At 66.5% G+C, this 96685-nt stretch carries 95 protein-coding genes and 1 riboswitch (1 of these 96 running past the window's edge); of the genes, 39 read left to right on the top strand and 56 right to left on the bottom strand.

Features of this window, described 5'->3' with window-relative positions:
• Positions 1-391: 391 nt before the first annotated feature.
• Positions 392-823, bottom strand: coding sequence for a pyridoxamine 5'-phosphate oxidase family protein (locus tag BLJ79_RS17600; protein ID WP_071216066.1), 432 nt, complete (start codon positions 821-823; stop codon positions 392-394).
• Between the two features lie 129 nt (positions 824-952).
• On the opposite strand from BLJ79_RS17600, the gene BLJ79_RS17595 reads away from it, so the two are divergent.
• Complete coding sequence (locus BLJ79_RS17595) at positions 953-2035, top strand: App1 family protein phosphatidate phosphatase (protein WP_071216065.1); 1083 nt, start codon at positions 953-955, stop codon at positions 2033-2035.
• A gap of 29 nt (positions 2036-2064) precedes the next feature.
• Positions 2065-2496 (top strand): acyl-CoA thioesterase, encoded by a 432-nt coding sequence (locus tag BLJ79_RS17590; protein ID WP_071216090.1) that lies wholly within the window; start codon positions 2065-2067, stop codon positions 2494-2496.
• On the opposite strand, the gene BLJ79_RS17585 is transcribed toward BLJ79_RS17590, so the two are convergent.
• Positions 2493-2927, bottom strand: a complete 435-nt coding sequence (locus BLJ79_RS17585) for a hypothetical protein (protein WP_071216064.1) — start codon at positions 2925-2927, stop codon at positions 2493-2495. The genes BLJ79_RS17590 and BLJ79_RS17585 overlap by 4 nt on opposite strands.
• A 14-nt stretch (positions 2928-2941) precedes the next feature.
• Positions 2942-3063: riboswitch (SAM riboswitch) on the bottom strand.
• A 46-nt stretch (positions 3064-3109) separates the two neighbouring features.
• On the opposite strand from BLJ79_RS17585, the gene BLJ79_RS17580 reads away from it, so the two are divergent.
• Both BLJ79_RS17580 and BLJ79_RS17575 read left to right on the top strand, forming a co-directional pair.
• On the top strand, positions 3110-3721 hold the full coding sequence (locus tag BLJ79_RS17580; RefSeq protein WP_071216063.1) for a histidine phosphatase family protein: 612 nt from the start codon (positions 3110-3112) through the stop codon (positions 3719-3721).
• Between the two features lie 133 nt (positions 3722-3854).
• The gene (locus BLJ79_RS17575; protein WP_083411415.1) at positions 3855-4703 is read left to right on the top strand and encodes a siderophore-interacting protein; all 849 of its coding nucleotides are present in this window, start codon (positions 3855-3857) and stop codon (positions 4701-4703) included.
• On the opposite strand, the gene BLJ79_RS17570 is transcribed toward BLJ79_RS17575, so the two are convergent.
• From BLJ79_RS17570 to BLJ79_RS17555, 4 genes are all read right to left on the bottom strand, one after another.
• A complete protein-coding gene (locus tag BLJ79_RS17570) occupies positions 4693-5478 on the bottom strand; it encodes a heme ABC transporter ATP-binding protein (protein WP_071216062.1) in 786 nt (261 codons plus the stop codon). The genes BLJ79_RS17575 and BLJ79_RS17570 overlap by 11 nt on opposite strands.
• Entirely contained in the window at positions 5475-6569 is a 1095-nt protein-coding gene (locus BLJ79_RS17565; protein WP_286135476.1) for a FecCD family ABC transporter permease, read from the bottom strand. The genes BLJ79_RS17570 and BLJ79_RS17565 overlap by 4 nt, the downstream gene beginning before the upstream one ends.
• Entirely contained in the window at positions 6566-7414 is an 849-nt protein-coding gene (locus tag BLJ79_RS17560) for a heme/hemin ABC transporter substrate-binding protein (RefSeq protein WP_175475523.1), read from the bottom strand. The genes BLJ79_RS17565 and BLJ79_RS17560 overlap by 4 nt, the downstream gene beginning before the upstream one ends.
• Positions 7415-7732: 318 nt before the next feature.
• On the bottom strand, positions 7733-9832 hold the full coding sequence (locus BLJ79_RS17555) for an HtaA domain-containing protein (protein ID WP_175475522.1): 2100 nt from the start codon (positions 9830-9832) through the stop codon (positions 7733-7735).
• A gap of 264 nt (positions 9833-10096) precedes the next feature.
• Between BLJ79_RS17555 and BLJ79_RS17550 the strand changes: the two genes are divergently transcribed.
• On the top strand, positions 10097-10765 hold the full coding sequence (locus BLJ79_RS17550; RefSeq protein WP_071216059.1) for a biliverdin-producing heme oxygenase: 669 nt from the start codon (positions 10097-10099) through the stop codon (positions 10763-10765).
• A gap of 82 nt (positions 10766-10847) precedes the next feature.
• On the opposite strand, the gene BLJ79_RS17545 is transcribed toward BLJ79_RS17550, so the two are convergent.
• Both BLJ79_RS17545 and BLJ79_RS17540 read right to left on the bottom strand, forming a co-directional pair.
• Positions 10848-11699: a DNA-3-methyladenine glycosylase family protein gene (locus BLJ79_RS17545; protein WP_083411412.1), complete on the bottom strand. Its 852-nt coding sequence runs from the start codon at positions 11697-11699 to the stop codon at positions 10848-10850.
• Positions 11696-12292, bottom strand: coding sequence for a DNA-3-methyladenine glycosylase I (locus BLJ79_RS17540; RefSeq protein WP_071216057.1), 597 nt, complete (start codon positions 12290-12292; stop codon positions 11696-11698). Before BLJ79_RS17540 ends, BLJ79_RS17545 begins: the two co-directional genes overlap by 4 nt.
• Positions 12293-12356: 64 nt before the next feature.
• Here BLJ79_RS17540 and BLJ79_RS17535 point away from each other — a divergent pair, with 64 nt between their 5' ends.
• Together BLJ79_RS17535 and BLJ79_RS17530 are read left to right on the top strand one after the other, a co-directional pair.
• A complete protein-coding gene (locus BLJ79_RS17535; protein ID WP_071216056.1) occupies positions 12357-12755 on the top strand; it encodes an ArsR/SmtB family transcription factor in 399 nt (132 codons plus the stop codon).
• On the top strand, positions 12752-13666 hold the full coding sequence (locus BLJ79_RS17530; RefSeq protein WP_071216055.1) for a cation diffusion facilitator family transporter: 915 nt from the start codon (positions 12752-12754) through the stop codon (positions 13664-13666). The genes BLJ79_RS17535 and BLJ79_RS17530 overlap by 4 nt, the downstream gene beginning before the upstream one ends.
• Positions 13667-13907: 241 nt before the next feature.
• Here the strand turns inward: BLJ79_RS17530 and BLJ79_RS17525 are convergent, their stop codons facing one another.
• Positions 13908-14465 carry a VanZ family protein gene (locus BLJ79_RS17525; RefSeq protein ID WP_071216054.1) on the bottom strand — a complete coding sequence of 186 codons (558 nt, stop codon included), beginning with the start codon at positions 14463-14465 and terminating at the stop codon, positions 13908-13910.
• A 126-nt stretch (positions 14466-14591) separates the two neighbouring features.
• On the opposite strand from BLJ79_RS17525, the gene BLJ79_RS17520 reads away from it, so the two are divergent.
• From BLJ79_RS17520 to BLJ79_RS17495, 6 genes are all read left to right on the top strand, one after another.
• The gene (locus BLJ79_RS17520; RefSeq protein WP_071216053.1) at positions 14592-15344 is read left to right on the top strand and encodes an ABC transporter ATP-binding protein; all 753 of its coding nucleotides are present in this window, start codon (positions 14592-14594) and stop codon (positions 15342-15344) included.
• Between the two features lie 3 nt (positions 15345-15347).
• A complete protein-coding gene (locus BLJ79_RS17515; RefSeq protein ID WP_071216052.1) occupies positions 15348-17882 on the top strand; it encodes an ABC transporter permease in 2535 nt (844 codons plus the stop codon).
• A gap of 243 nt (positions 17883-18125) precedes the next feature.
• Entirely contained in the window at positions 18126-20105 is a 1980-nt protein-coding gene (locus BLJ79_RS17510; protein WP_071216051.1) for a glycosyltransferase family 2 protein, read from the top strand.
• A gap of 11 nt (positions 20106-20116) precedes the next feature.
• Complete coding sequence (locus BLJ79_RS17505) at positions 20117-20449, top strand: STAS domain-containing protein (RefSeq protein ID WP_071216050.1); 333 nt, start codon at positions 20117-20119, stop codon at positions 20447-20449.
• Positions 20442-20876, top strand: coding sequence for an ATP-binding protein (locus BLJ79_RS17500; RefSeq protein ID WP_071216049.1), 435 nt, complete (start codon positions 20442-20444; stop codon positions 20874-20876). The genes BLJ79_RS17505 and BLJ79_RS17500 overlap by 8 nt, the downstream gene beginning before the upstream one ends.
• A 10-nt stretch (positions 20877-20886) precedes the next feature.
• Positions 20887-22209 (top strand): PP2C family protein-serine/threonine phosphatase, encoded by a 1323-nt coding sequence (locus tag BLJ79_RS17495; RefSeq protein ID WP_071216048.1) that lies wholly within the window; start codon positions 20887-20889, stop codon positions 22207-22209.
• Here the strand turns inward: BLJ79_RS17495 and BLJ79_RS17490 are convergent.
• The 5 genes from BLJ79_RS17490 to BLJ79_RS17470 are packed head-to-tail and all read right to left on the bottom strand — an operon-like array spanning position 22206 to position 28752.
• Positions 22206-22799 (bottom strand): methylated-DNA--[protein]-cysteine S-methyltransferase, encoded by a 594-nt coding sequence (locus BLJ79_RS17490; RefSeq protein ID WP_071216047.1) that lies wholly within the window; start codon positions 22797-22799, stop codon positions 22206-22208. The two genes, BLJ79_RS17495 and BLJ79_RS17490, sit on opposite strands and share 4 nt — an antisense overlap.
• Positions 22796-23275, bottom strand: a complete 480-nt coding sequence (locus BLJ79_RS17485; RefSeq protein ID WP_071216046.1) for an RNA polymerase sigma factor — start codon at positions 23273-23275, stop codon at positions 22796-22798. Before BLJ79_RS17485 ends, BLJ79_RS17490 begins: the two co-directional genes overlap by 4 nt.
• A gap of 43 nt (positions 23276-23318) precedes the next feature.
• Positions 23319-26642, bottom strand: a complete 3324-nt coding sequence (locus BLJ79_RS17480) for an ATP-binding protein (RefSeq protein WP_071216045.1) — start codon at positions 26640-26642, stop codon at positions 23319-23321.
• Entirely contained in the window at positions 26639-27298 is a 660-nt protein-coding gene (locus tag BLJ79_RS17475) for a DUF4194 domain-containing protein (RefSeq protein WP_071216044.1), read from the bottom strand. Before BLJ79_RS17475 ends, BLJ79_RS17480 begins: the two co-directional genes overlap by 4 nt.
• The gene (locus BLJ79_RS17470) at positions 27295-28752 is read right to left on the bottom strand and encodes a DUF3375 domain-containing protein (protein ID WP_071216043.1); all 1458 of its coding nucleotides are present in this window, start codon (positions 28750-28752) and stop codon (positions 27295-27297) included. Before BLJ79_RS17470 ends, BLJ79_RS17475 begins: the two co-directional genes overlap by 4 nt.
• A gap of 160 nt (positions 28753-28912) precedes the next feature.
• On the opposite strand from BLJ79_RS17470, the gene BLJ79_RS17465 reads away from it, so the two are divergent.
• A complete protein-coding gene (locus tag BLJ79_RS17465) occupies positions 28913-30220 on the top strand; it encodes a polysaccharide deacetylase family protein (protein ID WP_071216042.1) in 1308 nt (435 codons plus the stop codon).
• A 9-nt stretch (positions 30221-30229) separates the two neighbouring features.
• Here the strand turns inward: BLJ79_RS17465 and BLJ79_RS17460 are convergent, their stop codons facing one another.
• The 16 genes from BLJ79_RS17460 to BLJ79_RS17380 all read right to left on the bottom strand — a co-directional run bounded on the left by BLJ79_RS17460 (position 30230) and on the right by BLJ79_RS17380 (position 48172).
• Positions 30230-31111, bottom strand: a complete 882-nt coding sequence (locus BLJ79_RS17460) for a hypothetical protein (protein ID WP_139194938.1) — start codon at positions 31109-31111, stop codon at positions 30230-30232.
• Positions 31112-31301: 190 nt separating this feature from the next.
• Positions 31302-32306 (bottom strand): hypothetical protein, encoded by a 1005-nt coding sequence (locus tag BLJ79_RS17455; protein ID WP_139194937.1) that lies wholly within the window; start codon positions 32304-32306, stop codon positions 31302-31304.
• 620 nt (positions 32307-32926) lie between these two features.
• Positions 32927-33937 carry an aldo/keto reductase gene (locus BLJ79_RS17445; RefSeq protein ID WP_071216038.1) on the bottom strand — a complete coding sequence of 337 codons (1011 nt, stop codon included), beginning with the start codon at positions 33935-33937 and terminating at the stop codon, positions 32927-32929.
• A 48-nt stretch (positions 33938-33985) separates the two neighbouring features.
• The gene (locus BLJ79_RS17440) at positions 33986-34207 is read right to left on the bottom strand and encodes a hypothetical protein (RefSeq protein ID WP_071216037.1); all 222 of its coding nucleotides are present in this window, start codon (positions 34205-34207) and stop codon (positions 33986-33988) included.
• Positions 34208-34295: 88 nt separating this feature from the next.
• Entirely contained in the window at positions 34296-37760 is a 3465-nt protein-coding gene (locus BLJ79_RS17435) for a TM0106 family RecB-like putative nuclease (RefSeq protein WP_071216036.1), read from the bottom strand.
• A 153-nt stretch (positions 37761-37913) separates the two neighbouring features.
• On the bottom strand, positions 37914-39404 hold the full coding sequence (locus BLJ79_RS17430; RefSeq protein WP_071216035.1) for an APC family permease: 1491 nt from the start codon (positions 39402-39404) through the stop codon (positions 37914-37916).
• A gap of 117 nt (positions 39405-39521) precedes the next feature.
• Entirely contained in the window at positions 39522-40232 is a 711-nt protein-coding gene (locus BLJ79_RS17425) for a PDC sensor domain-containing protein (RefSeq protein ID WP_071216034.1), read from the bottom strand.
• Positions 40229-40981 (bottom strand): FadR/GntR family transcriptional regulator, encoded by a 753-nt coding sequence (locus tag BLJ79_RS17420; protein WP_071216033.1) that lies wholly within the window; start codon positions 40979-40981, stop codon positions 40229-40231. The genes BLJ79_RS17425 and BLJ79_RS17420 overlap by 4 nt, the downstream gene beginning before the upstream one ends.
• 49 nt (positions 40982-41030) lie before the next feature.
• Positions 41031-41699: an alpha/beta hydrolase family protein gene (locus BLJ79_RS17415; protein ID WP_071216032.1), complete on the bottom strand. Its 669-nt coding sequence runs from the start codon at positions 41697-41699 to the stop codon at positions 41031-41033.
• A gap of 216 nt (positions 41700-41915) precedes the next feature.
• Complete coding sequence (gene glsA / locus BLJ79_RS17410; RefSeq protein WP_071216031.1) at positions 41916-43703, bottom strand: glutaminase A; 1788 nt, start codon at positions 43701-43703, stop codon at positions 41916-41918.
• Positions 43704-43708: 5 nt separating this feature from the next.
• On the bottom strand, positions 43709-44410 hold the full coding sequence (locus tag BLJ79_RS17405; RefSeq protein ID WP_071216030.1) for an SGNH/GDSL hydrolase family protein: 702 nt from the start codon (positions 44408-44410) through the stop codon (positions 43709-43711).
• Between the two features lie 84 nt (positions 44411-44494).
• Positions 44495-46066 carry an AMP-binding protein gene (locus BLJ79_RS17400; protein WP_071216029.1) on the bottom strand — a complete coding sequence of 524 codons (1572 nt, stop codon included), beginning with the start codon at positions 46064-46066 and terminating at the stop codon, positions 44495-44497.
• 90 nt (positions 46067-46156) lie between these two features.
• Positions 46157-46453: a hypothetical protein gene (locus BLJ79_RS17395; RefSeq protein WP_071216028.1), complete on the bottom strand. Its 297-nt coding sequence runs from the start codon at positions 46451-46453 to the stop codon at positions 46157-46159.
• Between the two features lie 35 nt (positions 46454-46488).
• Entirely contained in the window at positions 46489-47097 is a 609-nt protein-coding gene (locus BLJ79_RS17390) for a thioredoxin-like domain-containing protein (protein ID WP_071216027.1), read from the bottom strand.
• Between the two features lie 14 nt (positions 47098-47111).
• Entirely contained in the window at positions 47112-47756 is a 645-nt protein-coding gene (locus BLJ79_RS17385) for a DUF305 domain-containing protein (protein WP_071216026.1), read from the bottom strand.
• Between the two features lie 74 nt (positions 47757-47830).
• Positions 47831-48172 carry a hypothetical protein gene (locus BLJ79_RS17380; protein WP_071216025.1) on the bottom strand — a complete coding sequence of 114 codons (342 nt, stop codon included), beginning with the start codon at positions 48170-48172 and terminating at the stop codon, positions 47831-47833.
• A 152-nt stretch (positions 48173-48324) separates the two neighbouring features.
• On the opposite strand from BLJ79_RS17380, the gene BLJ79_RS17375 reads away from it, so the two are divergent.
• Positions 48325-49056, top strand: a complete 732-nt coding sequence (locus BLJ79_RS17375; protein ID WP_071216024.1) for a M50 family metallopeptidase — start codon at positions 48325-48327, stop codon at positions 49054-49056.
• 92 nt (positions 49057-49148) lie between these two features.
• Complete coding sequence (locus tag BLJ79_RS17370) at positions 49149-50897, top strand: hypothetical protein (RefSeq protein ID WP_071216023.1); 1749 nt, start codon at positions 49149-49151, stop codon at positions 50895-50897.
• Positions 50898-50918: 21 nt separating this feature from the next.
• On the opposite strand, the gene BLJ79_RS23435 is transcribed toward BLJ79_RS17370, so the two are convergent.
• The gene (locus BLJ79_RS23435) at positions 50919-51080 is read right to left on the bottom strand and encodes a hypothetical protein (protein WP_175475521.1); all 162 of its coding nucleotides are present in this window, start codon (positions 51078-51080) and stop codon (positions 50919-50921) included.
• Between the two features lie 183 nt (positions 51081-51263).
• On the opposite strand from BLJ79_RS23435, the gene BLJ79_RS17365 reads away from it, so the two are divergent.
• Complete coding sequence (locus BLJ79_RS17365) at positions 51264-52754, top strand: TIGR01777 family oxidoreductase (protein ID WP_071216087.1); 1491 nt, start codon at positions 51264-51266, stop codon at positions 52752-52754.
• 13 nt (positions 52755-52767) lie between these two features.
• Here the strand turns inward: BLJ79_RS17365 and BLJ79_RS17360 are convergent, their stop codons facing one another.
• The 6 genes from BLJ79_RS17360 to BLJ79_RS17335 form a co-directional block, all read right to left on the bottom strand.
• Positions 52768-53877 (bottom strand): YihY/virulence factor BrkB family protein, encoded by a 1110-nt coding sequence (locus tag BLJ79_RS17360; protein ID WP_071216022.1) that lies wholly within the window; start codon positions 53875-53877, stop codon positions 52768-52770.
• Between the two features lie 66 nt (positions 53878-53943).
• Positions 53944-54804: an EamA family transporter RarD gene (rarD, locus tag BLJ79_RS17355; RefSeq protein WP_071216021.1), complete on the bottom strand. Its 861-nt coding sequence runs from the start codon at positions 54802-54804 to the stop codon at positions 53944-53946.
• Positions 54805-54863: 59 nt separating this feature from the next.
• Positions 54864-55682 carry a phosphonate ABC transporter, permease protein PhnE gene (phnE, locus tag BLJ79_RS17350; RefSeq protein ID WP_071216020.1) on the bottom strand — a complete coding sequence of 273 codons (819 nt, stop codon included), beginning with the start codon at positions 55680-55682 and terminating at the stop codon, positions 54864-54866.
• A complete protein-coding gene (locus BLJ79_RS17345; protein WP_083411410.1) occupies positions 55679-56488 on the bottom strand; it encodes a phosphonate ABC transporter ATP-binding protein in 810 nt (269 codons plus the stop codon). Before BLJ79_RS17345 ends, phnE begins: the two co-directional genes overlap by 4 nt.
• On the bottom strand, positions 56488-57402 hold the full coding sequence (locus BLJ79_RS17340) for a phosphate/phosphite/phosphonate ABC transporter substrate-binding protein (protein WP_071216019.1): 915 nt from the start codon (positions 57400-57402) through the stop codon (positions 56488-56490). The genes BLJ79_RS17345 and BLJ79_RS17340 overlap by 1 nt, the downstream gene beginning before the upstream one ends.
• A gap of 14 nt (positions 57403-57416) precedes the next feature.
• Entirely contained in the window at positions 57417-58613 is a 1197-nt protein-coding gene (locus tag BLJ79_RS17335) for a TIGR03364 family FAD-dependent oxidoreductase (protein WP_071216085.1), read from the bottom strand.
• Between the two features lie 160 nt (positions 58614-58773).
• On the opposite strand from BLJ79_RS17335, the gene BLJ79_RS17330 reads away from it, so the two are divergent.
• The 3 genes from BLJ79_RS17330 (at position 58774) to BLJ79_RS17320 (ending at position 61290) form a co-directional block, all read left to right on the top strand.
• The gene (locus tag BLJ79_RS17330; protein WP_071216018.1) at positions 58774-59544 is read left to right on the top strand and encodes a GntR family transcriptional regulator; all 771 of its coding nucleotides are present in this window, start codon (positions 58774-58776) and stop codon (positions 59542-59544) included.
• A 31-nt stretch (positions 59545-59575) separates the two neighbouring features.
• On the top strand, positions 59576-60265 hold the full coding sequence (locus tag BLJ79_RS17325; protein WP_071216017.1) for a phosphonatase-like hydrolase: 690 nt from the start codon (positions 59576-59578) through the stop codon (positions 60263-60265).
• 320 nt (positions 60266-60585) lie between these two features.
• Positions 60586-61290 (top strand): transglycosylase family protein, encoded by a 705-nt coding sequence (locus BLJ79_RS17320; protein ID WP_071216016.1) that lies wholly within the window; start codon positions 60586-60588, stop codon positions 61288-61290.
• Positions 61291-61412: 122 nt separating this feature from the next.
• Here the strand turns inward: BLJ79_RS17320 and BLJ79_RS17315 are convergent, their stop codons facing one another.
• The 7 genes from BLJ79_RS17315 to kynA form a co-directional block, all read right to left on the bottom strand.
• Positions 61413-62762, bottom strand: coding sequence for a permease prefix domain 1-containing protein (locus BLJ79_RS17315; protein ID WP_071216084.1), 1350 nt, complete (start codon positions 62760-62762; stop codon positions 61413-61415).
• Positions 62762-63127, bottom strand: a complete 366-nt coding sequence (locus BLJ79_RS17310; RefSeq protein WP_071216015.1) for a PadR family transcriptional regulator — start codon at positions 63125-63127, stop codon at positions 62762-62764. The genes BLJ79_RS17315 and BLJ79_RS17310 overlap by 1 nt, the downstream gene beginning before the upstream one ends.
• 157 nt (positions 63128-63284) lie before the next feature.
• Positions 63285-64625, bottom strand: coding sequence for an NAD(P)-binding domain-containing protein (locus BLJ79_RS17305; RefSeq protein WP_083411408.1), 1341 nt, complete (start codon positions 64623-64625; stop codon positions 63285-63287).
• A 761-nt stretch (positions 64626-65386) separates the two neighbouring features.
• A complete protein-coding gene (locus tag BLJ79_RS17300; protein ID WP_071216013.1) occupies positions 65387-65860 on the bottom strand; it encodes an SRPBCC family protein in 474 nt (157 codons plus the stop codon).
• A 12-nt stretch (positions 65861-65872) separates the two neighbouring features.
• On the bottom strand, positions 65873-66214 hold the full coding sequence (locus BLJ79_RS17295) for an ArsR/SmtB family transcription factor (protein WP_071216012.1): 342 nt from the start codon (positions 66212-66214) through the stop codon (positions 65873-65875).
• Between the two features lie 192 nt (positions 66215-66406).
• Positions 66407-67231, bottom strand: a complete 825-nt coding sequence (locus tag BLJ79_RS17290) for a PaaX family transcriptional regulator (protein WP_071216011.1) — start codon at positions 67229-67231, stop codon at positions 66407-66409.
• 9 nt (positions 67232-67240) lie between these two features.
• Positions 67241-68110 carry a tryptophan 2,3-dioxygenase gene (kynA, locus tag BLJ79_RS17285; protein WP_071216010.1) on the bottom strand — a complete coding sequence of 290 codons (870 nt, stop codon included), beginning with the start codon at positions 68108-68110 and terminating at the stop codon, positions 67241-67243.
• Between the two features lie 247 nt (positions 68111-68357).
• Here kynA and BLJ79_RS17280 point away from each other — a divergent pair, with 247 nt between their 5' ends.
• Both BLJ79_RS17280 and BLJ79_RS17275 read left to right on the top strand, forming a co-directional pair.
• Positions 68358-68957, top strand: a complete 600-nt coding sequence (locus BLJ79_RS17280; RefSeq protein WP_071216009.1) for a sunset domain-containing protein — start codon at positions 68358-68360, stop codon at positions 68955-68957.
• Between the two features lie 111 nt (positions 68958-69068).
• Positions 69069-70055 (top strand): HNH endonuclease family protein, encoded by a 987-nt coding sequence (locus BLJ79_RS17275; protein ID WP_071216008.1) that lies wholly within the window; start codon positions 69069-69071, stop codon positions 70053-70055.
• Positions 70056-70159: 104 nt separating this feature from the next.
• On the opposite strand, the gene BLJ79_RS24100 is transcribed toward BLJ79_RS17275, so the two are convergent.
• Both BLJ79_RS24100 and BLJ79_RS23020 read right to left on the bottom strand, forming a co-directional pair.
• Positions 70160-70333, bottom strand: coding sequence for a DUF8730 family Cys-rich protein (locus BLJ79_RS24100; protein ID WP_502686110.1), 174 nt, complete (start codon positions 70331-70333; stop codon positions 70160-70162).
• 164 nt (positions 70334-70497) lie between these two features.
• Positions 70498-71457 (bottom strand): RNase H family protein, encoded by a 960-nt coding sequence (locus BLJ79_RS23020; RefSeq protein ID WP_175475520.1) that lies wholly within the window; start codon positions 71455-71457, stop codon positions 70498-70500.
• A 386-nt stretch (positions 71458-71843) separates the two neighbouring features.
• On the opposite strand from BLJ79_RS23020, the gene BLJ79_RS17260 reads away from it, so the two are divergent.
• Positions 71844-72728 (top strand): PaaX family transcriptional regulator, encoded by an 885-nt coding sequence (locus BLJ79_RS17260; protein ID WP_286135475.1) that lies wholly within the window; start codon positions 71844-71846, stop codon positions 72726-72728.
• On the opposite strand, the gene BLJ79_RS17255 is transcribed toward BLJ79_RS17260, so the two are convergent.
• Both BLJ79_RS17255 and BLJ79_RS17250 read right to left on the bottom strand, forming a co-directional pair.
• Positions 72650-73417 carry an alpha/beta hydrolase family protein gene (locus BLJ79_RS17255; RefSeq protein WP_083411406.1) on the bottom strand — a complete coding sequence of 256 codons (768 nt, stop codon included), beginning with the start codon at positions 73415-73417 and terminating at the stop codon, positions 72650-72652. The genes BLJ79_RS17260 and BLJ79_RS17255 overlap by 79 nt on opposite strands.
• An 84-nt stretch (positions 73418-73501) precedes the next feature.
• Positions 73502-73987, bottom strand: coding sequence for a cupin domain-containing protein (locus BLJ79_RS17250; protein WP_083411405.1), 486 nt, complete (start codon positions 73985-73987; stop codon positions 73502-73504).
• Positions 73988-74230: 243 nt separating this feature from the next.
• Between BLJ79_RS17250 and BLJ79_RS17245 the strand changes: the two genes are divergently transcribed.
• Together BLJ79_RS17245 and BLJ79_RS17240 are read left to right on the top strand one after the other, a co-directional pair.
• Entirely contained in the window at positions 74231-75274 is a 1044-nt protein-coding gene (locus tag BLJ79_RS17245) for an MBL fold metallo-hydrolase (RefSeq protein WP_071216003.1), read from the top strand.
• A complete protein-coding gene (locus BLJ79_RS17240) occupies positions 75271-76740 on the top strand; it encodes an MFS transporter (protein ID WP_071216002.1) in 1470 nt (489 codons plus the stop codon). The genes BLJ79_RS17245 and BLJ79_RS17240 overlap by 4 nt, the downstream gene beginning before the upstream one ends.
• A 99-nt stretch (positions 76741-76839) precedes the next feature.
• Here BLJ79_RS17240 and BLJ79_RS17235 read toward each other — a convergent pair whose 3' ends face one another.
• The 3 genes from BLJ79_RS17235 to BLJ79_RS17225 are packed head-to-tail and all read right to left on the bottom strand — an operon-like array spanning position 76840 to position 79850.
• A complete protein-coding gene (locus tag BLJ79_RS17235; protein WP_071216001.1) occupies positions 76840-77994 on the bottom strand; it encodes an FAD-dependent oxidoreductase in 1155 nt (384 codons plus the stop codon).
• Positions 77991-78701 carry a class I SAM-dependent methyltransferase gene (locus BLJ79_RS17230; RefSeq protein WP_071216000.1) on the bottom strand — a complete coding sequence of 237 codons (711 nt, stop codon included), beginning with the start codon at positions 78699-78701 and terminating at the stop codon, positions 77991-77993. The genes BLJ79_RS17235 and BLJ79_RS17230 overlap by 4 nt, the downstream gene beginning before the upstream one ends.
• A gap of 9 nt (positions 78702-78710) precedes the next feature.
• Complete coding sequence (locus BLJ79_RS17225; RefSeq protein WP_071215999.1) at positions 78711-79850, bottom strand: type III polyketide synthase; 1140 nt, start codon at positions 79848-79850, stop codon at positions 78711-78713.
• A gap of 569 nt (positions 79851-80419) precedes the next feature.
• Here BLJ79_RS17225 and BLJ79_RS17220 point away from each other — a divergent pair.
• From BLJ79_RS17220 to BLJ79_RS17205, 4 genes are all read left to right on the top strand, one after another.
• Positions 80420-81097 carry a fasciclin domain-containing protein gene (locus BLJ79_RS17220; protein ID WP_071215998.1) on the top strand — a complete coding sequence of 226 codons (678 nt, stop codon included), beginning with the start codon at positions 80420-80422 and terminating at the stop codon, positions 81095-81097.
• A 193-nt stretch (positions 81098-81290) separates the two neighbouring features.
• On the top strand, positions 81291-81872 hold the full coding sequence (gene sigK / locus BLJ79_RS17215) for an ECF RNA polymerase sigma factor SigK (protein ID WP_071215997.1): 582 nt from the start codon (positions 81291-81293) through the stop codon (positions 81870-81872).
• Positions 81872-82735: an anti-sigma factor gene (locus BLJ79_RS17210; RefSeq protein WP_071215996.1), complete on the top strand. Its 864-nt coding sequence runs from the start codon at positions 81872-81874 to the stop codon at positions 82733-82735. The genes sigK and BLJ79_RS17210 overlap by 1 nt, the downstream gene beginning before the upstream one ends.
• A 124-nt stretch (positions 82736-82859) precedes the next feature.
• Positions 82860-84419 (top strand): molybdopterin-dependent oxidoreductase, encoded by a 1560-nt coding sequence (locus BLJ79_RS17205; RefSeq protein ID WP_071216082.1) that lies wholly within the window; start codon positions 82860-82862, stop codon positions 84417-84419.
• Positions 84420-84543: 124 nt separating this feature from the next.
• Here BLJ79_RS17205 and BLJ79_RS17200 read toward each other — a convergent pair whose 3' ends face one another.
• The 4 genes from BLJ79_RS17200 to BLJ79_RS17185 all read right to left on the bottom strand — a co-directional run bounded on the left by BLJ79_RS17200 (position 84544) and on the right by BLJ79_RS17185 (position 88768).
• Positions 84544-85347, bottom strand: a complete 804-nt coding sequence (locus BLJ79_RS17200; RefSeq protein WP_071215995.1) for an ABC transporter permease — start codon at positions 85345-85347, stop codon at positions 84544-84546.
• A gap of 10 nt (positions 85348-85357) precedes the next feature.
• Positions 85358-86287, bottom strand: coding sequence for an ABC transporter permease (locus tag BLJ79_RS17195; RefSeq protein ID WP_083411402.1), 930 nt, complete (start codon positions 86285-86287; stop codon positions 85358-85360).
• Between the two features lie 137 nt (positions 86288-86424).
• A complete protein-coding gene (locus BLJ79_RS17190) occupies positions 86425-87624 on the bottom strand; it encodes an extracellular solute-binding protein (protein WP_071215994.1) in 1200 nt (399 codons plus the stop codon).
• A 79-nt stretch (positions 87625-87703) separates the two neighbouring features.
• Positions 87704-88768, bottom strand: coding sequence for an ABC transporter ATP-binding protein (locus BLJ79_RS17185; RefSeq protein WP_083411401.1), 1065 nt, complete (start codon positions 88766-88768; stop codon positions 87704-87706).
• 170 nt (positions 88769-88938) lie between these two features.
• On the opposite strand from BLJ79_RS17185, the gene BLJ79_RS17180 reads away from it, so the two are divergent.
• From BLJ79_RS17180 to BLJ79_RS17155, 7 genes are all read left to right on the top strand, one after another.
• Positions 88939-89736 carry a FadR/GntR family transcriptional regulator gene (locus tag BLJ79_RS17180; protein WP_071215993.1) on the top strand — a complete coding sequence of 266 codons (798 nt, stop codon included), beginning with the start codon at positions 88939-88941 and terminating at the stop codon, positions 89734-89736.
• The gene (locus BLJ79_RS17175) at positions 89733-90464 is read left to right on the top strand and encodes a cache domain-containing protein (RefSeq protein WP_071215992.1); all 732 of its coding nucleotides are present in this window, start codon (positions 89733-89735) and stop codon (positions 90462-90464) included. The genes BLJ79_RS17180 and BLJ79_RS17175 overlap by 4 nt, the downstream gene beginning before the upstream one ends.
• A gap of 372 nt (positions 90465-90836) precedes the next feature.
• On the top strand, positions 90837-91001 hold the full coding sequence (locus BLJ79_RS23430) for a hypothetical protein (RefSeq protein WP_175475519.1): 165 nt from the start codon (positions 90837-90839) through the stop codon (positions 90999-91001).
• An 86-nt stretch (positions 91002-91087) separates the two neighbouring features.
• Positions 91088-91375, top strand: coding sequence for a hypothetical protein (locus tag BLJ79_RS17170; protein WP_071215991.1), 288 nt, complete (start codon positions 91088-91090; stop codon positions 91373-91375).
• Between the two features lie 181 nt (positions 91376-91556).
• The gene (locus BLJ79_RS17165; RefSeq protein WP_071215990.1) at positions 91557-92222 is read left to right on the top strand and encodes a Pr6Pr family membrane protein; all 666 of its coding nucleotides are present in this window, start codon (positions 91557-91559) and stop codon (positions 92220-92222) included.
• Positions 92223-92321: 99 nt separating this feature from the next.
• A complete protein-coding gene (locus BLJ79_RS17160) occupies positions 92322-92528 on the top strand; it encodes a hypothetical protein (RefSeq protein ID WP_139194936.1) in 207 nt (68 codons plus the stop codon).
• Between the two features lie 60 nt (positions 92529-92588).
• Positions 92589-93269 (top strand): CE1759 family FMN reductase, encoded by a 681-nt coding sequence (locus BLJ79_RS17155; protein WP_071216079.1) that lies wholly within the window; start codon positions 92589-92591, stop codon positions 93267-93269.
• 16 nt (positions 93270-93285) lie between these two features.
• Here BLJ79_RS17155 and BLJ79_RS17150 read toward each other — a convergent pair whose 3' ends face one another.
• Positions 93286-94491 carry a MalY/PatB family protein gene (locus BLJ79_RS17150; RefSeq protein WP_071215988.1) on the bottom strand — a complete coding sequence of 402 codons (1206 nt, stop codon included), beginning with the start codon at positions 94489-94491 and terminating at the stop codon, positions 93286-93288.
• Positions 94492-94668: 177 nt separating this feature from the next.
• On the opposite strand from BLJ79_RS17150, the gene BLJ79_RS17145 reads away from it, so the two are divergent.
• The 3 genes from BLJ79_RS17145 to hpaH form a co-directional block, all read left to right on the top strand.
• Positions 94669-95160: a DUF6328 family protein gene (locus BLJ79_RS17145; protein WP_071215987.1), complete on the top strand. Its 492-nt coding sequence runs from the start codon at positions 94669-94671 to the stop codon at positions 95158-95160.
• 204 nt (positions 95161-95364) lie between these two features.
• A complete protein-coding gene (locus BLJ79_RS17140; protein WP_071215986.1) occupies positions 95365-96105 on the top strand; it encodes a copper homeostasis protein CutC in 741 nt (246 codons plus the stop codon).
• Positions 96106-96274: 169 nt separating this feature from the next.
• On the top strand, positions 96275-96685 hold the 5' portion of the coding sequence (gene hpaH / locus BLJ79_RS17135; protein ID WP_071215985.1) for a 2-oxo-hept-4-ene-1,7-dioate hydratase. Its footprint extends 375 nt past the window's final position; the window shows 411 of its 786 coding nt (coding positions 1-411); it begins with the start codon at positions 96275-96277; the stop codon falls past the right edge of the window.

Genomic DNA, 96685 nt, shown 5'->3' with positions numbered 1-96685 from the left:
CTGATCCCCGAGTCCGCCCCCGAATCACCACTCTTCTTCACCCTCGTCGAGGGAACCGCCCGGCTGCGCGAACGCTGGCGCAACGGACACCTCGCGGCATAGGACCCCCTGCCGCGACCCCTTCGAAACGACAGAAGCAAGCCCCTTTCGGAAGATGGAACCCGACGCCCCCGGCCGGCGACCTGGCCGTTCCTGGCGTGCCCGAAAATACGACAGGCCGCCGAATCCGGGAAAATCACGGATTCGGCGGCCCGTCGGCGTTCCATGAAAAATCAGGGCTAGCAGGCGGTTGGCATTTCATGGCCAGAACCTGATTCATGAAGCTGCACGGACGAACCAAGCCTTGCCGGTTGGAGCGCCGAGAACCCCGAAATAACCGCGACCGGAGTACCTAGTCGGCCTCTGGCTGCGCCCCGAGGCGGAAATGGCGCCCCGAGATGTTCCTGACCTCGATCTTCACCCAGGATTCCTTCGGGGTCGGGATCCATGGGGAGACCCCTGAGCTGCGCGCCTCCTCAATCTCCGCGCTGGTTTGCAGCTGGTGCGCGTGTCCGTGGATCACCACCGACCAGGCTTCGTCGGAGAGGATTCCGTCGGCCTCGAAGGCCACGGAATCGTGCACAGTCAGCGCCGCAAGCTTTTCGCCGGGAGCCGTGCGGATGTATATGGTCTTGCCCACCAGGCCGAAGTTGAGAGGGAAGATATCGACGGCGCCGCCCACCGCGGTGGCCAGTCGGCCGTGGGAAGTCCTCTCGAGCAGGCTCCAGGCCTGCTCTTCGGTCAGCATCAGTACGGGTTCATCTGCATCATGGTCAAACATCATGTCTCCATAATTCTACGAATTGTAGAAAAATACCAGAGGTGGCGACGGCCAGGTGAACTTTCCGGCAACGGGACTCAATTCATCCTTTCGATCCACTCCAGGTCCCCGGCTCATGAAAGACTGGGTTTCATGGTCAAGGAAACAGGAGCCGAACGCGCCCGGCACATCGCCGCACGCTTCGAGGACCGCGCCCTGGAACTGCGCGCAGCACGGGCCCACGAGCGCGGCCTGGTGCCCACCGTCCTGCCCTACACCGGCTACGGGCTCTCGGACCCGGCCAACGGCTGGGTCCGCATCTTCGCCCGCCTGGTGCTGGCCAAGCCCGGCGCGTTCGATGCCGGGCGCCACCGCGCCAAGGTCATCGCCGACGGGGTGCGCGGCTGGCGGAACTTCATTTCCCCGATCGTCCCGCACGGGCAGCTCGAAGTGCACATCAACGGCGAACGCTTTGCCGTGCAGGCCGACCGCGGGGGAGTGCTCGATGTCAAGGTCGCCGCCACGCTGGCACCGGGCTGGCACGAGATCACCCTGCACACCGAGGGTTCCGTGGCCGTGGCCGCCCCGGTCATGATGGTCGACGCGGCCGCCGAGTTCGGGTTGCTCTCCGACGTGGACGACACCATCGTGGTCACCGCGCTGCCACGCCCGCTGCTGGCCGCCTGGAATTCCTTCGTCCTGTCCGAGCACGCCCGGCTGGCCACCCCGGGGATGCCGGTGATGATGGAAAAGCTGATGCGCGACAAGCCCGGCGCACCCACCTTCTACCTGTCCACCGGCGCCTGGAACGTCGCCCAGACGCTCACCCGCTTCCTCTCGCGCAACCTCTACCCGCAGGGCCCGCTGCTGCTGACCGACTGGGGACCCACCGACAGGGGCTGGTTCCGGTCGGGCATGCAGCACAAGGCCGACCAGCTGCGCCGCCTGGCCAACGAGTTCCCGGGCCTGAAGTGGCTGCTGATCGGGGACGACGGCCAACACGACCCCTACCTCTACGCCGAATTCGCCAGGCGCTACCCCGACCACGTCGCGGCGATCGTGATCCGCCAGCTGACCCCCTCGGAGGCCGTGCTCGCAGGCGGGCGCAGCCAGGGGATCCTGAATTCCACCCCGGGGGTGCCGTGGGTGTACGAACCCGACGGGGCGCGCATCGCTGAAAAACTTCAGGCGTTGGGCCTCATCAGCCCCGACGCCGAGCCGGGGCCGGGGAAGTGAACGAACCCAAGCTCCGCGTCGAGGTCCCCATGCGCTGGGGAGACATGGACGCGTACGGCCACATCAACAACGTGAACCTGGTCCGCATGATGGAAGAGGCACGCATCGCCGGGTTCGGCGTGCCCGGCGGCACCGGCAAGCCCGGGATCGAGCCGATGGTCGACCTGTTCTCCGCGGTCCCGGAAAACACCCAGATCCTGGTGGTCGAGCACCGGGTGCGCTACGTCAAGCCGCTGGATTACCGCAACGTACCGGCGCACGTGGATCTGTGGATCAGTGCCATCAAGGCCGCAAGCTTCGACATCTGCTACGAATTCCACGATCCGGTCGACGGCGGGGTGTGCGTACGCGCCGCCACGACCCTGGCGTTCTTTTCCGTCGAGACCCAACGGCTGCTGCGGCTTTCCGCGGAAAACAAGGAAGCAATGGCCCGCTTCGGGGCCGAGCCGATCTTCCGCTAGGAACGCTGCAGCTCGGCCGTCAACGCGTCGAAGTCGCGGGCCAGGGCCTCGTCGCGCTCGAAGCTGCACGGTTCAAGCGGCTCGGTGCTGAAGGAGAAGTAACCCAGCCCCGCGCTGCGCCGTGGGTCGGCCGGAAGCGCGAGCGCCTTGTTGTGGAAATTCACCCGGCCCAGCGAGACACCCTCGGGACGGGCGGGGGCAATGCGCAGGAGATGCGCGATCACCGGAAGGTCGTGGGTGAAGACCTGGTGGTGCGCCCCGCCGGCAAAGACATGCAGCGTGAGCCCCTGGACGGGGGAAACCATGACCTCCACGTCGGCCGGAACCCACAGGGTGGGTCGGGCCATCAGGGACTTGACCGCCCGCGGATTGGTGCGGTGGCCGGGGTGGAAGGACGTACAGGATCCGGACGGGCATGGCTGGTTGCGCAAGGGATGGCGCCTTTCGTGTGCTCTTGTCCCCGGGGCGGTTGCCGCCAAGGACCGCTTCGTCATCCGAACCACCCGTGAAGCATGGGGTTGGTGTGTCGCCGGGTCGGAGCCCATATCTGGCGCGCATCTCGTGAAGCTGGTTTCATCGTACCAAAACCGGGCTGAAGATTTAGGGTGAAGGTATGAGACTGATCTTGATCCGCCACGGGCAGACCGCCTCGAACGTGGCGCAGGCCCTGGACACCGCAGCCCCCGGGGCGCCCCTGGATGAGACCGGGATTGCGCAGGCGCAGGCGCTGGTGGAGCGGTTGGGTGCCGAAGGGCAGGGCGTCAACGCGGTGTATTCCTCGACGTTGCTGCGCGCCAGGATGACGGCCGGTCCGTTGGCGCAAGCCCGCGGCCTGGAAGTGGCCGAGCATGCCGGGCTCACCGAGATCTCCGCCGGCGAACTGGAAATGCGCACCGACCGCGACGCCCAATTGGCCTACCGTGACGTGTTCTTCCGCTGGCTCTCGGGCGACCTTTCGGCCCGGGTCCCCGGCGGCGAGGACGCCCGCACCGCCCTGGATCGCTTCGACGCGGTCATCGAAGGGGCCAAGAACGCTGGGACCGGAAAGCTGGTGGTGGTCAGCCACGCGGCCATGCTGGTGACCTGGCTTGCGTCCCGGAGCGCAAACTTCGACTCCAAGCTGCTGGCCCCCGTGCCGTTGGCCAACACCGGTGTAGTGACCCTGGAGAATGCGACGGGATCGAGTTGGAGGCTGCGCAGCTGGCAGGGCCGGCACCTGGACTAACGGCATTTTTTTGGGGACCGGGACCGCTTGTGCAGCGTGCCGGGTCTCGGGCACATGACGCGGGCATTGGCTAAGCAGGGGCTTGGTCGATTAGGCTAGGCTTATCTTCCCTAATCCACAAAGGCGGTAATTGGTGAGCATCCAGCGTTCGGCACGTCCGGTTCGGCCCCAGGTTGTCCTCGAGGTTTTGGCCAGCGAGCAACTGTCCCGGCACATGATGAGACTGACCTTCGGTGGTCCGGGATTCGTGGATTTCCAGGACAAGGCGGTGTCGGACCGCTACGTGAAGATCCTCTTCGCCAAGCCCGAGCTCGGACTGGTGCCCCCGTACGACCTGGATGCCTTGCGTGAACAGTTGGCCCCGGAGGACTTCCCGGTACGGCGCACCTACACGCTGCGCCACGTGGACCTCGAAGCCCAAACCGTGCAGATCGACTTCGTCATTCACGGCGACCAGGGATTGGCCGGCCCATGGGCGCAGAACGCCAAGATCGGCGACCAGATCTGCTTCAACAGCCCCGGCGGGCTCTACACGCCGAACCCGGAATTCGACCGGCACCTGCTCATCGGCGACGAGACGGCGCTTCCGGCGATTTCCGCCGCCGTCGAGGACATGACCCAGGAGATGGTTGGTGACATCTACCTCGAGGTATCCGGTCCCGAGGACGAGGTCCAGCTGGATGTGCCGACCGGAGTTACCGTGCACTGGCTGCACCGGGGCGGGTACTTCACCCCGGAAAACACCAAGCTCGAGGAAACCGTACGCAACGCGCAATGGCACGAAGGCAGTGTCCAGGTCTTTGCCCACGGCGAGCGGGAGACCATGAAGTCGCTGCGGGCCTACCTCAATGGCGAGCGCGGCGTGGACCGCCGGGCCATGTCGTTGTCGGCCTACTGGGCCTATGGCCGAGCCGAGGATGAGTTCCAGGCCGAGAAGAAGACTCCCGTCGGGCAGATCTTCCCCGAGGCGCTTAGCGCCTAGCGAAGTTTCGGGCCGGGGCCACGCGGACCCGCCCGTCGACCGGATCGATCCTTGTGTCGATCCGGGTGCCGTACACCTGGGAGAGCAGCGCGCCGCGGGCCACATCCGCAACTTCGCCCTGGGCCACGATGCGGCCGGCATCCAGCATGATGAGCCGGTCTGCGTAGGCCGCTGCCGCATCAAGGTCGTGCAGCACCGCCACCACGGCATGGCCCTCGCGGGCCAGCTCGCGGGCGATCTGCAGGGTGGACTCGGCGTGCTTGATGTCCATGGCCGCCACCGGTTCATCGAGCATCACCACCCCGGCCCGCTGGGCCAGCACCCGGGCGAACGCCGTGCGCTGGCGCTCGCCGCCGGAGAGGGTGGTGACGGTGCGTCCGGCCAACCCGTCCAGTTCCGTGCGTGCCAGAGCGGCATCGATGGCGTGCTCGTCCTCCGCGCCCTGTGGCGTGTTGCGCCAGGGGGTGCGCCCGAATCGGACGACCTCGGCGACGCTGAATCCGAAGGCCACGTGCGAGTCCTGGCCCATGACCGAACGCAGCCGACCGGCCTGCGCCGCACCCCAGGAACGCAACGGCTTTCCGGCCAGTTCGATGCTTCCGGCATCGGGGCGCAACGATCCGGCCAGCAGCGAGAGCAACGTGGACTTCCCGGCCCCGTTGGGCCCGATGACCACGCAGAGTTCCCCGGCATGCAGCCGCACATCCAGCGGGTGGATGACCAGTTTCCCCTTGATCGAGTAGGAAATGTTCTCGGCCTGAAGCAGGGGATTCACAGGACACCTTGTTGCTTGAGCGTGGTTCGCAAGAGGATGAAGAACACCGGGCCGCCGACGAGCGCGGTGAAGATGCCGATGGGCAGGTCCGCGTAGGGGATCGCGGTGCGGGAGACCAGGTCGGCGACGGCCAGCAACAACGAACCGCCGAGCGCCGAGAGCGGCAGCAGCGAGCGGTGCGAGGGCCCGGTGAACAAGCGCAGGGCGTGGGGAACGATCAGCCCCACGAACCCGATCATTCCCGCGTGGGCGACGGCCGCACTGGTGAGCAGCGCCACCGCGACGATCGACAGGACCCGGAGGCGTGGCACATTGACGCCGCTGTGGGAGGCCGCCGAATCGCCCAGCGCCAACAGGTCCAGCCGCGTTGCCAGCAGCAGGACCCCGAGGGCTGCCGGCACCACGATGCAGGCGGTGCTGGCCACCGCCGACCAGGTGGCGCCGTTGAGCGACCCCATCTGCCAAAAGATGACTTGTTCGCGGCTGGAGGTGTCGGCAACGAAGACCAGGAACGAGATCACGGCCCCGGCGACGGCGTTCACGGCGATGCCGGTGAGCACCAGGGTGAGCACCGCCGAGGCTCCGGACCCGCGGGCCAGCCAGTACACCAGCAACGTCACGGCCAGCCCCGAGGCGAAGGCCGCCGCCGGAAGGATGAACGGGGACGCGGTGCCCAGGCCCAGCACGATCACCGTGCAGGCGCCCACCGCGGCGCCCGACCCGATCCCGATGACCCCGGGTTCGGCCAGGGGGTTGGCGAAGACACCCTGCATCAGTGCACCTCCGAGGCCCAGGGCGCCGCCGACCAGCAGGCCCAGGACCAGGCGCGGGAAGCGCACGGTCCACAAGGTGGCATCCAGCAGTGCCGACTCCGGGGTGCCGGTGCCGGAGACCCCGTGCCAGAACCCGGCGAGCACCGCGGCCGGCGAGGCCGGAAACTGTCCGGAGCCGGCCGACAGCACCAATACCGCCAGCAATGCCGCCGACAGCGCGACCCCGGTGGCCCAGGCGCGCCCGCGGCGCGGAGAAGCACGGACGGCGGACGGGGCTGCCATTGCGGGCGGGGCGTCGGCCAGGGTTTGCTGGCTCACTTGCTGCCCTTGGTGTAGATGGTCTGTGCCAGCGCCAGCAGTGCGGACGGGGTGTTGGGCCCGTACGAGAGCAGCTGACCGTCCGGCGCGTCGATGATCCGCCGGTGCTGCCCGGCCTCGGTGTTGGCGACACCGGGTCGTTTGAGCAGTCCGTCGAGGCCTCCGGTGGACTCCAGCCCGTCGCTCATCATCAGGTACACCTGTGGGTCCAGTGCCGCCAGGGACTCCGCATTGGCCGGGCGGGACCCCTTCAACCCGGCACCGGCGGCTACGTCTTGCAGCCCCAGCTCATGCATGAGGTCCTCGGCACCGGTGCCCGGACCCATGATGAAGAAGACCCCGGCGGTGCCACGGACATAGAGCACGGCGGTGCGCAACGGGGACCGGGTGCCCGAGGACAGGGCGGCGATGGCCGTGCGGGTGCTGGCCAGCTCACCGGCAATCCGTTTGTTTAGCGCGGCGCCGGCCTCCGGTACGCCCAGGGCCAAGGCCACGTCGGTGACCATCGGCGCAATCCCGGCAACGGTGCGGTCGGGCGTGAAGGACACGACGGGTATCCCTGCCGCGGCGATTTGCGCCAGGACTTCCGGGGGTCCGATGGTGGAGTCGGCCAGCACCACATCCGGGCGCATGCCCAGGATCGCCTCGGCATTCAGTTCATGGGCACCGGCCGTGACCAGGGGAAGGTGCTTGAGCGAGGCCCCGGCGTTCGATGCCGTTCGCCCGGCGAGCTTGTCGCCCAGACCCAAGCCAACCACGGTGTCGGCCAGCGTGCCGTAGATGTCCAGGGCGAGGATGCGCTCGGCCGAGGGAATGGTGACGGCCTTGTTTTCGTGGTCGGTCACGGTCGTTGGCAACGTTTGGGGAAAGGACTCCTGGAGGGGCACGATGTCCGGAATCAACGGTGCCGTGGCCGGTCCGCGTAGCGTTGAGGCGTCGAGGGGCGGGGTCGATGACGAGGCCGGGCTTGTGGGGGAGGCCGCGACGGGTTCCGGCGCAGGCATGACTGGGGTCTCGGCACCCGCTGTGCAGCCGGCCAATGACAGGGACCCGACGCACAAGAAGGCCAGAACGGTTCGACGATTCACTTGAAAACCTTTGGGGATGTGGGCATGAATGGTGGTGGGCGGAGCGCGCTCCGCCCACCACCATGGAATGTTCTCTTAGTGCGAGCGCACGAGGCGCGGGCGGCGCAACATCAGCAAGCCGGCCCCGGAGGCGAGCAGCAGGGCGCCGCCGACCGAGAGCACGATGGCCGATTCGGCGCCGGTGCTGGCAAGGGTGCCGACCCCGGATTCATTGTCGAGTTCGGTTCCTGCGTAGATGCCCGTGCCGGCGCTGACCAGCACATTGGAGCATCCGCTTGCCTTGCCCAACGGGAAGGAGAAGCTGACCGGGTCAAGAGCCGTGCCGGCGTTGTAGAACCCTGCGAAGGCGGCGGCTCCCGCAGCGGTCAACGTGGCCGGGGCTCCGGAAACCGAGACGGTGTTGGCCGAAACCGACAACCCGGAGAGATCCAACGTGGCGAAGGCGATGTTGCTGCGGTTGGTCTTCTTTCCGTCGGTGTCGCTCGAGGCGACGTTCGCATACAACGTTCCGGCCGAAGGCCCGTTTTGGGCGATGCGGACATTGGAGAGCTTCAGATCCAAGGTGCCGTCATGTCCGGTGAAGTGGATCGAGCCCGGAAACCCCACGGTTCCAGTGCGCTTGGTTTTGTCAAAGGTGCCCGAACCCGAAGCGAAGTTGAATGTCGAACCCGAGTAGGTAACAGAACCCAACGTCCAGCCGCCCTTGGCGACACCGGACCGGATGTAGTTCCTGAAGGAGGACTTCAGCCCCCAGCTCAGGGTTGCACCGGAAATCTGGTTGGCCGTGCAGACTTCCTTGTAAACCGGCTTCCTGGACACGGTGGCGGGACTTGCCGAAGTGCTGGGCACAGCTGTGACTGCCTCAGCGGTGGGCACTGCAGAAACGTTTGGGTCGGCATTTGGCCTGGTGCCCGGTGTGGTTTGGGGAGCGGTGCCCGTCTGGGACTGTCCGTAGGCGAGCTTGAGCTGGACGTTCTGCGACGGGTCGTTCACGCCCTGGCCGTGGGCCATGGAGGTGTAGAGCGCCAGCGCCTTCTTCGATGGGGCGGGGACATCGATGGTGACGCTGAAGCTGCCGTCGGCGTCCAGTCGTGAGGTGCGACCCAGCGCGGTGGTGCCATCGGTGTTGGTGCGGGAAATGTAGACGGTTGATCCCTCTATGAGATGCTCGGAGGCCTTGTAGAAATCGGGCAGTCCTGCCGGGCCCAGGCCTAGATAGATTCCCGGGCCGGAGGTGGAGAAGCCAGAACCGGTGACGGTGACCTTGCCGCCCGTGGCCGGGATCTTGGTCGTGCTGAGCCTTGGAGCCGTGGCGGCATTGGTGGGTTCGCTGCTTGGTTTGGTGCCGGGTTCCTCGGTGGGTTGCGGGCTCGGCGCCTTGGTCGGCTCCTCGGTGGGTTGCGGGCTCGGCGCCTCGGTCGGCTCCGGGCTCGGTGCCGGAACGGACCCGACGGACAGCTTGGCATCGAGGCTGGGGTCGCTTTTGCCCTGGTTGTGTGCCTTGGACGTGAATACGGCCAGATCCTCGGTTCCTGCTGGAATGGTGAACGTGACCTTGAACGAGCCATCCGCCTTCATCGGGGCAGTGCCGCTGCCGGATGTACGGCTGGGTGAAACCCAAAGTACGTCGGCGCGGTCAATTTGCCCTGACTCGAAAGCTGCATAGAAGCTGCGAGCGGTCGCTGGTCCGACGCCGATGTAGATTCCTGGCTCCACGGCGAGGTATCCGGTTCCGGAAATCGTGATTTTTCCGCCACCGGCCGGGATCTTGGTGGACACCAGCTTCGGGTCGGCAATGGGCATTGGTTCGGCGTAGGAAATCTTGGTAACGGTGTTCTGTGACGGATCGCTGAAGCCCTGCCCGTGTGCCTTGGACGTGTAGATCGCCAGCCCGGATTCAGGCTGCTCAGGCAAAGCGACGGTGATCGAGAAGCTGCCATCACGCATGGGCGCGGTTTTGCCCATGTCCGAGTTCCCGGCTTCCAGCCCCTTGCCAATGAAATGGGTGAGGCCATCGACCAGGCTTCCGGCGCCGGCATAGAACCCTGGCAGTCCCTGAGGTCCGACGCCCAGGTAGATACCTGGATCGCCGTTGAATCCGGAACCCTTGATGGTGACCGAACCACCACCGTCGGGTACCTGGTTTACGGAAATCGTAGGGACAGGCGCTGCCATGGCGGGCATGGCTGTCAAGCCGATCGAAGACAAGACTAGGGCCCCGGCGGCGGCGAATATCGCTCGCAGTCGGTGCCGGGCAGGGTGATGCATGGGTTGAAACCTCTTTCGGGTGGCAAGCAAGACGGGCGCCGAACCTCGGACGCAAGACTCTTGTTAAGGTATGCCTAACCTTGGTTAATCGCAAATGGGCATTGTGATGTTTCCTTATTTCCTGCATCGTGGTTAGGATGGCATTCATAACCCGATGAAAGGTGACGTCAGATGCCCGGCGAACACGAGCAGACCTTTGCCACCCGGCTGCGCGAAGTGACCCAGAAGGACCACAGCGAGGCGGAAACCAGTGAATTCATCACGACGCTAATGGCCGGATCGAGGGCCCCGCGAGACTATGTGCTGCTGCTGTCGCAATACACCTACATCTACGCAGCGCTGGAATCCGAAGTCCGCGCCCTGTCGACGGTCCCGGAGCTGTCGCTGATCTTTGACCTGCGGCTGGAGCGTGCCGCACACATCCACCATGATCTCGAATTGCTGCTCCCTGCCCACGGGTTCACCGACATCCCCGCACCTCTCGAGGCAACCGCCAACTACATCCGGCACATCCGCGACGCCGCCCAGGAGCCTGCGCGATTGGTCGCGCACCACTATCTGCGCTATCTCGGGGATCTTTCCGGGGGCCAGATTATTCGCAGGCTCGTGGGTCGGCATTACGGCATCGACCAGGAAGCGCTCACCATGTGGCGTTTCGAGGGGATCGACAAACACAAGCCCTACAAGGACGAATACCGCGCCAGGCTTAACGACTATGCGGTGACACCCGAGCGGGCCGAGGCCCTGCTTGAAGAAGCGGCGAAGGGATTCACGCTTAACAAGGCGCTGTTTAGGGATTTGCTCACCCAATCACAGCTGTCGGCATTGCTGTCGGCATAGCAGTCGCCGGCGGACTCCAATTCCGTCGGAGGGTAGTCGGGGCCGCGGGGTTTGGTAACGCCCTGCGGGCCCGTTTCTTCCTTTAGTCCACGGCGTCCGATGCCCAGAGGTGGACCATGGCGTAGGACCTGTATGGCGCCCACGAGCTTGCCAACGCCGCCGCTTCGCGTTCGGTGATCCTGTCCAGGGCCCGACGCGCGACCAGGTCCCCGGGCACAAAGGCATCGGGATCGCTTCGGCCGCGCATCTGCAGGTAGTCCGCGGTCCATGGGCCCACTCCGCGCAAGGCCAGCAGTTCCGAGCGAGACAGGGGGATGCCGGGCGTTCCGGTGAAACCCTTTTCGGCGAACACCTGCGCCATGAGGAACAGCGTGCCCGCCCGGGTCTTGGTCAAGCCGATGGTTTCGCGCAGGGTGTCAACGCCTTGGGCAACCACGGCCTCGGGCGTCGGGAAGAGGTGCAGTCCGCCGGGGCCCTCGCTTCCGTATGCTGACAGAAAGCGTCCGCCAAACGTCCTGCCTGCTGCCAGCGTCACCTGTTGGCCCAAGATCGTGGTGGCGGCGGCCTCGAACCCGTTGAGATAGCCGACCAGCCGCAACCACGGGCGGGCCTCGACCAGCGGGCCAAGCACGGGATCGGGGGAGAACGACGCCTGCATGCCGGACAGATCCGAGTCCAGGTCCAGCCATGCGCGGACCGCGGCTTCAAGCTGGTCGAGGTCGTTGGTGCTGGCGCCGGAGCAGGTCAGTTGAACTCCCTCCACGGCGAACTCCAGCTCAACGGCCTCCGGGCCGGAGTCGACGGCGATCACCCGGGTGTGTCGACGTTCGGCGGGCTCGTGGATGTCGAGCGTGGGGATCGAGTGGATGCCCAGCGTGCGCATCATGTGACCGGGATCCAACGGACCGTTGGATGCCAGGAAGCGCGAACTCATGCCGGCCAGACGCCCGAGGTGCCGCGGCGGTGTGAGCCGAGAAGATGTGTGTCCACGATTCCAAGCGCTTCCATGAGCGCGAACATGGTGGTGGGTCCCACGAAGGCGAAACCGCGCCTCCTGAGCGCCTTGGACAGGGCCAGGGACTCGGGGCTGGTGGTCGGGACTTCTTCGATGGCGGAAGGCATCGGGGTGGAATCCGGTTGGAACGACCAGACGAGCTCGGCCAGTCCGCCATCCTCGCGCAATGCGATGGTGGCCTTCGCGTTCTTGATGGTCGCCAGGATCTTTGCGCGGTTGCGGATGATCCCTGCGTTGCCCAGGAGTTCCTCGACCTTGGCTTCATCGAAGCCCTCGATGACCTCGGGATCGAAGGCGGCGAAGGCCGCGCGGAAGTTTTCGCGCTTGCGCAGGATGGTTGCCCAGGAAAGTCCCGACTGGAACGCCTCGAGGCTCAGCCGTTCGAAGACCCCGTGTTCGTCGCGCACCGGCATGCCCCACTCGGTGTCGTAATAGGTGCGCATCATTGGGTCGGCCGCCGCCCACGCCGGGCGGGCCAGGTTGTCGTCGCCGATGATTATTCCGGTGCTCATGTTCCAATCCTGCCACGGCCTTGCGTCCGTTTGTTTTATCGCAATGATTCGATATCATCGTAATATGACGATGATAGATCGGGTCAACCACGAGCGCCACGAAGCCATCCAAAGCCATGCGGCGGCGGCGGCACTCTTCCACGGCCTGGCCGACCCCACGCGGCTGATGATCCTGGCCCACCTTCGTACCGGGGAACACAAGGTCAAGGAACTCACCGACCACTTGGGCCTGGCCCAAAGCACTGTCAGCGCCCACCAGTCGTGCCTGCGCGACTGCGGCCTGGTGACTTCGCGCGCGCAGGGACGGGCCAGCATGTTCTCGCTGGCCAACCCGCGGCTGCTGCTCGACCTGCTCGGCGATGCGAACCACTACATCGGCACCAGCGACGAGAACGAACTGGACACCCACGACTTCACCGAGGTCCACGGCCCGGCCCCGGCACAGGAAGGCGCCAGCCGATGAGCCACGACCACGACCACGGCTCGGCAACCACCAACAGGAAGAAACTGGCCTGGGCTTTCGGCATCACCGCGACGATCCTCGTGGCCGAGGTCATCGGTGCGTTCCTGACCAACTCGCTGGCGTTGCTGGTTGACGCCGCGCACATGCTCACCGATTCCACCGGCCTGCTGCTGGCACTCACCGCTGCCACACTGATCATGCGCAAGCCCACGTCCAAGCGGACCTGGGGATTCCGCCGCGCCGAGGTGCTCTCGGCAACGCTACAGTCGACCCTGCTGCTCGGGGTGGGTGTCTACGCGCTCGTCGACGGCATCCGCCGACTTTTCCAGCCGACGGAAATTGCCGGCAGCGGGCTGCTCATTTTCGGCATCATCGGCCTGCTCGGCAACGTCGCCTCGATGCTGATCCTCGCTTCGGGCAAGGACGACAACCTGAACATGCGCGCGGCCTTCCTGGAGGTCGTCAACGATGCCCTGGGCTCGGTCGCCGTGATCATCTCCGCGATCGTCATCTCCACCACGGGCTGGATGCAGGCCGACTCGATCGCCGCCATGCTGATCGCGATCCTGATCATCCCGCGCGCGTTGAAGCTGCTGGGGGAGACCACACACATCCTGCTCGAGTCCACGCCCAAGGGACTGGACCTCGAGGATGTCCGGGCCCACCTGGTTGCGCACCCCCAGGTGCTGGCCGTCCACGACCTGCACGCCAGCCAGATCGCCTCGAACCTGCCGATCCTCTCGGCCCACGTGGTCGTCGAGGACGCGGCGTTCCACACCGGTGCCGCGGCCACCCTGCTGGGCGAATTGCAATCCTGTGTGGCCGAGCACTTCGAGGTGAGCATCGAGCACTCCACCTTCCAGATCGAGTCGTACAGCCACCAGACCCCGGAGCATGGGCGGCACGACTGAGCCGACGCCGCGAACGGTACATCGAGCCCCTCACCGACGGAGGAGGCAGGGAAGCATCGCCCAGCGCCTGATGGGCATCGAGACGGTGCCAGCGGTGCGGATCCTGGAGCACGGCCCCGACGTCCTGATGGAGGACGCGGGCCCGGAGTAGGACCTGTCTTGGGACGGGCCGCATGCGGGCGACCGGGCAAGTTGGCTGTGGAGCACGTTCCTGGACCCGGTGGACGCGGAATGCGAGGTGCTACAGCTGGCGCAGTGATTCCGGGGCGGCGGCATCGGAAACGGTCCGCCTGCGCCTGGCAGCGGTCACCAGGGCCCAGCCGATGAGGGCCGCGGCAAATCCACCGGCGGTGTTGGTGATGACGTCGGTGATATCCGAGGCGCGATTGTTGCGCAGCAACAGCTGCGTGGTCTCGACGCAGGCGGAAAGGCCCAGCACCAAGACCGTGGTCTTGAGCACCGCGAACCGGCGCCAGTAAAAGGCCAGCACCAACCCCAGAGGCGCAAAGAGCCCGAGGTTCGCCACCATCTCCACTCCGAGGTCGCGTTCCTGGTGCGCGAGGAACGGAATCCAGTTGAAGGTTCCGGTCGGGATCGAGGGATCCGGCTGCGGGGCCGCCGGAAGTACCGCCACGGCCAACCCCACCGTCCAGACCGCGAGGGCCACCAACAGCACCTTGCGCACTGCCCGCTCGCGGCCGCGGGAGGTGAATTGCAGCAGCACCGCCAGCAGGGCTGCGCTTGCGGCGAGGCCGACGACAACAAGCAGGGCAACGGTTGGAACCGCGAAATAGAGCATAGGCTTGCGATCCTATCGCCAGACCCTGTGAAGGTGCTGTCTCATACCCGAGTATGAGCCAAGGGATGGAATAAACGGTCCCTGCGGATGATCCAAAACCATCCAACGGCAACATAACGTGGAACCATGACCATTACTGCACCACATACCAGCACCGATTTTGCTGTCCACGCCACAAACCTGACCAAGATCTACGGCGAGGGCACCACCCGCGTCGAGGCGCTGCGCGGTGTTGACGTCTCCTTCGTCCGCGGCAAGTTCACCGCGATCATGGGCCCCTCGGGTTCGGGCAAATCCACGCTCATGCATTGCCTGGCCGGCCTCGACGACGCCAACAATGGGCAGATCTTTATTGGCGGGACAGACATCTCCACGCTGAATGACGATGCATTGACCAAGATGCGCCGTGAAAAGGTCGGATTCGTCTTCCAGTCCTTCAACCTCGTCCCCACGCTCACCGCCGAGGCCAACATCCTGCTGCCGCTGGCCCTGGCCGGCAGGAAGCACGACAAGGCGTGGTTGGAGACCATCGTTGCCACCCTGGGGCTGAAGGACCGCCTGAACCACAAGCCGCACGAACTTTCCGGTGGCCAGCAGCAGCGCGTGGCCGTGGCCCGCGCCCTGCTCACCCGCCCGGAGGTGGTCTTCGGCGACGAGCCGACCGGCAACCTGGACTCGCGCACCGGAGCCGAGGTGCTCTCGATGCTGCGTTCCTCCACCCGCGAGATGGGCCAGACCATCATCATGGTCACCCACGACGCGGTGGCCGCCTCCTACGCCGACACCGTGCTGTTGATGAAGGACGGCGAGCTGGTCGGCCAGCTCGAAGACCCCACCGTCGAGACGGTCACCCAGGCACTTTCCGGGTTGGGTGCATAAGCCTTGCTGCAACTCGCACTAGCCAACCTCAAGACCTATTCGCGGCGCTTCATCGCCGTTACCCTGGCAGTCATGATCGGCACCGCCTTCCTGGCAGCCACCCTCATGGTCAACGCCTCGGCCACCGAAACCCTGAAAAACAGCATTGGTTCCTCCTACGCCAATGCCGACCTGGTCATCGGGCAGGACTACATGATGGACATGGCAGCGGGAGACGAGAACAAGCCGGAAACCCATGTCCTTGGCCCCAAGGCCCTGAAGGCCATCGAATCCGTCGACGGCGTGGCAGCCGTCCACGGCTCCGCCAATGTCGGGGTGAGCGTCAACGCCGGGGGCAGGGACTACTACGCCTCGGCCAACACCGCGGCCACCAACAAGAAGCTCAGCTCCACGGTGCTTGAAACCGGGGCACTGCCCACCGGCAGCGAGCAGGTGGCGATCGATGCCACCTATGCCGGCGAATACAACATTTCCGTGGGGGACGTCCTCGAAATCGGCACCACCACCGCCGACGGCAAGGAAATAAGCCGCCAGGTCAAGGTCTCGGGCATCACCGCGGCCTCGAACGACCCGATGACCGGCTCGGCCATGAACCTGACCATCGGCCAGTCCCTGCTCGATGCGCTCTCCGGCCCCGGGGAGACCAGCTACGGCAGCATCGTGGTGGCCGCACAGGACGGGATCGACCTGCAAGGGCTCAAGGCACCGATCACCTCCGCCCTCGAGGGAACCGGCCTGAAGTACTTCCAGGTCAACACCCCCGACGAGCAGATCGTCAAGGACATCGCCGCGTTCTCCGGCGGCAACGACCAGCTGACGATCGTGTTGCTGGTCTTTGCCCTGATCGCGCTGGTGGTCACCGGGCTGGTGGTCATGAACACCTTCGCCGTGCTCATCGCCCAGCGCACCCGCGAGCTGGCCTTGATGCGCACCCTGGGCGCGCTGCGGGCGCAGATCCGCTCCTCGGTGCTCATCGAAGCCCTGCTGGTCGGCCTGCTGGCCTCGGCCGCCGGCGTGCTGCTGGCCACCGGCATCATGGCGGCCCTGATCAAGATCCTGGTCGCCACGGTGCCCGAGATGTCCATCGCGACCCTTGCCGTCAACCCGCAGGCCGTCATCGTGCCCATCGTGGCCGGAACCGCGATCACCCTGGTGGCCGCATGGATGCCTGCCCGCAAGGCCATGCGGGTCTCACCGCTGGCGGCACTGCGCCCGGCCGACGACGCCGCCGTGGGAAACAAGGCCGGCAAGGTGCGCATCGTGTTCGGTGCGCTGCTGGTGGCCGCCGGCACCGCGGCACTTGCCTACGGCGCAGCCGAAGGCGACATCCTCATCGCCTTCGGCGGCGGATTGCTTTCCTTCCCGGGCGTGCTGATGCTCGGCTCGCTCTTCCTGCCCAAGACCGTCTCGGCGATCGGTGCCCTCACCTCCGGCGGAACCGTTCCGGGGAAGCTGGCCAGCCTCAACGCGGTTCGCAACCCCGGGCGCACCACCGCCACGGCCACGGCGCTGCTGATCGGCGTGACGCTCGTGTCCATGATGATGGTCGGCGCGCAGACGGCCAAGGCGTCCTTGGACGCTGCCCTGGGCAGCGAGTACCTGGTGGACGTCGAGGTCAACGACTACTCCGGCACCACCTTCCCCGCCGAGTCCCTGGCCAAGGTCAAGGCCATGAACGGCGTCCAGGACCTGGCGGAACTCACCGCGGTGGGAAGCTCCAAGAGCGGCCAGGAACTCTTCGCCACCGACCCCGGGTCACTCGAATCCGTGCTCAACAACGGCAGCCAGGTCCCGGCCGCCGGCCAGGTCCTGGTCTCCTCCAACAACGAGGGCAAGACCATGGAGGCCACCGGCTTCGGCGGGAAGACCGGCAAGCTGGAAATGCTCATCACCGAAAGCAACTCGCTGCAGCCGGCCGTTGGTTGGGACACCGCGACCTCCATGCTTGGAGTGACCAAGGAATCGGTGGCCAAGGACGCCAACGCCCGCACCGTGTTGTGGCTGAAGGTCGATGATTCGCTGGGCAATGCGGAGCTTCGCACGCTGCAGACCGACATCGCCGACGAGTTGAACGTCGAGGAGTACGCCGTGGGCGGAGGGGTCATGGAAAAGCAGATGTTCAACACCGTCATCGACATGCTGCTGATGATCGTCTCGGGCCTGCTGGCCGTCGCGGTGCTGATCGCGCTGATCGGCGTGGCCAACACGCTGAGCCTCTCGGTGCTGGAGCGCACCCGGGAGAACTCGCTGCTGCGCGCGCTGGGCCTGACCCGGGGACAGCTGAAGAAGATGCTGGCCACCGAGGCCGTGCTGATCGGCGGGGTCGCGGCCCTGCTGGGCGTGCTGCTCGGATCGGCCTACGGCCTGCTCGGCGCGCAGTCGGTCATGGGCGCCTTCGGTGCCATGAACGTGTCCATCCCGTGGCTGCAACTGGCCGGGGTGATCGCGGTGTCCGTGGTTGCCGCACTAGCCGCCTCGATCGTCCCGGCCCGCCGGGCCGCGAAGCTGGCCCCGGTGCAGGGGCTGGCCAGCGAATAACACCGCAGTGAAACAGCGTGGAAGGTCCTGCCCGATCCCGGGCAGGACCTTCCCGTTCTCCGGCCCCTGGGCCGGTGGTCACTGCAGGCCCAGGCCCACCCGGCCCGATGCCGGCATCTTCGTGCTGGTCAACCGTGATATGTTCGGCTTGTTTCCACGCCCGGGCCGTGCCCAAGCACTGCCGCCGGGTGCTGCGCGGTACGTCCGTGCAGGTGATCAAACGGAGCAGCTGGAAGGCTGGGCATGGCACGGTTCTGGACACGCCTGATGGTGGTACTCACGCTGATACTGGGCGTGAACTACATCGGTTGGCGCTGGGCGGCCTCGTTGAACTGGGACGCCTGGTGGATCGCGGTCCCATTGATTGCCGCCGAGACCTACAGCCTGATTGACGTGCTCCTGTTCGGGATGACGGTATGGCGCGTGAAGGAACGGACCGGGGCGCCGCCGGCGCGTCCGGACGCGACGGTGGATGTCTTCGTCACCACCTACAACGAGCCGCTGGAGATGGTCATGAACACGGCGCTGGCCGCCGACCGCATCCGGCACCCGCACAGCACCTGGATCCTTGACGACGGGGACAGGCCCGAACTGCGGCAGCTGGCGGCCGATCACGGGCTCGGGTATGTCACCCGGGGCGAGGACTGGGACAACAAACCGCGGCACGCCAAGGCCGGGAACCTGAACAACGCGTTGATGGCCACCACGGGCGAATTCCTGCTGATCCTGGATGCCGACCAGGTCCCGGAACCCGACATCCTCGAAAAGACCCTGGGGTACTTCAACAACCGGAAGGTCGCGCTGGTCCAGACCCCGCAATACTYCACCAACGTTCCCGACGACGACCCGCTGGGCAGCCAGGCCCCGCTCTTCTACGGACCCATCCAACAGGGCAAGGACGGCTGGAACGCCGCCTTCTTCTGCGGCTCCAACGCCGTGCTGCGCCGCGAGGCCCTCATGGAACTCGGCCTGCTCGGCTATGTCCAGGAGACCGAAAAGAGCATTCGCCGGGCCCTGGCCGCTTCCAAGAAGGCAATCCGGCAGGCCCGGAAGGCTGCCGATGCCCGATCGCCGCTGGTCGGTGCGATGCTCGACGAGGTCGAGGCCGCCATCGCCCAAGCCGACAGCCGGCTGGCGGCCGGGCAGTCGCTGAGCGAACTCACCTACGAGGTCCAGCGCAAGGTGGACGCCGCGGTCCGCACCCTGGTCCAGGCCGATGTGCACGCACTTCAGGCGGACCTTCAGGAGATCGCCGCCATGGACCTGGCTGCCGTGGGCGACACCGGGGTCCTCGTGGTCACCGACGAAGCAGTGCAACGGCTCTCGGCGCGGGAGTGGTCCCCGCTGGGTGCCATGGAATCGGTCCAGGCGGTACTGGACGCCCTGACGGTGGAACGCGCCGGGGAGGCACAGCCGCTCATGCCGCTGGCCACGATCTCGGTCACGGAGGACATGGCCACGGCCATGAGGATGCACGCCCGCGGCTGGCAGAGCGTCTACCACCACGAGATCCTCGCCTACGGCCTGGCCCCCGAGGACATCGGCACCATGATGACCCAGCGCCTGCGCTGGGCCCAGGGGACCATGCAGGTGCTGCTGCGGGAAAACCCGCTGACCCAGCGCGGCCTGAAGTGGGGCCAGCGGTTGATGTACTTCTCCACCATGTGGAGCTACCTCAGCGGCTTCGCGGCCATCGTTTATTTCGCCGCCCCCGTCATCTACCTGTTGCTGGGCATCCTGCCGGTGGCCAGCCTCAGCGCCGACTTCTTCATCCGGTTCATTCCGTTCATGGTCGTGAACCAGGTGCTCTTTGCCGTCGCCGGGCGCGGCATCCCCACGTGGCGGGGCCAGCAATACAGCCTGGCGCTGTTCCCGACCTGGATCAAGGCCTGCACCACCGCGGCCCGGAACGTCTGGTTCGGACGCCCGCTGGGCTTCGCAGTCACCCCGAAGAGCCGGCAGGACGGCGGCCCGCGCTGGAGCCTGGTCCGGCCGCAGCTCACGGTTGCCGTTCTTCTGGTGGTTGCCGCCGTTGCCGGAATCGTGCGCCTTGCCACGGGTTTGGCCGAACCTGTCGGTACGCTTGTCAACGTCGCCTGGGTTGTCTTTGACCTGCTGGTGCTCAGCGTCCTGTACAAGGCCGTGCGGTACAGGGGCCATGCGCCCGGCGAGAACAGGCCCGATCCACCCGACGCGTCGCCGGATTCCCCGGCCGACCACTGAAAGGAACCTCGATGGAGCTTAGCCACAAGGCCAACGGGTCTTACACGGAGGTGCTGGCCTCCGGCAGGTTGAACATGGTCTCGGCACCCAACCTCAGGGCCTACGTGGGAGAGGTGGTGGCCTCCGGCTCGAACCGCATCGTCGTGAACCTGGAGCAGACCACCTTCATGGATTCCTCCGGGCTCGGCGCGCTGATCGGATGCCTCAAGGCGGCCCGGCAGGCCGGCGGGGACCTGCGCATCGCGGCCGTGCAGCCACAGGTGAAGATGGTCCTGCAACTGACCAGCATGGACCGGGTGCTGACCTCGTACTCCACGGCCGAGGAAGCCTTCGGCAATGAATGAGCCGATCGCCGGGCGGAGCTTCCGCGACCAGGCCGTCCCGGAATCCATCGAGACCGTCCACATCCTGCTCGACGAGCTGTGGGCAGATGCACCCTTCGTCCCGGAGATGGACCGCATGACCTTTGCCACCGCGGTGATCGAGGCCGCCTCGAACATCGTCCAACACGCCCGGCCGGAATTCCCGACGCCGGTGGAACTCGGCGTCGACATCAGCGTCAGGACCCACAGCCTGCGGGCGGAGATCAGCGCCTTCGGCGCCATCGACCCCCAGCTGGACACCGGGGCCCAGGGGATGCCCGGTCCGGAGGCCGAGTCGGGGCGCGGCCTGGCGCTGATCCGGGCCCTGGTCAGCACCGTCACCTTCGCCCGGCAGGACGGCACCAACACCTGGGTCCTGTCCCGGGACTCGACGCCCCACCCATACTGAGGGAAAATCCATGACATCTGGCCCCCCGCGCGTCCTGGCCGGACTCGACGACCTGTCCCCGTTCAGCAAGCAGCTGCCCTTCGTGGTGCTCTACCTTGCCGCCGCGGCCATGAGCGCCATCATCCCGTCGCTTGTCGTCAGCAGTGTGCCGTCCCTGGTGGCCGGGCTCTGCGTGGTCGGCGGCGCGACGGTGCTGGCGATTGTCTTTCGCCCGCCGAAGCTGGCACGCTTCGGCACCATAGTCCTGGCGCTGGACGTCGTGGCCGTCGGCCTGCTGCGGCACGGCACCGGCGAAAGCCACTCCATTTTTTCCTCGCTGCTGTTGCTGCCTGTGCTCTGGTTCGCAGCACTGCAGGGGCGGCGCTATGTGCTGTATGCGGTGTGCGGGGTCGCGTTGTCGATCAGCGTGCCGTTCCTGCTGGGCGCCCGCGTGGCGGACAACCCCAACGAACTGGCCCGCGGCCTGATCACTGCGGGAGTCTATGCCGTTGCCGCGCTGGTCATCAACCAGTTGGCGGCACGGGCGCGGCGGCACCTGGGTTCGGTCAGCAGGAAGGCGGCCAAGGCCTCCGAGGAGCTGGCCCGCGCCGCGCAGATCCAACGCTTCCTGTTGCCGAAGCAGTCGGCGATCCTGGAGGGCTACGAGACGGCCGGTGCCTGCATCCCGTCCAAGGCCGTCGGCGGGGACTTCTTCGACTGGTACGCGATCGACGGGGGCCTGGGGTTCACCCTGGGCGACGTCATGGGCAAGGGTGCCGGGGCGGGCATGATCGCCGCGACCACCCGTGCGGTGATTCGCAGCGCCCGCAACAGCGAGGACCCGGTGCGGGCGCTGATGCTGACCTCCGACTGCCTGGCCACCGAGCTGAGCGAAGCTGCGGCCTTCGCCACGCTTTTCCACGCCAGGCTCCGGGCCGAAGACGGCCGGGTGCTCTTTTCGGACGCCGGGCATGGCCTGAGCCTGCTGGTGCGCGCCGGCGGCACCTGGGAGCGGCTGGGGTCGGGCGAGATGCCCGTGGGGCTGATGCCCGATGCGACCTGGACGTCCCGGGAAATCACCCTCGCCCCGGGCGACATGATCGTGAGCTTCAGCGACGGGGTGCTGGACCTCTACGACGGAACCCTGGCCGCCATCGACGAGGTTGCGGCGCTGGCATTGAACGCCGACCGCGCCCAGGACATCGTGGACGCGGTCCACCAGATGGCCTCCGGCAACAGCAATCCCGACGATGTCACGGTCTTGGCCGTGCGGCGTTCCGGGTTGGACACGGCGGCTGCCCGGGATCCGGGCCTTGGAAACGGGCGCGCCCTGTCATCGGCATCCACCGCCTAGGACGACGGGCCGGCCAAGCGGTCATGCTCGAGGTCCAGCAGGACCTTCTTGGCCTCAAGGCCGCCGAGGTAGCCGCCCAGGGAACCGTCGCTGCGCAGTACCCGGTGGCAGGGAACCAGGATCGGCAGCGGGTTGGTGGCGCACGCGGTGCCCACCGCACGCACCGCCGCCGGGCGACCGGTCAGCGCAGCCATCTCCTTGTAGCTGACGGTGTGCCCGTAGCCGATCTTCGGCAGGGCCAGCTGCACTTCCAAGCGGTAGCCGCTGGACAGCCGGTGGTCGAGGGACAACTCGAAGCCCGTCCGCGAATGCGCGAAGTATTCGTCGAGCTGGGCCGCCGCCGCATCCAGTGGTGCGGCACGGTGCAGCACCCGCACCCCGACCTTCTCGGCCAGGGTGCCGAGCACCGCGTCGAAGTCCTCCGCGGTGAAGGCGACGCGCACGATCCCGCGCTCCGTCGCGGCCAGCATCAGCTGCCCCACCGGTGAGTCCACCAGCCGGTAGGAAACATCGATCAGCCCCTCGGCCGCGGCCCGTTCGGCCAGCTGGCTCCGCAGGACATCCATCTCGTGCATGGCAAGTTCGCTCATGATTCTTCCTCCGCTTCGTGGTGTTGGCTGCGCATGGCCTTGATGCCGTCCGCGGCGGCCCGGCGCAGCGATGCGGGATTGCCGCCCAGGAACGCCGGGATGTCCGCGTACGGGAACCCGAGCAGATAGTGGTAGCCGATGACCTTGCGTTGCAGCTCGCTCAGCGAGGCCAGCGAATCCAGCATTTCCAGCTGCCCCGTGAGCTCGGGGAGCACCGCGGATTCCGGGAGCTCGTCCATGGGGACGGGGTGGTTGGCGCGCAGGATGTCGATGGCCTTGTGCCGGGCGATGGTGATGAGCCACGCCTCGATATTGGCTCCGGCGGCCAGTGCCGGGTAGGCGCGCAGGGCCGCCAGGAACGTTTCGCTCCAGGCGTCCTGCGCATCGGGTCCCGGGCCCAGCAGGGCGGTGCACATGCGCAGCACCGAGGTGCCGTGCCTGCGCACCACCAGCTCGAAGGCGGGGTTCGTTGTCATCTCCACACCCTGTAAACGCCCCGGAGCACCATTGTGTGAGGTCCTATCGCAAGATGATGCTCGTGGCCACGGCCGGGGAGCGGCCCGAGGCCACGAATCCGGAGACGTTGGATTCGGGGTGCTTGATGATGTCGCACACCGATCCCAGGTGCCGGGACAGGTCGATCTTGTCCTCCGGGGCCGCGAGCAGCAGCTGGAAGCCGAATTCCTGCAGCGCGTTGATGCCGGCGGCCGCGTACTCGGAGTTCGCCTGGATGAAGGCCTCGTCGATCATCACGGTGCCGTAGGCGGTGAACCCGGCGGTGGCGAATCCCAGCTGGTAGGCCAGAGCCGCGCCCATGATGAAGGAGGTGAAGCGCTGGCCCTCGCCGCCCGAAAGCGTTCCGGGCTCCAGGCCGGTCTCGACCTCGCCGTTGGGCTTGTGCTCGTTGCAGCTGATGGTCACGTGCTGGCGCACGTCCAGCACGGTGTCGCGCCAGGCTGCGCGCGAGGAATCATCCAGCGCATCCACCAGGGCCTCGAGCGCCTTGTAGCTCTCGCTCAGCGTCCCGGCGCCGCGGGAGGAATACGCGCCGGCCAGCGCCTCCTTCAGCGCCTGGCGGAAGGCCCGCGCCTCGTCGGGGACCGTCGTGGCGACCTCGAGGGCCAGCCTGGACCCGTGCTCGAAGGTGACATCGGCCAGGATCTGGTTCAGCGGGGAGATGCGTTCGGCAATCGACCGGCGTTCCTCCTCCAGCAACTGCAACAGGTCCGAGAAGCGCTCGTAGGAGCGGTTGGAGAAGTATTCGCGGAACTCCTCCTCGTGCTGCGGCAGCCCCTGCTCGATGATGCCCTGGTGCAGGGCGACGTAGTGCTCAGCCGACTCCACCGAGGTGCCGTAGGAGGCTGCGGCGGAATTGCCGAACTCGCGGGCGAAGGCCTTGAAGGTGTCCTTCAGCGAGGCCTCGAGCGTGTAGGCCTCGCGCTTGAGCTCGGCCCCGGACTCGGACAGGGCCAGGGCCAGCGCGTTCAGCGATGCCTCCAGCTCGGTGGTGGACACCGCGGCCCCCTCGTCCAGGCGCTTGATGAGCGGGGCCAGCTGTTCGCTGGCGGCCAGCTTTTCGGCGGCCCAGGCCTCGGTGGTGGTCTCGCGCACCGATGCGGCGCGCAACGCGTTCTGCGCCCTGTCCAGGGCGGATGCGAGCGTGGTTGCCTCGGCGCGGGCCACCGCCAGGGTGCCCACGCATTCCTCGAGTTCGGCACGTGCCGCCTCCAGCGAGCGGCGCACATGCGACAGGTCCCCGGATTTGGACAGCGCTTCGGCCATGCGGGCCTCCAGGTCCTGCAGCGTGTTCAGCGCGCCGGAGGCGTCCAGGGAAGCGAAGGAGCGGTCGTCCCCGGCCAGGGAGCCGAGCAGGGCCAGCTTGGCGGCGAGCTGGTCCTTGGCCGCGGAGCGGTCATCGGCCACCGCGGCGGCGCGGGTGGTCTCCGCCTCGAGGGCGGCCAGCTTGGTTTCCAGCTCGGAGATCTTCTCCGCGTTGGTGAAGCCCAGCAGGTAGTCGGAGGCCGCCACGCCGCGGGTGTCGCGCTCGAAGGTGCCCGACCCGGTCTTGATGGTGCCGGCCAGGGAGATGGCCTTGTCGTGGATGTGCAGGCCGGCATCGGATTCGACGCAGGCCAGCGGGTAGTCGGCGGCGATCTTCGCGCGCAGCCAGATGCCTGCCTCCGAGTGCTTGAAGTCGAGCTTGCCCACCAGGTCCCCGGGGCCGGAGACGACCTCGCGCGGGGTCTTGGAGATGTCCATCCAGCGGATCCGGCCCAACCCGGAGAGCGAGTCGATGGCCCGGGTGACCGACTTGATGTCCTCGCCCTTCACCAGCAGCGTGGTGGCCAGGGAGCGCAGCGCCTTTTCGGCGGAGGGACGCCACTGGCCGTGGGAGGGGGACAGATCGATCAGTTCCCCGGCGAAGGGCAGGTCCTCGAGGTCCAGGTTGGTGGACGCGGCGATGGCGCGGCGGGCGGCGATCGACCGGTCGTCGATGTTGGAGCCCCGCTTGGCGTAGGAGTCGATCTGGAGCCGCAGCTTCTTGGCGCGGTCCTTCAGGTTCATGACCGAGGCCATGGCCTCGTACTCCATGGTGCGCGCGTCCTTGGCGATGGAGGCCAGATTCTCGGCGCTGACCGCGGCCTGCCGGCGCATGGCCTGCAGCCCGGAGGCGGTGAAGGTGAAGTTCAGCCCCACGGCCTCGAAGTTTTCGCGCAGCGTGGACAGCACGGCCTCGCGGTCGGCCAGGTTCCTGCGGGCGGCCTGCGCTTCGCGCTCCAGCAGTGCCAGCCCGGCGCCGCCTCCGGCCTCGTGCTGCTCGTTCAGCGAGGAGACCTTGGCCTCCAGCGTCTCCTTGCGGGCGGCGCTCTCCTCGATCAGCGCGGAGTTGGCCTCGACCGCCGCGGTGAGGGTTCCGGTCTCGCCCTGCAGGGCGCGGGTCGCCAGTTGCGCCCCGTAGGCCGGCAATTGCGTGGAAACCAGGGCGTTGAGCGTGGCCAGCTCGGCGTTCAGCTCGTCGTGGCGCAGCTTCTGCTCGGGCACCGAGGCCAGGGCGTCGCGCTGGGCGCGGGCCTCCTCGAGCTGGCGGTGGATGCCGCGCAGGTGGGAGAAGTCCTCGATGGCCCCGGCGGCGGCCTTGATGGTCGCGGGGATTTCCAGCACCTCGTAGCGGAAGAACTGGTTCACGCCCTTGTCCAGTCCCTTGCCGTTCTGCAGCGTGCGCAGCAGCGAGAACGCCTTGTCGTTGTCGATGCCCAGGCGGCGGCGGAACTTCTCGGCGAAGGCGCGGTGCACGTCGAAGGCCTCGAAGCCGGGCAGCGACTTCTGCAGCGAGGACGGGGTGAAGCGCCGTGCCCCGTGCTCCTCCAGCGCCGCGGTGTCCAGCACCCGGTCGCCCATCACGTAGTGCTTGCCGACCTGGCCCTCGAGGCCGTTGGCGGGCAGGTCGAAGATCGCGCCGATGCACACGTTCGAGCCCAGTCCGTCCTCGTACACCAGGGCCAGGGCGCTCCAGGTGGCGCCGGGGCGCTGGTACAGGGTCCCGGCCTCGGTCTTGAAGCGGCGCCCGCGCATGTACGAGTAGGTGGTGCGGCGGTCCTTGCGGGTTGAGGCCTCGTGCGCGGATTCGTTGAGCCGCGGGGCGGCATGGAAGATGTGCCCGATGCCGTCGAACAGGGTCGACTTGCCCACGCCGGGGTGCCCGGTGAGCAGCGTTCCGGCGCGGTCCACGTACAGGGTGTGCCGGCCGTGGAAGGTGCCCCAGTTGATGACCTGGATCTGGGTGAGTCGGTGCTGTCCGGGGTTCAACGCATCGGAGAGCGGGAGGGTCATTTCAATGCTCATGGCTCTTCTGTCTCCAGCTCGAATTCGTCGGTGTCATCGGTGCCCACGCGCTCGATGGCCTTGATGTAGTCGGGGATTTCCTCGATCGCGGCAAAGGGCAGGGCCAGGGCCAGCGCACCGGAGACCTTGTACTCGTCGGCCAGCTCGGTGGGCAGGATGAGCTTGAGGTTCAGCAGCCGGGTCAGGGCCGCATCGGTGTTCTCCTCGAGTTTCTTGTCATCGGTGTCCCCGGGCACACGGTGCTCGAGCAGGATTTCGCGGGCGGCCGCGCGGGTGATCACGGCGTCGGTCCCGGATCCCGCGTGGCGTTCCAGCAGCAGGCGCAGGCGCAGGGCCAGCAGCGTTTCCTCGCGCTTCAGGGCCCGGCGCGGGGCGATCGCGGTGGTGTGCGCGGCCTCCAGGTCCACCGGGGCCAGCAGCGCGATCTTGCGGTTGGCATCGACCTCGAGCACCAGGAAGATCTCCGCGACGTAGGCTGCGATGTCGGCCCGCCGGTCCAGCAGCAGCTGCCAGAGCCGCGGGTCGGCGACCCCGTCCAGGTAGGGACCGCGCAGCAGGCGCACCAGCAGCTGGCGCAGCGGCCGTTCGAAGGAACCCGTGTCGCCGGTGAAGAGGCGGCGTTCATCGACGGCGCCGGATGGAAGTGTGCTGCTCATGCGGGATCCTTCGTAAAGCTCATGGACGGCACCAACGCGGTGCGTGTGGCGCCGTTGACCTGGATGAAGCTGATTTCCTCGAGGGAGGATTCGTCGATCGAATCCCCGCCGTTGCGAGCCGTCTCGATCAGGTACCTGATGGTGTTCAGGTGCCGGTGTTCCGCGGACAGCGTCTCGTACGTGTCCCGCAACCCCACGGAACCGCCGGCCTTGGCCCGGGAGGAAGCAATCGCCTGGTGCAGCGCCGGGATGTCCGGGGCGGGGGTGGAGGGGGTGCGGCGGATGTCGGCGACCGAGAGCGGCGGCGGGGCAGCCAGCTTGGGCGGGGCGACATGTTCGTCCGGGTCGTAGATGCCCAGCGCGGCAATGGAGGTGAAGCGCGGGGCATAGAGCCGGATCGGGGCCACCGGCGTGCGCGAGTGCAGCACGCGGGAGGAGGACACCGCGATCTCCGCGGCCCGCACGGCCTCGCGCAGGATCGCCGCCTCCTTGAACTCGGCCGATTGCACGTAGGCGTGCAAGGACTCGGAGAGCCGGCCGTAGGACTGGTGGACCTCGGAGGCCTGGCGGCGCAGCTCGCGCAGCATGTTGGCCAGGGTGTGGCGTTCCTGCGCGTCCAGCGCGTCGACGAAGTCGCGTTCGAGCACCTCGTTGACGGCCTCGCGGAAGCGCGCCTGCGCCTCGGGGGAGTTCAGGAACTCGGTGAAGCCGCGGAAGGTTTCGCCCTGCGGGGTGCTGCGCAGCTGCTTGTCGCCCTCGAGCACCGCGCCGACCGCGACGCCTTTCACGGAGGAGGATTCCATGATTTCCCCGCGCAGCGCGTGGAGCATCTCCTGGACCCCGTCGCGCATGCGCTTGAAATCGGCCGGCAGCCCGGAAGCCATGTCGAGCACCGAGCGGGTCGCGGCCAGTGCGCCCTCCCGGGGCAGCACCGCCGGGGTGGTGCCGTCGCGCAGCGAGGCGATCTTCTCCTGGCGCTGCGCGATCTCCGCCTCCAGCGCGCGGATGCGCGCGGCCGGGTCCGGGTCGGTCTCGTGGGCCAGGGATTCGAGGGACGTGAGCAGGGTGTTCAACCGGGAGGAGTTCAGGTTGGTGCGGTCCCCGGAGAAGTCCGAGAGGAACTTCAGCACGCGGGCGGTCTGCGCTGTCGGTTCGTAGACGAAGTGCCCGTCGACCAGCGGGCGGGCCAGGAACTGGTTGCGCACCCAGGCATCGGCGTATTGGGCGGCGGTCATCGAGTCGTTGAAGGCCGGGTCCTCGGAACGCACGACCTTGAGGAAGGATTCGAGGGAGGCATGGAAGACCTCCAGCCCGACGCGGGGCTTGGCGCTGGTGAATTCGGCGCGCAGGAAGGCCACGGCCCAGGGTGCGGTGGAGAGCAATTTCCAGGCGGCGGACGACCTGAATTGTTGCGTCTGACTCCACAGCGGGCTCGCCTGGTGGGTAGGTCGCATCACGGTCCTTTTGCTGGGGATTGACCAAACAATCCTAGTCCATCGGCGCGCCCGTTTAAGGTTGCCCCCAATCTGGGTAAGGTCGTTTGAACCACACCGGTGACCCGAGGCGCGAGGGACTGTCCATCCCCGCACCGGGACGAAAAGTGAGGGGCACGCCATGAAACCTCGGATACGCCTGGCCGCAGCCGCGGCCCTCTTGACTGCCTCGGGGCTGGTCCTGGCGGGGTGCACCACCCCGCCCTACATGCCCCCGAGCCAGTACGACCCCACGTCCGTGGGCTCTGCCCCGCAATCATTGGTTTCCCCCAGCGAACACGCCGAGGGGCCCACCGAGGCCGAACGGATCGAGCAGGCCAAGGCCCTGGCCGCCGGCTACGACTATGCGGCGGCGAAAAAGGCGCTGGCCGGGTTGGAGGGGGCCGAGGCCGAGGCGGCACTGGCGGACATCGAGGCCGCCGCAGCCAAGACTGTGGTGTGGGAAGACAACTCGAAGATCTCCCACCTCTTCGTCCACTCCCTGGTGGTTGACACCAAGCGGGCCTTCGACGGGGATTCCAAGGAGCAGGGCTACCTCGACTACATGGTCACCCTGGACGAATTCAAGAAGATCCTCGCGGAGCTCTACGCACGCGACTACGTCTTGGTGAACCCGGCGGACATCGCGTCCCTGGATGCCAACGGGAAGATGAAGTACAGGGACATCCACCTGCCCAAGGGCAAGAAGCCGCTGGTGCTCTCCGAGGACGACGTCAGCTACTACGAATACATGAAGGGTGACGGGTTCGCCTCTAAGCTGCTGATCGATGACGACGGCAAGGTCACGAACGAATACGTGGATGCGGCGGGCAAGAAGCACCTCGGCGCCTACGACATGCCCCCGGTGGTTGACGAGTTCGTTCAGAAGCACCCTGACTTTTCCTACCGCGGGGCCAAGGGCATCCTCGCCTTGACCGGCTACAACGGCGTGCTGGGCTACCGCACCTCGAAGAGCGAGTACCCGGATTCGAAGTCCCTGGATGCGGACATCGCCACGGCCACCGAGGTCGCCACCGCGCTGAAAAAGGACGGGTGGGTCTTTGCCTCGCACGCCTGGGGACACATCAACATGACCACAAGCTCGATCCGGCGGATCAAGCACGACCTGTTGCTGTGGGATGAAGAGGTGCGCCCCATCCTCGGGGACACCGACCAGTTCATCTACCCCTTCGGTGCCGATATCTCCGGGGTCCCGAAGTACAAGGGCACGAAGTACGACATGCTCAAGAAGGACGGGTTCGACTTCTTCTACGGCGTCGACGGGACCACCCCGGCCTGGATGCAGAAGGGCGATGGCTACCTGCGCCAGGCGCGCATCAACATCGACGGGCTGCAATTCGCCAAGGAACACCGCGGGGACCGGCCCGTGCTGAAGCACTTCTTCGACGTCAAGGACGTCATCGACCCCGACCGGCCCACATCGAAGTAGCCGCCGGGGCTAGAAGTTTGCTGTCATTGGCTCGTTTTCTGTGGGGCCACTCGTAAGGGAGGCACCGTGGACACCGATCACGCCCTTATCCTTCATGAAAAACACATCGTAAGTAACCTGCACCGGCTTGGAATAAGAAGTCTTGTCTTTGGTGAGCTTCAAATCGACGTAGGCCTCGACAGTGACGGTGGCACCATCAATCTCGGTTTCGGACTTGGACGAATCGAGGAAGTCGCCTTTGTCGTACGAGTTGGCTGAGGTCAACTTAACCGTCGGGTTGAGGAAGCGGCTGGAGTCCTTCGCCTGGTAAATCTCGTATCCGGAGAAGTAGTTCAAAGATGGCTCAGCCCATACAACGAGTCCGTTTTCGCTCACTGGACCGTCAAAAAGTGATGCCCACTCCTTGGCACCACCCCGGTCCTGATCCGACTTAGTAAGCCGCTTGCTGAAGCCTTCCATTTGAGCTGCAATATCCTCCTTGTTTCCACCGATGGCAGGGCCCGAAAGGATGTCAACGAACACGAAGTCCACTGCCGTGAGCTGTGCCTTGGCCATGTCAGCTTCAGTCCATGATTTGCCGGTGCTCGTCCACAGAGTGGGGTCGAATGTTGCGAAGTCCGACTCCTTGTCGGCACCCAGTTCAACGTACTGGCCCGCTTTATTCTTCGAAATCTTGGTGTAGACCAGGCCCTCACCAAGGTTGTCAGGGTCGGTCTTCTGCACAAGCTCGATCGGGGTGGGCACCTTCTCGGATGCTGAGGCTGAAGTTGTTGGGGATTCCTCTGGCGTTGCAGCCCCGGTGGCAGCACAGCCAGCGAAAAGCATGGTGCCGGCAAAAGAAAGAGCCAGGATGGGCAGGATACGAGGTGTTTTCAAAGTGATGCCTTTCAATGACGATGCTGCGTTGATTCAATAAATGCGGGTCAGCTAAATTATTTGAGAAATAGGACGCTATCCATCGTCGAGGTACGGCTTGGTTCAACCGACCCTGATCCACTTGCAGTGGAGGCACTCGCACGACTGCCATCCAAAAGCGTCCGTGACGAGTGCTCCACGGGTGCTTTTGGATGGCAGCGAGGGGTTACCTCATCGAGAATTCAAAGGTGCCGCCAGTGCTTTCGACGTTGCAGTGCCCAGGCTGGGTAGGACCGGGCAACATGCAGGCGCCGACCCCCGTGAGTTCCACCGCGCCGGTGTGGATGGGTTGCTTGAGCAGCCGCGTCAACAAGGTCTTGGCCTCATCGCAGGAGAGCCCCGAGTCGCCCAGCTCGTAGGTGAACTTGGCACCGGCGCATCGGCCAGTAGTTGCTGATTCCGAGCCGGCCGGAACTACGTCCTTGAGCTGCTTGAACGAGAGCATTGCCTTCTTGAGCTGGGAGTACTCCTCCGTCTTGGCATACGCCTTGAAGCGCTCGGCGCCCTTCACCGAATCGGCTACGCCGGGAAGCACAGACTTACTGGTCAGTGCGGCGCTGAACTCGCCCGAACCGCCGGCGTAAATGAGACTTTCGAGCCTGTCTCCCCAGGTCTCGGCAGAATCGCTATCAAGCGCCGTGAGCATCATTTCTGCCTGGTCCGCCTGGCCATCGTAGGAAAGGAATTCATAGTTCAGGCCCCCGAACTCGCCATCACCCGCTGAATCGAAAACCGTATTCTTTGCCAGTCCGGCCAAGGGGACGATGTCCCAGATTTCTTCACCACCGGTGCGGATCTCCGCAAGCTGTCGGCCGTCGGCTGCAACGATCTTGAAGCTTGCGGTACTGTCCTTGTGAACCTGGGCGGCAACATTGGTGAGCTTCTCGAGCTTCCAGTCTGAAGGCATCGTTATCTGGAAGTGGGCGTTGGCGATCTTGTGCGTTTCCAGCGTCGCCTTGGTGGGGCTGGGTGGACTGCTCTCTATCGCCTCTGGAGTCGACGGCCTGCTCGAAGCTTCTGTCACGGACGCCGGTGCCGCCGGTGCCGCCGATGGCGGCACCGTGGTTCCTGGCGACGTAGCCGCCTGGCCGCACCCGGTGAGCAGCAGGGCTGCCGAAATCGCCATACCCGCCCACATGGTCATTTTCGGGCGCGTGCTGAGTCTGCCCATATGTATCCCCCAAGATTTAATGCGGTCTGAAGCATCTGGTGAGACCGCGAATTATTCCTAGTCTATCCGAGGGACTTACGCCTGCAGTGATCCCGATCATGTGTTGCTTTGAGAATACCTGAGCAGCACATGGCCGGTTAGCCCGAATTGCCTTTGGCAGCTCCTTGGCCTTTCGTTGGTGAGCTGGCGCAGACGGGCTGGTTCGTGATGCGATTCCAGGCCAAGCAGCCGAGGAAACGTAACCAAGGGTGTGCCGCATGGGGGTAGCGGAAGGTGAACCCGACCCGTTTGACCCGTAGTTGCCCGGTGCTGTCGGCACGGTGGGTGCATCGCAGGCAAGACTCGAAGTTGCTGATGGGATCATGGACCAGGGGCGTGGTCGGCGGTCGAAACCCTTTCTGGGATGCTTCGCGTAGCCCATCCAACCTTCCGTGTGGACGACGGCGCCCGGTGCGACATTTTAGCCGCAAAGGGGGCTCTCTGGCTTTAGCGGTGGCGTCTTCGAATACGCGGGACCCCTGGACGACGGAATGGGAACCGATCCCCGAAAGGTGGACCGAATATTTCAGATCCACGGACTGTGGGAACCCCGGAGGTGCTCCCCAACGCTTTACGGCGGTTCAGTATTTTCCCTGTGGGACCGGCGCAAATTCCTCGGTGTCGATGGTCTTCTGCTGGTGGACGTTGTAGCGGTCCCCGGCGATCGTGGACTGGTTGATGATCTCCCCGGCCTCGGCAAGCTCCGCGGGGGCCAGCGACAGCGACAGCGCCCCGAGGTTCTCGGCCAGGTGGTCGCCGCGTGTGGTGCCGGGAATGGCATGGACGTGATCGCCCTGCGTCAGCACCCAGGCCAGGGACAGTGCGGCGGCGGTGGTGCCCAGCCGGGTCGCCAGCAGGACCAGCCGGTCGACCAGTTCGAGGTTGTGCGCATAGTTCTGCGCCTCGAAGCGCGGCATGGAGTGGCGCATGTCCCCGGCCGGAAGCGAGGCGGTCTCGCGCAGGTTGCCCGAGAGGTATCCCCGGCACAGCGGCGAGAAGGCCACGAACGCGGTGCCCAGCTCCGCGCAGGCCTGGAGGGTCCCCAGTTCGGGATTCCGGGTGGCCAGCGAGTATTCGGTTTGCACCGCGGCGATCGGGTGCACCGCCTGGGCGGCGCGCAGGGTCGCGGCCGAGATCTCCGAGAGCCCGATGCCGCCGATCTTTCCGGCCGCCACGGCCTCGGCCAACGCGCCGACCGACTCCTGGACCGGGACGGCGGGGTCCAGTCGGTGCAGGTAGTAGAGGTCGATGTGCTCGGTCTGCAGCCGCTGCAGGGACGCATCCACCTGGGCCCGCAGGGTGTCGGGCCGCCCGTCGATCTTCCCGCGGCCCTCGACCAGGGACAGGCCGCCCTTGGACGCGAGGAAGTATTCGTCGCGGCGCTTTTTCAGGTGCTGCCCGATGAGGTTTTCGCTGCGGTGCCCGCCGTAGAGGGTGGCGGTGTCCAGGTGGTCGACCCCGGCATCCAGCACCTCGTGCAGCAGCCGCCCGGCCTCGTCGTCGGTGGGGAAGTTGGAGTAGCCATGGGTGATGTTCATGGCGCCAAAACCCAGGGGGTTGACGTTTTTTCCGGCCAGTGCGCGCGTTGTCATGACTTCATTTCTAGCACGCGGGCACGGGCCGGCGGGGAATTTGCCGCCTCACGGCGTCACGGAAACCGTGCTTCCGGTGCCCGCAGCGACCGGCTCCGGATCACCGGCATGCTTCCGGTTGGGCACGGGCCCCAGATCGGTGCAGGGCAACCGGAAACCCGCAAGGTCCCAGGCCGGGGACTTGCGGTGCAGCTCGGCGGCCAGGGCCCTGCCGGCGATGGGGTTGGTGGTGAAGAAACGGCTGTGCGGCGCGGAATCGGCAATCATCATGCCCCCACCTTCCCCCGGGAAGATGGCGCAAAGGCGACGGGGGCATGAATTCGACGGGGCACCACGGGGTCGGACGGGCGGACGGCTTCTAGGACCCCAGGGCCAGGAATGCGCCGAGCTGGGCGAAGGCGGCGGGGGTGCCGGGCAGGAAGTGGGTGAGCGCGGGGGAGCGCACGATCACGGCGCGCCATTGCCCGCGCGAGACCGCCACGTTGATCCGGTTGCGGTTCAGCAAAAAGTCGATGCCGCGGGCCGCGTCGTCGGCCGAGGAACATGCCATGGACACGATCACCACCGGTGCCTCCTGGCCCTGGAACTTGTCCACGGTGCCGACCTTCACATCCGCCAACCCGGCGTCGTCGAGTGCGGTGCGMAGCATGTTGACCTGGGCGTTGTAGGCGGCGACCACCAGCACGTCCTCGGCCAGCAGCGGCCGAGGTTCCTTGCCTTCGTCCCCGATCCAGGAAAGCCCCATGTGGGCGCGGACCTGGTTGATGACCTCGTGCGCCTCCTCCACCGCCTGGGTGGTGTTTCCCCGGTGCTCTACGAAGACGGTGGAAACCCCGGCAGGCACGTGGGACAGCGAGCGCTTGGCGGCCGCGGGGGCCGAATGCAGCTTGGAGGAATAGCTCAGGGCCGAGACCTTGGCACAGAGCTCGGGGTGCATGCGCCAGGAGTCGGCCAGGAAGTAGCCCAGTTCCTCGGGCAGCGTGGGGTGCCCGGCGCTGAGCCAGCCCAGCGCGGATTCGTCCACCGGCTGCGGGTGCGAGCCCTGGGTGACCTGCGGCAGCTGCTGCGGGTCGCCCAGCAGCAGCAGGCGGGTTGCGGCGCGGGAGACCGCCAGGGTGTTGGCCAGCGAATACTGTCCGGCCTCGTCGATGACCAGCAGGTCAAGGGAGCCCTCCGGGACCCGCTTGCCGGTCATGGTCCAGGCGGTGCCGCCGATCAGCGCGCCCTCCTCGGAATTCAGCAGTTCCTCCACCGCGTCGTCGGTGGTGCCGGCCCACGGGACCTCGGTCTTGTCCCCGGCCTTCAGTTTCTTGGCGACCTGCTCGGGGTGCACCCCGGCGCCGGTGATGGCCTTGGTGAGCACGTTGTCGATGACCGCGTGGGACTGGGCCACGACCCCGACCTTCCAACCCTGCTTCACCAGGGCGGCAATGACGTGGGAGGCCACGAAGGTCTTGCCCGTCCCGGGAGGTCCCTGGACCGCGAGGTAGGAATGGTCCAGGTCGTTCAGGGCCTCGACGATGGCGCCGACGACGTTGCGTCGCCCGTTGGCCAGCGCCGGGGCCGGCGGGGCGGAGAGGGTCTTGAAGCGCGGGGCGGACTTGCGCAGGATGTCGATGCCCGGGTGCCTGGGCAGCGAGGGCAGGGCGCCGCCCACGGTGCGCGCGAGCTCCGCCAGGGCCTCGCGCAGCGAGGCGGTGTTGATGGGCTGGTCGGGGGTCAGGGCCACCGGCAGCGTCCCGAAGGGGGGCACCTTCTTGCTTGACTTCTCCGCAACGACGAAGCGGTCCTCGTTTTCCCGCACCACGGCATTGAACAGCCCGGCCCGCTGCGCGTTGCTGGGTTCCAGTTCCGGCGGCAGGGGAGCGGAATACATGGCAAACCAGGAGCTGCCGACCTTGAAGTCCGAGCCCTCGGCCATGGTGCCGGTCAGCTCGGTGACGCGGGTTTCCACCTGGGCGCGGGCGGTGGCCTTGTGCCAGTCCTCAACCACCTGGGCGTCATCGACCAGGAACACGTTGCGGGTGTCGGCCCACGCGTCGAAGGGTTGGTCGAGGCGGTCGAAGTGCTCCCACCAGAATTGCTTGGCCTCGCGGCGGTGGTAGCCTGTGGCGGCGGCGACCATGGCGATGGCCCGCTCGTCGTTGCTCAGGGCGCGGTCCGCGGGCAGGGATTCGAGGTATTCGCGCAGCGCGATTTCCTCCGCGCTGGGCTCGACGTCATCGACGCCGGGCAGGGCCGCCTCGTCCACCCACTGCGTGTGCGGTTGGTGCGGGACCAAGCCCCGCAGCCAGTCGCGCAGCCGCAGCGTGGAGAGGCAGTCGTATTCGTTGTAGTCGCGGATGGATTCCAGGATCCGTGCGGCCGCCGCCTCATCGACCTCGAGCTGCTCGCAGTACTTGGCGTAGGCGACCACGGAGGCCCCGGCGTCCTTGACGTCCCCGCCGCGCAGGTGCTCGCCCATGTACAGCGGCTCGAGCTTCTTGATGGAGTAGGAGCGTTCGGAGATCAGCAGGGAGTGGCGGACCGTGTCGTAGAGGTCGACCAGCAGTCCCTCGCGCAGCCACGCATCGATGGTGTCCTCGGCAACCACGTGGCGCAGCGAGAGGTTCCGCAGCGCGCTCTTCTCGTAGGGCGCGTAGTGGTAGATCTTCATCTTCGGGAAGATCGCGCGCCGGGCCTCGACGTAGGCGACGAAGTTGGTGAAGGCCTTGCGCTCGCCGGCCCGCGAGTGGGCCCAGAAGGGCTTGAAGACCGGTTCGGCGGTGTCGATCTCGATGACGCCGAAGAGGTATTCCAGTCCCCAGGATTCGTCGAAGGGGTCCTGCCAGAGCGGGTCGCCCTCGAAGTCGAAGAAGATGTCCCCGGGATCGGCTTCCGGGAGCCGGGAAATGGTTTGGTTGGCGTTGATCTTGTAGGCGACCCCGCCGATGGTTCCGTCGGTGGCGCCGAGCCCGACCTGCATGCGGGCCTGTTCGGCGAGCTTGTGGTGCGGATCCCGGGCCTTGGTGTTGGAGGCGGCGAGCTCGTCGATGGTGGTGATGCCCGCCTCGAGGAGCTTCTTGCGCCGGGTGGAGCTCATGCCGGCGACCAGCAGCAGGTCGCGGTGGGCCGCGACCTGGGCGGCGCAGTAGTCGCAGCGGCCGCAGGCCCCGATGCCGTCCTGGCCCCAGGCGACCGGGTCGTCTCCGGCGCGGTGGGCGGCGGTGAGGGCCTTGAAGCGGGCGCGGCGGTCCCTGAACACCGGCAGCAGTTCGTGCATCTGGTGCACCGAGTGGGTCTTGTCCCCGAGCACCAGGGTGGTCTGCCCGGCCACCGGGATCCCGGCGCCGATGAGCTGGTCGCCGTAGGCGGCCAGCTGCAGCAGGGCGGTGACGCGGGCGTGGCGGGCCAGCTTGGTGTCCCACACCGCGTAGGAGCCGTCGGCCTCGCGGATGAGGAAGTCGGCAAAGCCCACGAATTCCCCGTCGAAGAAGGTTGCCTGGAAGACCACGTCGGCACCGTTGAGCAGCGCCTGGTGGGTTTCCTCGTGGGCGGCCACCAGGGAGGCGCGGTCCCCGCGGACCCCGGCGGCGAGCATCTTGACGCCCCGACCGGTGGCGGGGTCGTGGTCGCCGAATTGCGCGCGCAGTTCCTCGAGCACCTTGTGTTCGTGGGCATCACCGAGCACCGCGGTGCGTTCGAGCATTTCGTCGGGGCCGAAGTCGGCCTTGGCGCTGCGTCCCAGGCGTTCGTCGAGCTTGCTCAGGGAAGCGAACTCGCAGCCGGCCGCCACCACGAGGTCGGATGCGGAATAGATCAAGTCCTGATCGAGGAAAAACACGGGGACGGTGCTCCTTTGGCGAAGTGTCGTAGCTTCGAAGCTAGCACTGAGGCGCCGACATATTGGATTCCAGTGACGGTTCCAGGTACTGGTGCAGCGAGGCGGAAAGCCCCGGCATGCGGTGCACGCCGGGACTTTCCACCTGGGCACAGGTCAGCGGACGGGCTGGGCAGAACGCAGCTTTTGGGCGACCTCGATTGCGTCCCCGCTGGGGGCGTCGGATTTCTTGTCAGGCTGGGCAACAAAGAGGTACAGGGCGCCGGATCCGGCAACGACAGCCAGTCCGATCAGCACAATCCAGTCGGCGACAAAGTCACCGGTGGCCCCGGGCCTGGCCAGCAGCACCATGGCAAAGACACCGTAGACCAGGGCAAGAACATTGATCACGAGACCTGCTGCTCCCAGGCTGAAGGGCCCGGCTGGCTTCCAGCCCTTGAGGCGTTGGCGCAGCGCGGCCAGGACCACGGCCTGGAAGGAGACGTAGATACCGAGGATGGCGAAGCTCGTTACCTGGGTCAGCAGGGACTCGGGACCGAAGTAGATCATGACGCAGATCAGCAACGGGATGGAGCAGGCCACGATAAGTGCGTTGGTGGGCACCTTGGTGGTTGGCGAGACCCGCGCCAGCCATCGGTGGCCGGGAACCATGCCGTCTCGGGCGAACGAATACATCAGCCGTGAAGCGGCCGCCTGCAGGGAGAGCACGCAAGACAAGAACGCGGTCAGTGCGACGAGCAGGAAAATCTTTGCTCCCACCGGGCCGAGGGAAGACTCCAGGATGGCCGGGATGGGATCGGTGTCCTCGCCGTTGACGATCGACTGCAGGTCCGGGGCTGCTAGCACGTAGCCGCCGAAGGAGAGCAGGGCGGAGATGCCGCCGACCAGGATGGTCATCATCATGGCGGTGGGAATGCGGCGTGCCGGGTTGCTGACTTCCTCGGCCACGTCGCCGCAGGCTTCGAAGCCGTAGAAGAGGAACAGCCCGGCCAAGGCCGCGCCCATGAAAGCCGCAGAGTAGCTGCCGCTGCCCTCTACCCCCATCGAATCAATGAAGATGCTGAAGGGCTGCTTGCGGGCGAAGATGAGCAGGTAGAGTCCCACGGCGATCACGCCGATGAGTTCGGCCGCCAGGCCGATGCGGGCCACCCGGGCCAGGGTTTTGGTGCCGGTGAAGTTGAGTACCAGGGCGATCAGGAGCAGCGCGACGGAGAACGCCAGTGTGGTTCCTCGGTTCAATTCCGCCCCGAAGGTGCTGGCCACGAATCCTGAGCCGAACTGGGCAACTGCGGTGATGGTGACGACCATCGCCCAGATGTAGATCCAGGCGGCCATCCAAGCGTAGCGCCGTCCCCATAGCCGCCGGGTCCAGGGGTAGATGCCGCCATGGATCGGGTACTGGGAGACGACCTCGCCGAAGACCAAGGACACCAGGAACTGGCCGCCGGCCACGACGAGGATCCAAAATACCGAGGGCGGACCTCCAGTGGAAAGGGCTAGGGCGAATAGTGAGTAGACCCCGACCAAGGGGGAGAGATAGGTGAAGCCGAGGGCGAAGTTCGCCCAGAGGGACATCGAGCGATCAAAGGATTGCTCGTATCCCAGGACGGCGAGGTGGTTGCCGTCTTCGATATTTTGGCTGCTCATGGCGTGTGGGACCTTTGGTGGCTGCGAGTGGGATATGGCGGTGGACCATGGCCTGCGTAGCACCGGGAGCCCGCCTCGTGACCGTCGTCACAAGAGTTAGGCTACACGCTTATCATCCTAAATRGAATGATTATTTTCTCCGGTGGCCACCACCAGTGTGGTTCCCGGGACTGGGCATCCCGAAAACTCCTTCAGGCTTGAACCCAGGTCCCAGTCGTCGGCGGTCGAGACGATGATGCGCCCTCCGGCGGTGGCAAGCGCCGCGGGTCCGTCAATGGCGCGCAGTAGCCGCAGGATTTGGGGCTCGATCTTCCGTACCAGGATGTCCAAGCCCACGATGCCAGCTCCCCGGGCGCCCACCGGGGTGGTCAGGGTGAGCATGTAGTCGCAGGTGCACAGGTGGTCTACATAGGGTCCGGTAATGTGTCGGGCACCCGTGGATTCGGGGACCGAATACCATTCCAGCGAACTGAAGTCCCGCAAATAGTCTGCGTATTCCCTGGCGGCAAGGTCCAGTCGGGTGACCTCGGTGGTGGTGCCGGACAGCGGGTTCTCGGCCAGCGGGCCGAGCCACCAGGCAAAGTGCATGGCCTTCGCGCCTCCGACCCCGGGGGTGGGCGAGGAGCCGGGACCGCCGATGTATCCGGCCCCTGCCACCGTGGCCCCTTCGACCATGAGCCTGGGCTGCACGAAACCAAGAACGAGGGCGTCGAGATCCGCACCGCGTTCCATTCCGCCCTCGACCTGGGTGCGCAACGCGTCAAGCATGGAAAAATGTTCGTTGAAAAGTGCGCCGATGCGCTCAGCGGTTTCCTGGGTCGTGGTCATGCCGCGCGCTCCAATCGTTCCTTGGTCTTCAGCAGCCATGTGGTCAGCGTCTTGAGCAGCCGGCGCACGGTGCTGCGCGCCAGGTCTATGTCCCCGGCGGAAATGGCCGCGACGATGGTTTCGTTGCAGCCGTAAACCTCATGGCGGATGGCCTGCTCGCCAAGCCCCAGCCACAGCAGCTGGCCGAACTCGGCCTGGAAACGGATCTGCTCCCGCACCAAGCGCGGAGATTGGGAGATCACCGCAAGTTCCAGCAGGAATCCGCCCTGGTTCCGTGCGGCGGTACGTGCGGTGGTGAAATCGGCATCCGCTAGCCAATGGGCGAGCCGGGTGGCTTCCTCGCCGGAAGCCAGTTCGGCGGCGCGTTCGGCCGCCCCGGCACACAGCGTGGCCTCGTAGGTGCCGACATCGGCCAGCTCGATTCGCGAAATGCCGCGCAGCCGCGCCGTGAGCACCTGGGTGGGGGTGTCGCTCGAGGCCAGGACGAAGGAGCCCCCGTCGCGTCCGCGTCGAGTTTCCACCAGCCCTGCCCTCCGGATCTCGCTCAGCGCCTCGCGCGCGGTGACCAGGGCAACGCCAAAGCGCTGGGCCAGCTCAGCCTCGGTCGGAAGTCGCTCGCCGGGGGAAATGACGCCCAGCAAGATGGCGTCGGTAAGGCGCCGGGCCACCTGCAGGGACCGGGTAGCCCCGTCCAGCGGCGTAAACACGGCGCTGCGGGGCCCTCGCGGAGTGGAGGGACTTTGGGTCATGGCTGCAACTCTATCCGCAGCGCAACGGGCATGCCCCGGGACGCGGTGTTCAGTCCTTGGCCAGTTGCGTTCGGATGAATTCGGCCGTGGCTTCGGCGAGCCCGGCGCCATCTTCGGAAACGGTGCGGCCGGAGCGGGCCACCTTGAAGGAGTGGTCGCCGCCTTCGAGCCAGAGAAGTTCGCTGTCCCGGTTGAGGTTGGAGAAAACGCGGGTCATGATGTCCCGGTTCGCGAACGGGTCGCGGGTGCCTTCGAGGAAGAGCATCGGCACCGCCAACGCGTAGAGGTGCTCGTCGCGCAGCTTGTCTTCCTTTTTAGGGGCATGCAGGGGGTATCCCAGGAAGACCAGGGACCGGGCGTCCATGCCTTCGGCGACGGCCAGGGACGCCATGCGGCCGCCAAAGGACTTGCCGGCGGCAAACACCGGAAGGTCCCCCGACAGGTTCGAGCCGACCCACGAACGCACCTGCTTCCACACCGTGACAGCAACGGGTGCACGGTCGGGGAATTTCCTGCCCGCGTCCATGTACGGGAAGTTGAACCGCAGCACCGAGATGCCCTGGTTGGCCATCGCCCGGGCGTAGCCGGAGAGGAAGTCGTGGTCCTTGCCGGCGCCGGAGCCGTGGGCGAGGACCAGGAAGACACGGGGGTTCTCGGCCTCGTCAAGCAACGCGGTGAGGGTTTCGTCGCCCCACGGGATGGTCAGTTCCTGGCTCATGCCTTCCAGCCTAGCGTTCGTGCCTGCGGTTGGATCGAACCGATCGCCCTGCCCGGCGGGCGATCCGGCGGGCACCCCCAAGCTAGATGGCCAAGTGGGACAACGGGATCCTGCTGGTGCAGGTCCCCGAACCCGGCCTGCCCCTTGCCGTTCCCGGCCGCCGCTCACCGCCTGGCCCCGCCCACGTGGGCGAAGCGGTGCTTGAAGCCGAGGAGATCAGTGCAGCGGGTAGCTGGTGTCCTTTATGTTCGCCTCGACGCGGGTGTAGGCATCGCGCGCCACCGCCTTCCAGAAGCGCAAGGCGGTTCCCGGGTCATCGGCCTCCAGCCTGGCGATCGACGCGGCCGAAAGCACCTTCAGGTGCAGCCTGCCCACCGCGGTGACCCGGGTGGTCTGCTCGCCCTCGCCGCCCAGGGCGATCTCGCCGAAGGTCATGCCGGCCGAGAGCCTGGCGTGCCGCACCGGCTTGCCGTTCTGCAGGGTCGAGGTGACCACCTTGCCGCTGAGGATGAAGTACACGCCGCCGAATTCCTGGCCGGGCCGGCGAATAATGCGTCCGTCCTCGATCCGGCTTTCCTCCATCAGGGACTCGAGCAGGTCGATGTCCGCGGAATCCAGCGGGTCCAGCGCCGCGAAGTCGCGGACCGCGACCTCGCTGGGCACCAGGTCCTCGCTGCCGTGGCGCTGCAGCAGCATGGTCTCGGCCCACTCCACCGCGTCGTTGCGGCTGGGGAAGCAGCGCAGGGACGCCAGCGGTTCGAAGGCCTTTTCCTGCACCAGTGCCAGGGTGCGTCCCTCGGCCTCCAGCTCCCGGCCCAGCTGGTGGATCATCTGCACCGCGATCCTGTCGATCTCGTCGACCCGGCGCAGGTCCAGGATCACCAGCTCCACGGACGGCTCCAGCCCGCTGACCTCGCGCACCATGGACTCGGTGCCGGCGAAGAGCAGGTCCCCGGCCAGTTCCACCACATGTGCGCGCTCGCCGTACTCGGCCAGCAGCCGGTTGGCCGCATCGCTGTACCGGGTGTAGGACGGTGCCTCGGTGATGTCGTAGTTCTCGCGGATCGTCGAGCGGCCCAGCCTCGCGGCGCGCACGAAATGCAGGCCCATGTCGGCGCTGATGCGCTCGCTGGCCGCGACCCCGCGCACCGAGGAGCCGTGCGCATCCAGCGCCGGGGAGTAGATGGCCAGGCCGAGCTGGCCCGGYAGCACCGCGATCAGTCCGCCGCCGACCCCGGATTTCGCCGGCAGCCCCACCGCCGAAATCCAGGCCCCGGCGTCGTCGTACATTCCGCAGGTGGTCATGACCGACAGGGTGCGCTGGACCGCTTCCTTGCCCATGACCTGCACCCCGGTGGCCGGCTGGGTGCCGCCGTTGGCCAGGGTCGCGGCCATCAGGGCCAGGTCCCGGGTGTTGACCATGACCGAGCAGGCGCGGAAGTAGTCCTCGAGCACCGGGGTCGGGTCGGTCTCGATGATGTCGAAGGAGCGCAGGAGGTAGGCCAGGGCGCGGTTGCGGTGCCCGGTCAGCGCCTCGGAGGCGTAGATCGAATCGCTCAGTTCCAGTTGCCGCCCGGCGGCCGCCGAGAAGTGCTGCAGGATGCGGCCGAAGCGCGGGGCCTCGGTGTCCCGGATCAAGGAGATCGTCGCGATGGCCCCGGCGTTGATCATGGCGTTGGCCGGACGACCGGAGTCCCTGGCCAGCGAGATCTCATTGAACGCATCCCCGCTGGGTTCCACGTCGATCTTCTCATCCACCGCGTCCAGCCCGATGTCGTCCAGTGCCAGCGCGTAGGAGAAGGGCTTGGAGATGGATTGGATGGAGAATTCCAGCTCGGCGTCCCCGACCTGGTAGACGTGCCCGTCGACGGTGGCGATGGCGATGGCGAACTTCGTGTTGTCCGCATCCTTCATCGCCGGGATGCCCTGGTAGGGGGTGCCGGAGGAACGGCCAAGCAGGTCGGCGTGCAGGTCGGCGAGGTAGCTGTCGATGGGGGAGCGCATGGCTCCTAGCCTAGGGGCTGGGGCCCCTCGGTGTCGGCGATTGCGACGACGGGTTTCGTGCCCAGCGCCTGGCCGATGGCCGCTCCCAGGATCTTCGCGCCTTCCACGTTGGGGTGCACCCCGTCGTCGCTGAGTCCGGCGGCGAAGGTGTTGGCGTCGCTGCGCAGCCCGGCGGCGGCGTCCACGAAGATCCACCCGCGCTCGGCGGCCAGGGATTGCAGGAAGCCGTTGTACTCCACGGTGGCTTCCACCGCGTCGTCGCGCGGCGGGACGCTGGAGAGCAGGACCCTCGGGGCCTGGACGATCTGTGAGATCCGGATGAGGTTTGCCGCGGTCCGCTCACGTTTGGTGTGCCGGGCCAGGTCGTTGGTCCCGGCCAGGAGCACCAGGGCGTCGGCGCTGCCGTGGCGCAGGGCCGCGGCCATGTCCCCGGTCTGGGCTCCGCCCAGCGCCCACCCGCCGGTCCAGGCCAGGGCCGGGGGTGCCCCGGGCGTGTTCACGTAGTTGATCCAGGAGGCCTCCCCGACATGCCCGTCGGCCACCGTGTGGCTGCCGGCGGCGGTGATCGAGTCCCCGGCGACCATGAACCTCACCTGGACCCCGCCGGCGGGCAGGGCAAAGGCCTGCGGCACCGTTTCATCGGCGCGCGGGCCTCCGGAGAGGCCGAGCAGGCCGGCAAAGACGGACACGATTGCGAGTATGAGCAAGGGTTTGCGAGTTCCCAAGGTATTGCCCCCTTCCTGGCCTTTAAGCCTAAGGGTGCACCATGCCCGGGAACGTGCGGGACGGACTCAATCCTGCAACGATTCGCGTTCGCGCAGGATGAAGCGCTGCAGCTTCCCCGAGGAGGTCTTGGGCAGCTCGGCGGCGTAGGTGATCTTCCGCGGGTAGGCGTGGGCCGCATAGCGGGTCTTGACCAGGGCCTGCAGCTCGGCGGTGAGCCGGTCGCTGCCGGTTGCCCCGTCCTTGAGCACCACGTGGGCGACCAGGACCTCGCCGCGCAGCTCGTCGGGGACCCCGATGACCGCGGATTCGAGCACCAACGGGTGTTCGGCCAGCACGGACTCGACCTCGAACGGGCCGATCCGGTAGCCGGCCATGATGATCACGTCGTCGTCGCGCGAGGAGAAGAAGATGTAGCCGTCTTCGTCCATGGTCCCTGCGTCCCCGGTGAGGTACCAGCGGCCGTCGGCGGAATAGCGTTCGGCGGTGCGTGCCGGGTCCCCGGTGTATCCGTTGAACCAGAGCATCGGGGAGCCGGCGACGTTCAGCGCGACCCGTCCGCGGGTTCCGGCCGGTGCGCATTCGTCGGTGTCGGGCTGCAGCACGCAGGCCGAGTACCCGGGCATGGGCCGGCCCATGGATCCGGCCTTGACCGTGTCGATGACCTCCGGTGCCCAGCCGTTGACAATGCACATGCCCATCTCGGTCTGCCCGTAGTGGTCGCGCACCGGGACCCCGAGCACGGCCTGGGCCCAGGCGATGGTGGTGGCGTCCAGCGGTTCGCCGGCCGAGGAGGCCTTCGCGAGCGTGAGCCCGGGAACCCCCTTGGGCTTGGCGGCGCGCAGGGAGCGCACGATGGTGGGGGCGGCGGCGAAGTTGGTGACGTTGAACTTTTCCAGCACGGCCCAGCAGGTCTCGGCACTGAACCCGGTGGACAGCAGCAGGTTCCGCCTACCGGCGTAGAGCGGGGCGAGGATCCCGTAGTACAGCCCGTAGGCCCAGCCGGGGTCGGCCACGTTCCAGAACGTGTCGTCCTGCGTGACGTCCAGGCCGTAGCGGAAGTACGTGTCGAAGGCTTCCAGCGCACGCACCGGAACGGCAACCCCCTTGGGGGTTCCGGTGGTGCCGGAGGTGAAGATCTCCACCAGCGGGTCATCCAGCGACCGGGTTGCCGGTGCGAAGCCGGCCGGCTGCGCCTCGAGCAGGGCCGCCAGCTCCCCGGTGCCCAGCACCGGGTGGGGCAGGGATGCGAGCTTGGGCGCCTGGGCGGTGTCGGCGACGATGAGCTTGGCATCGGCCCCGGCAACCCGGACCTCGATGGCGGGCGTGGCGAATGCGGTGAACAGCGGCACATGAACTGCTCCCAGCCGCCAGAGCCCCAGCAACGTGTAGAGCAGCTCGGCGCTCTTGCCCATCAGCGTGGCCACGCGGTCCCCGGGCTTGATGCCGCGGGAGGCAAAGAGCGCCGCGGCCTGCTCGGAGCGCAGCTTCAGCGTCGCATAGTCAAGGTCCACCGAGCCCAGGTCCGCATCGATGACGGTGAAGGCGACCGCGTCGCCGGGGTGCCTGTCGCACAGGAGCACCGCCGGTTGCACGTCCCGCGGCAGGGTGGAAAGGACCGGGATATTGAATGAATGCATGCCTGTTGCCTGCCTTGGTTCGTGAGGCGGGGATTGCTTCCCCGCCGCCAAAGCTACCAGCGCGGGGAGGCAAAACCACTGATTGTGAACCTACCTGCGGCGCCCCGCCACCAGGGAAGCGAGCACGACCGCCGCGGTCACGGCGTTGACCGCCGGCCACGCACCGATCTTCTTGGCCAGCGGGTGCGAGGCGCCGAAGGCGGCCAGGTAGAGCCCGGTCAGCGCCGCGGCCCTGGGGGCCCCGACGTTGGCCTTCCAGGCCAGGAAGGCGCCGGTTCCCGCGACGGCGAGCACGGCCCCGCCGGCGGGGCGGTTCTTGGTGGTGCGGGCGGTGGCGAAGCCGCCGATGAGTCCGGTTCCGGCTAGTGCGGAGGGAAGCAGTGACATGGTTCGGTGTTCTCCTTGTTCCTTGTCCTTCAAGCTTAGAGGCCGATGCCGCCGGTGCACGGTGCGCCCGGCTCCGGGGTCTGGGGACCCTGGCGGTACTTCTTGACGAACGCGGCGATGCGCGGGTCGTCGGCGGAATCCACGCTGAGCTGCTCGCCCCAGGCGGTGAGCTTGATCTTGGCGCCCTGGTCCGGATACGGGCTCAGGAGCATGTAGGTCTTTTCGCCCACGTCCTGCTTCAGCGTGGCCAGCTCGGCGTCGGATACCCCGTCGTAGCTGACCCACACCGCGCCGTGTTCCAGGGAATGCACGGCGTTGTTTTCCGGCACCGGCTTTTCGTAGATGCCGCAATTGAGCCAGACGGGGTTGTGGTCCCCGCCGACACCGGGCTTCTGCGCGTAGGTCACCTTGGCATCGACGTGGTTGGCGGAGGCGATCTTGTAGTCCTTCACGCCCTCGATCGGGCTCGCGGCGGCCGCGGCGACCGCGGATTTCTCCTGGGCGGCACCGGTGAGCACCACCGCGGTGGGAACGATGATGGCCAGCGCAGCGGCGGCGACCAGCGCAACGGTGAGGAGCTTGGTGCGTTTTTCCTTGGCCTGGGCCTTGGCAAGGACTTCTTGGGCTTCTTGGCGCTTGTTCATGGGAAGGGAATCCTTTAGCTCAGCTGCGCGAGCAGCTGGGTCAGGGCCGAGATCTCGGCCTGTTGGGTCATGACGATTTTGTTGGCGAACGCGGTGACCATCGGGTCGTTCCCGCGTTGCAGGTAGGCCTGTGCCATCTCGACCCCGCCTTTGTGGTGGGCGATCATCAGGGTCAGGAACTGGCGGTCGGCAGTGCTCCCGCGCGCGGCGGTGAGCTTGTCGATGTCGGCCGCACTGGCCATGCCCATCGAGGCCATGGTGTGGGCTTTGCCGGGGGCAGCTGTCCGGTGCGCGGCATGGGTGCCGTCGTCGGTGAGCAGATCGCTCATCCAGGTCATCGATTCGCCGGTCTGGGGCAGGCCCCAGGTTTCGAGCCAGGCATACATCTGCCCGGATTGCTGTTGCTGGGTCAGGGCGATGTCGTAGGCCATGGAGCGCACCGCTTTGTTGGCGGAGTGCTCGCGGATGATCATGGACAGCTGCACGGCCTGGTGGTGGTGCGTCTGCATGTCGCGGGCAAAGCCGGCCTCGGGGGAGGCCTCGGAGGGGAAGGTGCCCCGTGGGTTGGCGGAGCCCAGGATCCAGCCGCCGGTGGCCATGGCAAGCATGAGCACCACCACGGCGATGACCAGGGCACGGGAAGTTTTGGGTTCGGACATGAGCGGTCCTTGGAGAAATGGATGCGGTGCACCGCAAGGCGGCGCGCTGGCGGCAGGGGGGAAGGGGCCGCGTTCTACGTGCGTGAAATGGACAGTGCGTGCAAGTCGGGGGCCCGTGCCTGTTGCGCCCGCGGAGCCCCGGACGATGGGGCAAGGGTTGCCGGTAGCGCGCCGAAGGCCCCGGAGGAGTCCGGGCGCGGGGCGATCTGGGCGATGTTCAACTGCGGATCCGTGCTCGGGGCGCAGTGCTGCTTGTCCGGAGCATCCGTGGGGCAATGGGTGGCCCCGGTCGCTGCGGAGGCGCTCGCCGAGATGCCGAAGTGGGTGGCCGAATCGGCCACCGATGCCGGTGCCAGGGTGTGGCACAGCGGAAGCAGGACGCAGAGGGCAAGCAGCAGCCCCAGCAGTCGCTTCACGTGTGCCGCCCTTCGGATCGCGGACCAGATGTTGGTTGAGGAATCAACGATATAAATGCGAGATGTGCATTTGCTGTGAGCCAGGTGCGCAGACCCGGGCTCCGGCTGCCCGGCTGCAAAGGGCATGCATGATCGCGGCATAGGGTTGGGGGATGGAAATCATTGACCGCTGGTGGCAGGCGGTGCTGGCCGGGTTCGGCGGCACCGAACCGTTGGTGCTGGCGCCGTGGCCGGTGCTCGGCCTGCTGGCGTTGTGCGTGCTGCTGACCGTGCCGCGGGCCACCTGGCGGATCTTCGGGCTGTATGTGACCTTCGTGCACGAATTGGGCCACGCCTTTGCCGCGCTGGCCACCGGGCGCTTCGTCCATGGACTGAAGATCCGGCTGGATCATTCCGGAGAACTGGTCAGCAGCGGGAAGCCCGGGTTCTCCGCGGTTTTCAGCGGCTTCTGGGGCTATCCGGCACCCGCCGCGGTCGGCCTGGGCCTGGTTGCCTCGACGTACTTCGGCCATGCCTCCGCGGCCCTGTCCATCGGGGCACTGGTGCTGTTGGGGTCGCTGGTGTTCCTGCGCAACTGGGCCGGGATTGCGGTGGCGCTGTGTTCCGCGCTGGCGGCCCAGCTGCTGGTGCTCTACACCCCGGCCCAGGCCATGGGCTGGGTGGTTCTCGGCCTGGGGCTGATGCTGCTGGTGGGCTCGGTGCGAGACCTGTTCAAGGTGATCGGGGTCCACACCCGTCGGCGCGAGCTGGTTTCTTCCTCCGACGCGTACATCCTGGCCACGCGCAGCTGGCTGCCGGCCTGGTTCTGGCTCCTGGGCTTCACCGTGGTGGTGGGCGGCTCGGTCGTGCTCTCCGGCTGGATGCTCGCGGGTATGCTGGCCTGAGACAACCCTGGCCCATCCATCAGGCGCGTCGCTCCGGTAGGTTTGGAAACACACGGGAACGGTGCCGGGCCAAGCCAGGGAGGTGAATCCGGATGGGAGTCCACCGCTGGACGCGCTCCGGGGAAGACCTCGCCCTGCACCTCATGCAACCGAGACGCCTGCATTCGGTCGTCATCACCCTCAGCGCACGGGCGGAAGCGGCCGGGTTCGATGCCCAGGCGATCTACGAGGAAGTCAAGGACTGGGCCGAGGTCATCGTGGTTCCCACGGGCCGGCTGACCTACGAGCTGCGCGACCACCTGCCCTACGGGTGGGAGGTGTTCGGCACCGCTGCCCGCGTCTATCCCACCGGGCCCGGCAGCCAAGGGATCGCGCCCGGGCGGCCGCACGTGGTGCGCGCCGGGGACTCGATCGAGCGGATCAGCAATGAGCTGATCGATGAGGTGCTCTTCCTGCCCGACCCCCGCACGTTGGTGGTTTCGGCGTCCCCGACCCCCGGACCCGGGCGGCACGCCGCGGACCCGGTGCGCACCGTGGGCTCCCCGGTGCCGGTGTCGACGGGCACCGGAAGCCACTCGGTGCTGGTGGCCGGAGCGGTTGCCGGATTCCGGAACCACGGCTTCACCGCCGTCATTGCCCTGGACAACGGCGCAAGCGCCGAGATCCACAGCGAGGACATCTATCCGCACGCCCCGTTGACCTGGATGCTGGAAACCGGAAGCCGGCTCGCCGGCGCCCGGGAACCGGGCAGCGGGCGCCTGCTGATCCGCGAATCCCTGCTGCACCCGCGCCTGCTGCAGCACTACTCCTGGAACCAGGTCGTCCCGTGCCTGGTGTTCGAGGCCGGGAAAGATGCAGCGGTGCTGGTCCCGGTGCCGGGGGAGAACATCACGGTGCACCGCGCAGATGTCTCCTCCAACGAACTGGACGACGTCGACTCGCTGCTGGCACCGGGGCAGGTCGTTGCGGCGCGGCTGGTCAATGCCTCCGGGGTGCGCAAGCTCGTGCTGGTGGATGTCGATGACAACGAACCGGTGGCCGTAGCCCCGGCCCTGGTGCGCGGCGGCACCCCCTGGCTGGTCGTCGACCGGGACCACGTCCCGGAACCCGGAGAACCGCCGGCCGCAGAATCCACGACCGGAATGCCGGTGGTTCCGACGCCGGAAAAGCAGCGCGAGGCCCTGCGCCAGGCGTTGCTGCAGATCGATGCGCTCAAGTCCGAACTGAAGGCGTTGCGCCAACAGCAGGCCGGCAATGCGGAACCCGAGTTGGCCTCCGCGCTGCAACAGCTGGGCCGGTACCGTGCCGAGGCGCTCAAACTGCGGACCCTGCTGCGCAACAAGTCGGAGGCGCTGAACCAGAACCACCGGATGGCCCGGCGGAAGGCCCGCACCACCGTGGAGCCGGCGCCGAGCGACGCCCGGGACCTGTTCACCACCGCGGAGGCGGCATTGCGCCACGAGCTGTACCTGGAGTGGGCACACCGCGTCCCGGCGAACGAGAAGGCCGTCTATCCCTGGGACCCGGGCTTCGTCATCGGCCCGAAGTTCGCCGCCTCGTTCTACGCGCACGGTGCCGCGCTGCGCGGCAAGACCCTCAAGGCCCTGACCCAGCTGCTGACCGGGAGGGCGGACCGGATGGCCGCGCGCGAGGTGCACCCCAAGCGGACCGGTCCCGGAGGGGACGACCCGCAGGAGATCCGGGAGACGGACGGGGCAACCTGTTGGCGGATGAGCGTGGAGATCGGGGTGGCCGCGGCCCGCCGCGTGCATTACTGGAAGCTGCCCGACGGGCGCATCGAACTCCACGAGCTCGTCTCCCACGACACCTTCGGCATCTGATCCCGGCGCCCGGAGGCATTGCTACGTCCCGGCGGGCGGAATCCTGCCGGCCGGGGCCCCGTGGAGGAAATGCCAGGTGAGCACGTCCTGGATCGCAGGTTCCTCGACCCCGTAGGTGCTCGCTATTTGTTCCAGCGTCCACCCGGCGGTGCGCAGCTCCATGAGGGTTGGATAGGCCGGCATGCCGATACCCATTTTCGCTCCCCCTGACTTGACGATGGATCGATGCCACCAGCAAACCACGTCCCTAGGACAATTTGGTTCCGCCGGAGCCCCGCCGCCGCCGGGGCCTGACCGAAGAGACGGATTTCGCCTAGTGTGGGTGGAAGGGGGCAACGAACACGACACCTAGGGATGGGCACGGCCATGGCAACCTTTGAATACACCACGCATCTGCCCTACCCGCGCCAGATGGTGTTCGACTGGTTTGCCCGCCCCGGGGCCCTGCCCCGGCTGGCCGCACCCTTTACCGGAACCATCAGGCAGGAACCCGACAAGGGCCTGGCCGTGGGCTCGCGTGCCGTCATGGACATCGCGGCCCCCGGAACCATGGGCACCTCGCTGGCCGCGGCCGTCGAGACCGGCGTCCGGACCCTCGGGCTTCCCGGGTGGGTGCGGGCACAAGTCCCGTGGCACGCCAAGCACATCGCGCTGAACCCCGGGCACGCCTTCACCGACATCATGGAATCGGGCCCGCTGGTCCGATGGGAACACCGGCACCTCTTTGCCGACGACGGCTCCCCGGCAACGCCCGGCACGGTGATGCGCGACGTGGTGGAGTACGAACTGCCGGTGCTCAACCGGCTGCCGTGGCAGCAGGCGCACCGGCTCACCGAGAAGGCCTTCAGGCACGAGCTGATCCAGGTCTTCCGCTACCGCGAACGAATGCTCCGGGCCGATTTGGCCTTCCACGCCGGCCACCGGGCCCGGCCCCTGGTGGTTGCCGTGGCCGGGGCCTCCGGAATGATCGGCACCCAGCTCTGCGCCCTGCTCGGCGGGGGAGGACACCGCGTCATCCGGCTGGTCCGGGACCGGGCCGCGGCCGACGGGAAGGAGCGGATCTTCTGGGACCCCGAGAACGCGGTGCTGGACCCGGAGGATTTGCGCGGGGTCGACGCGGTGGTGAACCTGGCCGGGCACACCATTGGCGGTCGGTTCACGCAGGGAACCAAGGAGTCGATCCGCTCCTCGCGCGTGCTGGGCACCGGTCTGCTTGCCCGCGCCCTGGCGTCGCTGGCGGGGGACGGGAAGCCACGCAGCTTCATCGTTGCCTCCGCCATCGGCATCTACGGGGCGAACCCGCATGGCACGTCCCCGGCCGTGCCATTGGCAGAGAACGCGAAGCCCGGCACCGACTTCCTCGCAGGGGTCTGCACGGCCTGGGAGGAATCCTGCGCGCCGGCCGCCGCGGCGGGTGTCCGGGTGGTCAATGTGCGCACCGGGCTGGTGCAGTCCCCGGCCGGAGGCATCCTGGCGCAAATGCTGCCGCTCTTCGCCCTGGGCCTGGGCGGGCCCCTGGCCGCGGACGCCTGGCAGTCCTGGATCGGGCTCGATGACGTGGTGGGCATCTACGCGCATGCGCTGCTGACCGATTCACTGTCCGGTCCGGTCAATGCCGTGGCACCGAACCCCGTGCAGGGGCGCGAATACGCCAGGGTCCTGGGCAAGGTGGTGCGCCGCCCGGCACGGGTCCCGGTCCCGGCCTTCGGGCCCCGGCTGCTGCTGGGCCGCGAGGGCGCCGCCGAGCTGGCCTTTGCCAACCAGCTGGTGGACAGCGGAAAGGTCGAGGCCAGCGGCTACGAATTCCGGCAGCCGGACCTGGAGTCGGCCTTGCGCCACGTGCTGGGCCGGTCCTGAGCCAAGGGGCCTGCTAACGCCCCGCGCCGTGCCGCCGCCCGGCCAGGTACGCGCCCACGGCACCCAGGGTCCCGGCCAGCAGTCCCCAGGGGATGCGCGGCCCGGGAAGATCCACGTCGGGGTGGGCCTCCCCGCCCGCCCGCATCCGCAGCGCCCGGGCGTCCTGGTGGTCATCGAGCATCGCCAGGCGCGCCTTGGCGATCCCGGTGTCGTCGCGGGCCGGCAACGCCAACTCGTCTTCCACGGCCAGGCCCTGGCGCAGTTCCCGGGCGCGCTCCAGCTCGGCGTCCAGTTCCGAGCCCAGCAGCAGGGAGATGTTCGCCAGCCAGATCCACAGCAGCAGGATGATCACCCCGGCCAGCGCCCCGTAGCCGCTCTGGTACGTCCCGAACGCCACATAGAAGAAGAACCCCGCGGTGGCCAAGGCCAGCACACACAGCGCACCCAGGGACCCGGCGCTGATCCAGCGGAACCTCGGCTGGCGGATGTTCGGGGTGAAGTGGTAGAGCAGGGCAACCATGAACACGGCGATCAGCACCAGCACGGGCCACTTGGCGATGTTCCAGGCCAGCAGCGTCGCCTCGCCCAGCCCCAGCACGTCCCCGATGCCGCGGGCCACCGGCCCGGAGAGCACCAGCAGGGCCAGCGCGAGCACCGCCAGGACCACGATGACCAGGGTCAGCAGGTACATCTGCGGCCGCAGCTTCCACAACGGGCGCCCCTCGGTGGTGGCGTAGGTGCGGTTAAGCGCCCTCCCGAAGGCCCCCACGTACGCGGAGGCCGACCACAGGGCACCGAGCAGGCCAACGAGCAGGGCCCATCCTGCCCCGGTCTGCTCGCCGAGCTGCTTCAGCAGCGCCTCGGCATTCGTTCGCATCTCCGGGGTGCCGACCGCGCCGATGGCCTGGACCATCCAGTCCCGGGCCTCGGACCCGCCGCTGACCAGGGAGAGCAGCGAGAGGATCGCCAGCAGCCCGGGCACCAGGGACAGGACCGCGTAGTAGGTCAGGGCGGCGGCGAGGTCGGTGGCCCCGTCGCGGGAAAACTCGCGCACGGTTCGCTTCAGGGCATAGAGCCAGGAATCCCGGCGTAGCGTCGGATCGTTGTGTTCTGGTTTCTCCACTGGGGAAATCACCGGCTTTCGGCGGGCTTGGCTTGGACTTTTTCCCACCCTACGGCCTTGGCCCCCTCAACGCAGGGAACGCGACGCGCGAAATCCGTCGGCGGCCAGCAGGACCAGCGCCAGGATGATCGGTGCGTAGGTGAAGGCATCGCGGGCGACGAGTTGTTCGCCCATGGCCACCGCTGCCACCAGCAGGAGCACAGGTTCGACGTAGCTCAACAGCCCGAAGACCGACAGGGACAGCAGCGAGGCGGCGCCCAGGTAGAGGAACATGGCCAGTGCCCCCAGCACTCCGATGGAGAGCACCGGCAGCAGTTCGGCCCCGGGTCCGCGTGCCCCGGTGAGGATGAACCAGAGCGCCAGCGGGGTCAGCAGCAGGATCTCCAGGGTGAAGGCGGCATTGGATTCGAAGCGTGCCCGTCGCCTGGCGGCGAAGTAGATGGGGTAGCCCAGGCAGATCAGCAGGGTGGGCCAGGCCAGCCCTCCGGCGAAGACCAGTTGGTGTGCCACCCCGAGAGCAGCCAGCGCCACCGCGATCTTCTGTCCCCGGGAGAGCCGCTCGGCGAAGGCCGCCCGCCCCACTACGACCATGACCAGCGGCAGCAGGAAGTAGCCCAGCGAGGTCGCCAGGGCGTACCCGTTCATGGGTGCGTACATGAACAGCCAGAGCTGGACGCCGACCAGGGCACTGGCGATGACCCCGAAGAACAGCAGCGAGGGCCGGGCCCTGATGCGTCCGAGAAGGGCGAGCATCTGGGCCCGGCGGGAGGGAACCAACGCGTAGACCGGGGCGATGATCGCCAGCGTCAGCACGATCCGCCAGCCGTAGACCTCGGTGTGCCCGATGTCCTTGAGGGACCCGGAGACCAGGAAGATCACGGCGAACAACGCCGAGGCAACAAGGGAGGCAAGAACGCCACGATTCACCGACGACGCTCCGTCTCTGGGGTTTTGACTGTTCCTCCATCCTAATTCACCGGCCTTGGCTAGACCTCGAGCTTGCGCCTGATGAAGGAGGAGAGCTGGTCGACCAGGATGATCAGCACCAGCACCACGATGATCTGCGTGGCCATCGCGTCGAAGCGGAAGGACTTGATGGACTGGTTGATCAGCAGCCCGATGCCGCCCGCCCCCACGAGCCCCAGCACCAGCGAGGAGCGWACGTTCACGTCGAAGCGGTRGAGCAGCAACCCGACGAACTGGCCCAGCACCATGGGCAGGGCAGCATGGGTGACCTGCTGCAGGCGCGAGGCCCCGGCGGTGGACAGCGCCTGTTGCGGACCGTTGTCGGCCTCCTCCATGGACTCCGCCCAGAGCTTGCCCATGACCCCGGTGTTGTGGCAGATCAGCGCGAGCACCCCGGCGAAGGGGCCAAGGCCCACCGCGGTGACGAAGATCAGCGCGAAGACGATGTCGGGGACCGCGCGGAAGAAGGACAGGACCGCGCGGGAAAGCTGGTACACGGCCCGGTGCGGGGTGGTGGTGCGCGAGGCGAACACCGCCAGCAGGAGGGCGGAAGGGATCGAGAGCGTGGTGCCCAGCAGGCCGATCCACAACGTCACCGTGGTGGCCTTCAGTGCCGGGGCCAGCACCCCTTCCCAGTCCAGGTCCGGCGGGAAGGCATCGGCCAGGAAGGAGGCCATGCCCTCGGCGCCGGTGACCAGTGCCGCGACCTCGAAGTCGGTGCCGCGCAGCGCGAAGACGTGCAGCACGACGAAGACCGCGATGGCGGTGAGGATCGAGGTGATCCGCCACCCGGCGTTGGGGAGCTTGGGGACCGAGAGGCGTGCGACCGGCGCGCTCATGCCGCTGCCCGGTTCGGGGTGTAGAGGCGGGCCTGCATGGACGCATCCAGGCCGGAGATGTCCCCGGAGTATTCGATGCGGCCGTCTATCAGGCCGATCACGGTGTCGGCGTGGCGCAGGGCCAGGTCCGGCTGGTGCAGCACCGCGGCCACGGCCAGGTTTTCCCCGTGGGCGAGTTCGGCCAGCAGTTCCATGACTTCCTCGGCGGCCCGCGGGTCAAGGGCGGAGACCGGTTCGTCGGCCAGCAGCACGGAAGCGCGCTGGCACAGGGCGCGGGCGACCGCCACGCGCTGGGCCTGCCCGCCCGAAAGCCGGCCGGCCTTCTCATGGGCGCGGTCGGCCATGCCGACCCGGGCCAGGGCCGCCATGGCCTCCTCCTTGAGTTCGCGGGGGAAGAACATCGGGCTGAGGGAGGCCGGTCCGCCGAGCCTGCCCAGGGCGCCGGCGCACACGTTTTCCAGTGCGGTGCGGCGCGGGACCAGGTGGATCTTCTGGAAGACCATGGCCACCGAGGACCTGGCCCTGGCCAATTCGGTTCCGCGCAGCGCTGACAGCTCGGTCCCGGCCAGCTTGATGGAACCGGCCTCGGGGGTCTCCAGGCCCATGACGCACTTGAGAGTGGTGGACTTGCCCGAGCCGTTGGCGCCCAGGAAGGCGACCACGGAGCCGCGGGCCAGGGTGAAGTCGACCCCGTCCAGCACGGTGCGTCCGCCGAAGGACTTGGTGAGGTTTTCCACCTCAAGGATCGGTTCGCCGGGCACGGTGGCTTCGGCCAGCCGGGAGACTGGAAGGTGCAGGGTGGTCATTAGATGTCCTTCTCGGTCAGGCCCATGGTTTCGGCCAGGTCGAAGAGCGGGTTGTAGGTTTCCTTGGTGACCTCGATCAGGGGTCCGGCCGGGGTGACGTCCAGGAACTTGCCCACGGCCTCGATGTCGGCCGGGGCCAGGTTCAGCAGCGCGTCCTTCACCGCTGCCTTGAAGGCCGGGTCGGCGTCCGCCGAGACGGTGATCGGGTCGTTGGGGATGGATTCGGATTCCCAGACCTGGCGGAATCCGGCGGGGTCGAAGTTGCCCGATTCGGTGGCGCTGGCCAGGGTCTGCGAGTTGATCTGGGCCGCGTCCACGGTGCCCTTGGCCAGGGCCAGCAGGGCCTCGGGGTGCCCGCCGGCGTAGTTCAAGTTCAGTTCGTCCTCGGTGATTCCGGCCTTCTTCAGGCCGAAGCGTGGAAGCACGTCCCCGCTGGTGGAACCGACCGAGCCCAGGGCCAGGTCCTTGCCGCGCAAGTCCTCGATGGAGCGGATGTCCGAGTCCTTCGGAACCCAGATGCCGGCGGTGTAGGAGGAGAGCTTGCCGTCGGAGGTGCCGAAGGACGCCAGCGGCTCGGCGTTGGCCTTGGTGGAGGCGAAGACGTAGCCCATGGGACCGAACTGGCCGATGTCCAGCTTCCCGTTGCGCATCGAGAGCACCTCGGCGGCGTAGTCCTCCACGACCTGGACCTCGATGCTGCAATCCAGTTCCTTGCCCAGGGCGGAGGCCAGGACCTGGTAGGCGGGTTCGAGCTTGGTGGGGTCCTCGAACGGTTCGATGCCGAATTTCAGTTCCCCGGTGGGGCAGTAGGCATTGGAATCGGCGCTGGCCGGGGCCTCGGTGGAGGAGCAGCCCGCCAGCGTGAAGGCGGCGAGGGCGGCCAGGGACAGGGCGAGGGTGCGAGTGGTTTTCATGGAAAGTCTGGTCCTTAGCGGGTGGTGGAGGCGGTGGGCCGGGAGACGGGACGGGAGTTGAGGTTTGCCTCGGCCAGGCCGAAGGAGAGCGTCATGCCGATGCCACTGGTCACCGAGACCAGGGTGATGGCCTCCGTGATGTCGCGGACCAGGAGCGGGGAGACCTCGGAGGAGGCGTAGATGCCCTGCCAGCGTTCGGAGGGGGCGAAGGAATCGACGTCGAGCACCTTTGCCGCGGCCTGCAGGAGCGTCTGGGTCGTGGATTCGTTCAGGAACGGGTCCTGGGACAGGTCGTAGGAGTGCGAGTCCCCGAGCAGCAAGGTGCCGTCCGGACGCTGGGTGAACATCACGTTGGCGCCGATCTCCAGCAGGTCGGGGCGTGCGGCGGCGACCTGGGCGCGCAGTGCGCTCGCCGAGGGCAGCTGCGTGAACGCGTCGTAGCGCAGCATTGAGGTCGCGGTGAGCACGGCCGGGATGATGGTGGTGGATTCCGGGGCGGGGGCCGCGGCCATCTGCAGGGCGCAGCGGGTGATTCGGTGCTCGGCGGCGATCTGCGGGAACAGGTAATCCACGTCGTGGCCGACGCAGATGAATACCCTGTCCGCCTCGAAGGCGCCGCGGCCGGTGTCCACCCGGGCCTTGCGCGAGGTGCCGGCGCCGAGGCCCAGGGCGGCGGTGTTGAAGTGCACCGCTGCGTCGTCCTGGGCGTCGAGCCAGCCTGCCAGGGTGGCGACGGTGGTGCGCGGGTCGACACGCAGGTCGTCGGCCAGGAAGGCGCCGCCGCGGATGCCGTCGGTGTTTTCGCGGCCGAGCCTGGCCCGCACGGCGTCCGGGTCCAGGACGGTGACCTGGCCCTCGGGGCGCGAGGCGGAGAATTCGCGCAGCAGCTGCAGCTCGGTCTCGGTCGCGGCCACCACCAGGGCGCCGGACTCGATGGCCCAGAATCCTGCCTTGGCCGCGAAGTCGAGCCAATGCTTCCGGCCGGCCTGGGCAAGTTCGTAGAGCTCGCCGTGCTGGGCGGTGATGCAGGCATGGCCGAAGTTGCGCACCGAGGCGCCCACCGCACGGTGGTCGCGTTCGATGACGGTGACGCTCAAGCCCGCTTTCAGGGCCAGTGCTGCGTGGGCCAGGCCAATGATGCCTGCCCCGACGACCAGGACGTCGGTGCTTGCCACCGGTTCTGCGGTGGCCTCGGAATTTGTTTTGATCATGTTCACGGCATTGATGTTTGCCGCTCGGGGCACCCGGGATCAAGCCAGAACGGCACTTGTCCAAACAAGTTCACCAACGGTTCATTTGGTCGACAATTACTTCATGACCTGTTCATTTGCAGTTCACTCAGGACCCCGGATTGTCGCGGAATCCACTTGTATGCTCAAGTACGTGCCGTCAATATCCGATGAACCCATCCACCAGCAACTCAGCGAACTCTTCCGCGAGAAGATCTCCTCCGGCGACTGGAAAGAGGGCAGGCCGCTGCCCAGCGAGGCGGAGCTTTGCGCCCAGCACGGTGTTTCCCGTGGAACGGTCCGCCAGGCGTTGGCAAGCCTGCGCAGCGAGGGGATGGTCACCGGTGGCCGGGGAAAACCCCCGGTGGTCGCCCGCCCGGTGCCGTCCCAGTCGTTTGCCACCTTCATGTCCTTTTCCGAGTGGGCCCATTCGCTGGGCCGGGAACCGGGGCAACGGACCGTGGAGATCGCCCGGCGCCCGGCCGGCGAGGACCTGGCGGGAAAGATGGGGCTCCGGCCCGGGGAGCCGGTCATCCAGGTGCTGCGGCTGCGGTCCCTCGACGGGAAACCGACCATGGTCGAACGCAGCAACTTCATTGCGGAGGTCGGCAACGCCCTTTTTGGCTTCGACACCGACAGCGGCTCGATCTTCGGATACCTGACGAGCCGGGGCGTGGACCTGACCCGGGGCCGGCACGTGATTGATGCGGTCGGCGCGGACGCCACCGACGCAGAGCTGTTGGGCGTGGAGCCGGGCGCGGCGCTGCTGCGCGAGCACCGGCTGACCTATGCGGCCGACGGCCGCATCCTTGAATGCTCGGATGACCGGTACCTGCCGCACCTTGCAAACTTCGTCATCGAAAACACCAGGGCATCCAGGGCCGCGCTGGTACGCGTCCCGCTGGTTGCCTGACACCTGAACCACCAACATAAGGATGAAAACAATGATTGAACTTGTCGTCTTGGACATGGCCGGCACCACCGTGAACGAGCACGGGATCGTCTACCGCGCCCTTGAGGATTCGGTCACGGCCACGGGGGCCACCGTGGATGCAGCCGACCTGCAGACCTGGATGGGGGCGGACAAGACCGAGGCCATTGCCGCACTGATGGAACTCGGCGGCGTGAAGGCGGACCCCGGGGTCGTTGCCAAGCAGTTTGCCCACTTCCGGGCCATGCTGGCCGAGCGCTACGCGGCGAACCCGCCGGAGGCCCTGCCAGGCGTCGAGGACGCGCTGCGCGCACTCAAGGCCCGCGGAATCAAGATCGGCCTGACCACTGGTTTTTCGCGCGACGTTGCCGCACCCATCCTGGAAACGCTGGGGTGGGAAATCGGCCAAGGCCAGCTGCTCGATGCCGTGGTCACCAGCGACGAAGTGGCCGCCGGCCGGCCGGCGCCGTACATGATCCACCGGGTCATGGAGGCCACCGGAGTGCACGATGTGCGCGCCGTCGTGGCCGGCGGGGACACCGTGGTCGACCTCCTGGCGGCCCACCATGCCGGCGTGAAGGGACTCGGCGTGCTCACCGGGGCGCTGGGCCGCGAGGAGCTTGAGCGACACCCGCACAGCTGGGTGTTGGAAGGCGCCAAGGACCTTCCCAGCGTTCTCGAGTCTGCACTAGTCAGCCGCTAATAATATCGTTTTGGTAACAGCGTCCCGGGAGCCAGTGTGGTCGCCGGGACGCTTTTTGGTGCATGATCAACTTTTTTATACGGTTTGACTAGGCCTGATGAACATGGGGTGGGCCCCCGACTTGACTTGGCCCCGGGGTGGTGCCGTACGGTCTTTAAGTAACGTTTCTATAACAACAGGTTACGGAACGCGTCACAACTACCGCCGAGTATCCCTCGTTGTCCACGGCGGCGGTAGCCACTCGAACGTCGATTGCGACGCCGGACAACGCCGCCATGATGGTCCTGGACGACCTAAGCGGAGGATGGCACTGGAGAAACATGATCCAGCAGAACACCAAAACCAAAAACATTCGCCGTGGCGCAGCAACCGTCGCCGCAATCGCCTTGGCGGGGGGAGCCATGGCAATGTCGGTGGCACCTGCCTCGGCAGCCAGCACCAGCACCTGGGACGCACTGGCCCAGTGCGAGTCCGGCGGCAACTGGTCCATCAACACCGGCAACGGCTACAAGGGCGGGCTCCAGTTCTCGAACTCGACCTGGCAGGCCTACGGCGGCAGCGGAAGCGCCGACAACGCTTCCAAGTCCGAGCAGATCCGCGTCGCAGAACGTGTGAAGGCCGGCCAGGGCTGGGGCGCATGGCCCGCATGCTCTGCCAAGCTGGGGCTCTCCGGCGGCAAGGGCTCGGTCGCCAAGACCTACGAGTCCACCCCGAAGAAGTCCACCGAGGCTTCGACCTACAAGTCAACCTCGGCCAAGACCTACAAGACCAAGTCGGTTCCGGCCAAGAGCTATGCCTCTTCCGGCAAGCGCGCCGCAGCACCGGTGGCCAAGGCCCCGGTCATCAGCGTCAACGTCAAGGACTCGGGCAAGAACTACACCGTCAAGGCCGGGGACACCCTGTTCAAGATCGCCCAGGCCCAGGGCCTGAGCAGCTGGCAGGGCCTGTACTCGCTGAACCAGGATGTCGTTCCCAGCTCCGACCTCATTTTTGTTGGACAGTCGCTGGACCTGCCAACCAAGTAAACCGGTCCCTCGCATGAGCGGACGAACGGCCAGGAGGGCTGTTCCCTAGCCAAACCCCCAAGTGGCTAGGGAGCAGTCCTTTTGCGTGTCCGCTCCCCGCTTCCCGATGCCGGGGCCGCGGCTCAGGCGAACGCGAAGACCGGCGGGAAAACGAACACCACCACGGCCGCCCACAGGCCATAGACGGGCAGGTACCTGGTCTGCCAGCGTTCGAGCTCCGCGAACCGGCACCTGCCGCGCAGGAACCCGGCCGAGAGCCAGGCTGCCCGAAGCAGGTGGACAAGCAGCAGCAGGTTTAACCCCAGAGCGGCGATCTTGTTGGGGCTGGAGCCGAACTCGGCGATCCGCGCCAGCATGGCGGTAAGCATCACCGCGTCCACGGCCAGGGCGGCGACCAGCAGTACCAGCTGCAGGACATCGAAGATGCCCGCCGGAGCCAGCGGCTCGCGCGCCGACAGCGCATAGAGCAGCAGGCACAGCACCAGCACCAGGACAGCATTCATGAGGATCAGCAGGCCGCGGTCGACATCGATGAGCCCGCCCGCGGTGGTGAGCACGACCAACATGGCCAGCAGCATGGCGATGGTCAGCGGCGTGAAGATGCGCGTGAGCACCGGCGCGATGTTCTCGATGACGTCCTGCTTGGCCTCCACCAGCCAGGCGGCGACGACCAGGGCCCCGGGGACGGCGAAAGGCAGGATCCAGGCCTCCATGATCGGTTCCAGGTCCAGGCCCACCAGCTGCAGCACCGCGGCGGTGAGCCCGATGAGCACCCCGCCGCCGAGGCCCAGCAGCGTGAAGTAGATGGCCAACTCGCCGGTGAACCTCACGAAGTCCATGCGCCGCCCGTCGCTTCGCCACCGCCCGCCGACGTACGCCACGCCGGCCAACAGCCACAGGAGCACCGGTGCGTGCAGTGCCGCCAACAGCCCGGTGGAACCCTCCGGGGCGAACGGGTAGGCGTTCAGCACCACGGCCAACGCGGCGAAGGGAACAACCAGCGCGAGCAGGAGCCGCACGGCGAGCCGCCGCTTCCACGCGAAGTAGGCGGCCAGGAAGGGGAAGACCAACAGGCCCGTGTTGCGCAACAGCACCTCGTCCCCGCCCAGCCAGGATAGCCCGGCCTTCAGGGCCAGGCCCGCGCCCACTGCCAGTGACAGCACGACGGCAAGCTCGCGCCACGGCGGAACGCCGGTTGCCGCAGGGTCCTCGGGAAGCAGCACCAGCTGCTTCCACAGCCTTTCGGAGTGTTCCCGGGCAAATTCGCGTGAAACGGCGTCCAGATTGCCCATGCGCTTGATGGCCACCAGGAAGGATTCATCCTCGTCCAGCCCGCCGGCCCGCCGTTCGGCGATTTGTTCACGCAGGTGGTCCTCGAGCTCGTCGAGGTCGGCGGGCGAGATGGCACGGCGTCGGGCGACGTAGCCGCGCCAGTGTGCGATTTGGGCTTCGAGCCCCTCATGCGGTTCCATCACGCCCACCCCGTTTCCATCGCCGGCGGCAGCTGCGCGTTGTGCCAGACCTGCCGCAGCGCCTTGGCCACCACGCTCCACTGTTCCTGACGCTCGGCCAGGGCCTCACGTCCGGAGGGTGTGATGGCGTAGTGCTTGCGCCGACGCCCGGTCTCCGGGGAGTGGCCCCAGCTCGCCTCGAGGTGGCCGAGCCGTTCGAGGCGGTGCAGCAAGGGGTATAGCATTCCGTCGGTCCATTGCATGTCCCCGCCGGAAAGCTCCCCGACCTTCTTGATGATGGCATAGCCGTGCAACTCGCCTTCGGCGAGGATTCCCAGCACGAGCGGGGTCGCCGATGCGGCGACCAGGTCCTTGTCGATGCGCACGATTCCTCCTATACATAGATCTTCTATGTATTGAACGCCCGTGCGTCCCTGAAAGCAAGCCAAGGCGGTGTCGATTCAACGGCAAAGGTCCCTTTTGCCCCCACTTTGTGGGGAGAAACGGGACCTTTGCGATGTGGCCCGGTGATGGGCCTGTTGCCTACTTGCCCTTGGCCAGGATGGCGTTGGCATCCACGGTAGCCATGGCGTTGGTGTCCATGTTCTGGGAAGGGCCGTTGAGGAAGCGCTCCAGCGAGTCGTCCATGGCGTTGATCCAGCGCGTGTGGTGGATCTCTGCCATGGTTCCGGTGATCACCGAACGGTGGGCCTTGTCGCGGTAGCCCAGGATGTCCTCCGACTTGTGGCGCATCCAGTCCTTGAACGTCTGGAAATCGGCCTCGGCGTCGTGGTCGGCCAGGGCGGCCTGCGCATCGAGCCAGGACTGGATGTCGGCGGCACGGGCTTCGGCCGAGGGCAAGGCGATCTTGCCGGTCATGGCATCGCGGGCAAACCATGCCTGCGCATCGAACATGTTGAAGGTGTAGTACTGGTCTTGGGCGCCCAGGTAGAACAGGTTGGTGTTCTGCTGCCACACCACACCCTTGTAGAGGTTGCCCGGGTACAAGACGTTGGGGGAGCTTACCGCCAGGTCCGAGGGCAGGAACGGGTACTTGTGCAGGTAGCCGGTGCACATGATGACAGCATCGAATTCGCCGCTGGTGCCGTCGGCGAAGTGGGCCGTGGTGCCCTCGAAGCGGGTGACCAGAGGACGCTCGACGGTGGTCGAAGGCCAGTCGAATCCCATGGGTCCGCTGCGGTAGCTCAGGGTGATCGAGGCGGCGCCCATCTTGTGCGCCTGCATGCCGATGTCCTCCGCGGAATACGAGGACCCGATCATCAGCAGTCGCTTGCCGCCGAAGCGCTCGGCGCCGCGGAAATCGTGGGCGTGCAGCACCTCGCCGGGGAAGGTGTTGATCCCGTCGAAGTCCGGGATGTTGGGGGTGGAGAAATGCCCGGTGGAGACGACCAGCTTGTCGAAGACATGGGTCTTGGATTCGCCGGTCTTCACGTCCTGGCTGAAGAGCGTGAACTCCTCGGTTGCCTCGTCGTAGTTGACCCAGCGAACGGCGGTGTTGAACTGGATGTACTTGCGCACGTCGGACTTTTCGACGCGGCCGGCAATGTAATCGAAAAGGACCTCGCGCGGAGGGAACGAGGAAATCGGCCGGCCGAAGTGCTCGTCGAAGGTGTAATCGGAGAATTCGAGGCATTCCTTGGGCCCGTTGGACCACAGGTGCCGGTACATCGATGAGTGGGCCGATTCCCCCGAGCCGTCGATGCCGGTGTGCCAGCTGTAGTTCCACTGGCCTCCCCAGTCGGATTGCTTTTCGAAGCAAACGATTTCGGGCATGTCCGCACCCTTGGCGCGCGCGGCCTCGAATGCCCGCAGCTGTGCCATGCCGCTGGGTCCTGCACCAATGATTCCGACTCGCAAGCTCATGCTTTTCTCCTCATTCCGGGGCCGATTCAATTACCCGTGGCAAAGGGAAATTCGGGACCGCGCCAATGAAAGGCGACAGCGGAAGTACGACCCTTGAAAGAAGAAGTGCTCTCCTCCGAATACAAGGCCAGGCGCTTCGTGCGCCGCAAGGTCAAATGCTCCCGGGCCTCGATCCCCACAAGGGGAGAGGCGCCGCAATAACAGAAAAAGACCGGCAGATAGCGGTCATTGCGGTTCCGAATGAACCAGCGTTCGGCCCGATGTGGGTGGACTGGTTCTCTCTCCATAACAACAGTAGCGGACCAATTAGTCAAATCTTGTGCCCTAATTCAAGGCTGCGAACCCAGCCAAGGGCAAGAGTTCCAAATAGTTATATGTCGGAATATTCCCCGGGATCCTGAGGCTGATCGGCAGATGGGATAAGCGTTCCCGTGCGTCCATGTTCCAACGTCACGATTTTGACAATGACATGAGTGAATTGGCGGATATTTGAAATGCTAAATTGCTCGTCCGAGTTCGGTTGCCGAAGGCGTTGTGGCTGACTTCGGGCACATCCCGGGCGCGCGGGCGGGCCCGAAACGCAGCTGGTGGCCTGGCGGGACGAACCCGGCTGCACCGGACAGCTGCTATTGGAACCGCCAAGCGGAAAACTGCCCCGGCCGGTGGATTCCTCCCCCCTGCCCACCGTGGGTTTCGCTTTGTCCTATGCTCGGGTGCACCGGGATGCCGCGGCAGGGCAGGCACCCCGGGACACCTGCTGGTCAACGGGCGGCGAGCAAGGTTTCCAGCCGTTCGTAGCCCTGCGACATGCCCTCTTCCATGCCGGATGCGGCCATGCCGTCGCGTGCTTCGATCGAGGGGTAGACCGAGTGGCCCACCAGCCGGCAACGGTTGCCATCAAGGGCCTCGAAACGCATGTAGTCCATGGCGACGACATCGGGCTGGCCGTCGTACTCGAAGGTCTGGATGGCGAAATCGTTCTCGCGCACGGTGTGGAACACCCCGGTGAAGCCGTACGAGCCGATCTCGTTGGAGTGCGTGTACTTGTAGGAACCGCCTGTGCGGAAATCGTAGTGGTCGATGGTCATTTCCATGCCGTTCGGCCCGAGCCACTGGGCGACCAATGCGGGATCGCGATGTGCCTCGAACACGGCCCCGACGGGGAAGTTGAACTCCCGGGAGAAATCGATGAAGGGAGTGCCTTCGGGGATGCTGAGGTTCAATGGGGTGCTCATGATGAGACTTTCCTAAAATTGTCCGCGGCGTGCGGAATGCTTTTGGAGCACGGCATCCAAGCGGTCGTATTTTGCCTCGGCAAGTATCCGGTACTTGTCGATCCAGCCGGTCAGTTCCGTGAGTAGTGCAGGATTCAGGTGGACCGGGCGGCGTTGCGCCTCGCGTGTGCGGGTCACCAAGTGCGCCTGTTCCAGGACCTGAATGTGCTTCGAGATGCCTTGGATGGACATCTTGAACGGTTCGGCGAGTTCGTTGACGGTGGCCGGCCCGGCAGAGAGCCGGACGATGATCTGCCGCCGCGTCGGGTCAGCGAGGGCGAGGAACGCCCTGTTGAGGTCCTGCTCGTCAAACATCGCGTATTCAACTCATTCCTTTATCAACCTTTCGGTTGATTACTAGGATCCGCCGATGCCCGTCCGGAGTCAAGGGGCGGGCGGAAGGAATCCTGTAAAATTTCCCGATTCGGCACGATCCGGGACGCGGCCGGTGCGGATGTTGCCGCGGTGAATCCCCAGGGCAGCGCCCGCAGCCATGCACCGTGCCGTCTATGCAACAGAGCGCATGAATTCGCGGGCCGCAACAGCATGGCGCCCCTGGATTCCCAGGAACAGCTCGGCACTTCGGTGCCCGGGCCAGTTGCCGGGCAGGTAGCCATCGGGCAGGCCGGGATCAAGGTAGGGGATGGTCCGCCAAGAGTCGATGGCCCGCACGTAGGCCGCGAAGCTGTCGCCGGCGTTGGGGAAGCCGGCCTTGGCCACCGCCCCGTTCTGCTCGAGGAACCCGTGGTGCAGGGCGGCCAGCGCATCCAGGTCCCACCATGAAGCTGCCAGGGCCTGCGGCGTGCCGGTGAACTCCAAAACGTTGGAAACGATGATGGTCGCGTGGTCCTCCAGGCCGAGCACGCGCAGGATCTCCCACACCTCGGCGCGCAGGTAGTCGGGGAAGATCCACAGCCCCGGGGCCACCAGCCCGCCGCCGATTCCCTGCAGGTACTTGCGCAGTTGGTGGCGGCGTTCGCGTTCGGACTCCGGGATCGAGTAGGAAGCCAGGCACCACGAATCGCCCGCTGCCATGGAGCGTGGCTCGAAGATGCGCCGGTCCCCGCGGGCCAGGATGCGTTCGCCGGTGGCCGTGAGCTCGAGCCCTGTGGTCCCGTCCCGTTCCTGCTGGTCCAGGATCCCCTTCTTTTTCAGGCGGGAGATCGCCGTCCGGGTCACCTGCGGTTTGGTGCCCAGGGCATCCATCAACGCAATCAGGTGCGCCGAGGAAATCCAGCCGCCCAGTTCGCGCAGGTACAGCCCCACGATGGTGCGGACCAAGGACGTGGTGCTGCCCGGGCGGGCGTCCAGGTCGTCGAGTTCGGAAAGCACGTCTTTAGGCTACTTGCCGATCTCGGTGCGCACGGCGTACAGCTCAGGGAAGAACGTCAGGTCCAGGGCGCGCCTGAGGAAATCCACTCCGGAAGATCCGCCGGTGCCCTTCTTGAATCCGATTGTGCGCTGCACGACGCGCATGTGGCGGAAGCGCCAGGCCTGGAAGTTGTCCTCCAGGTCGACGAGGTCCTCGCAGGCCTGGTACAGGCTCCAGGTGGTGTCGTCGGATTCGTAGATGTCCTTGTAGATGGGAACCAGGGCCTCGTGGAACACCCAGGGCTTGGTGACGTCGCGGCCCAGGATTTCCTCGGGAATCGCGTAACCGGCGCGGGCAAGTGCATGCAGGAAGGCGTCGTAGACGGTCGGTTCGTGCAGGACCTGGGTGAGCAGCTGGTGCGCCTCCGGATCGGACTCGAAGACCTTGAGCATGCCCTCGTGCTTGTTGCCCAGGATGAACTCGACGGCCCGGTACTGGAAGGACTGGAAGCCGGAGGACGATCCGAGGAACCCGCGGAACTGTGCATACTCGCGCGGGGTCAGCGTGGCCAGCACGGCCCACTGCTCGGTGAGCGTCTTTTGGATGTGCTTGACGCGGGCCAGGCATTTGAGCGACTTGCCGATTTCGTCGTTGTCCATCAGCCGGCGCGACTCCGTGAGCTCGTGCAGCATCAGCTTGAGCCAGAGTTCGCTGGTCTGGTGCTGGATGATGAACAGCATCTCGTCGTGGTGCTCGGGAACGCTGACCGGGTGCTGGGCCGAGAGCAGTCGTTCGAGGTCCAGGTAGCTTCCGTACGACATGGCATTGTGAAAATCGGTGCGGACGGTGTCTTCGATTTCGCGGGCACCCTCGGGTGTCTGTGCGTGTGGGCAGGCCATGGAAATAGCGTATCAGTATCTCAACGTGCGTCAAGAGAGTGAAATAAGCCGGATCTGGATCCCCGGGGCAAAAAATGCTGGACGGATGTCTGGTCTCGTCGGGTCAGTAGAGTTGCGAGGTCTGTTCGGGGCCGTCGCCGGTCCGCCCCATGTCGAGCGCCTTTCCCGGGCGTTGTCATGGTTTGATTGAAGTTTGTATCGAGATCGTGGGCCGCAGAGAAAACGCGCCCGAAAACATGGGGGATTCATGAAGACTTTCACTCGCACGCTCACTGCCCTTGCCGCGGCGGTGTCGATCGCGTTTTCCGGGGCCGCCGTGGCAACTGCCGCACCCGTGGCACCCGTGCAGGGGGCCGCCGTCGTTGCTGCCAAGAAGGCGCCGGCCGTTGCGATCGGGAAGATTCCCACCAAGACCGTCAAGGGATCGGCGAAGGCCACCATCAAGCCGTTGGCCAAGGCGGCCAAGGGCGTGAAAGTCACCTCCAAGGTGCTGACGGTCAAGCAGGGGAAGAAGACCGTTGCCAAGAACAAGACTTCGGTCAAGCTGAAAACCGGCACCTACAAGGTGACGACAAAGGTGAGCTACAAAATCGGCAAGAAGAAGGGGACCATCTCCAAGACGCAAACCCTGATCGTCAAGAAGGCCGCGGCGAAGAAGTCGTGGGCAGCACCGAAGGGCAAGAGCTGCCCGGCAGGGTTCCCGGTCAAGGGCAATAAGACCGGCAGCAACAAGGAGTGGAAGTACCACGTTCGCGGTGGCCAGTACTACACCCGCACGGTTCCGGAGCAGTGCTTCAAGAACACCTCCGACGCGCGGAAGGCCGGATACCGCGCTTCCAAGCGCTAAAGCCGTTCCGGCAATCTCATGACGGCCGTGGCCCGCAGTCAAACTGTGGGCCACGGGTGTTTACATGTACCTTTGGCGCCGTGCCTCGTTGAGTCATCTTGAAAGAGCGATTTGAAACACCTGATTTCCTTTATTCTCACCGTGTTGATCCTGACCGGATCCCTGGTCGTGGACCCCGCTGTCATGGACGGAGCTTCTCCGTCGGAGGCCGCGAGCGGTGCCTCGGCATCCGTCAGCGTTCCCGCCGCGAAGGCCAAGCCCAAGGCGCCGGCCGGGGTCGCAAAAGTCCTCCCGGGTGCCAGGCTCGACGGCCCTGCCGCGATGACCGTCCTGAATTCCTTGCCGGTCAAGGGCAAGGCGCCGGCTACCGGGTATGACCGGAACAAGAAGTTCGGGAACGGCTGGAAGGACTTCGACCGAAACAAGTGCGACGAGCGTCAAGACACCCTTACGCGGGACATGTCGAAGGTGAAGTACAAGGACGCCAGAAAATGCCAGCTGGCCTCGGGCGTCCTGGCCGACTCCTACACCGGAACCGCGATCAAGTGGAAGGTGAACAGCGGATCCGTTGACATCGACCACGTGGTTGCGCTGAAGAACGTCTGGATCTCCGGGGGCCAGAAGCTTTCCCAGGACCAGCGGCTGGCGGTCGCCAACGACCCGTTGAACCTGATGGCTTCGCAGGCCTCCGCAAACAGGTCCAAGGGCGATGCCAATGCCGCCGAATGGTTGCCGACCCACAAGCCTTTCCGCTGCCAGTACGTGGCCACCCAGGTCAGCGTGAAGAAAAAGTATGCCCTTTCGGTGACCGCTGCCGAGAAGACTGCCATGAAGCGCGTCCTCAACTCCTGCCCGAAGCAAAAGGCCGCAAAGGTGGCACCAATCAAGGTGGTTGCGGCCAAGGCTCCACCCGCCGCACCGAAGAACACCGCGGCACCGACCCAGAAGCGGCCAACCAGCGTGGCCGCGCCCAAGCAGGTGTCGCCCGGCGCATACTGCGCGAAGGCCGACAAGGGTTCCAGAGGCATCGGCAAGAAGAACGGCAAGAGCTACACCTGCAAGACCGGCAGCTCCGACACACGGTTGCGTTGGCGCTAGCCCCCGCAACCAATTGCCGTACCGATATCCGGTACGAACGTGAAATTGCCGCCCATGCGCTTGCAGGGGCGGCAATTTCGCTTCATCCCGCGGTTGGCCCGGGACTACCTGGCCGAGAAGAGCCTCCCAAGCCAACCGCCCTTCTTTTCCTTGGGCGCATTCGGGTCGCAGCCGCATCGTTCGGTGCGCGGGACGTGCTTCATGACCTGCTGGACGTGTTGCCCGCACCCGGCCCAGGTCGTCTTTGAGCATTTGCGGCAGGTGACTGCTCGACACATATTCGTTCTCCAGGAATAGGTCCAAGGCGAAGGCCGATTGGATGACGCCCAAACCAACGATCTCATATACCCCAGGGGGTATCAAAATGGGTGGCGTGGCCGTCCTTGCGGGCGCCCCGCCCCCGCTACTCCGACGCCGCCGGGGACCCCGGTTCGAACGCAGTCTATTGGACCTGGAAGTGGCGGCCGGTGCGCAAGGGGAGCACCTTGCCCAGATCCACGCCCTCCGCAGCGATTTGCAGCATCAAGCGCTGGCGTTCGCCGGCGGTGATGTCCGCCGCGTAGCAACGCCTGGCCACCAGTGCCAACCTGTCGGCCAGCTCATTCATGGGATCGCCCGCGTGTGCCTTGACCCAGCTGTACCGTACCTCCGAGCGGGACAGCAGCTCATGGATCCTGTGGACGATGGACCGGGCCGCCTGCGACCTGCTGCGTGCGTGGCTGGCCGGATTGTTGAGCAGGTCGATGGCCATGAGGGAATCGGATCGGATGTGGAAGCGAACCCGTCCGGTGAACAGATCCTCGCGGTACCTGCTGGCATCCAGCAGGGCGTAGTGGATCGAGTTCAGTTCGCCTTGCAGTATTTCCTTGCCGGTGGCCGCATAGGCATTGATCGTTGGCGACGAGCCCCTGCCGTAGTCAAGGATCCAGCCATGGCCCATCAACGGGCTGTGCCAACTGCGCGAGGCGTCGGTGGTGATCGTCAGTTCGGAATGGAAGTCGTCGATGCTTTCACGCAGCAGTGCGGCGGCGGCGCGGGCTCCAACCAGCGGACGGAATTGCTCGGAGACCTCGAAACCCATCCGTGCCAGCGCCTCGGGCAACCTCAGGTGCCCCTCGAGCAGCACGTTGTCGCAAAAGACGGACTCCGCCGCGTTGCAACGCACCGCACGAATGGCCTTGTCGATATGCGCCATGAGCACGCCGAGCTTTTGCCCGGATTCGTGGACGGGAAGCACCCCGTTCCTTTGCCCAACCACCTCGATGGCCTGGGTCCGCACGACGGCCCAGAAGAGGTTCTGGTTGTGGGGCACCACCTCGACGGTGACCCCGGAGCGTTCGGTGACCTCTTGGACAGCAGGGATGAACCGCATGGCAGGAGGCATGGGGCGTGGTGCCTGCATGGTCTCCTCCTCGGTTCGGCGCTCGGGTATTTCCGCATCCGGAAACCCCCGTCTCCCAAAGCTACCCAAAATATTCCGTCGTGTGGATAGAAGACACTTCCCGGACCACGGAAGTTGTCGACTTCGCTCGGCCGTCTCCTGGCCCGGTCCGGCCTTGATGCCACCGCAGGGATTGCGGAAAACAAAGGGAGGTGAAGACGGCAGCGATGCTTCGGGTGCCACGAACATCGAATCCTGAAGGCGATGCCGGCATTCCACGGGCAACGCGATCGACCGCTGACGGGCTTGGTATGCCGGGCATTGGGTCGGGCTGTCTAGGATGGTCCTAGGAGCAAGAGAGTCTAGATAAGTGAGCGCGCACAGGCATGGATCCACGGCCGTCCAGGTTGCAACACCAGCAGCTGATCGTCACCCTGTTTGGGCTCTATGGCCGCGCGGGCGAAGGCGTCTTTCCGGTGTCGGTACTGGTGGACATGCTTGGTGCCCTGGGCATCGAGGGTCCCGCGGTCCGCTCGACCGTTTCTCGGTTGAAGCGCAATGGCGTGCTCGTGAGCCGTCGGCAAGCTGGCGCGGCCGGCTACTCGCTCGCCGGCGATGTGCGTGATGCCTTCGAGGAGGGCGACCAGCGAATCTATGCCCCCGAGCGGTCGCGCCCAGGGGATCAGTGGTCGTTGGTGATTTTTTCCGTACCCGAGGCAGAACGCAATCGCCGCTACGAGTTGAGAACGGAATTGACGAGCCTGGGATTTGGGGCGGTCGGGGCCGGTGTGGCCATCGCGCCGAGCAACGTGCTTTCGCAGGCGGTGCGGCGGCTCAAGGACCGGGGTCTCGATGGGTATGTCGAATACTTCAGCGCCGATTACCTGAGCGCGCACGACATCAAGTCCAAGGTTCCCCAATGGTGGGACCTCCAGGGCCTGGATGACCAGTACCAGGAATTCCTCGACCTGTACGGTGCCGCCGAGGGGGAATGGGCGGCGCGAATCGACGCGGTCGATGGCGACATCGAATCCGGCACTGAACTGGCCCGGGAGGCCTTCGCCTACTACGTCCCCATGCTGACGTTGTGGCGGCGTTTCCCCTACCGGGACCCGAACCTGCCGCTGGAATTCCTTCCGGACGGGTGGAAGGCCCCGGCGGCCAAGCAGGCGTTCTGGGCCTTGGATGCCTTGTTGGCACCCATTGCCAAGTCCTATGCGCTCTCGCTTCTGGGCTCGCGGGGTGTGGGGCCGGACGCCGCGGACATCCAGGAGAGTGCGTTGGGCCAGTGATCGGCCAGCGGGTCGATGGCCTCCAAGTGGCCCAGGTGGCTGTATTCGACCAGCGACACCCTCGCTGCTTGCCTGTTCGCTGCAGCCACGAAGTCGCGGGAATGCGACAGGGGCACGCGGTCATCGTTGATGCCGTGCAGGACCAGTATCTGTGTGTTGCCCAGTGGTTGCCGCATGGGTGAGGCTGCGCGATAGGCCTCCGGGGCGTCCTCGGGGGAAACCCCGAAGTATTCGGCGGCCGCATCGTCTCCCAGCCGTTCCCGATAGGTCCGCTCGACGTCGGTGACCGGAGCCAGCGCCACGACCGCGTCGACGAGTGGGGCCGTGAGCAGGGCGAGCTGGCCACCCACCGAGTGCCCCACCGCGACCAGGGGCCCGCCGATCCTTTCGGCCTGCTTGAGCTCGGACACCAACGCCAGTGCCGTGCGAACATCGTCCAGGGGTGCCGGCCACGGCCCGGTGGTGCCGCGGCGGTATTCGACGTTGGCGGTGACCCAGCCGTTCTCCCTCAGTGAGGCCGCCAAGGGATCCATGAGCGAGGCGTGCAGGTGCGAGCGCCAGTAGCCGCCATGGATCAGCGCGGTGATGCCGCGAGGGGTGATCCCGGGTGCCGGCCACTCGATCGAAACGTGCTGTGCCGCATCGAGGCCGTAGGGCATGGGAACAGTGCCCGGTGCGCGAGGTGCCATTGTGTGGGCTCCTTGGTGGAAATGGGTGACGGGAAGGGCGGGCCAGGGGGTGGGGTCCGCGCTTCCCGTCTGCGGTTGTGGCGCCTAGGCTCCCGGGACCGAGCCCGGTGGCAGGAAATTGACATCGCGCAGGGCAGAGAGCCGGACGACTTCCTCGGGGTCCGTCAGGTTGTGCAATTCGTCAAAGAGGGTCGAAAGCTGCCCCGACGGGCTGACCCAGAAGAGGGACTTGCCCGGGGTTTCGTGCTTGTTGTAATACGCGTGCGGCAGGCCCATCGGCATGCGCACGGTGTCGCCGGGGCCCGCGGTGGTCCACTCCCCGTCGAGGTAGAGCGTGTAGACGCCCTCCATGATGTAGATGTGCTCGTCCTGTGTGGGATGCACGTGCGGGGGAACACCGGTGCCGACCGGATCCAGGGACAGCCACGCAAAGGACGACGAGCTTTCGACCTTGGACAGATAGGTGTGCCCCAGGACGTTCCAGGTCTTGTTTCCCATCGCCTCGCTGGCGAGCGTGATTCCCTTGGGCAGATCGCCCAGGATGATTTCTTGGCCTTCTTGGATTTCCATGGTGGCTCTCCTTGTCGAACGTTCTCTTGATGTCCCCAGCATGGCAGAGGATCGATCCACTATGCAATAGGTATTGCGATCGCAAGTTTCACTGCATATGATGTGGATCACGCTTGGGGGCGTGTTCTGCGGCAGGGACAACCTGCCGGGGTGCGCACAACCCACAAAGATACCGGGCACCAATCCGACTGCCCTTCAACGACGAAGTGAGGCACCAGCGTGAGTAGCAAGAAATTCAACGGAATGAGCGTGCATACCCTGGGAACCGGAGGCGGACCGATCGTTTCCAGCTCCCGGGCGGGCACCAGCACCGCGGTGCGCGTCGACGATGCAACCTACGTCTTCGACGCCGGCATGGGCAGCATCCGAAACTACCGCTCGCACTGCGAATGGGGCCAGCTGCGCGGAATCTTCCTGACCCACCACCACTCCGACCACATCTACGACCTCGGCTCCTTCCTGGTCACCGGCTGGCAGGTGCCCGGCGAGTCCTTCGCCGCACCCATCGAGGTCTTCGGGCCCGGCAGGCCCGCCCGCATTCCGGCATTGGACGAGGCGCACGCCAAGGACATCGACGCGCGGGTGGGCACGCGCGAGATGAGCAGCACCACGCAGATCGTCGACGCGCTCCTGGACACGGTCTTCGCCTCCGACATCGCCATCCGCATGGCCGACGAGGGCCGCGGGGAGCCGCACGAATGGGTGCGCGCCCACGACATCGAGATCCCGGAAACGGCGGGCGCCGACCCGGTGGCCAACCGGCACCCGGAGATGGAGCCGTTCGAGGTCTACCGCGACGACCTGGTGGTCGTCTCGGCGATCCTGGTCGACCACCGGTTGTGTTTCCCGGCCTTCGGCTTCCGCATCGAATCGCGCCACGGCTCGGTGGTGGTCTCCGGGGACACCGCCTATTCGGAAAACTGCATCAAGCTGGCCAAGGACGCCGACATGCTGCTGCACGAAGTCATCGACCTGCCCTCGATCCTGGCAACCTTTCCCGAGGGCCCCACCCGCGAGGGGATCGAGGTGCACCTGCGCGAATCGCACACGCCCTTCGCCGACGTCGGCAAGGTCGCCGCCGCCGCGGGTGTCAAGACCCTGGTCCTGCACCACATCGTGCCCAACACCCCCGGCACCGCGGACCTCGAGGCCATGGACGCGGCGGTGCGCCGCGACTTCGCCGGCACCGTGCACATCGCCGAAGACAACGATGTCTTCTTCCCACGGGGCACCGATTCCGGGATCATTGAAACCGCAGCAATCCGCTATGCGGGAGTGAACGCATGAGCACCTCCGAACAAATCCAGCCGCACACCCTGCGCGCGGCGGTCAAGCACGGCAAGATGAACCGACGCGCCTGGGTCGTCACGTTCCTGCTGGTCATCTTCCAGATCATCAACTTCGCCGACAAGGCGGTCCTGGGCCTGGTCGCCGACTCCGCCATCAAGGACCTCGGGCTCACCGCCGGCCAGTTCGGATTCATCGGCAGCGCCTTCTTCTTCCTCTTCGCCATCGCGGCGGTTGCCGTGGGCTTCCTGGCCGGAAAGGTCCCCACCCGCTGGATCCTGCTGACCATGGGGATCAGCTGGGCCGTGCTGCAGTTCCCGATGCTCTTCGGCGGCGGAGCCGCGGTCCTGCTGGTCACCCGCATCCTGCTCGGCGGGGCCGAGGGGCCCGCCACGCCCATCTCCCTGCAGCACGTCCACGGCTGGTTCCCGGCCAAGGAACGCGGGTTCCCCTCCAGCATCATCGCCGTCGGCTCGACCCTCGGGCCCATCATCGCCGCACCGATCCTGGCCGGGATCATTGCCCACCCGGACCTCGGCTGGCGCTGGGCGTTCGGGTTCCTGGGCATCGCCGGGCTCGCCTGGTCCGTCCTGTGGTTCCTGCTGGGCCGCGACGGGCCCTACTCCCACATCGCGAAGAAGCATGCGGGCGCGGAGGCCGCCCCGGCCACCGATTCGACCCCCGCGCAGCGCGAGGTGCAGCGGCCGAAGGCGCCCGCTGCCACCGGGCGCTCCGGCAGCATCACCGAACGCGCCGACCTGCTCAAGATCGTGCCCATCCGCCGGGTGCTGGGGTCGAGGATGTTCCTGGCCGCGGTGCTGGCCGGCGCCGGATGCTTCTGGGCGCAGGGCTTCCTGACCACCTGGTCGCCGAAGTACCTCGGCTCGGTGGTGGCGCTCTCGCCGGAAATGATCGGCCTGGTCTCGACCTTCCCGTGGGTCATCGGAGCCCTGGCGCTGCTGGTGCTTGGCTACGCCTCGCGGCTGTTGATGCGCCGCGGCGTCACCGTGCGCTGGGCCATGGGCGCCCTGTTCGGGGTCTCGCTGCTGGTCTCGGGCATCTGCTTCACCGTGCTGCCGCACCTGCACGGCTACGCCGCCGTGACGGCGCTGACCCTGGGGGCGGGGCTGGCGATGATCTACCCGCTGGCTCCCACCGCGATTGCCTTCTGCGTGTGTTCCAGGCAGCGCGCCGCCATCATGGCGACGCTGACCGGGCTCGCCTCCATCGGCGGTGTCATCGCCCCGGCCATGGTGGGCATGCTGATGGACCGTGCCGGATACGTCCCGGGTCCCAAGGGGATGCGCGACAGCGCCGAGATGGCCTCGCTGCTGGCCCAGGGCATGAACTCCTCCTTTGCGATGATCGGGGTCTACCTGATCGTGGTGGGCATCATCTGCGTACTGCTGCTGAACCCGGACCGCACCGCGGAGAGGCTGCAGACCCGCTTCGCCTTCAACGGGTAGCCGCCCGCCGGCGAGCACCGGCCGGATGCGGGGGAGCGGGGGAGAAGCCAATCTTCCGCGCTCCCCGCGCGTGCTTGGCGGGCAGGCAAGGGGCAATGGCTACCGACTGCCTTCCCCGCGGGTCATCGTGAAGGTGGAGGCGACCGCGGCGGAAAACCTGTCCGAGGCAAACAGCGCCCGGGCCAGGGCATCGCGCACACCCGTTGCCGGGCGCCACAGCGGCCTGCCCAGCGCCATGTTCACGTGCGCCTGCACCGCCGCGCGGCGGGCCGCGGCCAGCCGGAGCCGGGAAAAGGCATCCAATTCCTCCCGGAGGCCGGTCCCGGCGATCCGTCCGCCCAATGCGGCATCCAGGATCCCCGCCAGCCCGGCGGCATCAAGCAGGCCAAGGGTCATGCCCTGCCCGCCGATGGGGCTGACCTCGTGGGCGGCATCCCCGATGAGCAGCACGTCCCCGGGATTCATGGAGCGGACCGCCAGGTTTGCGGTCGTGAACCGGCTGAGCATGGAGTTACGCCCGGCATCCACCGTGTGCCCGGTCCGCCGAACGATGAGCTCGGGCAGCGACGCGGTCTCCGTTTCCCTGATCCAGCACACCCAGCGCCGCGTGTTCCCGGGCAGCGGAAAGGACTCGGTGATCCCCTTCTCGTGTAGGAACAGCGCGGCAATGGACCCGAATTCCGTGCTCTCGGGGAAGTCGCCCATCAGGTAGGTGTCCGGCAGCCGGTGGCCGGCAAACGGCGCCCCGGCGCCCCGGCGCACCTCCGAGCGCGTGCCGTCGGCCCCGACGAGGAAGCGGCATTGCACGGTGCCCGCGTTCCCGCCGCTGTCCCGCGTGTGGGCGAGCAGGTGACGGGGGTGCGCATCCACGGAAGCGAACGCGGTTCCGGTGGCCAGCGCGCCGGGATCCAGCGAGCGCAGCCGCGCCCGCAGCAGCGCGACGGTGTCGTTTTGCGGCAGCGAGAGCACAAAGCGGTGCTCCGCCTCGATCGAACCGAAGGACAGCTCGGCCACGATCTTCCCGCGCGAGATGCCCACCCCGTGCCCGATCCGCACCCCGCGTGCCGCCGCCTCGGCACCGACGCCCAGCCGGTCAAGCACCGCCAGGCCCGGGGGATGGATGCCGATGGCCCGGGAGTGCCCGCCGATGGCGGTCCGGGATTCGAGCACCTTCACCCGGTGTCCGGATTCCAGCAGCAGGATCGCCAGGGCCAGCCCGCTGGGCCCGCCGCCGACGATGGCCACATCGATCATGGGGCCATCCGTGCCCCGGCGTGCCAGATCGCCAGGTTCCGGTACGGGCCCTGGGGGTGCACGTGCCAACCGGGCGGCAGCACGCGGGCCAGTTCGCCCGGCGTATAGCTTCGCCGGATGGAGGTCAGCCCGTCGCGCCGGATGAAGGAGGAACCGGCCAGCGGCAACGTGGCCAAACCGAACAGGAGCAGCGCGCTGCGCCGGCGCCGGATGTCGCTGTGGATCGCCAGGCCGCGGGCGAGGCCCTGGCTGTCGGCCAGGACACCGGCCAGCTGCGGGGGGTCGAGGTGGTGCAGGACATGGTTGGAAACCACCACGTCGAAGCGTGCGCCCTCGGCCACCAGCGCCGAGCTTGTGGTCCGCCGGAATTCGATCCCCGGTTCCCCGAACCCGGCGGACGCGGCGGCCCGGGTGGCGAAATCGTGGGCGCGGGCATCGGGGTCGATGCCCAGGACCCTGACGTCGTGGCCGTCGGCCCGCGCCCAGCGCAGCAACGCCAGCGCAATGTCCCCGCCGCCGCACCCGATGTCCAGGATGGTGCCGGTGCCCCGGCGCGGCAGCTGCGGGCGGACCAGGCGCACGTAGGTGCCGCGCCACCCGGATACGGCTCGGTTCACCCAGCGGAACTGGGCGTAGGTGCGTTCGAGCAGGGCGGGATCGGCGTCGGGACGGTCCATTTCCTCGGTGGCCGCGATGTCCCGTTGCATGGGCGCGGCCTAGCCCCGCTGCCCGGTGTCTAGGGTCATCAGCGCGGTCTCGACCGTGAGCCCGGGGCCGAAGGCCATGGAGCAGACGCGCTGCCCGGATGCCGCGTCCCTGGAGAGGTTCTCGTCCATGATGTCCTTGAGCACGAACATCACCGTGGCGCTGGACATGTTCCCGTAGTCGTTCAGCACCCGGCGGGCCGGCATCAGCTGTTCGTCGCGCAGCTCGAGGCGCTTTTGCACGCGGTCGAGGATCGCCCGGCCCCCGGGGTGGATGCCCCAGTGCTCGATGTCCGCATAGTCGGGGCCCAGCGACCCGTCGCGGGCCAGCAGCGGTTCCAGCGCCCCGATGATGTGGTCGTCGATGATGTGCGGGACGTAGGTCCCCAGCACCATCTCGAAGCCCTCGTCGCCGATGTTCCAGGCCATGGCCTCCTCGCCCACGGGGGTCAGGACCGTCTCGAAGTGGTCCAGCCGAAGGCCCGTCCCGGCGTGCGGRCGGGCCGTGACGATGGCAGCGGCGGCACCGTCGGCGAAGAGCGCCGAGCCCATGATGGTGTCCGGGTCGTTGGAACTGCGCACMTGGATCGAGCACAGCTCGGCGCAGACCACCAGCACCACGGCCTCCGGGTCCGCCTCGCAAAAGCTCTTGGCCGCACGCAGTGCCGGGAACGCGGCGTAGCAGCCCATGAACCCCAGGTGGTAGCGCTGCGTGGAGGGGCGCAGGCCGAGCGCCCTGACCAGCTGGTAGTCGGGGCCGGGATTGTAGAAGCCGGTGCAGGACACCGTGACCACGTGGGTGACATCGCCCGGGCCGAGGTCGGGGCAGGCCTCGAGGGCCTTGTGCGCCGACTCGATGTAGAGCCCCGGGGCGGTGGCCACGAAGACCTCGTTGCGTTCCTTGGTGCTGGGGCTCAGCAGGAGCCCGGAATCCGCATCGAAGAACAGCGGGTTCTCGGCCACAGTCTCGGTGGTGAACTCGGTGACGGCGGTGTGCCGGGTGGAGATCTGGGCCGAATCAAACGACGTGCTGATCAGGCGCTGGCCCAACCGGGTCAGCCCTGGTTGGGCGCCAAAGACATCCCTGGCCTTGTCTTGGTACAGGATGGTGGGCGGAACGGCTGTTTGGATGGTTCTGAGCATCACCGGCATAGTGCTGAGCCTATGGCCGGACGCGGTGCGGGTAAAGGGCGGGGCCCGGCAGCTGCCTGTGAATCGGAAGGCCAATGCCCCTGAAACCGGGCACTTCCAGAAAATGCTGGATTCCGCGCGGGCTCAGGAGTATCGTGATTTTTGGGAGACCAGCATCGGTCGTAATTGATCCCCGCCCCAGGGTGAGAGGTAATTGATGCCAGACAAATCACCACATAGACACGAACACAAAAAGCCTGCAGGCAAGTCGATCAAGGCGCGACGCGCGGAGAAGCGCTCGAAGAACGCACCGGAGTCGGACACCGAGCAGGTAACCCACATCAAGAAACACTGAGCAACTTGATGATTGGAGATATCTTCAAGGGAAGCGGAGAAGAACAGACATCTTCTCCGCTTCTTCCATGTCCGCCGGCATGCGGGAACGCGGGACCCCTGCGCCGGCGAAAAAGTTTTTTGGCATGTTTCCAATCCGTTTGCGGACCGGCACCGAATGCTCCATGACAGCCCGAACCAACAGTGGTCGGGAAGGCGCGGAGGCCCAGGGGCCGACGCCAAGCAAGGAGCATGACATGAAGCGCATGAACAGCAAGTTTGCCGCAGCACTCGGACTGATTGCAGTTGCCACCGTGGGCCTGACCGCTTGCTCGGCGGGCACCGGGGCCAACGAATCGATGGCACCGTCCTCCTCGGCCGCCCCGTCCAGCAGCGCGGCGGCCCCGAGCAGCTCGGCCGCGGCCATGGACCCGGCAGCCAACCTCGTGGGCTCCGGCTGCGCCGCCTACGCCGAGGCCGTCCCGAGCGGCGATGGCTCGGTTGCCGGAATGGCGAAGGATCCGGTGGCCGTTGCAGCCTCGAACAACCCGCTGCTCAAGACCCTCACTGCGGCGGTGTCCGGCAAGCTCAACCCGAAGGTCGACCTGGTTGACACCCTCAACGGCGGCGAGTTCACCGTCTTCGCACCGGTTGACGAGGCCTTCGCCGCCATCCCGGAAAAGGATCTCAACGCGGTGGTCGCCGACGCCGATACGCTGAGCACCATCCTGACGTACCACGTGATCCCCGGCCAGATCGCCCCGAGCGACATCGCCGGATCTCACAAGACCGTCGAAGGACAGGACGTGAAGGTCACCGGCAGCGGCGACAAGCTCATGGTCAACGGCGCCTCGGTGATCTGCGGCGGTGTCCAGACCGCCAACGCAACCGTCTACCTGGTGGACACCGTGCTGATGCCCCCGRCCAAGAAGTAGTAGCAGCGCCTCGCACTGCGGCAGGTCAACCCACCAGGGGGTTGGCAACCGGTGGAACCCTCCACCGGTTGCCGGCCCCCTGCGGTCTACTTGCCCCGGTCGGAAATTTCGGCGGGCAGGAAACCTGGATTCCTGCCCGCCGCACCAGAACGGATGAATGGCGGGGCCCGGAATGCATGAGACGCTATATCGCATGAGCTCACACCTACCCGGTGGCACGGACCAAACCTCCGCCCCCACCACCGAAGAACTGATGCTCGGGATCGCCACAGGTGACGAGAACGCCTTTGAGGAACTCTACGACCGGCTCTCGCCCCAGGTCTTCGGCCTGATCCGGCGCATCCTGAAGGACCAGGCACAAAGCGAGGAAATCACCCAGGAGGTGTTCGTCGAAGCCTGGCAGCAGGCGGCGCGCTATGACGCGGCCCGCGGCAAGGCAATCACCTGGCTGCTGACCTTGGCGCACCGCCGGGCGGTTGACAGGGTCCGCGCCAGCCAGGCCAGCAAGGACCGTGACCTGCGCGAAGGCATCAAGGACTTCCAGGCGAGCTACGATGACGTTGAGGAAACTGCCATCGCCCACGATGAGGGACAGCGCGTCACCCGGGCGCTGGAAAAACTCAGCGCAAACCAACGCGATGCGATCCAACTGGCTTATTTCGGCGGCTATACACACCTTGAAGTCGCCGAGCTGCTCAAGATCCCGGTGGGAACGGCAAAGACACGAATACGCGACGGAATGAACAAACTTCGAGACCTGATGGGAGTGGCGTGATGGACAAGCACCAGAACGAGCTGACCGGCAGCTTCGCCCTGAACGCACTGGGCGACGCGGAACGCGAGGAACTCCTCCGTCACGCCGAAACCTCCGAAGAGGTCCGCCAGGAAGTGGAGTCACTGCAGGAAACCGCTGCGCTCCTGGGGCTCTCCGCCGCACCCGTGGCCCCTCCGGCCCGGGTCAAGGCCAACATCATGGCCTCCATCCGCAACACCCCGCAGCTGCCGCCGCTTGTCTCCCCGCAGGACGTTCCGTCCGGTGCCACATCCGGGTCCGCGGAACAATCCGCCCCGGTTGCCCCCGAGGCGGCAACCGACGCCGCCGCGGAACCCGTGTCCGGGACGGCGCAGAGCGCTGGATCCGCATCGCACCCGGTCCAGGGGAAGTCCAGCCAAAGGATGTTCGCCCTGGCGGCAAGCGTGCTGCTGGTGGCCGCCGGAGTGCTCAGCGGCGTCGTGGTCAACCAGAATGCCGAGCAGCAAAAGCTCGAGGAACAGCTGGCCGCGCTGAGCACCCAGCAGTCCGAGCTGACCCGCATCCTGACCGCTGCCGATGCCCAGTCCAAGAGCCAGAAGCTGGAGGACGGGGCGACCGTCACCCTGGCCTATTCGGCCTCGGAAGGCAAGATGGCGGTGACCACAGCCGGCCTGCCCGCCCTGCCCAGCGACAAGGCCTACGAACTCTGGCTGATCTCCGGCACGGATGCCGTGCCGGCGGGCATGGTCCCCGGGACCCAGGCCGATGGCATGGTCATGGTTTCCGGTGCCATGGAGGGCGTGACGCACTTTGGCATCACGGTGGAACCGGCGTCCGGTTCCCCGGCACCGACCACCGAACCGATCCTGGTCCAGGAGCTCTAGGATTTCTTGGGGAAAAGGCGCCTTGCGTCCAATCCGCCGATGGTAGCGTTCCGAATACGTAGTGGACAGGTTCCTCCCCGCAACCGCGGGGAGGAAGCATCACAACGTACGGGTGGGTGAAATCATGAACAAGTCAACAGCATCGAGGATGCGGGACCTGGGGGCCTTCGGGCTCGCGGGCTTCGCGGCGGCTGCCGTGCTCTTTTCCGTGGCTCAATTTGTGTCGGCCTTCTTCGCCACGGCGTCGGCTCCCATGGTGGCGATGGGCTCGGTGTTCATCGACCTGACACCGCCATGGCTCAAGGACTTCGCCATCGCCACCTTCGGCACGAACGACAAGCTCGCGTTGTTCATCTCCATCGGCGTGATCGCAGCGATCGCCGCGGTGCTGGTCGGGATCCTGGCCAGGCGCAGCTATGCCCTGGCGGCGACCTGCATCGTCGTCCTCGCCGTGGCGATCGGTGCGGCGGTGCTGTCCCGGCCGGCCACTGGGCTCGTTGACCTCACGCCGACCATCCTGGGGTCCGTTGCCGGGTTGGCCGCGTTGCGCTGGCTCACCGCCCTTGCCTCCAAGGCCCGTCCGCCGGTGCATGGCGGCACCCCCGTCCACGGGGCCTCACGCAGGAACTTCCTGATCGGCACGGCCGTGTCGCTGGTGGGTGCCGCGGTGGCCACCGGTGTCGGAAAGTCCCTGGCTACCGCGCGCAATGTCGCGGACGCCGCCCGTTCGGCCTTGGGACTTCCGCCGGCCGCGGTCACGGCACCGCCCCCGCCGGCCAACGCCCAGGTCGAACTCGCCGGCATGCCGAAGTTCATCACGCCGAACAAGGATTTCTACCGGATCGACACGGCACTTTCGGTGCCGCGCATCAATCCGTCCGAGTGGTCGTTGCGGGTCCACGGCATGGTGGAGAAGGAATTCACCATGGGCTTCGAGGAGCTGCTGGCCGAGGACCTGGTGGAAAGCTGCCTGACCCTGACCTGCGTTTCGAACCCCGTCGGCGGCCAGCTGGTGGGCAACGCCAAGTGGCTGGGCTACCCGTTGCGCCTCCTGCTGGAGCGGGCGGTGCCGCGGGACGGCGCGGACATGGTGCTGTCGACCTCGATCGACGGCTTCAGCGCCTCCACTCCGCTGGAGGTCCTCACAGACGACCGCATGGCACTGCTGGCGGTCGGCATGAACGGGGAACCGCTGCCGCTGGAGCACGGATTCCCGGTCCGCATGGTGGTTCCCGGTCTCTACGGATACGTTTCGGCCACCAAGTGGGTCGTTGACCTGGAGGTCACCCGCTTCGCCGACAAGACCGCTTACTGGACCACGCGTGGCTGGTCCGATCACGGGCCCATCAAGCTCTCCTCGCGGGTCGACGTGCCCCGGTCCTTCGCCAGCGTTCCGTCCGGAAAGGTGGTCATGGGCGGAACCGCCTGGGCACAGACCCGGGGCATCTCCAAGGTCCAGGTGCAAATCGACGAGGGTGAGTGGCAGGACACGGAACTGGGTGCCGAGGCCTCCGTGGACACCTGGCGCCAGTGGCGCTACGAATGGGACGGCGGTTCCACGGGAAACCACGTGGTCAGCGTCCGTGCCTTTGACGGAGACGGGACAATGCAAACCAGCGAGAAGGCCGACCCCGTGCCCGACGGAGCCAGCGGCTGGCAGCGCGTCCAGTTCTCGGTTGGCTAGCTCGTCCCCGGACGAACTGCTGCGGGCGAGGGGACGGGACCCCACGGCCCGCATCGACCAGCACCACACCGCCGTCACTCACCGCCCCGGCCGGCGGGGGTTCGCCGTGGAACCGGGGGCTTGGCTACTTCTTGTCGTCTCCGGTCAGTCGCTGGCTCAGGTACACCGGGATCATCGAGGCGAGCACCAGCACCGCGGCGATCACGTTGACCACCGGAGCCTGGTTGGGGCGGGACATGTTGTTGAAGATCCAGATCGGCAGGGTCTCGGTGCCGGGGGCCGCGGTGAACGTGGTGACCACGATCTCGTCGAAGCTCAACGCGAAGGCCAGCAGGCCGCCGGCGATGAAGGCCGAGCGGAACCCGGGGAAGGTGACGTGGAAGAAGGTCTTGAACATGTTTGCCCCCATGTCCATGGCCGCTTCCTCGAGGCCGCGGTTCATCCGCCCCATGCGTGCCTGGACGTTGTTGAACACCATCACGATGGAGAACGTGGCGTGACCGACGATCACCGAGAACAGCCCGAGCCCGATGCCCAGGGGTTCCAGCACGGTCTTGAAGGTGTTGTTCAGTGCAACACCGGTGACGATGCCCGGCAGGGCGATGGGCAGGACCACCAGCAGGTTGACGGTGTTCTTGCCGAAGAACTCGTAGCGGGACAGGGCGAAGGCAACCATCGAGCCGAGCACCAGGGAGATGGCGGTGGCCACCGAGGCTACCTTGAGGGAGGTCCACAACGCCTCGCGGACGCCCTCGTTGTGCCAGGCGGCAACCCACCACTTGGTGGTGAATTCCTTGATGGGGAAGGCCCCGGAGGTGGTGGCGTTGAACGAGTTGGTGATGACCAGCACCAGCGGCAGGTAGATGGCCGCCATGACGATGCCGGCAAAAACACGCAGGGTGACCTTGGCGGGGGCAGAGAGTCTCATGACGGTCTCCTTACAGGGCCTTCAGGGCGCCGGTCTTGCGCGCCAGGAAGAGGTAGATGACAACAACGACGATCGGCACGATGCCGAACGCCGCGGCCAGGGGCGGGTTGAGGTTGATGTTGGAAGCGATCACGGTGCCGATCACCTGGGTCTTGCCGCCGACGAACTGGGCGGCGATGTAGTCGCCCAGGGACAGCGAGAAGGTGAAGATGGATCCGGCGATGAAGGCGGGCTTCAGCAGCGGGATGGCCACGGTGCGCACCGTCGCCCAGGACCTGGCGCCCAGGTCGGCGGAGGCGTCAAAGAGGTTGTCGGGGATCTGCCGGAAGGCCGAGTACACCGGGACCGCCATGTAGGGGAACCAGAGGTAGGCCAGGGTGACCACGAGGGCCGCGGTGCCGTAGCCCGGGCCGGTGGCACCGATGGGGGCGAGCAGCCAATCCAGCGGGCCGCCGGTGGAGAAGGTGATGCGCCAGGAGAACACCTTGACCAGGTAGCCGGCCCACAGCGGCAGGGTGATGCCGATGGCCAGCACCGCGCGCATCCTGGGGGAGGCGACCTTGGCCATGTACAGGCCCAGCGGCAGCGCGAGCGCCGCACAAAGAATGGTTACGGCCAGGGCGATGCCGATGGTGCGCAGGGCGGTGGCCTGGTAAGCGGGTTGGGTGAGGATCTCGGTGAAGTTCTCCAGCGTGAAGGCCGGGATGACCTTGGAGGTGAAGGAGTCGGTTCTCCAGAACGCGGTGATGAACAGCAGCGCGAGCGAGCCGATGTAGAGCACCCCGAGCCAGAGCAGGGGCAGCAGCAGCAACCCGGTGACCCGCATCTTGGGGCGGACGTAAAGGTAGCGGGAGATCTTGTCGCCGAGCGAGTTGCGTGCCGGGGTGGTGGAACGGATGGGTGCTGCCGCCGTGTCCGGCGGGGTTTTCAGTGCGGTCATGGCGGTTGCCGACGAAGCTCGTCGATCCTCCTCGTTGCTGGGAGTGAAGAATGCGGGGGTGCGGGGAAGGCCGGCGCGGGAAGGTGCTTGGGGGTCACCTTCCCGCGCCGGCAGTCGGGGCGAGGCTCAGGGAACCGCTATCCCTTGACCTCGGTCCAGGCCTTGGTCCATTCCTGGTAGTTGGTGCAGGTGACGTCCGTGCGGCCGTCGATGCACTGCTCGACCGGGGTGGTCCACATCCAGACCTGCTTGTAGTAGTCCTCGTCGGTTGCGTGGAAGGTCTCGCAGTGGGCTTCGTTTTCCTTGGAGCCTTCGCATGCGAGCTTGTTGGCCGGGGCCATGCCGAAGTTCTGGGCGATCTTGGCGTTGACCTCGGAGCTGGAGGCCCAGTCCATCCACTTGTAGGCGCAGTTCGGGTTCTTGGACTTCGCGGAGATCATCCAGGTGTCGGACCAGCCGGTGGCACCTTCCTTCGGGAGCACGGATTCGACCTTGCCGCCGTCGCCCTGTGCCAGGTTGACCACGACCTGCCAGCCGGTGCCCAGGGAGGAGGTGCCCGAGGAGATCGAAGAGACGGCCTTCAGCGCGTCGTTCCAGTATTCGCCCACGACGCCGTTTTGGGTCTTGAGCAGTTCGACCGCGGCGGCCAGCTGGTCCTTGTCCAGTGCGTAGGGGTTGGTGATGCCCAGCTCGGGTTGTGTGGCCATCAGGTAGACGGCCGCGTCGGCGATGAAGATGGGCGAATCGTAGGCCATGACCGATCCCTTGTAGGGGGAGTCCGCCGCCCAGGTGTCGGACCAGGAGGTGGGGGCCTGGGCGACCTTGTCGGTGTTGTACATCAGCACGTTGGCGCCGCGGCCGATCGGGACCCCATAGCTCTTGCCGTTGAGGGTGTCATAGATCTGCCCCTTGAGCCCCTCGACGATGTGCCCGAAGTTCGGGATCAGCTCGGTGTTCACCGGGGCCACGTCGCCGCCGGCGATCAGGCGCAGCGAGGCATCGCCCGAGGCCGAGACCAGGTCGTACTCGCCGCCGCGCATGAGCTGGACCATTTCGTCGCTCGTGGCGCCGACCTTGCGGTTGACCTTGCAGCTGGTTTCCTGCTCGAACGCGGAGACCCAGTCGGCGTCGGGGTTGGTGGAGCCGTCCTCGACGAAGCCGGCCCACGCGATGATGTTGACCTGGCCCTCGGACTCGCCTATTTCGGTGGCGGCGGGGAGGTCGGGGACCTGGATGCCGCCGCCGGAGGTGGCTCCGGAGCTGGCGCCACCGCAGGCCGCCAGGACGAGGGAGAGCGAGGCTAATGCTGCGAGGGGAAGTGCCTTGGAGATCTTCATGATCGTGGCCTTTCTGGGTGAATGATGCTGCGGCCGGGTTGCAAGCGGGCGAAAGCCCCGGCCGTTGGGGGGAAATGGATCAGACGGTGTAGTTGTAGCGGGTGGGCCATTCGAGGCGGACCCTGGAACCGCGGGCGGCCCCGGCCGAGGATGCGCCGTTTTGTTCCTGCACGATCAACCGGGTTCCGTGATCGGTGCGTGCCATGTACCGGGTGGTTGGTCCGGTGTAGACAATTTCCTCGATGACCGCGGTGACGGCGGAGGTTGCGGATTCCTGGGCGGATTCAAGCGGACGAACCACGATGTGTTCGGGACGCAGGGAAACCAAGGCGGGTGATCCGGTGAGTTCCTGGGCCAGGGAACCTTCGATGAGGTTGGTGTTGCCCAGGAACGAGGCGACAAATCGGGTGGCGGGACGTTCATACAGGTCCGAGGGCGAACCGATCTGGTCGATCTTGCCTTCGTTGAAGACCGCGACCCGGTCCGAGAGCGTGAGTGCCTCCTCCTGGTCGTGGGTGACGAAAACGAAGGTAATGCCGACATCGCGTTGGATGGCCTTGAGCTCGATCTGCATCTGCTCGCGCAGTTGCTTGTCCAGCGCGCCGAGCGGTTCGTCGAGCAGCAGGACCTGGGGCCGCAGGACCAGCGCGCGGGCCAGGGCGATGCGCTGGCGCTGGCCGCCGGAGAGCTGCGAGGGGAGCCGGCGGGCGACCTGGGGAAGCTGAATCATTTCCAGGGCCTCGGCCACGCGCTTGGTGCGTTCGGCCTTGGGCAACTTGCGCAGCTTGAGCCCGTATTCGACGTTTTGCGCCACGGTGAGGTGCGGGAAAAGCGCGTAGTCCTGGAAGACGGTGTTGACGTCGCGCTCAAAGGGCGCCGCATTGGTGACGTCGAGGCCGCCAAGCTCGATGCGGCCGATGGTGGGCAGTTCAAATCCTGCAATCATGCGCAGGACAGTGGTCTTCCCGGAACCCGAGGGACCGAGCAGCGAGAAGAACTCGCCGGTGCGGATTTCCAGGTCGAGGCCCTTGACCGCGTCGAAGTCACCAAAGGACTTGCCGACTTGCTGCAGGGAGATCGCGGGAGTGCTCCGGGAATTCTCGGCTTGGACCGGGAGTTTGGGGGAGGTCGCTGTGGCGGGCACGGTGTCCGTCCTTTCTCGGTGGGGTTGTGGTGCGGGTTACTTCTGGGCTGTTACCTATAGAACCAGATGTTAGATGTAATAGCCATCACTTTCGCAAAATAATCTGTGAGAAGATCTTTGGGAGCGAGTCGCCGATGCCCAAACTCCCGGCATTCGAAAGGATGGTGAGCATGCCTCGAGATTCTTCCCCGTACCAGCGCCAGCTCTCCTCCGTCTTCGCGTCGCTGGGAGACGAGGGTCGCGCCAAGCGCGTCGAGGACCGCATAATTTCGGGTATCGCCGCAGGCATCCTGCTCGATGGCGACCGGCTGCCCAGCGAGTCCGAGCTGGCTGCCTCACTCGGGGTGGCCACCATGACAGCACGCGAAGCGCTGGTCTCCCTGCGCGCCCGGGGACTGGTGAAGACCACCCGGGGCCGCGAGGGCGGAACTTTCATCACGCTGCCGCTTGGGGATCGGACCAGCATCCTGCAAGACCGGCTGGCGGCCATGAGCCGGGTTGAATTGCGGGACCTGGCGATCCACTACGTGGCCATCGCCTCCACGGCGGCCGAGCTTGCGGCGAATGCCGCGGACGAGCATGACGTGGTTATCCTGCGTCAGCTGCTGGAAGGCAGGATCGAGGGCAATGGCGCCCGCGGATCGGTGGTGGGTGACTTCCTGCTGGAGCTGGCCGCGCTGAGCCAGTCGGCGCGGCTCACACGTGAGCATGTCCGGCTGCACACGGACTTTGGTTCGTTGTTGGCCCTGGCGCACGCCGACCCGGAGTTTGACGCCCGGATGATCCAGCTTTGCGGTGACATTCTTGATGCGATTTCCGCCAGGGATCCGGCCAGGGCGCGAAAACTGGTCGGGGACTATGTCAGGGAGGGTGTCGTCTGGCTCATCGCCGACCAGTCCCGGGCCGGGATCCGGGCCGTGAAGCCAGAGAAGACCAAGCCCGAACGCCCCGTCCGGAGGACCTCATGAGCCAAGACAAGACCACCGGCACCGGTGCCGGTGTTTCCTACTTCTTCGAATCCCTGCTTCGAGACTTGCACGAGTGGGCCGGCAGGATGGGCAAGGTCTTTGAATCCCACGACGGAGCCCCCGGTCCGCAGGACCTCGATGCGGCGATCCATCCTCTGGTCAACGAGTTCCTGGATCGGAAGGAGCTTCCGCTGGTTGGTGCGGGGTTCGTTGCCGCCCGGGACGCGTTGGCCGGTACTCCGTGGCATATGGCCTGGTGGCAGGGGCCGGCCAAGGAGCGACTGCTCATGCTCACCATTGAATCGGCCGGCGAGACGTATTCGCGACGCGAATGGTTCACCGTCCCCATGGAATCGGGCGAAGGGCACGTCACCGGGCCATACGTGGACTTCCTGTGCACCGACGAATACACCTTGACGCTCACCGTCCCGGTGACGGCCCGTGGGACCATCGTGGGTGTTGCCGGTGCCGACGTCCTGGTCGAGACCATCGAGCTGCTGCTCATGGACCGGCTCAAGGACATCGACCCGCGGGCCACGCTTGTCAACGGCAGCGGCCGAGTCATCGTTTCGGCCGATCCGCAACTGGCCGCCGGAGCGCTGCTGGTCCGCGGTTGGCAGGGATCCGACGCTGCCAACCTGTCGGTTGCCGACAAGGACCTTGGCTTTGACAAGGTTGCCGTCGGCCGCTGCGGGACGTTGCCGCTGGCTATTGCCGTACCGGCCTGATCCGGGCCCCCAAGCACCCATAAACCTAGCTAGCCCAGCCATATCGGCGTAGTCTCGGATGTAGGTCGTCGTAGCGTACGCGCGCTCAAGCGGCCACCCTAAGGAACGCGGGGACTTCATATGGATGACGCAAAGAACTCGGTGCCAACGGCCATTCGGCCGTAGCCAGGCCCGGGGTGTGCACAACATGGACCCCCGTTCGAGTTCGGGGTTTTACGGCTTCCTTCCTTGGCGGAGCGCCTTGACCCCGAAGGATCCCCGGCCCATTGCCTTGATTCCACGGACGGGCCCGACTGTCGGCACCCACCCGGGATGGCCCGGAAACCACCACCGAAAATCATTGCCCATGCTTTGGCGACTAAGGAGCGCATGATGAGCAAAGAAACCACGGTCCAGCCAGCCACGGACGTCCTGCCCGACGACTCCGCGGATGCCCGGCCCAGGAGGCTGTCGCCGGATGAACTGCCGGACGGCTCGGGAAATGACGCACCCAAGCACCCGGAACTTGGCGACGAAAACCGATTCGACGCGGGATAACCCCGCATCACGACGGAGGTCTCGCGCCCGATAGGCGCGTGTGACAGCAACATCCGGCCTGGAAAACATGAAGGGAGTGAAAAGTCATGACTCAAGATGCACACATTCCGGCACCACGTGAGGAACCCGAGGCAACGCCGAGGATTCCGAAGAGGCACCCTGCCCGCGGATTTATCGTAGGAGGGTCACTCACCGCACTGCTCTTCCTGCTGTTCATCATCACCGGCGGCGCCACGATGGGCGATGCGGTCAGCCCGCTGTGGATCGGATTCATCATCGGCGTCCTGGTCGCGCTCCTCGGAGTCTTCCGCCTCGTGGGCGGCACCGAGGCCTTCGGCCTGGGCGACACGGAGCACAAACACCCGACGGCATGACGTCGTTCGGGCACACCACCGCGAAAGGCCACCGTTCGGCACCCACCGGTCCGAACGGTGGCCTTTCCCCTGCCCGGCGCGGGGAAAGTACTTGTGAAAGCCAAAGTGTCTTGGCCATGGTGTAGCGCCGTGGCGGTTTAGGCTGGGCAGCACAGTACCTAGAAAGGGACCTGCACCCGATATGAGACGCGTCTTGGCCTACCTGCTGCGAATTGGCGGAAGCATCGCCATCAGCGCCGCAGTGGTTGTGCAATTGCAACGAAGCATCACCAATGAGGGGTCGGGCCAGGGKGAAGTCGGCTTTGTCATCCAGAACTTCTTCTCGTTCTTCACTATTGAATCCAACGTCCTGGCGGCGATCGTCCTGTTCGTGGGCATCTTCACCCTGTCCGGACGACCCGAGCCCCGCGGCTGGAGCATGTTCCGGGCGGCCGTGACCGCATACATGGCAACCACAGGGGTGGTCTACAACCTGCTCTTGCGCGGCATCGAGCTTCCCCAGGGTGCCACCGTTCCCTGGTCCAACGAAGTCCTCCACGTCGTGGGGCCCGCCATCATGGTGCTCGATTGGCTCATCGCCCCCGGGCGCCGGCGGCTGCACGCCAAGGCGCTCTGGGGGATCGTCGCCTTCCCCCTCCTGTGGGCCGGGTACACCTTGGCGCGTGGCCTGATGGTTCTCGACCCGCGCACGGACAACCCGTGGTACCCCTATCCGTTCCTGGATCCGAACACGAGCCCCAACGGGTACTACTCCGTCGGATTCTACGTGGTGCTGATCGCCATGGTCATCGGCGTTGTCGGCTCGGGCGTCTTGTGGGTCAGCAGGGTCCGGCGCCGCACCGCGTAGCCGTTCCGTCGGACCCCGGGATACCCTTGGGGGTATGCATCTCGGCTTTTCCGGGGACTTCAAGCGGCAATGGCGGGACGTGGCGAAATGCGGGATCGGGTGATCTGGCTGGTGGTAGGCGTGGTCCTTGCCGCCATGGCGGCATCGCTGTGGCCCGATGCGTGGGTTGCCGCCCTGGGCGCCGGGTCCGCGGCGGCCCATTGCCTGCTGGCAGCCATCCGCGGACGCTGCTTCGGCGACGCGTGCACGCTTTCGGCCATCGATGCGCCACCGGCGGAAAAGGCCCAGGAAACCGCCCGGGAATGAAACGGCGACCTTCGTGGTTTTACATGCAAACACATGTACTCCATGAAAGGGAACCACACCATGAGCCAAAACATCGTAGTCATCTCCGGCGGCCTGGGCACTCCTTCTACCTCCGGCCTGCTTGGCCGCCAGCTCGGCGAATCCGCCGTCAAGGAACTTGCAGCGATGGGCGTCCAGGCGGACCTGACGGTGCTGGAGCTGCGTGACTACGCCGCGGACATCACCAACAACCTGCTCACCGGCTACGCCCCGCCGCGCCTGGCCGAGGCCATCGAAGCGGTCCGCAACGCCGGCGGGTTGATCGCGGTGTCCCCGGTCTTCACCGCCTCGGTCTCCGGGCTCTTCAAGTCGTTCATCGACGTCCTTGACCCCACCTCGCTCGACGACAAGCCCATGATCCTGGCCGCCACGGGCGGAAGCGCCCGGCACAACCTGGTCGTCGACTACGCGATGCGCCCGATCTTCGCCTACCTGCGCGCCCGCATCATGCCCACCTCCATCTTTGCCTCGCCCGAGGACTGGGGAGCGGACCAGGGCCACGGTGCCCTGGCCGAACGCGAGCGCCGAGCCGGAATCGAACTGGCGCAGGCCATCGCCGGGCCGAACGGGGCTGCCGCGCAGGCCCAGGACCTCGGCGACACCCGCTCAATCGCCCCGCGCGTGAGCGAGACCGCGAACCCGCGGGACAACATGACCTCGCTGCCCTTCGAGCAGCTGCTGGCCAACATCCAGGCGGGCTAAGGAGCCGGCACCCGGGTCACTGGGCAAACTCCGGGTCGGTTGCGTCCTTGTTGTCGCAGCCGTCGACCGCGGCCCCCATGCGGTGGATCATCCCGCCCAGGACCGGGTGCGGGGTGGCGAAGTTCAGCCGGACGAATCCGCGGCCACCGCTGCCGCAGGCGCTTCCGTTGATCAACGCGACCTGCGCCTCCTTGAGGAAGAACTGGGCCGGGCCGGGCTCCAGCACCAGCCGGGAGACGTCCAGCCACGCCAGGTAGGTGCCCTGCGGGGGAGTGTAGCGAACCTGCGGCAGGTGCTCGGTGATGATCTCGCCAAGCAGCATCCTGGACTCGTCCAGGTAGCCGATCACCGAATCGAGCCAGCCGGTGCCCGTGCGGTAGGCGGCGGTGGTGGCCGCCAGCCCCACGTTTGCCGCCCCGTGCTCGGGGACTTCGCCCACCCGCGCCCACACCATGCGGTCCACGTCGTTGGTCAGCACCAGTTGCGCGCACTTGAGCCCGGGCAGGTTGAACGCCTTGGTGGCGGCGACCGCCGTGATCGAATGCGCTGCGGCCGCATCCGACACCGTGGCATAGGGAATGTGCGTGGCACCGGCGAACACCAGCGGCGCATGGACCTCGTCGGCAAACACCCGTGAACCGGTGGCCTCGACCAGCGTGGCGATCCCCAGCAGTTCCTCGCGCGTGTAGACCTTGCCGAGGGGATTGTGCGGATTGACCAACACCAGCAGCGCGCCTCCGGCCAGGGCGCGTTCCAGGGCGCTCCAGTCGATCTCCCAGCCGGTGGGCGTGGGAACCATGGCCACCTGGATCGAATCCCGCCCGAAGCGCGAGGCCGTGGAAATGAACGGCATGTAGGCCGGGGTGAGCAGCACCAGCGGTGCATCCGGACGGTACCTGGGGGAAAAGTGCATGACCGCCGCATCCAGGGCCGAGGCCACGGAGTTCAGCGGCCGCMCCTGCTCGGGGTCCACCTTCCACTCAAACCGGTTGTCCAGCCAGGCCGCGGTGGCCTCCTGCATGTCGTGGACCAGGCGGGTCGGCGCGTAGCCGATCAGGCCGTTGGCCAGGGTTTCCTGGGCCGCCGCGATGACGCCCGGAGCGGTTCCGAAATCCATTTCCGCCACCCAAGCACCCAGTGACCCGTGGTACTCGGACCACTTCAGCGATCCGGTCTGGCGCAGTTGGTCAACGGTCAGCAGGTCGAATGGGTGGGCGCTCATCTAGCCAGCTTAGACGCGTTCGCCGGCGAATGCGCCTGCCGATTTTCTTTTCTTCTGCCCCCGGGGCGGCTTCTTCGGTAGGTTGGGAAGTCAAGAGGGCAAAAGACGGATCCGGCTATACCTCCCGGATCTGTTTCGGGCCCCGGTCCACGGGTTGGTTGCCCGGGAGGGAGCGCAATGAACGGGCGAAATGAAAGTGTCGAGGAGCGTCTGGACCGGAACTGGAACGAGCTGATGCAGGAGCTGCGTGTCATGCAGACCGGTGCCCAGATCCTTGCCGCGTTCCTGGTGGTGCTGCCGTTCCAGACCGGGTTCGCCTCGCTGGGACATCCGGAACGGACCTTCTACCTGGTTCTCTTGGTGTTCTCCGCACTGCTCATCGTCCTGCTGGTCACCCCGGTGGCGGTGCACCGGCATTTATTCGGCCAGCGCGTCAAGGTCACAACGGTGCGCATGGGCCACCTGATTTCCAAGATCGTGATTATCGGGGTGGGGGTCCTCGTGGCTGGTTGCGTGTGGTTCGTGGTGCAGGTCCTCTACGGCTGGGCGGCCGGGGCGCTCGTGGGCGGGCTGGTGATGCTGGCGGTGGTATTCCTGCTGGTAGTCCTGCCGCGGATCATCAAGCCCAAGTCCTCTGTCCCGGTCCTGCCGGTCGACGGGCAGTTGTAGCGCGGCGACCCGATAGCCTTGCAATTGGAGGGCGGGGGCGGAAGATTCCAGGCCCTGGGTACCCGGTTGGGTGCCCCTGACCCGGGCCCACCACCCGGAACCGAGCACAAATACGAGAATCGAGCGACAGTGCCCGCAAGCATCGAAAACCGCGCCGGGGACTTGCCCCGCCCAGTGGGCGGCATGTTATCCGAATCTGGCCGCATGGCAGTTCACGCGAAACTTGAGATCGCGGTCCAGGACGCCGCCGGAGCCAGGATCGCCCTGGAGAACGGTGCGGACCGGGTCGAGCTGTGCACGGCCTTGGGCATGGGCGGGCTTACGCCCACCCTGGGAACCATCGAGGCCGCCGTCGCCGTGGGGATCGGCGTGCATGTGCTGATCCGCCCGCGCGGCGGCGGCTACACCTACACCCCGGCCGAGGTCGAGCTGATGGCCGGGGACATCACCCACGCCGCCCAGGCCGGGGCTGCCGGGATCGKGATCGGCGCACTGGCCGAGGGCGACGCCGCGCTGGACCTCGAGGCGCTCGCCACCCTGGTGGCCGCGGCGCACCTGGTGAACCAAGACATCGAAGTCACCGTGCACCGCTGCGTGGATGTGCTGCTGGAAAACGGCCTGCCGATTGCCGAGCTCGTGGCGCAGCTGCGCACCGTGGGCGCGCACCGGATCCTGACCTCGGGAGGGGCCCCGGCCTCGGGCGCCGGCGCCGGGATGTTGCACCGGTTGCGCACCGAGGCGGCGGGCAACCCACAGATCCAGGCAGGCGGCGGCGTGCGGATCGAGGACATCCCCGCCCTGGCTTCGCTGGATGGCATCCACCTCTCGGCGCGCACCCAAACCACCCGGGGCGCCTCGGGTCCCGGGGGCGGGGAATCGGCGTTCGACGTGACCAGCGCGGAGCTGGTCTCCGCGGCCGCCGCGGCACTGGCCGCATGCCGGTAACTGTCCGGAAGCCCGGGGCGGCACCGCCCGGCGCAGACACAAAGACGGCCCGAATGTGACCCCGGTGACGTATTGGCTAACATGTTCAGGGTGTGACCCCGTTCCCGCAAGCCATGGCCGGGGAGCCACGCGACGTGCATCCAGAACTTCAGAAGGGGCCCAGGCCAGCATGCTCAACGATGAGACCATCACCCGGATAGCCGATGAACTCGTGCAGGCGGGCCACGACCGCGTGCCGGTCAAGCGCCTGACCGCGCGCTTCCCCGACATGACGGTGGAGGATTCCTACCGGGTCCAGAACCTCTGGCGCCAGCGCTCCGAGGCCAACGGCCGCGTTCTGGCCGGACGCAAGATCGGGCTGACCTCCCGCGCCATGCAAATGGCCACCGGAATCACCGAACCTGACTACGGCATCATCTTCGACGACATGGTGCTCGACTCGGGCTGCACCATCGAATGGGACAAGTACACCCACCCGCGCGTGGAAATGGAGCTGGCGTTCAAGCTCAACAAGGACGTCGAAGGTCCCAACGCCAACATCTTCGACGTCCTCAACGCCACCGAGTACGTCATCCCGGCC

This window comes from Arthrobacter sp. UCD-GKA (assembly GCF_001863355.1).
Lineage (GTDB): Bacteria > Actinomycetota > Actinomycetes > Actinomycetales > Micrococcaceae > Paeniglutamicibacter.
Note: the sequence above shows the minus strand (reverse complement) of the source record. Positions and strands in the feature narration are given on the sequence as shown.

Excerpts from the sequence above, each read along its gene's own strand:
- BLJ79_RS17195 (WP_083411402.1), bottom strand. The coding sequence starts at position 86,287 with ATGACCGCACTGAAAACCCCGCCGGACACGGCGGCAGCACCCATCCGT.
- BLJ79_RS17300 (WP_071216013.1), bottom strand. The coding sequence starts at position 65,860 with ATGAGCACCCCATTGAACCTCAGCATCCCCGAAGGCACTCCCTTCATC.
- BLJ79_RS17365 (WP_071216087.1), top strand. The coding sequence starts at position 51,264 with ATGGCAACCTTTGAATACACCACGCATCTGCCCTACCCGCGCCAGATG.
- BLJ79_RS17525 (WP_071216054.1), bottom strand. The coding sequence starts at position 14,465 with ATGCTCTATTTCGCGGTTCCAACCGTTGCCCTGCTTGTTGTCGTCGGC.
- BLJ79_RS17430 (WP_071216035.1), bottom strand. The coding sequence starts at position 39,404 with ATGAGCAGCCAAAATATCGAAGACGGCAACCACCTCGCCGTCCTGGGA.
- BLJ79_RS23435 (WP_175475521.1), bottom strand. The coding sequence starts at position 51,080 with ATGCCGGCCTATCCAACCCTCATGGAGCTGCGCACCGCCGGGTGGACG.
- BLJ79_RS17550 (WP_071216059.1), top strand. The coding sequence starts at position 10,097 with ATGCCCGGCGAACACGAGCAGACCTTTGCCACCCGGCTGCGCGAAGTG.
- BLJ79_RS17210 (WP_071215996.1), top strand. The coding sequence starts at position 81,872 with ATGGACAAGCACCAGAACGAGCTGACCGGCAGCTTCGCCCTGAACGCA.
- BLJ79_RS24100 (WP_502686110.1), bottom strand. The coding sequence starts at position 70,333 with ATGTGTCGAGCAGTCACCTGCCGCAAATGCTCAAAGACGACCTGGGCC.
- BLJ79_RS17580 (WP_071216063.1), top strand. The coding sequence starts at position 3,110 with ATGAGACTGATCTTGATCCGCCACGGGCAGACCGCCTCGAACGTGGCG.
- BLJ79_RS17385 (WP_071216026.1), bottom strand. The coding sequence starts at position 47,756 with ATGTCCGAACCCAAAACTTCCCGTGCCCTGGTCATCGCCGTGGTGGTG.
- BLJ79_RS17320 (WP_071216016.1), top strand. The coding sequence starts at position 60,586 with ATGATCCAGCAGAACACCAAAACCAAAAACATTCGCCGTGGCGCAGCA.
- BLJ79_RS17440 (WP_071216037.1), bottom strand. The coding sequence starts at position 34,207 with ATGATGATTGCCGATTCCGCGCCGCACAGCCGTTTCTTCACCACCAAC.
- BLJ79_RS17175 (WP_071215992.1), top strand. The coding sequence starts at position 89,733 with ATGAGCCAAGACAAGACCACCGGCACCGGTGCCGGTGTTTCCTACTTC.
- BLJ79_RS17205 (WP_071216082.1), top strand. The coding sequence starts at position 82,860 with ATGAACAAGTCAACAGCATCGAGGATGCGGGACCTGGGGGCCTTCGGG.
- BLJ79_RS17415 (WP_071216032.1), bottom strand. The coding sequence starts at position 41,699 with ATGAGCCAGGAACTGACCATCCCGTGGGGCGACGAAACCCTCACCGCG.
- BLJ79_RS17490 (WP_071216047.1), bottom strand. The coding sequence starts at position 22,799 with ATGAGCGAACTTGCCATGCACGAGATGGATGTCCTGCGGAGCCAGCTG.
- BLJ79_RS17400 (WP_071216029.1), bottom strand. The coding sequence starts at position 46,066 with ATGCATTCATTCAATATCCCGGTCCTTTCCACCCTGCCGCGGGACGTG.
- BLJ79_RS17375 (WP_071216024.1), top strand. The coding sequence starts at position 48,325 with ATGGAAATCATTGACCGCTGGTGGCAGGCGGTGCTGGCCGGGTTCGGC.
- BLJ79_RS17325 (WP_071216017.1), top strand. The coding sequence starts at position 59,576 with ATGATTGAACTTGTCGTCTTGGACATGGCCGGCACCACCGTGAACGAG.
- BLJ79_RS17520 (WP_071216053.1), top strand. The coding sequence starts at position 14,592 with ATGACCATTACTGCACCACATACCAGCACCGATTTTGCTGTCCACGCC.
- BLJ79_RS17555 (WP_175475522.1), bottom strand. The coding sequence starts at position 9,832 with ATGGCAGCGCCTGTCCCTACGATTTCCGTAAACCAGGTACCCGACGGT.
- BLJ79_RS17395 (WP_071216028.1), bottom strand. The coding sequence starts at position 46,453 with ATGTCACTGCTTCCCTCCGCACTAGCCGGAACCGGACTCATCGGCGGC.
- BLJ79_RS17545 (WP_083411412.1), bottom strand. The coding sequence starts at position 11,699 with ATGAGTTCGCGCTTCCTGGCATCCAACGGTCCGTTGGATCCCGGTCAC.
- BLJ79_RS17145 (WP_071215987.1), top strand. The coding sequence starts at position 94,669 with ATGAACGGGCGAAATGAAAGTGTCGAGGAGCGTCTGGACCGGAACTGG.
- BLJ79_RS17305 (WP_083411408.1), bottom strand. The coding sequence starts at position 64,625 with ATGAGCTTGCGAGTCGGAATCATTGGTGCAGGACCCAGCGGCATGGCA.
- BLJ79_RS17535 (WP_071216056.1), top strand. The coding sequence starts at position 12,357 with ATGACGATGATAGATCGGGTCAACCACGAGCGCCACGAAGCCATCCAA.
- BLJ79_RS17235 (WP_071216001.1), bottom strand. The coding sequence starts at position 77,994 with ATGATCGATGTGGCCATCGTCGGCGGCGGGCCCAGCGGGCTGGCCCTG.
- BLJ79_RS17295 (WP_071216012.1), bottom strand. The coding sequence starts at position 66,214 with ATGTTTGACGAGCAGGACCTCAACAGGGCGTTCCTCGCCCTCGCTGAC.
- BLJ79_RS17600 (WP_071216066.1), bottom strand. The coding sequence starts at position 823 with ATGATGTTTGACCATGATGCAGATGAACCCGTACTGATGCTGACCGAA.
- BLJ79_RS17200 (WP_071215995.1), bottom strand. The coding sequence starts at position 85,347 with ATGAGACTCTCTGCCCCCGCCAAGGTCACCCTGCGTGTTTTTGCCGGC.
- BLJ79_RS17335 (WP_071216085.1), bottom strand. The coding sequence starts at position 58,613 with ATGATCAAAACAAATTCCGAGGCCACCGCAGAACCGGTGGCAAGCACC.
- BLJ79_RS17250 (WP_083411405.1), bottom strand. The coding sequence starts at position 73,987 with ATGGAAATCCAAGAAGGCCAAGAAATCATCCTGGGCGATCTGCCCAAG.
- BLJ79_RS17370 (WP_071216023.1), top strand. The coding sequence starts at position 49,149 with ATGGGAGTCCACCGCTGGACGCGCTCCGGGGAAGACCTCGCCCTGCAC.
- BLJ79_RS17330 (WP_071216018.1), top strand. The coding sequence starts at position 58,774 with ATGCTCAAGTACGTGCCGTCAATATCCGATGAACCCATCCACCAGCAA.
- BLJ79_RS17230 (WP_071216000.1), bottom strand. The coding sequence starts at position 78,701 with ATGCAACGGGACATCGCGGCCACCGAGGAAATGGACCGTCCCGACGCC.
- BLJ79_RS17170 (WP_071215991.1), top strand. The coding sequence starts at position 91,088 with ATGACTCAAGATGCACACATTCCGGCACCACGTGAGGAACCCGAGGCA.
- BLJ79_RS23430 (WP_175475519.1), top strand. The coding sequence starts at position 90,837 with ATGAGCAAAGAAACCACGGTCCAGCCAGCCACGGACGTCCTGCCCGAC.
- BLJ79_RS17190 (WP_071215994.1), bottom strand. The coding sequence starts at position 87,624 with ATGAAGATCTCCAAGGCACTTCCCCTCGCAGCATTAGCCTCGCTCTCC.
- BLJ79_RS17465 (WP_071216042.1), top strand. The coding sequence starts at position 28,913 with ATGAAACCTCGGATACGCCTGGCCGCAGCCGCGGCCCTCTTGACTGCC.
- sigK (WP_071215997.1), top strand. The coding sequence starts at position 81,291 with ATGAGCTCACACCTACCCGGTGGCACGGACCAAACCTCCGCCCCCACC.
- BLJ79_RS17455 (WP_139194937.1), bottom strand. The coding sequence starts at position 32,306 with ATGGGCAGACTCAGCACGCGCCCGAAAATGACCATGTGGGCGGGTATG.
- BLJ79_RS17530 (WP_071216055.1), top strand. The coding sequence starts at position 12,752 with ATGAGCCACGACCACGACCACGGCTCGGCAACCACCAACAGGAAGAAA.
- BLJ79_RS17475 (WP_071216044.1), bottom strand. The coding sequence starts at position 27,298 with ATGAGCAGCACACTTCCATCCGGCGCCGTCGATGAACGCCGCCTCTTC.
- BLJ79_RS17595 (WP_071216065.1), top strand. The coding sequence starts at position 953 with ATGGTCAAGGAAACAGGAGCCGAACGCGCCCGGCACATCGCCGCACGC.
- BLJ79_RS17500 (WP_071216049.1), top strand. The coding sequence starts at position 20,442 with ATGAATGAGCCGATCGCCGGGCGGAGCTTCCGCGACCAGGCCGTCCCG.
- BLJ79_RS17495 (WP_071216048.1), top strand. The coding sequence starts at position 20,887 with ATGACATCTGGCCCCCCGCGCGTCCTGGCCGGACTCGACGACCTGTCC.
- BLJ79_RS17315 (WP_071216084.1), bottom strand. The coding sequence starts at position 62,762 with ATGGAACCGCATGAGGGGCTCGAAGCCCAAATCGCACACTGGCGCGGC.
- BLJ79_RS17480 (WP_071216045.1), bottom strand. The coding sequence starts at position 26,642 with ATGAGCATTGAAATGACCCTCCCGCTCTCCGATGCGTTGAACCCCGGA.
- BLJ79_RS17155 (WP_071216079.1), top strand. The coding sequence starts at position 92,589 with ATGAGCCAAAACATCGTAGTCATCTCCGGCGGCCTGGGCACTCCTTCT.
- BLJ79_RS17245 (WP_071216003.1), top strand. The coding sequence starts at position 74,231 with ATGAGCGTGCATACCCTGGGAACCGGAGGCGGACCGATCGTTTCCAGC.
- BLJ79_RS17255 (WP_083411406.1), bottom strand. The coding sequence starts at position 73,417 with ATGGCACCTCGCGCACCGGGCACTGTTCCCATGCCCTACGGCCTCGAT.
- BLJ79_RS17240 (WP_071216002.1), top strand. The coding sequence starts at position 75,271 with ATGAGCACCTCCGAACAAATCCAGCCGCACACCCTGCGCGCGGCGGTC.
- BLJ79_RS17390 (WP_071216027.1), bottom strand. The coding sequence starts at position 47,097 with ATGAACAAGCGCCAAGAAGCCCAAGAAGTCCTTGCCAAGGCCCAGGCC.
- BLJ79_RS17505 (WP_071216050.1), top strand. The coding sequence starts at position 20,117 with ATGGAGCTTAGCCACAAGGCCAACGGGTCTTACACGGAGGTGCTGGCC.
- BLJ79_RS17485 (WP_071216046.1), bottom strand. The coding sequence starts at position 23,275 with ATGACAACGAACCCCGCCTTCGAGCTGGTGGTGCGCAGGCACGGCACC.
- BLJ79_RS17540 (WP_071216057.1), bottom strand. The coding sequence starts at position 12,292 with ATGAGCACCGGAATAATCATCGGCGACGACAACCTGGCCCGCCCGGCG.
- BLJ79_RS17420 (WP_071216033.1), bottom strand. The coding sequence starts at position 40,981 with ATGACCCAAAGTCCCTCCACTCCGCGAGGGCCCCGCAGCGCCGTGTTT.
- BLJ79_RS17180 (WP_071215993.1), top strand. The coding sequence starts at position 88,939 with ATGCCTCGAGATTCTTCCCCGTACCAGCGCCAGCTCTCCTCCGTCTTC.
- BLJ79_RS17590 (WP_071216090.1), top strand. The coding sequence starts at position 2,065 with ATGCGCTGGGGAGACATGGACGCGTACGGCCACATCAACAACGTGAAC.
- BLJ79_RS23020 (WP_175475520.1), bottom strand. The coding sequence starts at position 71,457 with ATGCAGGCACCACGCCCCATGCCTCCTGCCATGCGGTTCATCCCTGCT.
- BLJ79_RS17445 (WP_071216038.1), bottom strand. The coding sequence starts at position 33,937 with ATGACAACGCGCGCACTGGCCGGAAAAAACGTCAACCCCCTGGGTTTT.
- BLJ79_RS17470 (WP_071216043.1), bottom strand. The coding sequence starts at position 28,752 with ATGCGACCTACCCACCAGGCGAGCCCGCTGTGGAGTCAGACGCAACAA.
- BLJ79_RS17340 (WP_071216019.1), bottom strand. The coding sequence starts at position 57,402 with ATGAAAACCACTCGCACCCTCGCCCTGTCCCTGGCCGCCCTCGCCGCC.
- kynA (WP_071216010.1), bottom strand. The coding sequence starts at position 68,110 with ATGGCCTGCCCACACGCACAGACACCCGAGGGTGCCCGCGAAATCGAA.
- BLJ79_RS17345 (WP_083411410.1), bottom strand. The coding sequence starts at position 56,488 with ATGACCACCCTGCACCTTCCAGTCTCCCGGCTGGCCGAAGCCACCGTG.
- BLJ79_RS17280 (WP_071216009.1), top strand. The coding sequence starts at position 68,358 with ATGAAGACTTTCACTCGCACGCTCACTGCCCTTGCCGCGGCGGTGTCG.